General features: G+C 64.2%; 102 protein-coding genes, 1 tRNA gene and 1 other RNA gene (2 of these 104 cut by a window edge). 41 read left to right on the top strand and 63 right to left on the bottom strand.

Annotated features, from left to right (window positions below; genetic code table 11):
* The 4 genes from BGP00_RS22650 to BGP00_RS22665 form a co-directional block, all read right to left on the bottom strand.
* Positions 1-1,281 carry the 5' portion of a response regulator gene (locus tag BGP00_RS22650; RefSeq protein WP_292691728.1) on the bottom strand. The gene continues 744 nt to the left of window position 1, outside the view, so only the first 1,281 of its 2,025 coding nucleotides appear in the window; its start codon is at positions 1,279-1,281; its stop codon lies beyond the left edge, outside the window.
* A 12-nt stretch (positions 1,282-1,293) separates the two neighbouring features.
* On the bottom strand, positions 1,294-1,716 hold the full coding sequence (locus tag BGP00_RS22655; RefSeq protein WP_292691730.1) for a response regulator: 423 nt from the start codon (positions 1,714-1,716) through the stop codon (positions 1,294-1,296).
* Positions 1,709-2,821 carry a PAS domain-containing sensor histidine kinase gene (locus tag BGP00_RS22660; RefSeq protein WP_292691732.1) on the bottom strand — a complete coding sequence of 371 codons (1,113 nt, stop codon included), beginning with the start codon at positions 2,819-2,821 and terminating at the stop codon, positions 1,709-1,711. The genes BGP00_RS22655 and BGP00_RS22660 overlap by 8 nt, the downstream gene beginning before the upstream one ends.
* A 281-nt stretch (positions 2,822-3,102) precedes the next feature.
* On the bottom strand, positions 3,103-4,191 hold the full coding sequence (locus BGP00_RS22665) for a hybrid sensor histidine kinase/response regulator (protein ID WP_292691734.1): 1,089 nt from the start codon (positions 4,189-4,191) through the stop codon (positions 3,103-3,105).
* 339 nt (positions 4,192-4,530) lie between these two features.
* Here BGP00_RS22665 and cobA point away from each other — a divergent pair, with 339 nt between their 5' ends.
* The 7 genes from cobA to BGP00_RS22700 all read left to right on the top strand — a co-directional run bounded on the left by cobA (position 4,531) and on the right by BGP00_RS22700 (position 10,641).
* The gene (cobA, locus tag BGP00_RS22670) at positions 4,531-5,325 is read left to right on the top strand and encodes a uroporphyrinogen-III C-methyltransferase (RefSeq protein WP_292691735.1); all 795 of its coding nucleotides are present in this window, start codon (positions 4,531-4,533) and stop codon (positions 5,323-5,325) included.
* Positions 5,322-5,612 (top strand): DUF2849 domain-containing protein, encoded by a 291-nt coding sequence (locus BGP00_RS22675; RefSeq protein ID WP_168602275.1) that lies wholly within the window; start codon positions 5,322-5,324, stop codon positions 5,610-5,612. The genes cobA and BGP00_RS22675 overlap by 4 nt, the downstream gene beginning before the upstream one ends.
* Positions 5,612-7,267: a nitrite/sulfite reductase gene (locus BGP00_RS22680; RefSeq protein WP_292691739.1), complete on the top strand. Its 1,656-nt coding sequence runs from the start codon at positions 5,612-5,614 to the stop codon at positions 7,265-7,267. The genes BGP00_RS22675 and BGP00_RS22680 overlap by 1 nt, the downstream gene beginning before the upstream one ends.
* On the top strand, positions 7,260-7,697 hold the full coding sequence (locus BGP00_RS22685) for a DUF934 domain-containing protein (RefSeq protein ID WP_292691741.1): 438 nt from the start codon (positions 7,260-7,262) through the stop codon (positions 7,695-7,697). The genes BGP00_RS22680 and BGP00_RS22685 overlap by 8 nt, the downstream gene beginning before the upstream one ends.
* Before the next feature lies 1 nt (position 7,698).
* Entirely contained in the window at positions 7,699-8,487 is a 789-nt protein-coding gene (locus BGP00_RS22690) for a phosphoadenylyl-sulfate reductase (RefSeq protein ID WP_292691742.1), read from the top strand.
* A gap of 94 nt (positions 8,488-8,581) precedes the next feature.
* Positions 8,582-9,715, top strand: coding sequence for a glutamate 5-kinase (gene proB, locus BGP00_RS22695; protein WP_292691744.1), 1,134 nt, complete (start codon positions 8,582-8,584; stop codon positions 9,713-9,715).
* Entirely contained in the window at positions 9,715-10,641 is a 927-nt protein-coding gene (locus tag BGP00_RS22700; protein WP_292691745.1) for an NAD(P)-dependent oxidoreductase, read from the top strand. The genes proB and BGP00_RS22700 overlap by 1 nt, the downstream gene beginning before the upstream one ends.
* Before the next feature lie 36 nt (positions 10,642-10,677).
* On the opposite strand, the gene obgE is transcribed toward BGP00_RS22700, so the two are convergent.
* From obgE to BGP00_RS22815, 23 genes are all read right to left on the bottom strand, one after another.
* Positions 10,678-11,754, bottom strand: a complete 1,077-nt coding sequence (gene obgE / locus BGP00_RS22705) for a GTPase ObgE (protein ID WP_168602269.1) — start codon at positions 11,752-11,754, stop codon at positions 10,678-10,680.
* Positions 11,755-11,846: 92 nt separating this feature from the next.
* Positions 11,847-11,922: transfer RNA gene (locus tag BGP00_RS22710), tRNA-Ala, on the bottom strand.
* A 148-nt stretch (positions 11,923-12,070) separates the two neighbouring features.
* Complete coding sequence (locus BGP00_RS22715) at positions 12,071-12,757, bottom strand: hypothetical protein (protein ID WP_292691750.1); 687 nt, start codon at positions 12,755-12,757, stop codon at positions 12,071-12,073.
* A gap of 151 nt (positions 12,758-12,908) precedes the next feature.
* Positions 12,909-13,652 (bottom strand): Bax inhibitor-1/YccA family protein, encoded by a 744-nt coding sequence (locus BGP00_RS22720; RefSeq protein ID WP_292691752.1) that lies wholly within the window; start codon positions 13,650-13,652, stop codon positions 12,909-12,911.
* Between the two features lie 382 nt (positions 13,653-14,034).
* Positions 14,035-14,844: a pyrroline-5-carboxylate reductase gene (locus BGP00_RS22725; RefSeq protein WP_292691754.1), complete on the bottom strand. Its 810-nt coding sequence runs from the start codon at positions 14,842-14,844 to the stop codon at positions 14,035-14,037.
* Between the two features lie 2 nt (positions 14,845-14,846).
* Positions 14,847-15,362, bottom strand: a complete 516-nt coding sequence (locus BGP00_RS22730; protein WP_292691756.1) for a YbjN domain-containing protein — start codon at positions 15,360-15,362, stop codon at positions 14,847-14,849.
* A 212-nt stretch (positions 15,363-15,574) separates the two neighbouring features.
* On the bottom strand, positions 15,575-17,530 hold the full coding sequence (locus tag BGP00_RS22735) for an SPOR domain-containing protein (protein ID WP_292691758.1): 1,956 nt from the start codon (positions 17,528-17,530) through the stop codon (positions 15,575-15,577).
* A 50-nt stretch (positions 17,531-17,580) separates the two neighbouring features.
* Entirely contained in the window at positions 17,581-19,107 is a 1,527-nt protein-coding gene (gene ftsZ / locus BGP00_RS22740; RefSeq protein WP_168602264.1) for a cell division protein FtsZ, read from the bottom strand.
* Positions 19,108-19,244: 137 nt separating this feature from the next.
* Positions 19,245-20,531 carry a cell division protein FtsA gene (gene ftsA / locus BGP00_RS22745; RefSeq protein ID WP_168602263.1) on the bottom strand — a complete coding sequence of 429 codons (1,287 nt, stop codon included), beginning with the start codon at positions 20,529-20,531 and terminating at the stop codon, positions 19,245-19,247.
* Entirely contained in the window at positions 20,531-21,910 is a 1,380-nt protein-coding gene (locus tag BGP00_RS22750; protein WP_292691761.1) for a cell division protein FtsQ/DivIB, read from the bottom strand. Before BGP00_RS22750 ends, ftsA begins: the two co-directional genes overlap by 1 nt.
* Positions 21,911-21,913: 3 nt before the next feature.
* Positions 21,914-22,855 (bottom strand): D-alanine--D-alanine ligase, encoded by a 942-nt coding sequence (locus BGP00_RS22755; RefSeq protein ID WP_292691763.1) that lies wholly within the window; start codon positions 22,853-22,855, stop codon positions 21,914-21,916.
* Positions 22,852-23,751 (bottom strand): UDP-N-acetylmuramate dehydrogenase, encoded by a 900-nt coding sequence (gene murB / locus BGP00_RS22760; RefSeq protein ID WP_292691765.1) that lies wholly within the window; start codon positions 23,749-23,751, stop codon positions 22,852-22,854. The genes BGP00_RS22755 and murB overlap by 4 nt, the downstream gene beginning before the upstream one ends.
* Positions 23,751-25,160, bottom strand: a complete 1,410-nt coding sequence (gene murC, locus BGP00_RS22765) for a UDP-N-acetylmuramate--L-alanine ligase (protein WP_292691767.1) — start codon at positions 25,158-25,160, stop codon at positions 23,751-23,753. Before murC ends, murB begins: the two co-directional genes overlap by 1 nt.
* Complete coding sequence (gene murG / locus BGP00_RS22770; protein ID WP_292691769.1) at positions 25,157-26,338, bottom strand: undecaprenyldiphospho-muramoylpentapeptide beta-N-acetylglucosaminyltransferase; 1,182 nt, start codon at positions 26,336-26,338, stop codon at positions 25,157-25,159. The genes murC and murG overlap by 4 nt, the downstream gene beginning before the upstream one ends.
* Complete coding sequence (locus tag BGP00_RS22775) at positions 26,335-27,564, bottom strand: putative peptidoglycan glycosyltransferase FtsW (protein ID WP_292691771.1); 1,230 nt, start codon at positions 27,562-27,564, stop codon at positions 26,335-26,337. Before BGP00_RS22775 ends, murG begins: the two co-directional genes overlap by 4 nt.
* A complete protein-coding gene (gene murD / locus BGP00_RS22780) occupies positions 27,564-28,943 on the bottom strand; it encodes a UDP-N-acetylmuramoyl-L-alanine--D-glutamate ligase (protein WP_292691773.1) in 1,380 nt (459 codons plus the stop codon). Before murD ends, BGP00_RS22775 begins: the two co-directional genes overlap by 1 nt.
* Positions 28,940-30,013: a phospho-N-acetylmuramoyl-pentapeptide-transferase gene (gene mraY / locus BGP00_RS22785; protein ID WP_168602256.1), complete on the bottom strand. Its 1,074-nt coding sequence runs from the start codon at positions 30,011-30,013 to the stop codon at positions 28,940-28,942. The genes murD and mraY overlap by 4 nt, the downstream gene beginning before the upstream one ends.
* Positions 30,014-30,022: 9 nt before the next feature.
* Positions 30,023-31,504 (bottom strand): UDP-N-acetylmuramoyl-tripeptide--D-alanyl-D-alanine ligase, encoded by a 1,482-nt coding sequence (gene murF, locus BGP00_RS22790; protein ID WP_292691776.1) that lies wholly within the window; start codon positions 31,502-31,504, stop codon positions 30,023-30,025.
* The gene (locus BGP00_RS22795) at positions 31,504-33,006 is read right to left on the bottom strand and encodes a UDP-N-acetylmuramoyl-L-alanyl-D-glutamate--2,6-diaminopimelate ligase (RefSeq protein ID WP_292691778.1); all 1,503 of its coding nucleotides are present in this window, start codon (positions 33,004-33,006) and stop codon (positions 31,504-31,506) included. The genes murF and BGP00_RS22795 overlap by 1 nt, the downstream gene beginning before the upstream one ends.
* Positions 33,003-34,766 (bottom strand): penicillin-binding protein 2, encoded by a 1,764-nt coding sequence (locus BGP00_RS22800; RefSeq protein WP_168602853.1) that lies wholly within the window; start codon positions 34,764-34,766, stop codon positions 33,003-33,005. Before BGP00_RS22800 ends, BGP00_RS22795 begins: the two co-directional genes overlap by 4 nt.
* Before the next feature lie 17 nt (positions 34,767-34,783).
* Positions 34,784-35,269, bottom strand: a complete 486-nt coding sequence (locus BGP00_RS22805; protein ID WP_246870016.1) for a hypothetical protein — start codon at positions 35,267-35,269, stop codon at positions 34,784-34,786.
* A 38-nt stretch (positions 35,270-35,307) separates the two neighbouring features.
* The gene (rsmH, locus tag BGP00_RS22810) at positions 35,308-36,291 is read right to left on the bottom strand and encodes a 16S rRNA (cytosine(1402)-N(4))-methyltransferase RsmH (RefSeq protein ID WP_292691781.1); all 984 of its coding nucleotides are present in this window, start codon (positions 36,289-36,291) and stop codon (positions 35,308-35,310) included.
* Complete coding sequence (locus BGP00_RS22815) at positions 36,288-36,788, bottom strand: division/cell wall cluster transcriptional repressor MraZ (protein WP_292922867.1); 501 nt, start codon at positions 36,786-36,788, stop codon at positions 36,288-36,290. The genes rsmH and BGP00_RS22815 overlap by 4 nt, the downstream gene beginning before the upstream one ends.
* Positions 36,789-36,856: 68 nt before the next feature.
* Here BGP00_RS22815 and BGP00_RS22820 point away from each other — a divergent pair, with 68 nt between their 5' ends.
* Positions 36,857-37,210, top strand: coding sequence for a hypothetical protein (locus BGP00_RS22820; protein WP_292691785.1), 354 nt, complete (start codon positions 36,857-36,859; stop codon positions 37,208-37,210).
* A gap of 140 nt (positions 37,211-37,350) precedes the next feature.
* Here the strand turns inward: BGP00_RS22820 and BGP00_RS22825 are convergent, their stop codons facing one another.
* From BGP00_RS22825 to BGP00_RS22835, 3 genes are all read right to left on the bottom strand, one after another.
* Positions 37,351-37,668, bottom strand: coding sequence for a hypothetical protein (locus BGP00_RS22825; RefSeq protein WP_168602153.1), 318 nt, complete (start codon positions 37,666-37,668; stop codon positions 37,351-37,353).
* A gap of 18 nt (positions 37,669-37,686) precedes the next feature.
* The gene (locus tag BGP00_RS22830; protein WP_292922869.1) at positions 37,687-38,640 is read right to left on the bottom strand and encodes a cysteine synthase A; all 954 of its coding nucleotides are present in this window, start codon (positions 38,638-38,640) and stop codon (positions 37,687-37,689) included.
* Positions 38,641-38,764: 124 nt separating this feature from the next.
* Complete coding sequence (locus tag BGP00_RS22835) at positions 38,765-39,082, bottom strand: 2Fe-2S iron-sulfur cluster-binding protein (RefSeq protein WP_168602249.1); 318 nt, start codon at positions 39,080-39,082, stop codon at positions 38,765-38,767.
* Between the two features lie 158 nt (positions 39,083-39,240).
* On the opposite strand from BGP00_RS22835, the gene BGP00_RS22840 reads away from it, so the two are divergent.
* The 4 genes from BGP00_RS22840 (at position 39,241) to BGP00_RS22855 (ending at position 41,969) form a co-directional block, all read left to right on the top strand.
* On the top strand, positions 39,241-39,858 hold the full coding sequence (locus BGP00_RS22840) for a DNA-3-methyladenine glycosylase 2 family protein (RefSeq protein WP_292691788.1): 618 nt from the start codon (positions 39,241-39,243) through the stop codon (positions 39,856-39,858).
* A 291-nt stretch (positions 39,859-40,149) separates the two neighbouring features.
* Positions 40,150-40,752: a heme ABC exporter ATP-binding protein CcmA gene (gene ccmA / locus BGP00_RS22845; protein ID WP_292691789.1), complete on the top strand. Its 603-nt coding sequence runs from the start codon at positions 40,150-40,152 to the stop codon at positions 40,750-40,752.
* Entirely contained in the window at positions 40,749-41,411 is a 663-nt protein-coding gene (locus BGP00_RS22850; protein ID WP_292691791.1) for a heme exporter protein CcmB, read from the top strand. Before ccmA ends, BGP00_RS22850 begins: the two co-directional genes overlap by 4 nt.
* 126 nt (positions 41,412-41,537) lie before the next feature.
* The gene (locus BGP00_RS22855; protein ID WP_292691792.1) at positions 41,538-41,969 is read left to right on the top strand and encodes a hypothetical protein; all 432 of its coding nucleotides are present in this window, start codon (positions 41,538-41,540) and stop codon (positions 41,967-41,969) included.
* A 91-nt stretch (positions 41,970-42,060) separates the two neighbouring features.
* On the opposite strand, the gene BGP00_RS22860 is transcribed toward BGP00_RS22855, so the two are convergent.
* Together BGP00_RS22860 and BGP00_RS22865 are read right to left on the bottom strand one after the other, a co-directional pair.
* Complete coding sequence (locus tag BGP00_RS22860; protein ID WP_292691794.1) at positions 42,061-43,149, bottom strand: FAD-dependent oxidoreductase; 1,089 nt, start codon at positions 43,147-43,149, stop codon at positions 42,061-42,063.
* 17 nt (positions 43,150-43,166) lie between these two features.
* A complete protein-coding gene (locus BGP00_RS22865) occupies positions 43,167-44,138 on the bottom strand; it encodes an alpha/beta hydrolase (RefSeq protein WP_292691795.1) in 972 nt (323 codons plus the stop codon).
* Positions 44,139-44,273: 135 nt separating this feature from the next.
* On the opposite strand from BGP00_RS22865, the gene BGP00_RS22870 reads away from it, so the two are divergent.
* The 7 genes from BGP00_RS22870 to BGP00_RS22900 all read left to right on the top strand — a co-directional run bounded on the left by BGP00_RS22870 (position 44,274) and on the right by BGP00_RS22900 (position 51,631).
* Positions 44,274-44,762, top strand: coding sequence for a prepilin peptidase (locus BGP00_RS22870; protein ID WP_292691797.1), 489 nt, complete (start codon positions 44,274-44,276; stop codon positions 44,760-44,762).
* 70 nt (positions 44,763-44,832) lie between these two features.
* Positions 44,833-45,945 (top strand): Flp pilus assembly protein CpaB, encoded by a 1,113-nt coding sequence (gene cpaB / locus BGP00_RS22875; RefSeq protein ID WP_292691798.1) that lies wholly within the window; start codon positions 44,833-44,835, stop codon positions 45,943-45,945.
* Between the two features lie 16 nt (positions 45,946-45,961).
* Complete coding sequence (locus tag BGP00_RS22880; RefSeq protein ID WP_292691799.1) at positions 45,962-47,659, top strand: type II and III secretion system protein family protein; 1,698 nt, start codon at positions 45,962-45,964, stop codon at positions 47,657-47,659.
* 14 nt (positions 47,660-47,673) lie between these two features.
* The gene (locus tag BGP00_RS22885) at positions 47,674-48,336 is read left to right on the top strand and encodes a CpaD family pilus assembly lipoprotein (protein WP_292691800.1); all 663 of its coding nucleotides are present in this window, start codon (positions 47,674-47,676) and stop codon (positions 48,334-48,336) included.
* A 3-nt stretch (positions 48,337-48,339) separates the two neighbouring features.
* On the top strand, positions 48,340-49,626 hold the full coding sequence (locus BGP00_RS22890) for a pilus assembly protein CpaE (protein ID WP_292691801.1): 1,287 nt from the start codon (positions 48,340-48,342) through the stop codon (positions 49,624-49,626).
* Between the two features lies 1 nt (position 49,627).
* Complete coding sequence (locus BGP00_RS22895) at positions 49,628-50,599, top strand: type II secretion system F family protein (RefSeq protein ID WP_290006558.1); 972 nt, start codon at positions 49,628-49,630, stop codon at positions 50,597-50,599.
* Between the two features lie 12 nt (positions 50,600-50,611).
* Positions 50,612-51,631 (top strand): type II secretion system F family protein, encoded by a 1,020-nt coding sequence (locus BGP00_RS22900; protein WP_168602237.1) that lies wholly within the window; start codon positions 50,612-50,614, stop codon positions 51,629-51,631.
* A gap of 389 nt (positions 51,632-52,020) precedes the next feature.
* Here the strand turns inward: BGP00_RS22900 and BGP00_RS22905 are convergent, their stop codons facing one another.
* The 10 genes from BGP00_RS22905 to BGP00_RS22950 all read right to left on the bottom strand — a co-directional run bounded on the left by BGP00_RS22905 (position 52,021) and on the right by BGP00_RS22950 (position 65,565).
* Positions 52,021-52,461, bottom strand: coding sequence for a DUF2721 domain-containing protein (locus tag BGP00_RS22905; protein WP_168602236.1), 441 nt, complete (start codon positions 52,459-52,461; stop codon positions 52,021-52,023).
* Positions 52,462-52,514: 53 nt separating this feature from the next.
* Positions 52,515-53,213 (bottom strand): TonB family protein, encoded by a 699-nt coding sequence (locus BGP00_RS22910; protein ID WP_292691804.1) that lies wholly within the window; start codon positions 53,211-53,213, stop codon positions 52,515-52,517.
* 96 nt (positions 53,214-53,309) lie between these two features.
* Positions 53,310-53,702 (bottom strand): c-type cytochrome, encoded by a 393-nt coding sequence (locus BGP00_RS22915; RefSeq protein WP_290006564.1) that lies wholly within the window; start codon positions 53,700-53,702, stop codon positions 53,310-53,312.
* 255 nt (positions 53,703-53,957) lie between these two features.
* The gene (locus BGP00_RS22920; RefSeq protein WP_292691806.1) at positions 53,958-54,683 is read right to left on the bottom strand and encodes a helix-turn-helix transcriptional regulator; all 726 of its coding nucleotides are present in this window, start codon (positions 54,681-54,683) and stop codon (positions 53,958-53,960) included.
* Positions 54,684-54,727: 44 nt separating this feature from the next.
* The gene (glgX, locus tag BGP00_RS22925; RefSeq protein ID WP_292691807.1) at positions 54,728-56,509 is read right to left on the bottom strand and encodes a glycogen debranching protein GlgX; all 1,782 of its coding nucleotides are present in this window, start codon (positions 56,507-56,509) and stop codon (positions 54,728-54,730) included.
* Entirely contained in the window at positions 56,509-58,161 is a 1,653-nt protein-coding gene (locus BGP00_RS22930; protein ID WP_292691808.1) for an alpha-D-glucose phosphate-specific phosphoglucomutase, read from the bottom strand. Before BGP00_RS22930 ends, glgX begins: the two co-directional genes overlap by 1 nt.
* On the bottom strand, positions 58,158-59,672 hold the full coding sequence (gene glgA, locus BGP00_RS22935; RefSeq protein WP_292691811.1) for a glycogen synthase GlgA: 1,515 nt from the start codon (positions 59,670-59,672) through the stop codon (positions 58,158-58,160). Before glgA ends, BGP00_RS22930 begins: the two co-directional genes overlap by 4 nt.
* Positions 59,673-59,686: 14 nt before the next feature.
* Entirely contained in the window at positions 59,687-60,952 is a 1,266-nt protein-coding gene (gene glgC, locus BGP00_RS22940; protein ID WP_168602231.1) for a glucose-1-phosphate adenylyltransferase, read from the bottom strand.
* 13 nt (positions 60,953-60,965) lie between these two features.
* Complete coding sequence (glgB, locus tag BGP00_RS22945) at positions 60,966-63,137, bottom strand: 1,4-alpha-glucan branching protein GlgB (RefSeq protein WP_292691813.1); 2,172 nt, start codon at positions 63,135-63,137, stop codon at positions 60,966-60,968.
* 13 nt (positions 63,138-63,150) lie between these two features.
* A complete protein-coding gene (locus BGP00_RS22950) occupies positions 63,151-65,565 on the bottom strand; it encodes a glycogen/starch/alpha-glucan phosphorylase (protein ID WP_168602229.1) in 2,415 nt (804 codons plus the stop codon).
* 324 nt (positions 65,566-65,889) lie between these two features.
* Here BGP00_RS22950 and BGP00_RS22955 point away from each other — a divergent pair, with 324 nt between their 5' ends.
* Together BGP00_RS22955 and BGP00_RS22960 are read left to right on the top strand one after the other, a co-directional pair.
* Positions 65,890-67,491, top strand: coding sequence for an alpha-glucosidase (locus BGP00_RS22955; RefSeq protein ID WP_292923508.1), 1,602 nt, complete (start codon positions 65,890-65,892; stop codon positions 67,489-67,491).
* Between the two features lie 10 nt (positions 67,492-67,501).
* Complete coding sequence (locus BGP00_RS22960) at positions 67,502-68,347, top strand: XdhC family protein (protein ID WP_292691816.1); 846 nt, start codon at positions 67,502-67,504, stop codon at positions 68,345-68,347.
* A gap of 267 nt (positions 68,348-68,614) precedes the next feature.
* Here the strand turns inward: BGP00_RS22960 and BGP00_RS22965 are convergent, their stop codons facing one another.
* The 4 genes from BGP00_RS22965 to hemF all read right to left on the bottom strand — a co-directional run bounded on the left by BGP00_RS22965 (position 68,615) and on the right by hemF (position 73,295).
* Positions 68,615-70,708: a bifunctional (p)ppGpp synthetase/guanosine-3',5'-bis(diphosphate) 3'-pyrophosphohydrolase gene (locus tag BGP00_RS22965; protein WP_168602227.1), complete on the bottom strand. Its 2,094-nt coding sequence runs from the start codon at positions 70,706-70,708 to the stop codon at positions 68,615-68,617.
* A gap of 139 nt (positions 70,709-70,847) precedes the next feature.
* Positions 70,848-71,669: a class I SAM-dependent methyltransferase gene (locus BGP00_RS22970; protein ID WP_292691818.1), complete on the bottom strand. Its 822-nt coding sequence runs from the start codon at positions 71,667-71,669 to the stop codon at positions 70,848-70,850.
* Between the two features lie 147 nt (positions 71,670-71,816).
* Positions 71,817-72,374, bottom strand: a complete 558-nt coding sequence (locus BGP00_RS22975) for a superoxide dismutase family protein (RefSeq protein WP_292923505.1) — start codon at positions 72,372-72,374, stop codon at positions 71,817-71,819.
* Between the two features lie 60 nt (positions 72,375-72,434).
* Entirely contained in the window at positions 72,435-73,295 is an 861-nt protein-coding gene (gene hemF, locus BGP00_RS22980) for an oxygen-dependent coproporphyrinogen oxidase (RefSeq protein WP_292691822.1), read from the bottom strand.
* Positions 73,296-73,374: 79 nt separating this feature from the next.
* On the opposite strand from hemF, the gene pdeM reads away from it, so the two are divergent.
* Together pdeM and infC are read left to right on the top strand one after the other, a co-directional pair.
* Positions 73,375-74,052, top strand: coding sequence for a ligase-associated DNA damage response endonuclease PdeM (pdeM, locus tag BGP00_RS22985; protein ID WP_246870013.1), 678 nt, complete (start codon positions 73,375-73,377; stop codon positions 74,050-74,052).
* A gap of 144 nt (positions 74,053-74,196) precedes the next feature.
* Positions 74,197-74,715: a translation initiation factor IF-3 gene (gene infC, locus BGP00_RS22990; RefSeq protein WP_168602223.1), complete on the top strand. Its 519-nt coding sequence runs from the start codon at positions 74,197-74,199 to the stop codon at positions 74,713-74,715.
* Positions 74,716-74,829: 114 nt separating this feature from the next.
* Here the strand turns inward: infC and BGP00_RS22995 are convergent, their stop codons facing one another.
* Together BGP00_RS22995 and rnpB are read right to left on the bottom strand one after the other, a co-directional pair.
* The gene (locus BGP00_RS22995; RefSeq protein ID WP_292691823.1) at positions 74,830-75,312 is read right to left on the bottom strand and encodes a hypothetical protein; all 483 of its coding nucleotides are present in this window, start codon (positions 75,310-75,312) and stop codon (positions 74,830-74,832) included.
* Between the two features lie 42 nt (positions 75,313-75,354).
* Positions 75,355-75,768: RNase P RNA component class A (gene rnpB, locus BGP00_RS23000), an RNA gene on the bottom strand.
* Between the two features lie 309 nt (positions 75,769-76,077).
* Between rnpB and BGP00_RS23005 the strand changes: the two genes are divergently transcribed.
* A complete protein-coding gene (locus BGP00_RS23005) occupies positions 76,078-79,017 on the top strand; it encodes a TonB-dependent receptor (RefSeq protein ID WP_292691825.1) in 2,940 nt (979 codons plus the stop codon).
* Positions 79,018-79,380: 363 nt separating this feature from the next.
* Here BGP00_RS23005 and BGP00_RS23010 read toward each other — a convergent pair whose 3' ends face one another.
* Genes BGP00_RS23010 through BGP00_RS23020 form a run of 3 tightly spaced genes read right to left on the bottom strand, consistent with a single transcriptional unit; the run spans position 79,381 to position 81,268 of the window.
* Positions 79,381-80,118 carry an N-acetylmuramoyl-L-alanine amidase gene (locus BGP00_RS23010; protein ID WP_292691827.1) on the bottom strand — a complete coding sequence of 246 codons (738 nt, stop codon included), beginning with the start codon at positions 80,116-80,118 and terminating at the stop codon, positions 79,381-79,383.
* 39 nt (positions 80,119-80,157) lie between these two features.
* Entirely contained in the window at positions 80,158-80,817 is a 660-nt protein-coding gene (locus tag BGP00_RS23015) for a histidine phosphotransferase family protein (protein ID WP_273618362.1), read from the bottom strand.
* A 55-nt stretch (positions 80,818-80,872) separates the two neighbouring features.
* Entirely contained in the window at positions 80,873-81,268 is a 396-nt protein-coding gene (locus BGP00_RS23020) for a M67 family metallopeptidase (protein ID WP_168602218.1), read from the bottom strand.
* A gap of 16 nt (positions 81,269-81,284) precedes the next feature.
* Between BGP00_RS23020 and BGP00_RS23025 the strand changes: the two genes are divergently transcribed.
* The 3 genes from BGP00_RS23025 (at position 81,285) to BGP00_RS23035 (ending at position 84,636) form a co-directional block, all read left to right on the top strand.
* Positions 81,285-82,358 (top strand): RluA family pseudouridine synthase, encoded by a 1,074-nt coding sequence (locus BGP00_RS23025; protein WP_292691828.1) that lies wholly within the window; start codon positions 81,285-81,287, stop codon positions 82,356-82,358.
* Positions 82,359-82,404: 46 nt separating this feature from the next.
* Complete coding sequence (gene rpoH / locus BGP00_RS23030; protein ID WP_168602217.1) at positions 82,405-83,310, top strand: RNA polymerase sigma factor RpoH; 906 nt, start codon at positions 82,405-82,407, stop codon at positions 83,308-83,310.
* 288 nt (positions 83,311-83,598) lie between these two features.
* Positions 83,599-84,636: a sigma-54 dependent transcriptional regulator gene (locus BGP00_RS23035; protein WP_292691829.1), complete on the top strand. Its 1,038-nt coding sequence runs from the start codon at positions 83,599-83,601 to the stop codon at positions 84,634-84,636.
* Positions 84,637-84,648: 12 nt separating this feature from the next.
* Here the strand turns inward: BGP00_RS23035 and BGP00_RS23040 are convergent, their stop codons facing one another.
* Together BGP00_RS23040 and BGP00_RS23045 are read right to left on the bottom strand one after the other, a co-directional pair.
* Positions 84,649-85,542 (bottom strand): tetratricopeptide repeat protein, encoded by an 894-nt coding sequence (locus BGP00_RS23040; protein WP_292691832.1) that lies wholly within the window; start codon positions 85,540-85,542, stop codon positions 84,649-84,651.
* Positions 85,543-85,593: 51 nt separating this feature from the next.
* A complete protein-coding gene (locus tag BGP00_RS23045) occupies positions 85,594-87,141 on the bottom strand; it encodes a bifunctional aminoglycoside phosphotransferase/ATP-binding protein (RefSeq protein WP_292691834.1) in 1,548 nt (515 codons plus the stop codon).
* A 147-nt stretch (positions 87,142-87,288) separates the two neighbouring features.
* On the opposite strand from BGP00_RS23045, the gene BGP00_RS23050 reads away from it, so the two are divergent.
* The 4 genes from BGP00_RS23050 (at position 87,289) to BGP00_RS23065 (ending at position 91,520) form a co-directional block, all read left to right on the top strand.
* A complete protein-coding gene (locus BGP00_RS23050; protein ID WP_292691836.1) occupies positions 87,289-88,848 on the top strand; it encodes a CHAD domain-containing protein in 1,560 nt (519 codons plus the stop codon).
* A gap of 49 nt (positions 88,849-88,897) precedes the next feature.
* Entirely contained in the window at positions 88,898-89,275 is a 378-nt protein-coding gene (locus BGP00_RS23055; protein ID WP_168602212.1) for a LysR family transcriptional regulator, read from the top strand.
* Between the two features lie 70 nt (positions 89,276-89,345).
* Positions 89,346-90,488: a DUF47 family protein gene (locus tag BGP00_RS23060; protein ID WP_292691838.1), complete on the top strand. Its 1,143-nt coding sequence runs from the start codon at positions 89,346-89,348 to the stop codon at positions 90,486-90,488.
* A gap of 15 nt (positions 90,489-90,503) precedes the next feature.
* Positions 90,504-91,520 (top strand): inorganic phosphate transporter, encoded by a 1,017-nt coding sequence (locus tag BGP00_RS23065; RefSeq protein ID WP_292925897.1) that lies wholly within the window; start codon positions 90,504-90,506, stop codon positions 91,518-91,520.
* Between the two features lie 227 nt (positions 91,521-91,747).
* Here BGP00_RS23065 and BGP00_RS23070 read toward each other — a convergent pair whose 3' ends face one another.
* From BGP00_RS23070 to BGP00_RS23100, 7 genes are all read right to left on the bottom strand, one after another.
* Positions 91,748-92,260 (bottom strand): cytochrome C, encoded by a 513-nt coding sequence (locus BGP00_RS23070; protein ID WP_292691842.1) that lies wholly within the window; start codon positions 92,258-92,260, stop codon positions 91,748-91,750.
* Between the two features lie 2 nt (positions 92,261-92,262).
* Positions 92,263-92,805: a methylamine dehydrogenase light chain gene (locus tag BGP00_RS23075; protein ID WP_292691844.1), complete on the bottom strand. Its 543-nt coding sequence runs from the start codon at positions 92,803-92,805 to the stop codon at positions 92,263-92,265.
* Between the two features lie 32 nt (positions 92,806-92,837).
* The gene (locus tag BGP00_RS23080; protein ID WP_292691846.1) at positions 92,838-93,437 is read right to left on the bottom strand and encodes a methylamine utilization protein MauD; all 600 of its coding nucleotides are present in this window, start codon (positions 93,435-93,437) and stop codon (positions 92,838-92,840) included.
* Positions 93,438-93,441: 4 nt separating this feature from the next.
* A complete protein-coding gene (locus BGP00_RS23085) occupies positions 93,442-94,017 on the bottom strand; it encodes a MauE/DoxX family redox-associated membrane protein (RefSeq protein WP_292691848.1) in 576 nt (191 codons plus the stop codon).
* Complete coding sequence (locus tag BGP00_RS23090; protein ID WP_292923496.1) at positions 94,017-95,264, bottom strand: amine dehydrogenase large subunit; 1,248 nt, start codon at positions 95,262-95,264, stop codon at positions 94,017-94,019. Before BGP00_RS23090 ends, BGP00_RS23085 begins: the two co-directional genes overlap by 1 nt.
* 37 nt (positions 95,265-95,301) lie before the next feature.
* On the bottom strand, positions 95,302-96,519 hold the full coding sequence (locus BGP00_RS23095) for an MFS transporter (protein ID WP_292691851.1): 1,218 nt from the start codon (positions 96,517-96,519) through the stop codon (positions 95,302-95,304).
* Between the two features lie 69 nt (positions 96,520-96,588).
* Complete coding sequence (locus tag BGP00_RS23100) at positions 96,589-97,257, bottom strand: TetR family transcriptional regulator (RefSeq protein WP_168602205.1); 669 nt, start codon at positions 97,255-97,257, stop codon at positions 96,589-96,591.
* Between the two features lie 138 nt (positions 97,258-97,395).
* Between BGP00_RS23100 and BGP00_RS23105 the strand changes: the two genes are divergently transcribed.
* From BGP00_RS23105 to BGP00_RS23145, 9 genes are all read left to right on the top strand, one after another.
* Positions 97,396-97,884, top strand: coding sequence for a (2Fe-2S)-binding protein (locus BGP00_RS23105; protein ID WP_292691854.1), 489 nt, complete (start codon positions 97,396-97,398; stop codon positions 97,882-97,884).
* A complete protein-coding gene (locus BGP00_RS23110) occupies positions 97,881-100,064 on the top strand; it encodes a molybdopterin cofactor-binding domain-containing protein (RefSeq protein WP_292691856.1) in 2,184 nt (727 codons plus the stop codon). Before BGP00_RS23105 ends, BGP00_RS23110 begins: the two co-directional genes overlap by 4 nt.
* Positions 100,065-100,261: 197 nt before the next feature.
* On the top strand, positions 100,262-102,061 hold the full coding sequence (gene peaA / locus BGP00_RS23115; RefSeq protein WP_292691857.1) for a quinohemoprotein amine dehydrogenase subunit alpha: 1,800 nt from the start codon (positions 100,262-100,264) through the stop codon (positions 102,059-102,061).
* On the top strand, positions 102,058-103,509 hold the full coding sequence (peaB, locus tag BGP00_RS23120; protein ID WP_292691858.1) for a quinohemoprotein amine dehydrogenase maturation protein: 1,452 nt from the start codon (positions 102,058-102,060) through the stop codon (positions 103,507-103,509). The genes peaA and peaB overlap by 4 nt, the downstream gene beginning before the upstream one ends.
* Positions 103,506-103,847 carry a quinohemoprotein amine dehydrogenase subunit gamma gene (qhpC, locus tag BGP00_RS23125; RefSeq protein WP_168602202.1) on the top strand — a complete coding sequence of 114 codons (342 nt, stop codon included), beginning with the start codon at positions 103,506-103,508 and terminating at the stop codon, positions 103,845-103,847. The genes peaB and qhpC overlap by 4 nt, the downstream gene beginning before the upstream one ends.
* Before the next feature lie 52 nt (positions 103,848-103,899).
* Complete coding sequence (locus tag BGP00_RS23130) at positions 103,900-105,000, top strand: hypothetical protein (protein WP_246869959.1); 1,101 nt, start codon at positions 103,900-103,902, stop codon at positions 104,998-105,000.
* Positions 104,997-106,001, top strand: a complete 1,005-nt coding sequence (locus BGP00_RS23135) for a hypothetical protein (RefSeq protein ID WP_292691860.1) — start codon at positions 104,997-104,999, stop codon at positions 105,999-106,001. The genes BGP00_RS23130 and BGP00_RS23135 overlap by 4 nt, the downstream gene beginning before the upstream one ends.
* 74 nt (positions 106,002-106,075) lie before the next feature.
* Positions 106,076-107,695, top strand: coding sequence for an ABC transporter ATP-binding protein (locus tag BGP00_RS23140; protein ID WP_292691861.1), 1,620 nt, complete (start codon positions 106,076-106,078; stop codon positions 107,693-107,695).
* On the top strand, positions 107,688-108,353 hold the full coding sequence (locus BGP00_RS23145; protein ID WP_292691862.1) for a S8 family serine peptidase: 666 nt from the start codon (positions 107,688-107,690) through the stop codon (positions 108,351-108,353). Before BGP00_RS23140 ends, BGP00_RS23145 begins: the two co-directional genes overlap by 8 nt.
* 109 nt (positions 108,354-108,462) lie before the next feature.
* Here BGP00_RS23145 and BGP00_RS23150 read toward each other — a convergent pair whose 3' ends face one another.
* Positions 108,463-111,048, bottom strand: a complete 2,586-nt coding sequence (locus BGP00_RS23150; RefSeq protein WP_310015358.1) for a TonB-dependent receptor — start codon at positions 111,046-111,048, stop codon at positions 108,463-108,465.
* Positions 111,049-111,459: 411 nt separating this feature from the next.
* Here BGP00_RS23150 and BGP00_RS23155 point away from each other — a divergent pair, with 411 nt between their 5' ends.
* Positions 111,460-113,538: a sulfotransferase gene (locus BGP00_RS23155; protein ID WP_292691866.1), complete on the top strand. Its 2,079-nt coding sequence runs from the start codon at positions 111,460-111,462 to the stop codon at positions 113,536-113,538.
* Positions 113,539-113,568: 30 nt separating this feature from the next.
* Here BGP00_RS23155 and BGP00_RS23160 read toward each other — a convergent pair whose 3' ends face one another.
* Together BGP00_RS23160 and BGP00_RS23165 are read right to left on the bottom strand one after the other, a co-directional pair.
* Positions 113,569-114,306 (bottom strand): hypothetical protein, encoded by a 738-nt coding sequence (locus BGP00_RS23160; protein ID WP_292691868.1) that lies wholly within the window; start codon positions 114,304-114,306, stop codon positions 113,569-113,571.
* A gap of 106 nt (positions 114,307-114,412) precedes the next feature.
* Positions 114,413-115,343, bottom strand: partial view of an L-serine ammonia-lyase gene (locus BGP00_RS23165; RefSeq protein ID WP_292691870.1) — the 3' portion only. 437 nt of this gene lie beyond the right edge of the window; 931 of the gene's 1,368 nt are visible here — the last part of the coding sequence; its start codon lies off the right edge, out of view — the gene reads right to left on this strand; it ends in the stop codon at positions 114,413-114,415.

Here is a 115,343-nt window from a genome sequence, read left to right on the forward strand (position 1 = left end):
ATCCACGATCAGCACGCGGACGCCCTTGAGCCGGGGCGCGCCGACCTCTCCGCCCGGATCCTCGGCCACGATCAGATCGCCCGAGGCCAGTTCAAAGGGCAGATCAACCCAGAAATGACTGCCCTTGCCCGGCTCGCTGGCCGCGTCGATATGGCCGCCCATCAGCAAGGCCAGATCGCGCGAGATCGACAGGCCCAGCCCCGTTCCGCCGAAGCGCCGCGTGGTGGACACATCGGCCTGTTCAAACGGATGGAACAGGCGGCCGATATGCTCCGGCTCGATGCCGATGCCGGTATCATCGACCTGAAAGCGCAGATGGGCCATCTCGTCATTGCGGTTCTTGACCGAAACGCTCAGGCTGACCTCGCCCGTCTCGGTAAATTTGATCGCATTGGTGACAAGGTTGAGCAGGATCTGATGCAGCCGCCCGCCATCGCCCACGATCATGTCGGGCAGGCTGCTCCCCTGCCGCAGAGCAAAGCGCAATTTGCGGCTGCCGATCTGGACCAGCGCCAGCCCTTCGATGCTGCGCAGCACCTCGTTCAGGCTGAAAGGGGCGATGGCCAGATCGATCTGGTTCGCCTCGATCTTGGATATATCCAGCACATCATTGACAATGCCCAGCAAAGCCCGGCTTGCCGCCTTGATCTTGCCCAGCAGATCGCCCTGCTGCTGATCCAGCTTCGTCCGCTCCAGCAGATAGCTCAGCCCGATGATCGCGTTCAAAGGCGTGCGGATCTCGTGGCTCATATTGGCCACGAACATGCTCTTGGCACGATTGGCCGACTGCGCCTCGTCCAGCGCGCGCTGGAGTGATCGCTCATGCTCGTCGCGCAGCGCCTCGGTGGCCTGACGCAGCCGCTCATCGGCCAGCCTTGTGGCATGTTCCAGCTCGGCCCGGCGGATCGCGCTGATGATGACCTCGCGCAGACGTTCCGGGCTGACCGTGGCCTTGGCCACATAATCGGACACGCCCCGCCGCATCGAATCGGCCAGCACCTCTTCGGCATCGCGCAAAGTCACCAGAATGACCGGGCACGGCTCCTCGCGATGGGCGTGGATATCGGGCACCAGGTCAGTGCCCAGTTCGCCGCCCAGATGATAATCGAGCAGGACGCAGTCGAACTTGTGCTTGCGCAATTGTTCGCGCGCCGAATCCAGGCAATTGGCCTCGGCTATCGTCGAAAACATGCCCATCCGGTCCAGCGCCCGGATGAACACTTCGCGGTCGACATCATCGTCATCGACCAGCAGGATGGATTGGGGGACGATCTCGGTCATCGCGCACCACCATCAAAGCGGCAGCCGGACCGACTGCGCATAATCATGCAGCAGCGCGGTCAGGCGCACCATTTGCGGGCCGATCGCCGATTTCAGCATATAGCCGGCCACCTGATCCTTGTACGCGCGGGTGCGGTCAGCATCGGAATCCGATGTGGAAAGGACAAAGATCACCGAGCTGGCCAGCGTGGGATCGCCGCGCACCGCCTCGAGAAATTCAAACCCGTTCATCCGCGGCATGTTCAGATCGAGCAGCGTGATATAGGGCCGATGCAACCGCTTGTCCGACCGGCCCCGCAATATATCCAGCCCTTCCTGGCCATCGCCGGCTTCGACCACATGGAAATGGCCGCCCACCTTGCTCAGCGAGCGGCGCACGGTTTCGGCCGTTATGTCATCATCATCGACCACCAGAATATTGACGATCTCAGTCATCGCGATCACTCCGGGCAAAGCGTGGCCAATAGACGCGGAAATGGCATCCGCGCCGGCCATCGTCGCTCATCAGTTCGATGTCGCCCCCATGGGCCTCGACCAGCCGTTTCGCCACGGCCAGCCCCAACCCCGAATTGTTGCGCCCCGAACTGGACACGGTCTGAAACAGGCGGAAGGCGCGGGCCTGTGCCGCCTCGGCGATGCCGGGGCCATCGTCGCGCACATCGATCACGCACATGTCGCCCTCGGCGCGCGCGCGGATCGTAATATTGATCTCTTCCCGATCATGGTGCTTGATCGCATTGGAGAGCAGGTTGCGCAAAACCGTGCTGATCGGCACGCGCACGCCGTCGAAATTCTCCACCTCAATGTCGGTTTCGATCCGCACGCCCGGCCCCGGCGCCTCCAACTCGATCACCTCAGCCACGATGGCGGCAAGGTCGATCGCCTCGTTTTTCAGCGTGCGCCGTCCGGCGCGGGCATAGGTCAGCAGATCGTCGATCAGCCGCTCCATCGCGCCGATCCTCTCGGCCATCCGGCCCAGATTGCGGCGCACTTCGGGCGGGGCGCTACCGCCATAATCCTCCTCGATGAATTCGATCAGATTGGCGATTCCCCGCAGCGGGCTGCGCAGATCATGCGAGGCCACATGGGTGAATTCCTCAAGCTGCACATTGGCCTCGCGCAGGCGCAATTCAGCCCGCTTACGCAGGGTGATGTCGATCACCAGCGCGCAGGTCATCCGCCCTTGCGGCAGATCGACGAAGGTCAGCGCGATTTCGACCGGGATTTCCATCCCGTCCTTGCGCCGCCCCGACAGATCGCGCCCCAGCCCCATCGGCCGCACCGCAGGCGCCTTGATGAAGCCATCGCGCAGGCCGACATGCTGCGCCCGGTCGCGATGGGGCAGCAGGATTTCAACCGGCTGGCCCAGCAGTTCTTCCGCGCTGTAATCAAAGATTTCCTGAAGGCGCTGGTTCACAAGAACGATCCGCCCCTTTTCATTCAGCAGGATCAGACCGCAGGGCGAGGAATCGAACAGGGCGCGAAACGCGCTGTTCATGTCGGCCGCCTGAAAAGGCATGGTGCCGGGTTGCTCGATCATGGCCGCGCGGCCTCCCGCGCCCGGTGCGCCGCGGTGCGCAGGGAAAGGACGGCAGACATGGCCGCGCGCAGACCCCGCGAATGAATTGTATTATGCATATCGAAATCTTCCTTCGATCAATTCGCTTTTGTCGTCCTCCGTCCCAGTTGAACCCTCCTCATTCCATCACACTTTCGACAGTCACCATGGAATTTGTCTTAAAGTCTGATAAGTATTGCCGTCAAACCATGGATTAACCCAAAGTCACGGGACAATAATCCACTATGGCTCATTTATCATTTTCATGCCGCCGCGTCCTGAGCCGACGCCGTTTTCAATCGCAATGAAAACGTGCTGCCCACGCCGGGCGTGGATTCGCACCGGATATCGCCGCGCATCGCCACCACCGCCTTGCGCGCCAGCGTCAGCCCCAGCCCCGAACCTTCGTATTCGCTGCGATTATGCAGACGCGTCAGCGGCTTGAAGACATGTTCGAGATATTGCTTCTCAATGCCGATGCCATTGTCGGTTATATTGACCACGGCAATCTCGCCATTCTGCGTGACCGACACATCGATCACGGGCTGCTCGCTTTTGTTATACTTGATACCGTTGATAATCAGGTTCTGCAGAACTTGTGACAAAAAGGAGGCATTAACCAGGACCAGCGCATCGCCGGTAAAATTCACTTTGGCGTTTCTTGCGGTGATATAGTCCTGAAGAGACGCAATCGTTTCCTTCAAAATGGCGGAAAAAACGCACAGCTTCAATTCGGGCGTCTGCTGCAGCAAAGTATATTGCACCATCACATCGACCAGCGAATCGAGCCGCCGCGCGGCATCGCTCATGAATTTGAGCATCTGGGGCAGACGCTCGCCCTTCAGCCTCTTGGTCTCCTGCGCGATCATATCGGAAAAGGTGATGATCTGGCGCACCGGCTGTTTGAAATCATGGGCCAGCGCAAAGCCGAAGGCTTCTATATCAACCTGCTGATCGTGGATGGTTTTCATCCGCACATTAATATCGATCGCATTGTTGATCGCGCGGCGCAGCGCCACGGGCGACATGCGGTTTTTCGGGAAATAGTCGGTGGCCCCGCTTTTCAGCGTTTCGGCGGCCAGCAATTCATCGCCCGCCCCGGTGCACAGGATGATCGGCAGAAACGGATATTGTTCACGCAGCAGGCGCACCAGCGTCAGCCCGTCCATATCGGGCATTTCATAATCGACCAGCACACAGTCGACTTCCTGTTCGCGGCAAATTTCCAGCGCCTCCTGCCCATTGGCCGCCACAATGCTGCGAGAATTGGGCTTGGCCGCCGCGATGATCCCGCAGACCAGCCCCTGCGACAGCACATCGTCATCCACGACCAGAATAAGGTGATGCTTCAAATCCGCCTCCGCCCCATCATTTTTAACCATTTCTATTGGCTCATCGTTAATTCTTCTCATTGGGCTGATTACGCATTTTCCGTGGTTGACACTTTAAAACTAACACCGCATCACTCATCCAACCATCTGTTACTACAAAACAAAGCATCCATTTCAGACGGACCTTGCCCCGCTGCCCCGCAGGGCCAACCGTGCCGATGACAAGACCGAAAGAGCGGCCCGCCGCGCCCACAGCCAAACCGGCCCATGGCGCCCCGATCGGCAGGCAAAAGTTTCCCTTCCCCCGGCCAAAGCCATTCTGCCTTTCAACCTTGCGCGCATCGGCCCATGGGGGCGACCATGAATGAAACCACCTCCTCGGGCGCGCCCGGCCTTCATGCCTCTGCGGGCAAAGTTTGGCTGGTCGGCGCCGGACCGGGCGATCCGGACCTGCTGACACTGCGTGCGGCGCGGCTGATCATGGGCGCGCGGTTGATCGTGCATGACGGGCTGGTCGATCCGCGCATTCTGGCCATGGCGCCCGCGGGTGCCCGCCTCATCAGCGTGGCCAAGCGCCGCAGCCGCCATTCGATGCCCCAGGACGAGATCAACGCCCTGCTGGTGCGCGAGGCGCTGGCGGGCAGTGAAGTGCTGCGCCTGAAGGGCGGTGATCCGTTCATTTTCGGGCGCGGCGGCGAAGAGGCCGAAGCCTGCATCGCGGCGGGCGTTGCGGTCGAGGTCGTGCCCGGCATTTCGGCGGCCGTGGGCGCGGGTGCGGCGGCGCTCCTCCCCCTCACCCACCGCGACGCGGCCAGCGTGGTCAGCTTTGTCTCGGGCCAGTGCAAGGGATTGACCGACCAGAACTGGGCAGGCCTTGCCGGGGTCGGCCGCACGCTGGTCATCTATATGGGGCTGGCGACGGCGGCGCAGATTGCCGAAAAACTGATCGCTGACGGGCTTTCCCCGGAAACCCCGCTGGCGGTGGTTGAAAATGCCACGCGGCCCGATATGCGCGTGCTGCGTTCCCCGCTGGCGGCTCTGGCCGATCTGGTGGAGCGCGAGAGGGTGCAAAGCCCTGCCCTTATCATCATCGGCGCCGTGACCGCGCGCGCCCCGTCCGAAATAGCCTGCGTGGCGCTGGAGGCAATAAAGTGAAGATTATCACGGGCAATGACCTGAAATCCGGGGCGGTGACCTGGTGGAATGGGGCGGCATGGTCGCTCCATGTCAATGATGCGGTGGATATGGGCGATGAAGCCGCCGCCGTGATCGCCGCCGAGGAAGCCGCCCGCCGCGTCAATGGCGCCTATGTCATCGAGGCGGAACAGACCGCCGATGGCATCCGTCCCGCTCACATCAAGGAGCGCATCCGCGCATTGGGCCCCACGGTCCGCCTTGATTTGAGCCTCGATCCCACCGCGACCCCCGACAAGGTGCTCTGATGTATCTTTACGACCATTATGATCAGGCGATGGTGGATGCCCGCGTCGCTGAATTCCGCGACCAGACCCGCCGCCGCATCGAAGGCACGCTGAGCGAGGAAAAGTTCCGCCCACTGCGCCTGCAGAACGGCCTCTATCTCCAGCTTCACGCCTATATGCTGCGCGTGGCCGTGCCCTATGGCACGCTCTCGGGCGCACAGATGAAGATGCTGGGCGATATTGCGGACAAGTATGACCGCGGCTACGGCCACTTCACCACGCGCCAGAACATCCAGTACAACTGGATCAAGCTGGAAGATACGCCCGACATTCTGGCCGATCTGGCCAGCGTGGAAATGCACGCGATCCAGACCTCGGGCAATTGCATCCGCAATATCTCGGCCGACCAGTATGCGGGCGCCACCGCCGATGAACTGATCGACCCGCGCCCCTATGCCGAACTGCTGCGTCAGTGGTCGAGCTTCCACCCGGAATTTCTGGCCTTGCCGCGCAAGTTCAAGATCTGCGTGATTGCCTCGGACACCGACCGCGCGGCCATGCGCCTGCACGACATCGGCATCCAGATCGTGAAGAACGAAGCGGGCGAAATCGGCGCCGCTTTCTATGTTGGCGGCGGCATGGGCCGCACCCCCTTCATCGCGCCGCTGGTCAAGGCCTTCGTGCCGCTTGACGAGCTGATCACCTATTCCGAGGCCTGCCTGCGCGTTTACAACCGCTATGGCCGCCGCGACAACAAGTACAAGGCGCGGATCAAGATCCTCGTCCATGAACTGGGCGTCGAGGAATATCGCCGTCAGGTCGAGGAAGAATTCGCCCATCTGCAGACGCTGGCCATCGAGCCGCCGCTGGCCGAGCTGGAGCGGATCAAGACCTTCTTTGCCGATCCGGCCTATGAAGCGGGCCTGTCGGATGATCTCGACCTGTCGAACCCGGCTTTTGCCGCGTGGGTCAAGAACAACACCGCCGCGCACAAGACGCCGGGCTATGCCATCGTCAACATCAGCCTCAAGCCGGTGAAGACTCTGGCCGACGGCAGCAAGCAGGCCGGCATTCCGGGCGACGCCACGGGCGAACAGATCCGCATCATGGCCGATCTGGCCAAGACCTACAGCTTTGACGAGCTGCGCGTGACCCACACCCAGAACATCGTCCTGCCCCATGTGCGCAAGGCCGATCTGTTCACGGTCTGGGAAAAGCTGGTCGCGGCCGAGCTGGCCGAAGCCAACCTCGACAAGATCACCGATATCATCGCCTGCCCCGGCCTTGATTATTGCACGCTGGCCAATGCTCGCTCGATCCCCGTCGCGCAGAAGATCGCCGAACGCATGGCCGACAAGGCCGAGGAAATCGGTGAGCTCAAGCTGAAGATCTCGGGCTGCATCAACGCCTGCGGCCATCACCACGCGGGCCACATCGGCATTCTGGGCGTCGACCGCAAGGGTCTGGAAAATTACCAGCTCCTGCTCGGCGGCTGCGAAGGCGCGGACACCTCGTTGGGCAAGATCGTCGGCCCCGGCTTTGACGAAGACGGCATCGTGGGCGCGGTCGAAAAGGCCACGCAGGTCTATCTGGCCAACAAGGAAGGCGAGGAACGCTTCCTCGACACCTATCGCCGCATCGGCATGAACCCGTTCAAGGAAGCGATCTATGGCTGACGTCCAGTTCCTGTTCCGCGAAGGTGAAGAGGCCGTCAGCGCCCCCACCGTCGCGCTCTCGGCCTTTGCCGAAGATACCAATGCCACCGCCGTGGTGATCGAGCCGGGTGAGGATGCGCGCGCGCTCCTGCCCCATCTGGGTCGCCTCGCGCTGGTCGAGGTCACCTTCCCCGCCTTCACCGACGGGCGCGGCTTCTCCTCGGCCCGCATCCTGCGCGAGGCGGGCTATACCGGCGAATTGCGCGCCAGCGGCGACATTGGCGTCGATATGCTCAGCCACCTGCACCGCTGCGGCTTTGACGCCATCGCGCCCAACCAGCCTCTCGATCTGGCGCAGGCCGATACCGCGCTCAAGACCTGGCCGCAGGTCTATCAGGCCACCGTGGTCGATGGCCGCAAGCCGATCTGGGCCTTGAGGCACGGTCTGTAACATGGCCGCCCGCCCCATCGACCGCATCGACACTTCGGCGGCCTTCACTGCTGAAGACGTTGCCGCGCTCAACGCTCGCTATGCCGATGCCAGCACGGCGGATGTGCTGCGTGCGGTGCTGGTCGAGGGCGTGGCGGGCCGCGTCGCGCTGGTTTCCAGCTTTGGCGCGGAAAGCGCGGTGCTGCTCCATCTGGTGTCGGGCATCGCGCCCGATGCCCCGGTGCTGTTCCTCGAAACGGGCAAGCATTTCCCCGAAACGCTGGCCTATCGCGACACGCTGATCGCGCATCTGGGGCTGACGGGCGTCATCAACCTGACGCCGGATGCCGAGGTGCTGGCCAAGAAGGATGATGCGGGCCTGCGCTGGTCCTATGACCCGGACGGCTGCTGCGAAATCCGCAAGGTGATCCCGCTGGCCAAGGCTTTGGCCGGGTATGACGCCTCGGTGACGGGCCGCAAAGGGTTTCAGGCCGAAACCCGCGCGGGCCTGCCGATCTTTGAACTGGACACGACCGATGCGGCCGGGCGGCTCAAGATCAACCCGCTGATCGACTGGAACGCAAGCCGTCTGGCCGCCTATATGGACGAGCATGACCTGCCCCGCCATCCGCTGGTGGCGCAGGGTTATCCCTCCATCGGCTGCATGCCCTGCACCAGCAAGGTCGCGCCGGGCGAAGACCCGCGCTCGGGCCGCTGGCGCGGTTGGGACAAGACCGAATGCGGCATCCATGTCGAAGGCGCGGCCAGCAATATCAGCGACCTGCCTCCGGGGTATGAACCGGCGTTTTAACCGCCCGCCGGGCCACGACCCGGCCTTTTGACAAGGCGAATCGCGGGCGGCGGGGCCTTGTTCCCCCGCCCGCTTTGCCCTATCCGCTGGCGCCATGTCTTTAATAGCCCAGCTCTCCGACCTTGCCGATCCCACTCTGACCCCTCGCCTTGTGCTCAAGGTGGGCTCGTCGCTGCTGGTTGATAATGCAGGCGCGCGGCGCGAATGGCTGACCGCGCTGGTGTCGGAAATCGCGGCGGCCAAGGCGCGCGGTCAGGATGTGATTGTCGTCTCCTCGGGCGCGATTGCGCTGGGGGCGCGGCGGCTCGGGCTGGAAAAGGGCGGGCGCGGGTCGCTGGCCGATGCGCAGGCCGCCGCCGCCGTGGGCCAGATCGCGCTGTCGGGCCTGTGGGCTGAACTCTTGGGCGCGCATGGTCTGACGGCGGCGCAATTGCTGCTCACGCTGGAAGATCTGGAGGATCGCCGTCGCTATCTGAACGCCACGGCCACGCTGACGCGCCTGCTCGATGCGGGCGCGGTGCCGGTCATCAACGAAAACGATTCGGTCGCCACACAGGAAATCCGCTTTGGCGACAATGACCGCCTGGCCGCCCGCGTGGCGCAGGCCGCGCGCGCCGATGCGGTGCTGCTGCTCTCCGACATTGACGGCCTCTATGACCGCCACCCCAAGGAGCCGGGGGCGCAATTGCTGCCGCTGGTCAAAGGCATCACCCCGGAAATTCGCGCCATGGCCAGCCCCGTTTCGGGAAGCGGCATGGGCTCGGGCGGCATGATCTCGAAATTGCAGGCGGTGGAAATCGCCGAAATGGCGGGCATCGCGCTGGTCATCGGCAATGGCACGGTGGAAAGCCCGCTGCGCCGGATCATGGAGCAGGGCGTGGGCACGCTCTTCCTCCCCCGCTCACGCAAACCTGCGCGCAAGGCATGGCTGGGCGGGCGGCTGCGGCTCAAAGGCTCGCTGACCGTGGATGCGGGCGCGGTCAAGGCCCTGCGCGGCGGGGCCAGCCTGCTGGCCGCCGGGATCGTCGCGGTCGAGGGCGCCTTTTCGCGCGGCGATGCGGTGGCCATCCGCGATGATGCGGGCGCGGTTCTGGCGCATGGTCTGGCCGAATATGACGCCGCCGAATGCGCGATGCTGATGGGCCGCCAGTCGGCCGATCATGCCGAAATCCTGGGCTATGCCCCCCGCCCCGCCGTGGTCCACCGCGATCAGTTGGTGATGGTCTGATGGTGCGCAAGGATCGCCCGCTGGTCGCGCTGACCGGGGGCACGGGTTTTGTGGGGCAAATGGTGCTGGAACTGGCCCGTTCGCGCGGGATTGCGGTTCAGGCGCTGGCCCGCCGCGCACAGGCGCCGCAGGACCATGTGGCATGGGTGGCGGGCGATCTGTCCACCCGCGGGGCGCTGGACGATCTGGTGCGCGGGACCGAGGCGGTGATCCATGTCGCGGGCCTGGTCAACGCCGCCGATCCGGAGGAATTCGAGCGCGCCAATGTGCTGGGCACGATGAACATGATCGAGGCCGCGCGCGCCGCCGGCGTGCCCCGCTTCATCTTCGTCTCCTCGCTTTCGGCGCGCGAGCCTGATCTCTCGGCCTATGGCGCCAGCAAGGCGCGGGCCGAAATGCTGGTCAAGGCCAGCGGGCTCGACTGGACGATCATCCGCCCGCCCGCTGTCTATGGCCCGCGCGATGCGGAAATGTTCGAACTGTTCCGCGCGGCCAAATGGGGCGTGGTGCCTGTCCCCGCCGGGGGCCGGGCCAGCATGATCCACGTCGAGGATCTGGCACGCCTGCTGCTGGTGCTGATTCCGGGCGGCACGGCGGTCAATGGCCATACGTTCGAGCCGGACGACGGCGTGCCCGGCGGGTGGAGCCATATCGACATGGCCCGCGCGATCGGCGCCGCGCTGGGCAAACGACCATGGGTGATTTCGCTGAAGCCCGGCTTTCTGCGGCTGGGCGCGCGGATCGACGGTATGCTGCGCGGGAGCCGGGCCAAGCTGACGCCCGACCGCATGGGCTATATGACCCATCCCGACTGGGTGGTCAGCCCCGAGGCCGCGCCGCCCGCCGATCTGTGGCGTCCGCTGATCGAAACGCGCGGGGGCCTGACGGGCACGGCGGAATGGTATCGCCGCGAAGGCTGGCTTTAACGGCCAGCCGTTCGGCATTTAACCCAGCGGCGACGTTTAACCCAAAGGCGACCAAGGCTTTTCGTCGGCCTCTTCCTGCTCGCCCACGGGGCGCTCGGTGATCGTAGCGGCGGGCAGATAGCCGATGACCGCATCGAGCAGCCTGTCGATCCCCGCCCCGGTCAGGCCGGACATCGCGAAAACCTCATCCGCCCCGGCTTCGAGCAATTCCTTGCGATAGGCGGCCACCAGTTCGTCATCGGCCTGATCGATCTTGTTCAGCACGACCAGACGCGCCTTCTCGTCGAGACCCGCACCATAGGCTTCAAGCTCGCCCTCGACGATCTGCATCGCCTCGACCGGCTCGACCGGCTTGCCGTCCTTGTCCACCCCGGCAATGTCGATCAGATGGATCAGCACGCGGCAGCGCTCGATATGGCCCAGAAAACGGTCGCCGATCCCCGCGCCCTCGGCCGCGCCCGCGATCAGGCCGGGAATGTCGGCCAGCACGAATTCACGGTTCTTGTGCCGCACCACGCCCAATTGGGGGCGCAAGGTGGTGAAGGCATAGGCGCCGACCTTGGCCTTGGTGTTCGACACCTGATTGATAAAGGTCGATTTGCCCGCATTGGGCAGGCCCAGCAGGCCGACATCGGCCAGCAGCTTCAAACGCAGCCAGACGTACATTTCCTCGCCCGGCCAGCCCGGACCATGCTGACGCGGGGCGCGGTTGGTCGAGGACTTGTACGAGGCATTGCCCCGCCCGCCATCGCCGCCGCGCAGAAACACCTCGCGCTGGCCCGCATAGGTCATGTCCAGCAGCACCGTTTCGCGGTCGTCGTCAAGGATCTGCGTGCCCACCGGCACCTTGATGACCATATCCTCGCCGCCCGCGCCGGTGCGGTTGCTGCCCGCACCGCCGCCGCCGCGCTGGGCCTTGAAGTGCTGGGTATAGCGAAAGTCGATCAGCGTGTTGAGGCCGGGCACCGCCTCGAAAATGATGTCGCCGCCCTTGCCGCCGTTGCCGCCGTTGGGGCCGCCATATTCCTCATACTTTTCGCGGCGAAAGCTGACCGCACCGCCACCACCGCTGCCTGAGCGGACGAAGATCTTGGCCTGGTCGAGAAAATGCATGGGCAGGGTTCCGGCGTAAAAACATCAAATATCAATGCGAAAAGGGCCGTCTGGCATCGTGCCGACGGCCCAATCGCTTTTTGCTGTGCATCTGGTGGAGCCGAGGGGGATCGAACCCCTGACCTCGTCATTGCGAACGACGCGCTCTCCCAGCTGAGCTACGGCCCCGTTCCAGTGCAAATCCTTCGGAGAAATTCCCCTTGGGAGGCGACCCCTTAGCGAATGGATCGCGGGGTGGGAAGGGGAAATTTCGCGCCCGATGAAATTTTCCCCGGCCTGCGGCCAACCCCGCGACATTGCCCTTCCCTCACCTGCCTTACTGGGTCCCCGCGCGTTGGGGCGCGGCGCCGGGGGTGCCATATTTGGCCTCCCAATCGGCCAGTTCGACGCGATAGGCCTCATAGGCGCGGTAGAAGTCCTCATAGACCTGCGCAAAGGCGGCAAAGCTGCGCTTGGAGAAATCGGGCAGATCGGCAGGCTTCACGCTCGCGCTCTCGCGGCTCATCACCAGCGCCGCATCGCAGAAATGGGTCAGCGTGGGCGGATAGGCGAAGTAATTGTAGACCTGCGTCATATAGGTTTCGCGGGTGCGGATATAATCCTTGGCCCCGTATTTCGCCTTGAACGTGGCATCCACGCCCGCATTGGCGCGGGCCAGCGGCTTGGCGTGGCTCTTGAGGAAAGCGCGGTAATTGTCGACGATCTCGCCATAGGCCGGACCGTTGCAGTTGAGCGCGGCGACATTATAGGCCGCGCGCAAATTCCACACCAATTGCGCGTCGACCGAATCGACCAGAATCGTGTGGCGCACACCATCAGGCCCGCGCGTGGGAATCGCCACATTGCCGGCAGCCCCCAAAGGCGCGCGCGGCCGGGGCGGGATCACCACCACCTTGGGCGGCGGCGGGGGCGGCGGGGGCGGAGGAGGAGGCGGGGGCGGCGCCGCGCAGGCGCCAAGAACGGCCAGACCCAAACCCATCAATGCCAACCGGATACGATTCACCTGCCACCTCATTTCATACACCGCGTCCCATAGCGCGGCGCAAAGCCCGCTACGTTTAACCGATACGGGACACAAAGAAAATGCCCGAGGCGCCAAATGGCACCCCGGGCACGATAATCCGCCCGTCGCTCAGGCCGGTCTGCGACTGCCCTTAGCGGCGGTCGCCCAGAAAGCTGAGCAGGAACTGGAACATGTTGATAAAGTCGAGATACAGCGTCAGCGCGCCCATGATCGCCACGCGTTCGGCATAGGGCGTACCCGCAACCTGCACATAGCTCATCTTGAGCTGCTGGGTGTCATAGGCGGTCAGACCCGCAAAGATCAGCACGCCCAGCACCGAGATCGCGAAAGCCATGCCCGGCACGTGGAAGAACATCGAGATCAGCGAGGCGATGATCAGGCCGAACAGGCCCATGATCAGAAAGCTGCCCATGCCCGACAGGTTCTTCTTGGTGGTGTAACCCACCAGGCTGAGACCCGTGAAAGAACCGGCGGTGGCAAAGAAGGTCAGCGCGATCGACGGCCCGGTGTAAACCAGGAAGATCGACGACATCGACAGACCCATCGCCACGGCAAAGCCCCAGAAACAGGCTTTAAGCGTGCTGCTCTGCATCCGGCCCATGCCCGCGCTCATCGCGAAAACAAAGCCCAGCGGCGCCAGCACGATCAGCCAGCGCAGCGGCGTCACAAACACCTGCGCGGCCAGACCGCTCTGCACGAACAACAGCGCAACGATGCCCGAGAGCATCACGGCCGAAGCCATGTAATTGTAAATCGACAGCATATATTTGCGCAGGCCCGTATCGAGGGCGGCTGCGTCAACATACCCAGCATTCATCCTCGAAGACGCGCCAAAGCCCGTCTGAGTGGGCTGGGGGTCATTCCAGATGGCCATGTCATTCACTCCATAAAGCGCCGATCAGCAAAACCTGCGGCGCATAGAGGGAATATCGCCCCTACGCCCGCGGCTTTCAAGCGGGGGATAAGCTAAATTTGGTATCAAAGTGTTGCTCTGGGGCAAATTTGTCGTTTTTTGCCTTGGGCAGAGAGGGCAGATGCCTCCGGCGGGCAAAGGGACTCGTCCCTTTGCAATCCCATTTTTGGAGTCTTGGATGGTTTGCAAGGGTACGCCTTGAGGAAATTGAAAAGCCTGCGGCGCCATTTAACTGCGCCGCAGGCTTTCGATTTCAACCTCGCGTCCGGCACTCAACGCCGAACCCGAAACACAACGCAGACAGCAACGGGAGCGCGAGGGTCGAGACCCTCGCATTCAAACCTTACTTACCACCCGCGCGCGCCATCGCGCCCAATTCCACATTCCGATCCCGCGCCGCCGTCAGCGTGCCCAGCACCAACGCGCCAAGCGCATCGCCCGCATCCAACACCGATAGTCCCGCCAGCGTCGACCCGCCCGGCGAGGAGACCCGCCGCGCCAGCTCACCCGGCCCCACGTCCGAGGACGAGGCCAAAGCCGCCGCCCCATCCACCGTGGCCAGCGCCAGACGCAGCGACTGTTCGGGATCGAGGCCCAGCGCCGCACCGCCCTGCGCCAGCGCGTCGATAAAGCGATAGACATAGGCCGGCCCGGAACCGGCCAGCGCCGTCACCGCGTCAAACAGACTCTCATCCACCCATTCGGGCGTGCCCAGCGGAGCCAGCCATGCCATCACGCATTCGCGCGCCTCATGGTCCAGCCCCATCGCCGCCACGCCCATCGGCGATTTGCCCAGCGCCGCCGACAGGTTGGGCATCACCCGCACCAGCCCCCGCGCGTCGGGAAAGCGCAGCGACAGGCTCGCCATTTCCACGCCCGCCAGCATCGAGAGCACCACCGTATCACGCCCGGCCAGCGCCGTCAGCGCGCCCGCCACGCCATCGAGCATCTGCGGCTTCACGCCCAGAATCAGCAGGTCAAACACCCGCCCTTCCGGCAATTCACGCAGCAGTTCAACGCCCTCGGGCACGGCCTCCAGAAACGGATCGTAAACGGTAAACCGCTCGGCCGCCACGCCGCCGCGCAGCCACCCGGCCAGCATCGCCCCGCCCATATTGCCGCAGCCGATGAAAAGCACATTGGCAGGCCACATGATCAAGCCTCCCCCGCCGCATCGACCAGCGCGCTGGCCAGAGCGTCCGCCGGGGTCTTGTCGCCCCACAGGATGAATTGAAACGCCGGATAGAACCGATCGCATTCCTCGACCGCCACCTCGACCAGCATCTGAGCTTGGCTGAGGCTGAGCAGCCCGTCATCGCTGAGCAGCAGACCATGGCGATAGAGCAGCATCGTGTTGTTCGACCAGATGTCGAAATGGCCCAGCCAGAGCTGTTCGTTGATCAGGCCCAGCACCTCGAACATCGCGGGGCGCTTGTCATCGGGCACGCGAATGTCGGGCAGGCACAGCAATTGCAGCACATTGTCCTCGGCCCGCCAGACCGCGCGCAACTGATAGGTCGCCCAGCTGCCCTGAACCTCGCCGGTGAGCTCATCGTCGCTGACGAATTCGTAATGCCACCCGCGCGCTTCGAACAATTGCCCGAGCATCTCGACCGGCGCGCAATCCTCATGCCGCCCCAAATCGCCCTCGCCAGTCCTCATCATGCTCATTCCAGTCTCAAGAACCCGATGCGGCGCGCCCCAGACCCAAGCATCAGACAAGGAGCGCGGGAGGCCTAGTGATACTCGGCTTGCATGGGGCACTCATACCCCCAAGCACAAGCCGCGTTTCGATCAAGCCCTGCGCATAACTCCATAAGCCTGTTTACAGCTTGTGGAAAAGACGTTTTGTTCGGCCCATTTTGAAACAGTGGTGATCCGCTTTACAGAGAATCAACAACTTGTCCTGCCGGACTGATCCACACGAAACTGCCGTCATGCCCAGCTTTATGCGCCTTTTCATTAAACGCCTTGGCTGCCGCTTCGGTTTCAAACGGGCCGACCAGCACGCGATTGGTGCGCCCCCAATCGGAAATCGAGGGCTTCTGTCCCTTGAACAATTCCCCCTCGGCGCGCTGCAATTTGCGCCAGTCATAGAGGATGCGCTCATTGTCGCGCCCTGCGGCGATCTGGACCCAGATGCGGCTGGGATGCTGGGGCGGCGCGGCCTCCTTGACCTTTTCGGCCTCCCGCGCCTTCTCAACCTTGTCGGTCTTCTCGGCCAGCTTCTTTTCCTTCGCCTTTTCCGCCGCCTTCTCCTTGGCGCTCAACACCACAGGAGCGGGCGTCGGCGTAGCGGCGGGGGTTGGCGCCGGGGCAGGCGCGCTATGCGCAGGCTGGATCTTGCGAATGTCCACCGCGCCGCTGGCCGGGACGGTCGTGGTCGAAACCTTGCCGAAATCCTCGAACAATTCGGCAAAGCTGGGCTTCTTCCCCGCCGCCTTGCCGCCCGCCTTGGCCACGGCCGGCTTGACCGGCGCAGGCGCAGGCGTGACGGGCGCAGCGCGGACAGGCGCGGGCCTGACATTCGCGACCGCCATCGGCGCGGCGCTGACCGGCGCGGAAACGGCAGGTTGCGGCGCCTGCTCAACCACCGCCACCGCAGGGCGCGGCGCGGGATCAAGATCGCCATCCACCGTGGCCACCTGCGGCGCGCGGGCGGCGCTGCGCGACAGGTCGAAACTCGACACGGCCGCAGGCGTGCTGGCCAAAGGCGCGGCCGGGCGGGTTTCCACCACGCGCGCCACCGGGCGCGGCGCGGGCGTGGCAGCGGCCAGTTCGACCGGGGCCGCAGGCGTATCCACCCGTGAAGGTTTGGGATCGGGCGGCGCGGGTTCGCCGCGCGGCGGTAATTCCTCATTGGCCCTGCGCCCGGCGGATTTCGCGCCAGCCTTGGGCGCGGCCTCCGCCTGCGCCAGACGTGTGCCCAAAGGCTCGCCCGCCGGAACCAGCCCCTGATCCACCGCGCCCTGCCCGGCAAAGCTGGGACGCTTGAGATGCTGGCTGGCGATATAATCGGCTATGCGGGCGTTCTCCTGCCCGATCTGCGAAGGCTGCGGGAAAAAGCCCAGATTGGCCGCCGCCGCCTGCTGCGCCGGGGTCAGCTTGCGCATATAGCGCAGATAGGGCGCCATGGCGGCGGCCATTTCGGGCGGCATGGTCGAATTGGTGATCGCCACCGCCTCTTCCTCGCGGCCCATGATCGCAAAGGCAAAGGCCCGGATGCGCCAAGCCCCGCGATCCTGCTTTTGCAGCAGCGGCGCCAGCACGGTTTCCACCGCGCGCCGGTCGCCCATGATCGCCAGACTGAGCGCCAGACGCCGCGCCGCCTCATCCCCCGCGCCTGCGGCCAGAGCCTCGCGGTAATAGCGCTGCGCCGTCACATTGTCGGACACCAGATCATAGGCCAGCCCGCGATCGGCAATCTGCTCGCCCGTCAGCATCCCGGCCTTGGCCGCATCCTCAAACAGGCCTAGCGCGGTCACCGGGTCCTGCATCCGCATCCGCGCCGAACCAAGGCTGGCCATCACGCGCGGCTGATAGGGTTGCAGACGGTCGGCACGGCTGAGAAATCCGATCGCGGCCTGCGTATCGCCCAGCGCCAGCGCCGATTCGCCAGCCTGCAGCAAAGCCTCGACATCGCGCGGGTTGCGGCCCAGCCGCGCCAGCGCCGCCGACATGGCGCGATTGGGGTCCATGCCCTCGCCCTGCACGACGGGAGTACTGATCGACCCGCCCTGCGCCCATGCCATCGGTACAGCCAGCACCGAAGCCCCGGCCAGCAAGACACAGGCCAATCCCGACCGCAAATGTCGCGGTTCAGGCCATACTGCGCTCATCTCGCCGCGCCCTATCAACCGGGCAGACAAGGCCCGCCCGGTCCCTTTCATCACTGGTTGTTCTGACGCCCAAGGAAGCGCGGAATGTTGATCGAGCCGCCTTCGTCGCCGCCATCCTCATTGTCATCGCGGCGGCGGGCCGACAGGTTCGCCATCCGTTCAAACAGTGTCCCTGCCGAACGCGGCGCGGGGGCGGGCTGGGGCGCCTCGGGTACGATCTGACGGCGGCGCGCTGCGGCGGGCGCCTCGTCCTCGTCGACCAGACGGCTTGCATCGAGCAGCAATTCGTCCCGCTTGGGCGCGGCCGGGGCCTGAGCCGGAATTTCCGCATTGCCCAGCGCGCCCAGATCAAGCGGCTCCTGCGACGGAGCAGGCGCAAAAGGAACCGGCTCCTGCACCAGCGGCGAGAAGCCCACCGGCTCGGCAGGCGCGGCCGCCGGAGCGGGCGCGATGGGCGTGAACACGGCGGGCTGCGCCGGCGGGGCATAGGCAGGCGCCGGAGCCTGGGCCACAGGCTGGGCCTGAACCGCCTGCGGGGCAAAACCGGGCCGGGCCGGGCCGCGCGCGGCCTGAAGGCTGAAGGGGCGCGAGGCTTCCTCGGCCTGAGTCGCGGTCTGCTCGATGCCGGTGGCCACCACCGAGACGCGGATCTTGCCCTGAAGATCGGGGTTGAACGCGCTGCCCCAAATGATGTTGGCATTGGGATCGACCAGCTCGCGAATGTGGTTCGCGGCCTCGTCCACTTCAAGCAGCTTCATGTCATCGCCGCCGATGATCGAGATGATGACGCCCTTGGCGCCCTGCATCGACACGCCATCGAGCAGCGGGTTGGCGATCGCCTTTTCGGCGGCCTCCAGAGCGCGGTTCGGGCCTTCGCCCTCGCCCGTGCCCATCATCGCCTTGCCCATTTCGGCCATGACACTGCGCACGTCGGCAAAGTCAAGGTTGATGAGGCCCGGCATCACCATCAGGTCGGTGATCGAGCGTACGCCCTGCTGCAACACTTCATCGGCCAGCTGGAACGCTTCCTTAAAGGTCGTTTCCGCCTTGGCCACCAGGAACAGGTTCTGGTTGGGGATGACGATCAGCGTATCGACATGTTTTTGCAGCTCTTCGATGCCGCTTTCGGCGCTGCGCATCCGGCGCGTGCCTTCAAACAGGAACGGCTTGGTCACCACACCCACGGTCAGCACGCCCTTCTTGCGCGCCGCCTCGGCAATCACGGGGGCCGCGCCGGTGCCGGTGCCGCCGCCCATGCCGGCCGCGATGAAGACCATATGCACACCGTCCAGCAGACGGTCGATTTCAGCCAGCGTTTCCTCAGCCGCCGCGCGGCCCACCTCGGGGCGCGAACCGGCGCCAAGGCCCTGCGTGATGTCGGGGCCAAGTTGGATGCGATGTTCGGCGATGGAATTGTTCAACGCCTGGGCGTCGGTATTGGCCACCACGAAATCGACGCCCTCAATTTCGGCGCGGATCATGTTGGCGATGGCGTTGCCACCGGCGCCGCCCACCCCGATCACGGTGATCCGGGGACGCAGTTCCTCAACGGTGGCGGGGCCAATATTGATGCTCATTGCCTTCTCCTGCCGGGTGCGTAATCCGATTTAAAGGATCGGCACCGTATCGAGCGAAATTGCACATATCCAAGCCGCGAAGCAAAGCGTTTGCGCCATTTGTCCACAGAACTGCGACGTTTTGCGGCGTCATCCTATCAGAAATAATCGCGCATCGCGTGGAAAAACCGGGTCAGCACGCCCAGCCCCGCCCCCGCGCCCCGCCCGCCGCGCGACGGACCGATGGTGCGGATGTCCTGCGGATCGGAGGAGGCATAGAGCGCAAGGCCCGCCAGCGTCGAAAAACCGGGCGTGGCATGGGCCTCGGGCAGGCCTTTGAGCAGGCCGTTGGCGGGCCGCCCGATGCGCACCGGCCGCCCCAGCGCCCCTTGCGCAAAGTCGGCCAGACCCGCCAGTTCGGCACCGCCGCCGGTAAAGACCACCTGCGCGCCCTTTACTCCGGAAAAGCCCATCTGTTTCAGGACTTTGGAAATCTCGTCCATCAATGTCGAAAGCTGGGCGGTGATGATGCTGATGAGTTCGGCGCGCGGGATGCGGTTTTTCTCATCGGCATGGCGCGCCAGTTGGCCGGTGAATTCCTCGCCCGGGCCATGAACGGGAATCATCTCGCGGTGGTCGGCCGGGCTGGCGATGGCCGAACCGTTGACGCATTTGAGGCGTTCGGCCTGAAACCGGCGAATCCCCAAGGCCCCGGCGATCGCATCGGTAATATCGCCCGAACCCATCGGAATCGTGCGCAGCTCCAGCAACATTCCGGCGATATGAACCGAAACCGTCGTCACTTCGCCGCCGAATTCGACCAAAGCCACGCCCAGTTCACGCTCTTCCTGCGACAGACAGGCCAGCGCGGTCGCCATCGGGCTGGCCACCACCGCCTCGACATCGAGATGGGCGTTCTGCACCGATTCCGTCAGATTGCGCACCGGCGCGCCATCGGCCAGCATCACATGAATATCCACGCCCAGACGCTCGGCATGCAGCCCCTTGGGGTTGGTCACGCCATGCGCCCCGTCCAGCGTGTAATGCGCCGGGCTGGCATGCAGCACCATCCGCCCCTCGGGCTGGATCACCTCGCGCGCGCCGATCAGCAGCGACTGGATATCATCCGCCTCGATCCGCCGCCCGCCGATCTCGTTTTCGACATGGGCGATCCTGCTGGCCAGACCTGCGCCCGAACAGCCCACCCAGACGCCCGAAACGCTGGTATTGGCCATTTTCTCGGCCCGCTCGATGGCGTCGCGCACGGCGTAGGTGGCCGCAGGCATATCGACGACATAGCCGCGTTTCACCCCCTGCGCCGCGCGATGCGCGCTGCCCAGCACCATCAGGTCGCCATTTTCCGCCCGCCCCGCGATCAGCGCGGAAATGCGGAAAGAGCCAATATTGACCGCGCCAAACACGCGGGCGATGCGCGGGACGGGCATCAGTGCTTCTCCCCGGTCTTGGCATGCGGCTTGGCGGTGGGCTTGGCAGCGGGTTTGGCGGGCGTTTTTGCCGCTTCCTTATGGGCCGTTTTCACCGGCTCCCTATGCGCAGGCTTGGCTGCCTCCTTATGCGCCGCCGGTTTGGCCGCAGCCTTGAGGATCGCTTTCACCGGGTCCTTGTGCATTTCCTTCGCCGCAGGTTTGGCGGCGGATTTCGCGGTCGGTTTCGCGGTCGGTTTCACAGCGGTCTTGGCCGGTTCCTTGTGCAGCAAGGTCTTGGGTTCGGATTTCGGTTCAGGCCTGGCCGAAGGTTTCACGACCGGCTTGGCCGCTTCCTTCTCCACCGCCTTGGGTGTTTCCACCTTGGGCGTCTCGCTCTTGATGGCCACCGCCTTGGCCGCCACCGCTGCGGCCACGCCCGCCGCCGCCGCGCCCGCCACCGGCGCGCCGCCCGTTGCCAGCGAGGCGCCCGGATTGGCCGGGTCCACATCGCCGCGCATCCGCATATACATCCGGTCGCCCGTGCGCATGTCAAAAGCCAGCACGCGCCCCCCGATCAACTGGTTCGTGCCATCCATCCGGGCAAAGGCCTGCAGCGCCTTGGCCCCCGCCTCCACGCCCTCGGGCAAGGCCAGCGTCTGGCCGCTCTTGAAGGTCAGGTTCCAGCGGCGATGGCCGACCCATTCAGCCTCGGCCACCTGACCGCGCAGCGCGGGCGCAGCCTCCAGCAGGCTTTCCAGCGCCGCCATCTGCCCCTCGGCCCCCGCGCCCGCCAGCACCAGCAGGCCGCCGATGCGGCCCGGGCTGATACCCTGCAATTCATGGCCGGTGGCGTCGATCAGCACGAAACTGTCGCTGCCATCCTCATTATGCTGCTTGAGCACCGCCTGCGCCTTGCGCTCGGTGATGTCGACGATCAGCGTGTCGGGCAATTGCCGCGAGATCCGCGCATCCTCGACCCAGCTCAGCGTCATCAGATCCTGCCGGATGCCCTCAAGATCGATCCGCGTCATCGCCTGCCGCCCCTGCTGGCCCAGCACGCGCTCGTAAACCTTCTGCTCGTTCAGCTTCTTGACGCCGTGGATTTCCACCCGGCGCACCGCAAACCCGGCCTGCGTGGCAAGGCTTGCCGCGCGCTGTTCGGCCAGCGAGGGCACCCCCGCCAGCCCCGCCACCACCCAGAGCAAGACCCCCGCCGCCGCCAGAATCAGCACGAGGAAGATCTTGTGAAGCTGCGCCTCGGAAATGGGCAGCATCGCCATCACCTGATCCATCAGCGATCCGGTACGCGCGCGGGCGGCCTCCACCTTGCGGGCGGATTGGGCCTTGGCGGCCACCTTGCGGGCGCTGGCGCCGCCCCGGCGGATGGTCTGGCTCATGGCTTAAAGCTTTCCGGCGTCCTTCAGGGCTTCTTCGATAATCGCTTCCACCAGGGTTTCGTAATCCATGCCCAAATAGCGCGCCTGTTCGGGCACAAGGCTCAAAGGCGTCATCCCCGGCTGGGTGTTGATTTCGAGCAGGAAGAGGCCATCAACGCCCTTCTCATCATCCCAGCGGAAATCGCTGCGGCTGGTGCCCTTGCAGCCAAGGATCTGATGCGCGCGCAGCGCCAGTTCCTTGCACTTTTCCGCGATTTCCTCGGGGATCTGCGCGGGACAGACATGCTCGGTCAGACCATCGGTATATTTGGCGTCGAAATCATAAAAGCCGGTCTTGGGCTTCAGCTCGGTCACGCACAGCGCCCGATTGCCCATAACAGCCGTCGTCAGCTCCAGCCCGCGAATGAAAGGCTCGGCCATCAATTCGTCAAAATGCTGCCACGGACCTTCGACATCGCGCGCAATCGGATTGCCGTAATTGCCGGTGTCGGTGACGATGGCCACGCCCACGCTCGACCCCTCGGCGGCGGGTTTCAACACATAGGGGCGCGGCAAAGGATCGCCCGCATACAATTCGGCGGCCTTCACAATCCGTCCGCCCGGCATCGGAATGCCATGCGGCACGAGGAACTGCTTGGTCAGCTCCTTGTCAATCGCAATCGCCGAAGTGGTCAGCCCCGAATGGGTGTAGGTCAGGCCCAGCAGGTCCATCATCCCCTGCACCGTGCCATCCTCGCCCGGCGTACCGTGGAGCGCGTTGAACACCACATCGGGCGCGGCCGCGGACAAAACCTGCGCCACATCGCGGCCCATATCCACCCGCGTCACGCGATGCCCCCGCGCTTCCAGCGCCTTGGCCACACCCTCGCCGCTCATCAGCGAGACGGGGCGTTCCGACGACCAACCGCCCATCAGAACCGCGACATGAAGTTTGGGGATGCTCACTTTTCGTTACCCACTCGCTTGATTTCCCATTCCAGGCTCACGCCCGACTGTTCCTTGACCCGGCGCCGAACTTCCTCGCCCAGCGCCTCGATCTCCGCGCTGGTCGCCTCGCCGGTGTTGATGAGGAAATTGGTGTGCTTTTCGCTGACCTGCGCCCCGCCCAGCGTCAGGCCCCGGCAACCGGCGCGGTCCACCAATTCCCATGCGCGCGCTCCATCCGGGTTCTTGAACGTGCTGCCCCCGGTTTTGGAACGCAAAGGCTGACTGGCCTCGCGCGATGCGCTGATGCGGTCCATCTCGGCCTGAATGGCCTGCGCCTCGCCCGGCACGCCCTTGAACCGCGCAGCCACCACGATTGAGCCATCGACCAGATCGGAATGACGATAGCTATAGTTCAACTCGTCCACCGGCAAAGTGGCGATCTCGCCGCTGCGGATCACCACGTCGCAATCGACCAGGATGTCCTTGACCTCGCGCCCATAGGCCCCGCCGTTCATGCGGACAAAACCGCCCACCGTACCGGGGATGCTGCGCAGAAATTCAAGGCCGGCAATCCCGCAATCGCGCGCGGTGCTCGACACCAGAATGCCCGATGCCCCGCCGCCGCATTCCAGCGTCAGCGGCTCAACCTCTGCTACCCGCGCAAAGGCCTTGCCCAGCCGGATCACCACACCCGGCACCCCGCCGTCGCGCACGATCAGGTTCGACCCCAGCCCCAGCGCCATAACCGGCACAGGCGGCGGCAAAGCCTCAAGAAAAGCGCAGAGATCGGCGGTATCCTTGGGCTCAAACAGCCATTCCGCGCATCCGCCGCTTTTGAACCACACCAAAGGGGCCAGCGGCGCGTTGGCCGTCAGCTTGCCGGAAACCTTGATCTGGCCGACCTGCGGAAACATCAACCCGCCTTTGCCTTAGCAATCGCATCGGCAAGGCCCGCCGCCCATTTGGTGATATCGCCCGCGCCCAGGCACACGACCATATCGCCCGGCTGCACCTGCGCGGCCAGCGCCTGCGCCAAAGCCTCGGCCCCGGCGATCAGATGCGCGCTGCGATGCCCGCGATCCTTGATCCCCGCCACCAGCGCGGCTGAATCCACGCCCTCAATCGGCGCCTCACCCGCCGGATAGACGGGCGCGGCATAGACGATATCGGCATCGTTAAACGCGGCGGCGAAATCATCCATATGGTCGCGCAAACGCGTGAAGCGATGCGGCTGGACCACGGCGATGACGCGGTTCTGCACGCCTTCACGAGCCGCTGCCAGCACCGCGCGGATTTCGACCGGATGGTGGCCATAGTCGTCGATGATGGTCACGCCATCCACCTCGCCCACCTTGGTAAAGCGCCGCTTGACCCCGCCGAATTTGGCGAAACCGGTGCGGATGATCTCTTCCGACACGCCCATTTCCACCGCGACCGCCACAGCGGCCAGCGCGTTCTGGACATTGTGGCGCCCCGGCATCGGCAATTCGATGCCCTCGATCCGGCGGAAGCTGCCATCGCGCTGGCGCAGCACGGCGGTAAAGCGGTTGCCGCCCGGATAGGGGGTCACCGCCTCGCCGCGCACATCGGCCTGGGCGGAAAAGCCATAGGTGATGACCCGGCGGTCGCGCACCTTGGGGATGATCGCCTGCACCACCGGATGGTCGATGCACAGCACAGCCGCACCGTAAAAAGGCACGTTTTCAATAAATTCGACAAAGCTCGACTTCACCTTGTCGAACGAGCCGTAATGGTCGAGATGCTCCGGGTCGATGTTGGTGACGACCGCAATCGTGCCGTCCAGCCGCAGAAACGAACCGTCGCTCTCGTCGGCCTCGACCACCATCCAGTCGCTCGCGCCCAGACGCGCGTTCGAACCATAGGAATTGATGATCCCGCCGTTGATGACCGTGGGGTCCACCCCGCCCGCATCCAGCAGCGCGGCCACCATCGAGGTGGTCGTCGTCTTGCCATGCGTGCCCGCAATCGCCACCGTGCTCTTCAAACGCATCAGTTCGGCCAGCATTTCGGCCCGACGCACCACCGGAATGCGCGCCTCAAGGGCGGCCACCACTTCGGGGTTCTCGCGCTTCACCGCCGTGGAGGTCACGACCACCGCCGCATCGCCGACATTCTCTGCCGCGTGGCCGATCATCACCTTGATGCCGCGCTTGCGCAATCCTTCGACCACATAGCTTTCGGCAATGTCGCTGCCCTGCACGCTATAGCCCAGATTGGCCATCACCTCGGCAATGCCCGACATGCCGATGCCGCCGATGCCGACAAAGTGAATCGTACCAATATCTGTCGCTACACCCTTCACGCAATCTGCTCCTTGAAACCCGTTTCGGCCGCGTGCCCCACGCGGATCACATCCATCAAGGGGGCCTGCCCAAATCCTTCGACCAGATCGGCCAGATCGGTCGCGGCATGCGGCCGCCCGCAATTCCACGCCGCATGGGCGGCATTGGCCAGCGCCTCGGGGCTCTTGGCAATCGCCTGAATTTGCTTGGCCAGTTCGACGGCGGTGAATTTGTCCTGCCGGATCGAACGCGCCCCGCCCGCGGCCACCATCTCGCGCGTGTTGGCGGCCTGATGGTCATCGGTGGCAATGGGCAGCGGGATGAGGATCGCGGGGCGCCCCACCGCCGTCAGTTCGGCAATCGTGCTGGCCCCGGCGCGCCCGATAAACAGATGCGCATCGGCCAGACGCTCGGCCATATTCTCGAAATAGGTGGCAAGGTCGGCCGGAATGTCATGCCCGCGATAGCGCTCGCGCACCGCGTCAATATCCTCCGGGCGGCATTGCTGGATCACCTGAAGCCGCGTGCGCAGCGCCGTCGGCAGCATCGCCAGACCATCGGGCACCACCTCGGACAGCACCCGCGCGCCCTGCGACCCGCCCGTCACCAGCACGCGCAGCAAGCCATCCTCACCAAACGCTGGGAAAGGCTGATCGCGCAGCTCCAGCACTTCCTCACGCACCGGATTGCCCACCAGCGCCACCTTGTCGGCATATTTGGCGTCCAGCCGGTCCACTTCAGGGCAAGCCGTGGCAATCGCCTGAACCCGGCCAGCAAGGAAGCGGTTGACCCGCCCCAGCACCGCATTCTGTTCGTGGATCACCGCCGGAATGCCCGCCGACGTGGCCGCCAGCAGCGCGGGCAGCGCCGGATAGCCGCCAAAGCCGATCACGCAGGCGGGCGCAAAGCTGTCAAACAGACGCAGCGCCATCGCCCGCCCGGCCCAGATCGCGCGCAGGCCCTTGATCCAGGCGATCGGGTTCTTGCCCTGCAACCGCCCGGCGGGCAGGACATGGGCGGTCAGATAATCGGGCTTGCCGGGGATCGCCGCCCCGCGCTCATCCGTAATCAGCGCCACATGATGGCCGCGCGCGTGCAATTCGGCCGCCAGCGCAAAGGCCGGGATCAGATGCCCCCCGGTCCCCCCGGCGGCCAGCACATAGTGACGCGAAACTCTCGATTCGTTCTGATGGGTCATTTGAACAGGCTCAGGATCGCAGGATGCCCTTTGGGAGCAAAGGGATCGCGTTTCAGATAGGGGTTGCGCCGCGTGATGGCCAGCAGGAACCCGACATTGAGGCACAGCGCCAGCGTCGAGGAACCGCCATAGGAGATCAGCGGCAGGGTCATGCCCTTGGACGGGAAAAGCTGCAGATTGACAAGGATGTTGATGAAAGCCTGCCCGCCCAATTGCGCGACCAGCCCGCTGGCCGCCAGCACGGTGAACAGATCCTCTTCATCCCACAGCCGCAGCAGCACCCGCGCCACCACCGCGAAATAGAGCACCACCACCAGCGCGCACATCAGCAGCCCGAATTCCTCGCCGATGACCGAGAAGATATAGTCGGTATGCGCCTCGGGCAGGCCCAGTTTCCTGGTGCCCAGCCACAATCCGCTGCCCGTCCATCCGCCCGCCACCAGCGTGTGGCGCGCCAGATCCACCTGGTCAAAGGCCGTGCCGCCGCCAAGGAAAGCGTCGATGCGGTGGCGCCCGTTTTCATAAAAGGCATAGGTCAGCCCGATCAGCGCCACGCCGCCGCCGATCACCCCCATCACCCAGCGCACCGGCAGGCCCGCAATCAGCATCATCACAAACCACACCGCCGCAAACAGCACCGCCGAGCCGAAGTCAGGCTGCATCATCAGCAGCGCCCCCACCAGCCCCATGATGCCGGTACAGATCAGCATCACCGGCATACGCGGATCGCGCAGTTTCCAGGAGATCACCCAGGCCAGCGTGATGGCAAAGGCAGGTTTGAGGAATTCCGAAGGCTGCAAGGAAATGCCCAGATTGAGCCAGCGTTTCGCGCCATTGACCGTCGTGCCCACAATCGGCACCAGCATCAGCGCGACCATCATCGCCACGCCCAGCACGATGCCGCAGCGCCGCGCCATATCGCGGTTCATCCGCGAGGCGCCCAGCATCGCCACCAGACCCAGCGCCTGCCAGCGGATATGCTGAACAAAAAAGTGCAGATCATCCAGCTTGACCTTGGCCGTCGAGAGGCGCCGCGCGCTGGCGGGACTTGCCGCCGCCACCGCCAGCGTGCCCAGCGCCATCAGCGCCAGCACCAGAACCAGCAGCACCCGGTCGATCTCGCGCCACCACACGATCCAGTCGGTGCGCCGCGTCTTGCGCTGCTTGGCGCCCCCGCGCGCGCCCGGAACATAGCGGGCCGGGTCCTCATGCGGCAGGCTGGCCATCAACCATCTCCACCTTCCGGTGCGGTCAGCACCTCGACAATCTGGCGAAAAGCCTCGCCGCGCGCTTCGTAATCGCGAAACTGGTCGAAACTGGCGCAGGCGGGCGAAAGCAGGACGATATCGCCCGGCGCCGCCGCCTCACGCGCCAGACGGATCGCCTCGCACATCATCTCGGCGCGCGCGACCGGCATATAGGGATCGAGAATCTCGGAAAAACGCTGGCCCGCATCGCCGATCGTATAGGCCGCGGCAATATTGCCGAACCATGGCGCGCATTCGTCCAGATCATCGCCCTTGGGCAATCCGCCGCAGATCCAGTGGATGCGCTTGTGCCCGTCGACCGGCGGAAAGGCCGCCAGCGCGGGCGCGGTCGAGGCCGGGTTGGTGGCCTTGGAATCGTTGATGAAGGTGACGCCGTCCGCCTGCCCCACCCGCTCCATGCGGTGCGGCAGGCCGACAAAGCTCTTCAGCCCCGCCTCGATGGTGGCATCATCCACCCCCAGCGCTCGCGCGGCGGCGACGGCGGCCTGCGCATTGGCGCGGTTGTGCGGGCCTTGCAAGGACGGCCAATCGGCCTGCGAACCGGGCAGATCCACCCCGTCGATAAACTGGAAAGGCTGGCCCTCGGGCGCGAAACGCAGGATGTCATCCTCCATCTCGGCGGCATAATCGATGATCGCCAGATGGCCCATCGCCTGCATCCCGAACAGGCGCGCCTTGGACGCGACATAGCCGGTATAGCCCTCGTCATAACGGTCCAGATGATCGGGCGAGAGGTTGAGGCACATGGCCACCTCGCAATCGAGGCTCTGCGTCAGGTCGATCTGATAGGAGGACAGTTCGAGGACATAGACCCCGACGCCCTTGCCATTTGGCGTCAGCGCCTCCTGCCCCAGAATGGGCAGGCCGATATTGCCCCCCATCAGCACCGGCACGCCCGCCTGTTCAAACAGATGGCGCGTCAGAGCCGTGGTGGTCGATTTGCCGTTGGTGCCGGTAATGCCCACCACCTTGTGCGGGGGCAGCCATGCGCGGCATTGCGCAAACAATTCGATGTCGCAGATGAGCGGCGCCCCGCCCGCGCGCGCGGCATCCGCGATCGGATGGCGGTTGATCGGCACGCCGGGCGAAACGACCACGCCGTCATAGCCCTTGAGATCGGCCGCGACCGGATCGGCAAAGCTCAGCCGCCCATCCTCCACCGCTTGGGCATGGGCGGCGGCGGCGGCGGCGCGCGGCTCCTCCTTGGCGTCCCATGCCATCACGGCGGCCCCGCCCGCCAACAGCGAGGCCAAAGCCGCCTGCCCGCTGCGCGCCAGACCCAGCAAGGCATAGCGCTTGCCCGCAAAGGCCCCGGTCGAGGCGGGCGCGGTAATCATCGCACCTTCAGCGTCGAAAGGCCGATCAGCGCCAGCACGATCGACACGATCCAGAAACGGATCACCACGGTGGGCTCGGCCCAGCCCTTTTGTTCAAAGTGATGGTGGATCGGCGCCATGCGAAACACGCGGCGCCCCGTGCGCTTGTACCAGAACACCTGCACGATCACCGACACCGCCTCCAGCACGAACAGGCCGCCCACGATGCCCAGCACGATCTCATGATGGCTGGCCACGGCAATCGCGCCCAAGGCCCCGCCCAGCGCCAGCGAACCGGTATCGCCCATAAACACCGCCGCCGGGGGCGCATTGAACCACAGGAATGCCAATCCGCCGCCCATGATCGCGGCACAGAAAATCGCCAGATCGCCCGCGCGCGGCACATGGGGAATGCCCAGATATCCGGCATAGTCAACGCGACCCACCAGATAGGCGATGATGGCAAACGTGCCCGCCGCAATGATGACCGGCATGGTGGCCAGCCCGTCCAGCCCGTCGGTCAGGTTGACCGCATTGCCCGCGCCCACGATGACAAAGGCGGAAAACAGGAAATAGATCGGCCCCAGCGGCACATAGACCTTGCTGAAGAAGGGCAGATAGAGATCTGTCTTGCCGATATGGGCGACCATGATCCAGCTGGCCACGCCCGCCACCAGGAATTCGCCGATCAGGCGCGCCTTGCTCGACACACCCGCCGTCGAACGCTTCTTGACCTTGTCATAGTCGTCAAGAAACCCGATCAGGCCAAAGCCCGCCGTCACCGCGATGCACGCCCAGACCAGCGGATTGGACAGATCCATCCACAGGAACACCGAACCCATCAGCGCAATCAGGATCATCAGCCCGCCCATCGTAGGCGTGCCGCGCTTGGCCAGATGGGTCTTGGGCCCGTCCTCGCGGATCGGCTGCCCCTTGCCCTGCTTCATGCGCAGCATGTCGATAAAACGCGGCCCGATCACCAGACCGATCAGCAGCGCCGTTGCCAAAGCCGCGCCCGCGCGAAAGGTCTGATAGCGGATCAGGTTGGCCAGACCCGGAAAATGAAACCATTGGGCAAGCAGATAGAGCATGGCAACCCGTCAATTCGTGGTGTGGCAGAGCGTGGCGACCAGCGACCCCAGCCCCACCGAGTTAGATCCCTTTACAAGCACCGCATCGCCCTGCGCCAACCCAAAGTCGGCCAGAGCCTTGGCGGCCTCTTGCGCGTTGCTGCAATGGGCGAAGGGGATGGGCTTGCCAAGCGCGCCGGGGCCGGATTTCCCCAGTTCCTGCGCCAAAGCGCCCATTTCATCGCCCACCAGCACCGCATAATCGACTTTGGCCGCCATCATAGGCTCGGCCAGCCCGGCATGAAGCGCCGGGCCGAAATCGCCCAGTTCCTTCATCGCGCCCAGCACCGCGATGCGCCGCTTGGCCGGTTCTTCCGCCAGGACCGAGAGCGAGGCGCGCATCGAGGCCGGATTGGCGTTGTAGCTTTCGTCGATCAGCAGCGCCTTGCCGCCATCGGCCAGCTCGATCCCGCTGCGCATGCCGCGCCCGGCCAGCCCCTGCATCTCGGCCAGCGCGAGGCCCGTCGCGCCCAGATCGCCGCCCACCGCGCGCACCGCCGCCACAACGGCCAGCGAGTTCATCACCCAATGGTCGCCCGGCATCGAAACCGAATAGCACAGCCGCGAATCGCCCAGATCCACCGTCACCAGCGTACCGCCCAACATGCCCGACAAGGCATCGAGCAGGCGGATATCGGCATGGGCCGCCCGGCCATAGGACATCACCTGCGCCCCGCAGGCGATGGCGGCGGCGCGCAGGCGTTCGTAATGGGGAATATCGGCAGGGATGATGGCGATCCCGCCCTCATGATCCTCAAACCCTTGCAGGCCTTCAAAAATCTCGGCCTTGGCGTCGGCAATCGCCTCCTCGCTGCCCAGATTTTCGATATGGGCGGGGGCAATGGTCGTGATCACCGCCACATGCGGGCGGGCCAGAGCGGTCAGTTCGCGGATCTCGCCCGCATGGTTCATGCCCATTTCGAAAATGCCGTAGAGCGTGCGCTGCGGCATCCGCGTCATGCTCAAAGGCACGCCGACATGGTTGTTATAGCTTTTGACGCTGCGATGGGCGCGGCCATGGCTGGAACGCTCCAGCGCGGCAAAGATCGCCTCCTTGACGCTGGTCTTGCCCACAGAGCCCGTCACGCCGATCACCCGCGCCTCGGGCAGGATCCGCTCCCGCGCCGCCCGCGCCAGAGCCTGAAGCGCGGCAAAGCTGTCCTTGACCAGCACATGAGGCCGATCAATCGGCTGCTCGACCACAGCCGCCACCGCGCCCAGCTCGAAAGCCTTGTCGAGGAACTTGTGGCCGTCCATCGCTTCGCCGCGCATGGCAAAGAACAGGCCGCCCTCCACGATCTCGCGCGAATCGGTGGCGACATTGGAAATCTGCGCCTCGCCAAAGGCCTGCCCGCCCGTGGCCGCCGCCACTTCGGCCAGAGTCCAGAGCGCCAAAGGCTGTCCGTCCTCTGCCGTCACCGGCCATTCCCGCAGTTTCGCTTTTGCCGCCATTATACTTTCTCCCCGGCCGCTTCACGCGCCACGGTCACATCATCAAAAGGCAGGACACGCGCATCAGGCCCACGCCCGACGATCTGTCCCTGCTCATGCCCTTTGCCCGCGATGAGCAGGATGTCATCCCTTTTCGCCTGCGCTGTCCCCTGAAAAATCGCCTCGCGCCGGTCGCCGATCTCGATCAGCCGGTCCGGCGCCCCCGCGATCACCGCCGCGCGGATGGCCGCCGGGTCCTCGCCCCGCGGGTTGTCGTCGGTGACGATGGCGATGTCGGCCTGCGCTCCGGCAATGGCGCCCATCGGCGCGCGCTTGCCCGCATCACGGTCGCCGCCTGCGCCAAACACCACGATCAGCCGCCCCTTTGTATGCGGGCGCAGCGCGGCAATCGCGGCCTCCAGCGCATCGGGCGTATGGGCATAATCGACATAGGCCGGCGCGCCCGCCGCATTGATCGCCGCGCGCTCCAGCCGCCCACGCACCGGGGCCAGACGGCCCAAGGCGTCAAACACCTGCGCGGGGTTCAACCCGCCGGCGAGCGCCAGTCCGGCCGCCACCAAGGCATTGGCCGCCTGATAGGCCCCGATCAGCGGCAGGTTGATCCGCCGCTCGGCGCCCTCATGCACAATGGTCAGCACCTGCCCCAGCGGTCCCGGCTCGCGCCGGATCAGGCGGATCGTCTCGCCGCCCTCGCCCACGGTGATGAGGCGCAGTCCGCGCGCGCGCACGTGCTCGATGGCCCGCGCGCTCCACGCATCATCGGCCCAGACCACCGCCGATCCGCCATCGACCACCACCTCGTCGAACAGGCGCATCTTGGCGGCGAAATAGTCCTCCATCGTCGCGTGATAATCGAGATGGTCGCGGCTCAGATTGGTAAAGGCCCCCGCCGTCACGCGCGGCCCCTCGCTGCGATATTGCGACAGGCCATGGCTCGACGCCTCATAGGCGACATGGCTGACGCCCTCGCGCGCAAGCCCCGCCAGATTGGCCAGAAAGGTCACGATGTCGGGCGTGGTCAGGCCGGTATAGGTCGTCTCATCCGCCGTGGTGATGCCCAAAGTGCCGATGCTGGCCGCGCTGTGTCCGGCCATGCGCCAGATCTGGCGCAGCATTTCTACCGTGCTGGTCTTGCCGTTGGTGCCGGTCACGGCCACCAGCGTTTCGGGCAAGGGCGCATAGAAAGGCGCGGCCAGACGCGCAAAGGCCCGGCGCGGATTGTCATCCACCAGCGCCACCGCGCCCGCCGCTTCTATCGCCGCGCGCGCCTCGGGCCGGGCCACAATGGCCACCGCGCCAGCCTTGACCGCCTGCGCGATAAAATCCTCGCCATTGACCGTGGCGCCCACGAAAGCGCCGAACACATTGCCCGGCGCGACCTTGCGATTATCAATGGCAAATCCGGTGACGTCCACGTCACCGGCACCAACGCCAAAGCCGGTGACTTCCACGTCACCGGCTTCCACCTTGTCCCCGCCTTGGATCAGGTCGGCTAGCCTCATTCGCCGTCTCCATTGGCGATCAGCGGAGCGATGTCGCTGATATCAATGTCGCGCGTGGCGTCCGGCATCACCCCCAGCAAGGGGCCGATGCGCGGGATCACCCGGCCCACGATGGGCGCGGCGTTCCATGCGGCGGTGCGCTGGAAACTGGTGGCGGCATTGGCCTTGGGCTGGTCCAGCGTGGCGATCACGACATAGCGCGGGCGGTCCATCGGAAAGGCCGAGGCAAAGGTGGCCACCACGCGGTCGTGGTGATAGCCCTGCGCGTCGGCCACTTCGGCGGTGCCGGTCTTGCCGCCCACACGGTATCCCACGGCATTCGCGCTGCGCCCGGTGCCCACATCCACGATCGAGCGCAGCAATTGCCGCATCCGCGCGCTGGTCGAGGCCTGCCACACGCGGCGACCGGCGGGGGCCTGCCCCGGCGCGATCTTCTGCAAGGTGGCCGGGCGCCAGATCCCGCCATTGACCATGGCCGAATAGGCGCTGGCCAGATGCAGCGGGGTGATCGAGAAACCATGGCCATAGGAGGCCGTGACCGTGGTCACGCGCGACCAAACGCCGTTCTTGTCGCCCCGCGGCCAGATCGGGCGTCCGCGCGCGGGCAGCTCGATATAGGGCCGCTCGTTAAAGCCCAGCGCTTTCAGCGTGGTCTGCATCTTCTGCGCGCCCAGCTGATCGCCCACCTGCGCCAACACGATGTTGCTTGAATGGATCAGCGCCTCGATGATGTTCAGGCTGGCGCCGTAATTCTCGTGATCATGCACGGTGATCCCGGCGATTTCCAGCGGATGGTCCGATGGATAGCGGCGGGCAAGATTGGTGATGATCCCCGCATCAATCGCGCTGGCCACGGTGATCGGCTTCATCACGCTGCCCAGCTCATAGGTCTGGTTGGTGGCGCGGTTGAAGATATTGGCCTGCTTGCTGGGATCGCTGTCTGAAATATCCTGCGGGCGCAGGGCGTTGGGGTTGAAGCTGGGCAGCGAGGCCAGCGCCATCACTTCGCCCGTGTCAACATCCATCACGATGCCCGCCGCGCCCTTGGCCTGCGCGCGGGTCATGCCCCACATCAGTTCATCCTCCAGCGCGCCCTGAACCCGCGCGTCGATGGAAAGCACGGCGGGCGCGCCGCGCGTGGCCGGATCCGTCAACTGCTTCTGGAACACCGCCTCCATGCCGACCTGGCCCATTCCCTTGCTGTCAACATAGCCCAGGATATGGGCCGCCATCGTGCCCTGCGGATAATAGCGCTCGGCCTCACGCGGGAATTCCAGCGCCGGTTCGCCCAGCGCATGGATGCGGTTGGCATCCTCGGGCAGGATGCGGCGGCGCAGATAGCCCGCCTTGCCTGAAGCGAGGCGCCGGGTCAGTTCCTCGACATCCTCATCGGGAAAGATCTTGACCAGCGCGGCGGCCAGATCGGCGGGCGAGCGCACCAGCGGCGAGCCTTCGCCCATCGCACGGGGGTTGAACCAGAGCGCATAGGCCGGAAAGGCGCGCGCCAGCGGCACGCCGTTGCGATCAAGAATATCGCCGCGGTCGGGCAGGCCCGCCATCCCCTCACCCCCCGGACGGCCGGGATCGGACAGGCCCAGATGCGCAATGCGCAGCAGCGCCAGCAGCAGCAGCATGGCAAAACCCACCAGCACCCAGAGCGCGCGAAACCGCGCCTGCGCCAGCGCAAGGGCCCGCACATTCTTGAGAACACGGGCCTTTTCCGCGCCCTGCCCTTGCAAAATGACGCCCTTATCCACCATTCCCGCCGCCAGAGTGTTCATTCGCGATGCCCCGTATTCTGACCCGTCCGCCCGGAAAAGCGAGCCAGATGCTCGGAGATATCCTCGGATTTCTTTGCCTTCTTCGCCGCCGGCTCCGGCTTGGCGCCCATGCCCAGCACGGCAAAGGGCGAAGATGGCTTGGCCTCCACCGCCATCATCGTGCGCACCGAGGCATTCACCGCATCGGCCGAGGCCACGCGGATCGGATCGGGCGCATCGGGCGAACGCGGTTTGCCAAGGGCGGCGAGCTGCCGCTCGCTCTCCAGATATTGCCCGACCGTGGGCGCGCTATAGCCAAAGTCCACATCGTTGAAGGCTTTGAGCTGCTGCTGGCTGGCGCGCGTCTCGAACTCGGTTTCGAGGAACAGCTTTTCCTGCTTCAACTGCGCGATCTGTCGCTCGGCCAGGCGCACCTGACTTTTCACCGCATTGACGCGGAACGTCAGCGCCAGCGTCAGGGCCAGACAAATCACCAGGGACATGCCCCAGCCGATCGTGTGCATGCGATCACGGGTCAGATTCACGGGCGCCTCCGGGAGCCAGCAGGACGAGCGGGAACATCGGTGCGCGTGGCAAAGCGCAAAGTGGCCGAGCGCGCGCGAGGGTTGCGGTTCAATTCCACCTCGCCCGCGCGAATGGCTTTGGAAATATGGCTGTAGACGGCCGGAGCCGCGCTTGCGGCGACCGGCATATAGCGCGATGTGGCGCTGGCCACGCCGCTGGCATCCTTGAAGAACTGCTTGACGATGCGGTCCTCAAGGCTGTGAAAGCTGACGATGGCCAGACGCCCGCCGGGGCTGAGCAGGCTCTCGGCGGTGGCCAGCAAAGCCTCCAGCTCGCCCAGCTCGTCGTTCACATGGATGCGGATCGCCTGAAAGCTGCGCGTGGCCGGATCCTTGGGCGCCCCCGGCTTATAGCCCAGCGCGCGGCGCACCACATTGGCCAACTGCCCCGTGGTTTCGAGCGGACGCGCGGCGACGATGGCGCGGGCGATGCGGCGCGACTGGCGCTCCTCGGCGTAATTATAGAGGACATTGGCGATCTCTTCCTCGGCCGCCTCGTTGCAGAAATCGGCCGCGCTCGGCCCTTCCTGCGACATGCGCATGTCGAGCGGACCATCGCTGGAAAAGGCAAAGCCGCGGCCCTGCTGATCGAGCTGCATCGAGGACACGCCGATGTCGGCCACCAGACCGTCAATCGCGCTCACGCCCGCCTGCGCCAGCGCATCGCCCACCTCGGAAAAGCGGCGTGGATGCAGGATCAGGCGGTCATAGCCCGCACCCCATTCGCGCGCAGCGGCAATCGCATCGGGATCGCGGTCAAACGCATGGACCGTGGCCCCCGCCGCCAGCAGCGCGCGCGTATAGCCGCCCGCGCCCAGCGTGGCATCGACGATGACCTTGCCCTCGGCAGGGGCCAGCGCGCCGATGACCTCATCGAGCAGCACCGGAATATGCGGGGCGTCATGCGGGATCGCGGCCAAAAGGCTGGTGGGGTGGCTCATTTGCGCGCCCTTCCGCCGGCTGCGGCCAGATAGCTCTCGCACGAAGCCTTGGGCCCGATCCATTCATCGCCCGCCATCGCCATCAGCACCTCGGGCGACCACAGTGTGAAATAATCCATCGTGCCGTGGATATAGAGGCCATCCGTGATCTTGGCCTGCGCCCGCATATGCGCGGGCAGGATGAAGCGGCCCGAATTGTCGAAAGCCACGCGCGTCAGATTACCAAAGACCAGCGCATCGCGCGCCCGGGTAGAGGGGCGACCGGCGGCCACATCAGCGGCGTGTTTCACACGGATTTCCTCGGCAAGCTGATTTTTGTACGACGTGCCGCAGGCGAACAGGCAGGGCCATTCCTCATGCTTGGCCACCAGCATCTCGTTGATGTTGTCGCTGGCCTCGGCCACGATCTTGCGGATGTCGGCGGGCAGGACGAAGCGCTCCTTGTCGCCCTTCGGCGAGAAGCCCTGCCCCATATAAATGACCGGGAAACCAGTCACCCCACCCACTACCTTTGCGAAGAAAGCCCCACACCGACAGGCAAAGCTTCGCCGCTTGCCGCAGCGCCATGGCCACGCCAAACCCCCGCAAAAGGACGGCTGAAACTCTACCCGATGATCATGTTCTATCGCGGAGTTTGCGGGCGGGAAAGGGACTTTACGGGAAAATCTGCCACTTTGTGGAAAAGAATGAAAATATCCTTATTTTTCAGATTTTTGATAGAATTCCGCCAAGGCCCATTTATTACCAAAACATTACCATACCCTCTATGAATCGAGGTCAATTCCGTAATTTCCCGGATGCGATCGGGGCCGTGAAAACACCTTTCCCGCCGATTCCCGCCTATCGGGATTCGCAAATCCGCCGCGATTCCCGCTGTTTTGACCGATTGCTGCGCCGGAGCGCCGCCCCGGTGGCATAAATTCCCGCGCGGGGCAGGTTTCTCCGCCCGTCGCGCCGTTTCCCTCAAGTGGCAGGCTTTCCCGCAGGTGGCAGGATTTCCCGCGCCCTCCATCGCGCGCAGGCAAAAGGCCGATCAAACTCCCGGCGCGGCGCGCCCGATCAATGCGGCGCGGCGGGTGTCACGCGGGGCGATGCGCCCGCTTGCGTCTTGCCCGCATCGGGCGAGGGAATGACACCGATATCGGCCAGCGGATCGCTGGTCCCCCCTGCGCTGGTGCTGGCCTGCGCGCTGGCGGCGGCGGCATCGTTGCGCCGCGCATTGTCCATGATGATATTGGCCAGCCCCACCAGCAGCAGCATCAGCGACAGGCCGAACAGGCCCACCTGCAGGCGCTGCACCATCTGCGCGCGGATTTCGCGCGGGGTCCGCTCAAATTCCGAGGTGGCCGGATCGCTGGGGCTGGAAGTCTCCGTCATCGCGGCGATCTTACTCCATCACGCCAGCCAAGGAAAGACCGGCAGCCCCTTCGCCTCCAGCCATGCCTTGTTATAGAGCGTCGAGAGATAGCGCAGCCCGGTGTCGCACAGGATCGTGGCGACGCGCGCGTCCTTCTTCCCCTCTGCCACCAGCTTACGCCCCAACGCCACCGCGCCCGCCACATTGATCCCGCTCGACAGACCCAGCGCCAGACCTTCCTCGGCCAGCAGGCGGCGGACCCATTCGAGGCCCTCGGGATCGGACATGCGGAATTGCGTGTCGATGGGCGCCCCGTCCAGATTGGCGGTGATCCGCCCCTGCCCGATGCCTTCGGCCACGCTGCTGCCCTCGGCCTTCAGCTCGCCATGGGCATAGTAATTGTACAGAGCCGCGCCATAAGGATCGGTCAGCGCGATGGTGATGTTTTCATCAAACGCCTTCAGCCCCAGACCGACGCCCGCCAGCGTCCCGCCCGTGCCCGCCGCACAAGTGAAGCCGTCGAGCCGTCCTTCCATCTGCGCCCAGATTTCGGGCGCGGTCGATTCGATATGGGCCTTGCGATTGGCGGTGTTGTCGAACTGGTTGGCCCAGATCGCCCCTTCCGTCTCCTCGGCCAGACGGCGCGATGTATGCACGAAATGCCCCGGATTGCTGAAAGGCGCGGCCGGCACCAGCACCAGTTCAGCCCGCAGCGCGCGCAAAGTGTCCATCTTCTCGCGGCTCTGGGTTTCGGGCATGACGATGATCGTCTTATAGCCCAGCGCATTGGCCACCAGCGCAATACCGATGCCGGTGTTGCCCGCCGTGCCTTCTACAATCGTGCCGCCCGGCTTCAACGCGCCCGAGCGTTCCGCATCGCGGATGATCCACAGGGCGGCGCGATCCTTCACGCTCTGCCCCGGATTGGCAAATTCGCACTTGCCCCAGATCTCGCAACCTGCCGCCTCGCTTGGCCCTTTCAGAAGGACCATCGGGGTGTTGCCAATCAGATCGAGGGTGTTTTGATAAACGGGCGCTTTCGTCATGGCGCCCTAGGTAGGGGGGCCTTGGCCAACGCGCAACGCATTTGCGCAAGGCACTCCTAAAGTCAGGCTTTTAGTCCGCCTCGGCAATCGTCACGCGCATGCCGTCGATGGCGTCGGTCACGGGCAGCTGGCACGACAGGCGCGAATTGCCGTCGCGGTGGTCGCTGCTGTCCAGCAGGTCGTCTTCATCGGCGCTGATCGCGGGCAGCTTGTCGGCAAAGGCCGGATCGACATGCACATGGCACGTCGCGCAGGAGCAGCAGCCCCCGCACAGCGCCAGCAGATCGTCAAAACCCGCATCGCGAATCACTTCCATCACGGTGCGGCCGGTCTGGGCCTCAACTTCCTTTTCTTCACCCGCAGTATTGACGATCACCAGCTTCGGCATATCAAATCCCTCTGTATGATGCGCAGTTATATGAAGCGCAGTTAGATGGAGCGCGGGGCAACCGGCGCTTGGCCACGGCTGCTATCGGCAAGCCGCCGGTTTGGCAACTGGCCGAATTGCGCAAAATTTTGTCATTTCCATTCACGAAACGGGCACAAATGGGACTTTCGGTGCAAGCAATTGAAATGGGGCTGAATAGCATCGCCCAAACCACACCGGGCATCGCGCAGGCGCTGGGCCGGGTGGGCTATCCCGAGCCGCGCATCCGCGCGCGCGGCCATGCCACCATGCTGCGCACCATCGTGGGCCAACAGGTTTCGGTGGCCGCCGCCTCGTCCATGTGGGCCAAAATGGTGGGCGTCGTGGGCGAGGAGGCCGACCCCGCCGCGCTGCTGGCCGCCGATTTCGACACTTTGCGCGCCTGCGGCCTCTCGCGCCAGAAGCAAGGCTATGCGCGATCCCTGTGCGAACTGGTGCTGGCGGGCGAACTCGATTTCACCGCCCTGCCCGCCGATGACGAGGAAGCCATCGCCCTCCTCACCCGCATCAAGGGCATCGGCCGCTGGTCCGCCGAAATCTATCTGTTGTTTGCCGAAGGCCGCCCCGACATCTGGCCCGCCGGCGATCTTGCCGTGCAGATCGGGTTGGGCAAACTGCTGGGATTGCCCGAGCGACCCAGCGAGAAAGAGACGCGGGTATTGGCCGAAGGATGGCGGCCGCATCGCGGAGCGGCGGCGATCTTTACCTGGCATTGTTATAACAATGCGGCGTTGTGAGGGGGGTAGGAAGAGAAGTTTAGATGCGAGGGACTCGTCCCTCGCGCTCCCATTACTGTATATGCTGCGCGCGGGGTTCGGCGTTTTGTGTCGGACGCACCGTTTCGAATTTTAAAGCCTGCGGCGCAGACACCGTTGACCTCCCCGCGCCGCAGGCTTTCAATCTCCACACACCCCAGCCAACCTGACGCCACCCCATAACGGGATTGCAAAGGGCCCCCGCCCTTTGCCCGCCGGAGGCAAAACCTTCTTCTTGGCAGCCCCCCCACTTTTCCCTATCGCCACCCCATCATGCCATCCAACGCCCTCACCGCCACTGACCTGTGCTGCCGCCGCGGCGACCGCTGGCTGTTTTCGGGCCTTTCGCTGAATTTGGCGCGGGGGCAGGCGCTCCATATTCTGGGCCCCAACGGCTTGGGCAAATCCAGCCTGATGCGGATGCTCGCGGGCCTGCTGCCGCCCAGCCCCGATCCGGTCAGCGGCATCACCGGCGCGATCGCGTGGGACGGCCCGCTGGCCCTGATGGACGAGCGCCACGGCCTTGATCTGGGCCAGCCTTTGGGCGCGGCGCTGGCGTTTTGGGCGCGGGTCGATGGGCCGGTGCCGGATGAGGCGATCACCGGGCTGGGTCTGGCCAATCTGCTCGATGTGCCGGTGCGTTACCTGTCCACGGGCCAGAAAAAGCGCGCCGCCCTTGCCCGCCTGATCGGCCAGAACGCGCCCAACTGGCTGCTGGACGAGCCGTTGAACGGCCTTGATGTCGCCGCCTGCGCGATGGTCGAGCGCATGGTCGCGCGCCACTGCGCGAGCGGCGGCGCCTGCATCATCGCCTCGCATCAGCCCTTGGGCATCCCCGCCCTCACCCGCCTCGACCTTGCCGGGTACGCGCTGTGAAGGGCGCCGCACTCCTCGCCATCCTGCGCCGCGACCTGCGCCTGCTTTTGCTGGGCAGCGGGGGCGGAGGCGGCATCATGCTGCCCATCCTGTTCTTCCTCGCGGTGGCCATCATCTTCCCCTTCGCCGTCGGGCCGGACCCCAAACTCCTCGCCCGCGTGGGCGGAGGGGTGATCTGGCTGGCCGCGCTGCTGGCCGCGATCCTGCCCCTCGACCGCCTGATCGAACCCGACCGTGAAGCGGGCCTGTTCGAGCAATGGGCGCTGCGCGGCATCTCCGAAGAAGTCATCGTCGCCCTGCGCCTGCTGGCCCACTGGCTCTCCTTCGCCCCGCCGCTCATGCTGGCCACGCTGCCCGCAGCCGCGCTTTTGGGCCTCGACGGACGCACCATAGTGCTGGTCGAACTCGGCCTCCTCGCCGGAACGCCGGGCCTCGCCGCCGTAGGCGTCGCCGTTGCCACCATCACCGCAGGCCTCAAAGGCGGCGCCGCGCTCGCTGGCCTGCTCTTCATCCCCCTCTGCGTCCCTCTCCTCATCTTCGGCGCGGGCGCCCTGGCCATCGGCGGCGAAAGCGGATTAGCGCTGGCGGGCGCGGCGAGTTTAGTGCTGGTGGCGCTGACGCCCTTTGCCGGGGCGGCGGCGTTGCGGGCGGGGCGGTAATTTTGCCTCTGGCGGGCAAAGGGACTCGTCCCTTTGCAATCCCGTTACTTTTCATATTGCACTGTCGATCAACGGCAGATCGAAGAACCTCGATCATCAGTCGAAACGGCAAAAGTTAATCGCCCCATGAAGAATATCGATGTATTTTTTACGACCGCCCTTTGGGATGAATATTTAAAAGTCATTCAGAGCGACATTAGCCATGCCGAAGAAAAATTGAAAGGCAAGGTCGAAGTTGACGACAACTGTTCCATTGGCGCCATTACTATATGCCTACTCAGCATGTTTGACGACATCGAGAAGGACAGAGCATATTGCAGAAGTATGGAAAGCTTGGTACCCTGGCAATTGGATACGGCCAATGGGAAGAAAATGTACAACCTAGGAATCTCACTGGCCATCCCAGCCAATTTATTCCTGAATTACAATAAAACCAGCTTTGCCAATTATTGTAAAAAGGAATTTATCGAAAAATCTTATTTATGGAAGAAAAAAGGCGTCGAAAAATTTGACAAAATTTCTGTTTCAGAGATAGTTTTTAACAATATTTTCTCATAAAGCCTACACCCCGCTGCCATCCTCGCGCCACCCCATTAACGGGATTGCAAAGGGCCCCCGCCCTTTGCCCGCCGGAGGCACCTAAACCCCTCTAAACAAACCTCGAAGGCCCAAACACCCCCGGATCGACCTCGCCAGCCTCCTGCCCCAGCAACAACCGCGCCGCCATTTCCGCCGCCGCAGGGGCCGTCTGGATGCCAAAGCCCCCCTGCCCCGCGCACCAGAAGAAGCCCGGCACCAAAACATCCCAGCCATAGACCGGCAACCGATCCGGCGCGAAACTGCGCAAGCCCGCCCAGCGATGCTCGACCGCCTCGACGCGCCAGTCCACCACGCCTTCAAACCGATCGATGGCCACGGCCACGTCGATTTCCTCGGGCGCGGCATCGCAGGGCGGCACGGGCGTTTCATCGTGAGGGGTCAGCCAGAGCCGACCGCCCTCGGGCTTGAAATAAAACGTTCCGGCCATGTCCATCACCAGCGGCATGTCGCCCTGCGCCTCCGGGGAAACGCGGATCTGGGCCATGGTGCGCCTTAAAGGCTGGATGCCCACGGGCCGCGCTCCGGCCATAACGGCCACCTCGTCGGCCCATGCGCCCGCGGCATTGACCAGCACGCGAGCGCGGATCTCGCGCCCGTCCTCAAGGCGCAGCGCCCAATCATCCCCCCGCCGCGCCTCGGTCAACCGCGCCCGCGTCCACACCTCGCCCCCGCCGCGCCGAAAGGCCGAAAGGTAATGCTGATGCAGCCCCGCCACGTCAATGTCGCGGCATGACGGCTCGGCCAATCCGGCCACCCATTGCGGGTCGAGGCCGGGCACCTGCGCCTCCATCGCGGCGCGGTCCAGCGCGGGCAGATCGACGCCAACGCCCGAAAATTCCTCGGCAAAATCCTGCAATTCGGGCAAATCCTGCGCCCGCGCCAGATGCAGCCCGCCGCGCGGATGCAGAAAGCCCAGTTCCTCCAGCACCGGCCCGGAGGCCAGCGTCAAAGGCTGAACCTGCGGCCCGCCATAGGTTTCCTGCCAGAAGGCCGCGCTGCGCCCGGTGGAATGGTATCCGGGGCGGTCCTCGCCCTCCAGCATGACCACAGACCCCGCGCCGCGCGCCAGCAAATGCGCGCCCAGCGAGGCGCCCGCCATCCCGGCGCCCACGATTGCTATATCAAACCTCTGGCTCATCCCCCGACCCAAGCCGCTCAGAGCGCGCGGGTCAAGTCCGACCTGATGGGCAACGCCACATGCTCGCCCAGAAATGCCTCGATCCGCGCCATGGCGGGCGCGCGCACCGCGTCCACCTCGCGCAGGATTTCATGGGCGGCCTCGGGGCCAAAGCTCATGATCTCGCCATGGGGCAGGCGCTGTGCCGCCTTCAGATTTGCCCGGTGGCACACCAGCCCATCGGCGGCGGTCGAGAGAATCAGCACCGGCGTCTCGACCCGCTCCAGCACGCCGGGCGCCATGAACGTCTCCATCGAGCGCAATCCGGCCGCCATCCAGCCCCAGCTGGCCGGGCCCATCGCCAGCTCGGGCCGCGCCGCGCGCCAGTCCATCTCCTGCTGATAGCGCCGCGCGTCATGGGTCAGCAGCCCTTTGCGCGCATGAAGCGAGCTGGCCGGTTTTTCCCCGCCGCTCCACGCCGGACGCCGCGCATCGCCCAGTTTGAGCATCGCCCAGCCCAACGCCTTTTGCGACCAGAAGGGCGCCCCGCCCGCCGCAAAGCCCAGCATCGGCGCCGAGAGCACCAGCGCATCGGGATCGACCCGCCCCTGCGCCAGCGCGCGCAAGGCCAGATGCCCGCCCATCGAATGGCCGATCAGCGCCACCGGCCCCGGCCTTTCGCCCCGCCCCGCCTGCTCGACTCTCCATTCCCGCCAGAACGCGGCCAGATCCTCGATCCACACCGAAAAATCATCAACGTGCCCGGTCGAGTCATCCATCCCCAGCCGCCCCGACCCGGCCTGACCGCGCCAATCGAGGCTGGTCACATGCCATCCGGCATCGCGCCATTCCTCCAGCGACTCGAGGTATTTTTCATAGAAATCGCCCCGCCCGGGCATGAACAGCAGGCTGCCGCGAGCATGATGGCGGGGGGCAAGATCGATTCGGCGGATCGGCCAGCCATCCGGCGCCATCCAGAATTGTTCAACGCCGCCCTCGGGAAGTTCCATTAGCACCTCTTTTACGCCTTGCCGCCCGCCAGCCCCCCGATTGCGCCCGCATCCACCATTTGCGCGCCTTGCGTTGGTTACTGTTTGGTAAGTCATCACCACTAAAGCGGAACCCTGATCCAGCCAGAGGTCCGCATGCTTGGTTCTTCCTTTTCCTACGGTTTGCTGATCGCCTTGGCAATCGCGCTGCTGGTGGCGGCCTATACCGACATCCGCCGCCGCCAGATCGACAACTGGCTCAATGCCGGGATCGCCCTGGCCGCCCCGCTGTTCTGGTGGGCCAGCCATATGGGGCTGGCCGAGATCGGCTGGCAACTGGCGCTGGCGGCGGGGGCCTTTGTGGTGCTGGCCGGATTGTTTGCGATCGGCGCGATGGGCGGGGGCGATGTCAAGCTGCTGGTGGCGCTGGCGCTGTGGATCAAGCCTGTGGGGTTTGCCCAGTTGCTAATGGTGATGGCGGTGTCGGGGGGCGTGCTCACGGTGGCGCTGGCCGCGTGGCATGTGGCGCGGCGGCATCCGCGCAAACCATCCATCCCCTATGGCATCGCGATAGCCCTTGGCGGGCTGTGGGTGATTGCTTCGGGCTATTTATTTCCGGCCGCCGGAACCGTTCTGGCGGGGTGATCGAATGTTAACCAATCTATCGGATATTTCCGGTCGTATTGCGGTTAGGGCGTAAGGGGCTTGTTCAGCGATGGATAGACGAAGGCTGATGCTGTTGATTGGCGCGATGGTCATCGCGATCGGCACAGCGCTCGCTGCCCGCAGCATGTTGTCGGGCGGCAATGTTGCCCCTGTCGTTCAGGCGGCCCTGCCCGTGGCGCCCACCGGCCCCAAGGTGCTGGTGGCCCAGCGCGCGCTGCCCCCTGGCACGATCATCACGGCCGACGCGGTCAATTTTCAGGATTGGCCCGGCAATCTGATGAAGGAAGCCTATTTCGTCGACGGCAAGATCGACATGAACAAGCTGATCGGCACCGTCGTGCGCTATCCGATCACCGCGGGCCAGCCGCTGACGCAGGGCGCGCTGGTGGCGCCGGGCGACCGGGGCTTCCTGGCCGCCGCGCTGGGCGCGGGGATGCGCGCGATCACCATCACCGTCTCGGAAAAGTCGGGCGTGGCGGGCTTCATCTTTCCGGGCGACCGGGTGGATGTCATGCTCACCCAGACAATTCGCGGCAATGGCGGCGACGCGCAATCGCTTAACGTGACGGAAACCGTCCTGCGCAATCTGCGCGTGCTGGCCACCGACCAGTCGACCGAAAACCAGACCAACGAGGGCAAGACCGTGGTGCGCACGTTCCACACGGTCACGCTGGAGGTCACGCCCAAGATCGCCGAAAAGATCGAGGTGGCCCAGGCCGTGGGCGCGCTCAGCCTGACGCTGCGCAGCCTGGCCGACAATCAGGGCGATCTGGACCGCGCGATCGCCAATGGCGCGGTGAAACTGCCCGAGGGCGCCGGCAAGGCCGATGAAAGCCGCCTGCTGGCCAGCGCCTCGCGCTCCTCGGCCTTTGGCGGCGGATCGGGCGGCGAATCGATGACCACGGGCGCCGAAGTTTCGCGCTTTCAAAAGCGCACCCTGCCCCCCAGCGGCCCGGTGATGGCGGCGGCGGGCGCCCCCTCGATGGGCGCGCCGATGATGACGCGCGCCAGCAGCAACGGCGTGCGCGTGATCCGCGGGCGCGACACTCAGAACGTTTCCATGGGCGCCAATGGCCAGCCGGTTCAGGCGATTGCCAATGGCATGGGCGCGGCGGGCAATGCCTTTGGCGGCGGCGCAGCCGGCCCTCTGGCCCAACCTTGAGATGAGAGGCCATACAATGCAACACCGCCTCACCCTTCCACTGTCCGGCCCTCTGGCCGCTCTGGCGCTGGCCTCGGCCTGTCTGACCGGCCTTGCGCCCGCCGCGCTCAGCGCTGGTCCGGCCCATGTCGCCAAAAAACCCGGAGCCAAGACAGCGACAAAGGCCAAAACCGCCGCCAAGCCGGTGATGGCCCCCGCCAACGGCCCCAGCCGGGAAACCATGCGCGCCTATGCGCCCGTGGCGATCAGCGGTCCTTCGGCGGCGATGGCGGTGGCGCTTGGGCGCGGGCAACTGGTCAATCTGCCCTCTGCGATGAAGGATGTCTTTGTCGCCGATGACAAGATCGCCGACGTTCAGGTCAAATCGAACAACCAGCTCTATGTCTATGGCCGGGGCGCGGGTGAAACCACGATCTATGCCAGCAATGCGGCGGGTCAGGTGATCTGGTCCACCAATGTGCGCGTGGCCAGCAACATCGACAGCGTCGACCAGATGCTCAGGGTCGCCATGCCCGAATCGCATATCAATGTGGCGACGCTGAGCGCGGGCACCTATCTGCTGACCGGCACCGTGGGCGCGCCCGAGGATGCCGCCGAGGCGCAGCGCCTTGTCACCGCTTTTCTGGGCAAGGAAGCCAATGTCATCACCCGCCTGAAGACGGCCACCCCGCTTCAGGTCAACCTTCAGGTCCGCATCGCCGAAGTCTCGCGCTCGCTGGCCAAGCAGTTGGGCGTCAACCTGACCAGCATCGCCAATGCGAGCAACGGGTTCCAGTTCGGCGTTTCGCAGGGCCGGGCGGCGGCCTCGACCTATGTTCCGGGTGCGCCGATGGGCGTGGGGGGCAAGACCACCTATACCGATTCGACCGGCGCCACCAAGGATGGCACCTCGATTGCCGCGCTGTCCACCGCCACCACTCTGGCCGGGGCGGGCACCTTGTTCGGCCTGAACATTCTGGGCACGCTGGATGCGGGCGAACAGATCGGTCTGGTCACCACGCTGGCCCAGCCCAACATGACCGCCCTGTCGGGCGAAACGGGCGAGTTTCTGGCGGGCGGCGAATTTCCGATTCCCATCTCCTCGGGCCTTGGCACCGTCTCGATCGAATACAAGAAATATGGTGTCAGCCTGAGCTTTACCCCCACCGTCCTGTCCGACGGCCGGATCAGCATGCGCGTGCGCCCCGAGGTTTCCGAACTGTCGAGCCAGGGCGCGGTCACGCTCAACGGCTATTCGATCCCCGCGCTTTCCACCCGCCGCACCGAAACCTCGGTCGAGCTGGGTTCGGGTCAGAGCATGATGATCGGCGGCCTGCTGCAGAACAAGGCCAGCAACACGATCCAGAAGATGCCGGGCGCGGGCGATCTGCCGATCCTGGGCGCGCTGTTCAAATCCACCAGCTTTATCAAGGGCGAGACCGAACTGGTGATCGTGATCACCCCCTATCTGGTCAAACCGGTCAATGACGGCGACATCAAGCTGCCCACCGACGGCATGCAGACCGCCAATGACATTCAGCAGGTGGCCGCCAACATGCTGAGCGACGGCAGGAGCGGCGTGGACCGCCCCAAGCCGAGCCTCAAGCCCGCCGAAACCGACGGCACCCCGCCCAAAAAGGTGGGCGCCGCCGAGGAACGCAGGAGCGAGGAACCCAAGGCCGGAAAGCGCGCCATGGCCGGTGAAGCAACCCAACCCGGCTTCAGCCTGAATTGAGAGGAGAAGCAGCGATGAACAGGATGACTTCTCCACTTTCCGGGCGTTTCATGGCCGGGGCCGCACTGGGCCTCTCGCTGCTGCTTTCGGCATGCGGCGGCGTGGCGGAAAACCGGATGCTCTCCAGCGTCAACCAGCCCGTGGTCAGCCACAACAGTTTTGCCCTTGATGTCATCACCGGGCCGGGCGGCCTCTCGCGCGCCGAGGCGCAGCGGGTGTCGGGCTGGTTCGATGCGCTCGGCCTGCGCTATGGCGACCGGGTGGCGATCGACGACCCGCTCAAGAGCGAGGCGACGCTGGCCGCGCTTTCCGATCTTGCGGCCCGGCGCGGGCTTCAGATCAGCCGCGAGGTGCCCGTGGGCGAAGGCAGCGTGAATGCGGGCATGGCGCGCATCGTGGTGACGCGCGCGGTGGCAAGCGTGCCCAATTGCCCCAACTGGGCCGACAACAGCGAGAGCAATTTCAACAATGGCACCAGCCACAATTTCGGCTGCGCGGTGAACGGCAATCTGGCCGCGATGGTGGCCGATCCCGATCACCTGCTGGCGGGCGCGCGGGGCAAGGGCCAGACCGTGGTCATGACCAGCAACAAGGCCATCGACGCCTATCGCGCGGCCAAGCCTTCGGGCGATGGCGGCACCACGGTCAAGAAAGTCGGCACCGGGGGGAGCAATTAAGCCATGAACGCACCATGGAAACCCGGAGCGGCGCAAAACCGCGACAGTTTCGCCGCCTATGTCTGCGACGAGGCAACGCTGGATGTGATGCGCCCCTTGGCCGCCGATTTCGGCTGGGCGCCGGAAAAATGCACGCGCGGCGGCCTGCGCAGCGCGGTTCAGGCGCTTTCGGTCTCCTCCTCGCCCGCCATTCTGGTGGTCGATCTGTCGGAAAGCGGCGACCCGCTGGGCGATATCAACGCGCTGGCCGAAGTGTGCGAACCCGGCACAGTGGTGATCGCCATCGGCCAGGTCAATGACGTACGCCTCTACCGCGACCTGCTGGGCAGCGGCATCCACGATTACCTGCTCAAGCCCCTCTCCTCGGGTCTGATGCGCGACGCGCTGGTGCAGGCGCAGAACATGCTCAACGCCCCGCGCGCCAGCGAGGCCGGTTCGGACACGCCGCATCTGAGCACCGCCGTCATCGGCACGCGCGGCGGCGTCGGCGCCTCGACCGTGGCCAGTTCGATCGCATGGCTGTTTTCCACCGACCACAAGCAGCCCACCGCCCTGCTCGATCTGGACATCCATTTCGGCACCGGCGCGCTCAGCCTCGATCTGGAGCCGGGCCGCGGATTGACCGACGCCATCGAAAACCCCAGCCGCATCGACGGATTGTTCATCGAACGCGCGATGATCCGGGCGGGCGAACATCTCTCGCTGCTTTCGGCCGAGGCGCCGATCAACCATCCGCTGCTGACCGACGGTTCGGCCTTCGTCCGGCTGGAGGAGGAATTCCGCCACGCCTTTGAACACACGGTCATCGACCTGCCGCGCAACATGCTGATCAATTTCCCGCATCTGCTGGCCGACGTGAACGTCGTGCTGCTGGTGACGGAACTGACGCTGGCGGGCGCGCGCGATGCGATCCGCATTCTTTCGTGGCTGCGCGCCAATGCCTCGCACGCGCAGGTGATGGTGGTGGCCAACCGCGTTCAGGCGGGCATCGCCGAAATCAGCCGCGCCGATTTCGAAGCCTCGATCGAACGCAAGATCAACGTGACCATCCCCTTTGACGTCAAGGCCGCCGTGCATTGCGCCAAGCTGGGCCAGACCTTTGCCGAGGCCAACCGCGCCACCAAGGCGGGCGCGGCGCTGCGCGATCTGGCGCTCTCGGTCAAATCGCTGGTTGCGACCGAGGCCAAGGAAGGCGCGGCCCAGCCGGAACGCAAATCGCTGCTGGGCAAGATCGATCTGATGGCCCTGCTGGGCGGCAAGAAGGACGGGGCGAAAGAAAAGGCGCGCTGATATGGACACGGTCCAGATCCTGCTGATCACTTTTGGCGCAGGCGGCTTGCTGATGCTGCTGGCGCTGGCCTTTGGCGGGCCTTCGCCGGCCAAGGAGGGCGCGCGCCGGCTGCAATCGGTGCGTTTCCGCCATTCCGAAAGCGCGACCGACAAGGTCGAGGCGCAGATGCGCCGCGCGCTGGCCCAGCGCCGCCCGATGATCAGCAATGATGGCAGCCCGCGTTCCCAGCTTGAAATGCTGGCGCTGCGCCTGCACCGCGCGGGCAAGACCTGGACCGTCCAGCAATATCTTCAGGCCTCGGGCGGGCTGATGGCGGTGGTATCGCTGCTCCTCTGGCTCAAGACCGGCTCGCTGATGCTCGCGCTGATGGTGGGGCTGCTGGTGGGGGCGGGCGTGCCGCATATGGTGGTGGGCTATCTGATCCGTAAGCGTTACGATGATTTCACCGCCAAGTTTCCCGATGCCATCGAATTGCTGGTGCGCGGCCTGCGCTCGGGGCTTCCGGTGACCGAAACGCTGGGCATTGTCTCGGCCGAAGTGCCCGGCCCCGTGGGTCAGGAATTCAAGCTGGTGACCGAACGCATCAAGATCGGGCGCGGCATGGACGAGGCGCTGCAGGACACCGCCGACCGGCTCAACATGGCCGAATTCAACTTCTTTTGCATCACCATCGCCATCCAGCGCGAAACGGGCGGCAATCTGGCCGAAACGCTGGGCAATCTGGCCGATGTCCTGCGCAAGCGCGCCCAGATGAAGCTGAAGATCCGCGCGATGAGTTCGGAATCGAAGGCCTCGGCCTATATCGTCGGCTCGCTGCCTTTCATGGTGTTTCTGATGATCAATTGGGTCAATCCGCAATATCTGGCCGGGTTTTTCTCCGATGATCGCCTGATCATCACCGGGCTTGGCGGGCTGACGTGGATGGCCATCGGCGTGTTCATCATGGCCAAAATGGTCAGCTTCGAGATCTGAGGGGGCCAAGCGATGGACCAGACAGCCGCAACCCACCCCCATATTCTGGGCTTCGATGTGTTTTTCGTCGGCACGCTGCTGGCGGGTGTGGCCGCGATCATGGTGATGGTGGCGATCTATGCCGCGCTGACCGTGCGCGATCCGATGCAGAAGCGGGTGAAGGCGCTCAACGAAAGGCGCGAACAGCTCAAGGCGGGCATCGTTGCCCATACGCCCAAAAAACGCGCCAATATCGTGCGCCGTTCCGACACGACCGACGCCATCCGCTCGATCCTCGACAAGCTCAAAGTGCTGCAGGACAGCCAGTTGGCCGATGCCCAGCAAAAGCTGGCGCAGGCGGGCATCCGCAACAAGGAATGGGCCGTCGCGATCATTTTTGGCCGTATGGTGGCGCCGATCATTCTGGGCGGTCTGGCGGCGATCATGATCTATTGGGTCAATTATTTCCCGCAATGGACCGATTTCAAGAAATTCATGGGCTTTGCCGCCGCTGTCGTGGGCGGCTACAAAGGCCCCGACATCTATGTCCAGAACCTGATCACCAAGCGCACCGCCGCGATCCGCAAGGGCCTGCCCGACGCGCTCGATCTGCTGGTGATCTGCGCCGAGGCGGGCCTGACGGTGGACGCGGCCTTTTCGCGCGTGGCCAAGGAATTGGGCCGCGCCTATCCCGAACTGGGCGATGAATTCGCGCTGACCGCCATCGAGCTGTCCTTCCTGTCCGAACGGCGCCAAGCCTTTGAAAACCTTGCCTATCGCGTGGCGCTCGATTCGGTGCGCGGGGTAGTGACGACGATGATCCAGACCGAGCGCTACGGCACCCCGCTGGCCTCGGCGCTGCGCGTGCTGTCCGCCGAATTCCGCAACGAACGCATGATGCGCGCCGAGGAAAAGGCCGCCCGTCTGCCCGCGATCATGACCGTGCCGCTGATCCTGTTCATTCTGCCGGTGCTGTTCATCGTCATCCTTGGCCCGGCGGCCTGTTCGATTGCCGACGCCTTCAGCAGCGGCCCGGCGGCGACCAAGAAATAAGCCCGCGAACAAAAACTCTGTCCTACAGAAAACCATTCCGGTTATAAGCCGCCACCATCCCGCGCCGTGATCCGCATCGGGGGCCGTCGACAGCCCCCCATCCGGCCCCGGAGCGGGAGGACCGGCAGGCGTTGCGGGGCAAAGGCGGCGGCATCTCAGCCGCGCACACCCCACCGCCAAAAAGCCAGCGGGATCAAAAGGATGGACGGAAGCCTGCGAGCCCGGCCGCCATCCACCCGGCTGATGAGGGCCGAGCAGGGACACCGGCGTTTGCCCTGCCCTTCGCCACAGCGCCAAAGCGCCGCCCTTGCGAACCAAGGCGGCCCGCATGTCTGCCGGTCCACGGCCTCTTATCCGCATTGGCCTGCGGAGGGGCGATTATGCCTACCTCAGAGCTCCCGATGCGATTCGAGGTATTTTTCCGGAATGCGCAGGATCTCGGCGGCAATCTGCGTCTCGCGCAGGAAGAGCCACAATCCCCACATCAGCAGCGCCACCGAGATCAGAAAGCCTCCCGCCGCCACGCGCTCGAGCGGCACCGACACCATTTCCTCCAGAAATAGGATCGCCACCGTCAGCCCGATGCACAGGCCCGACATCACCAGCACGCGAATAGCTTTTGTGTTCAACTGGATACGCAAATCGACCTGACGCATTTCCAGCACGACAATGTCATGCGCCGCGCCGGTGGTTTCGCCATAGAGCTTTTGCAAAGCGCGCGCGCGGTCCACAATTCGGCCCAGCCGCGTGGACAGGATGTTCATGATATTGCCAATCGCCACCAGAACGAAAACCGGGGCAAGGGCAAGCTGGATAGTATGCGCGATCATGCGCCTGTTCATAATTCAAGCGCGGCCCAAACCCAAGAGGCCCCGATTCCGATTCACAGGAACCAGCTCTGTTTCCACCCAAAGACCGATTCGACCGGCCGCCCGGCCCCATCGCGCGCGGGATTGAAGCGGAACCGCTCCATCACCATCCGGCAGGTCAGGGCATCGGCGGCGGGGTCGCGGCTGGGCCGATGGATGCGGCAGGCGGCGGGGCGGCCATCGACGCCCACCGTGATCGCCACGATGACATAATCGCCGATCCGCGCCTCGCGCCCCTCGCGCGGATAATCGCGGGCGGTGATTGTGCCCGCGATCTTGACCGCCGGGCCGCCCCCGCCCTGCCCCGTGCCGCTGCCTCCCGCGCCGCCGCCATCGCCCGATCGGGCGGCGCCGGTGCCCGTCCCGCTGCTCGCGCCCGAGGATTGCGCCGTTCCGCTGCCCGCCACCGGGGGCGCCACGATCGGGCGCAGCGCCACGGCGGGTTTGGGCGCCGCCACAGGGCGCGGCACGGCCTTGTCGCCCGCGGCCCCCTTGGGCGCGGCGGGCGCGGCGGTCTGGGGTTTGAGCTCTGCCTGCGGTTCGGGCGGGGGCGGCGGCAGGGTGAAATCCACGCTTTCCATCGCGCCCACCGCGCCCTGACGCAGGCCATCGACCCCGCGCCCCAGCCCCAGCAAGGCCAGCAGCACCAGCCCCTGCACACCGCCCGCCAGCACGGCGGCGGCAAGGCGCGTTCGAGTGGAAGGCTTTTCCATCGCCCGTCTTTTAGCACCAACGCCCGGTCGGACACCAACGCAAAGGGGGCGGAAAGCCCAAGCCTTCCGCCCCCTTATCCGAAACCTGAAACAGGCTTACTTCTTCAGCGTGCCCAGATAGGCCACGATGTTGGCGCGTTCGGCCGCATCGGGGATCACCATCGCCATGCGGCTGCCGGGCACCAGCTTGGTGGGACCCGAAATCCACTGATCGATCAGCGCCGGGGTCCAGGTCTTGCCATAGGCCTTGAGCTGGGGCGAATACATTGCGAAATCGGTGGAACCGGCCTTGCGGCCAACCACGCCCAGCAGGTTGGGGGCCATGGTGCCCTTCTGGCCCGCGCCGATCACGTGGCACAGCTGGCACTTGGTCTTGAACGAGGCCGCGCCCTTGGCAGGATCACCGGCAGCAGCAGCAGGAGCGGCAAAGCCCAGAGCCATCGTGGCGGCAGCCACCAGCGCGGCAGCGGGGGTAAACAGTCGCGACATCGTCATTCATCCTCTTTTCAAGCGAAAGGCCCGGCCCGGCAATTCACGCAGAATCATCCCGACCGTCTTTTTCATCGGCGCTCATGCCCGCAAAGTGGCGGGGAAAGCAAGTGTTGAGAAAGGCCCGTCAGCGTTCATAATCAACGCAAACATCGGGCATTTTCTCTGGCCTTGCCGCCCCCTGCCCCACAATGCGCAGTTTTGCGCTGTAGCCTGCTTATCGGACAGAATGGCTGTCGGCGCGCTGAATAGGAATTACAGCCTCTCGATCTTCTGCGTGGCCTCATCAATGATGCGGGCCACTTCGAAAGGCAGATCCTCGCCCGCCCCTTCGCGGCCCAGCCGCTCCATCACGGCGGCGCGCAGATTGTGGACCGCGCGGCGCACCGGGGCGCCATCGGTCCGCTCGGCCTGCGCGGCCAGGGCTTTCAGCCGGGCAAAGAGCGCTTCGATCTGCTCGCCCTTGCCCTCGATCTCGGCGCGGCCAAGATCGCTGATGGCAAACAGGCGGCGCTTGCCCCCGGCAGTGTCCACCTCGACCACCAGTTCCATTTCGCTCAGCATCACCAGCAGCGGGTAAAGCACACCGGGGCTGGGCTGATAGGCGCCGCCCGATTGCTCGGCAAAGGCGCGGATGATCTGATACCCATGCTGGGGCGCATCGGCCAGCAGCGCGAGGACGAGCAGGCGCAATTCATCGCCGTCATACAGCTTGCCCCGGCGCCCGCCGAAACCGCGCCCGCCGCCAAAGCCGCCGCCGCCCCGGCCACCAAAGCCGCCGCCGCCGAAACCGCCTCCAAAACCACCGCGCCCGAACGGGCCGCCTTCAAAGCCGCCCTCAAAACCGGCGGCAAAGCGCCCGTGGTGGCCGTGATGATGGCCGTGATGGCCCAATCCGTGGTGGCCAAAGCCGTGGGCGCCCCTGCGCCCGTGTTTTCCGATGTTCGATCCGAACATGGCATACTCCTTCATATCGGTCATGAAGCTGAATGTAGGAGAATTTCAAAAACCTTCAAGATATATCTTCATAAAATTTCAGCGCGCCGATTGTCCCGGTCAATCCGCCACCCCTGTGGCCTGTCGGGATCATCGGAAACATGGGCGACATAGCCCGCCCCCGGCGCTTCCCAATCCGCCGCCGCCATTGCCGCCCCATCGCGCGCCAGCCAGCGCCCATCACGCGGAAATTGCGCGAAATCCCCCGCCCGCCGCCGGGCCGAAAGCGCCGCGACATAATCCTCCAGCGCCTTGTCCCGCGCCGACCAGTCGACCCAGCCGATCGCGCTGTCCTGACAATAGGCATTGTTGTTGCCCTGCTGGCTGCGGCCAAATTCATCGCCCGCGGTCAGCATGATCGTGCCGGTCGAGGCGAACAAAGTGCCCAGCAGCGCGCGCACATCCGCCCCGCGCCGCGCGATCACGTCAGGCGAATCGCTCCACCCTTCCACCCCGCAGTTCCAGCTATGATTCTCGCCATGACCATCGCGGTTGTCCTCGCCATTGGCGTAGTTGTGGCGATGCTGATAGGCGACCAGATCAGCCAGCGTGAACCCATCATGGGCGGCCAGGAAATTGACGCTGCGGCATTGCTGCTCGCCAAACACATCCGCGCTGCCCGCCATCCGCGTGGCCAGAGCGCCCAGCCCCCCCTCGCCCTTCCAGAACCGGCGCACATCATCGCGAAACGCATCGTTCCATTCCAGCCAGCCCGCCGGAAAGCGCCCCAACTGATAGCCGCCCGGCCCAATATCCCACGGCTCGGCAATCATCACCCGGTCGGCCAGCAGCGGATCAGCGGCGATCTCGGCAAAGATCGGCGCATCGACGTCAAACCCCGGCCCGCGCGCCAATACCGGCGCCAGATCGAAACGAAACCCATCCACCCCGCAGGTGGCCACAAAATGCCGCAGCGCCGCCAGCGTCAGTTCGCGCACCGGCGCATGGGCGAAATCCAGCGTATTGCCGCAGCCCGTATCGTTGATCAGCGCCCCATCGGCCGCATGGGCATAGGCCGCATTGTCCAGCCCGCGCAGCGACAGCACCCCGCCCAGCACATCGCTCTCACCCGTATGGTTGAACACCAGATCGAGGATTACCCCGATCCCTTCGGCCCGCAAAGCCGCGACCGTATCGCGCAATTCCGCCATCCCACCGGGGCACAGGCCGGGGTCCAGCGCCATCATCGCCACCGGATTATAGCCCCAGAAATTGCGCAGGCCCAGCGGCGGCAAATGGCGCTCGTCCAACCATGCCACAATCGGCATCAGTTCGACCGCGCCCACGCCCAGCTTTTTCAAATGCGCGATGATCGAAGGATGCGCCAGCGCCGCCACCGTCCCGCGCTGCGCCTCCGGCACATCGGGGTGCAGCAGGGTAAAGCCGCGCACATTGACCTCATAGATCAACCCGCCCGGCGCGAAACAGGGCGGCAGAGGCGCGACCGGCGGCATTGCGCCCGGCACAATCGCACGCGGCACGATGGCCGCCGTATCCGCGCCATAGACCGCCAGCATCGTGTCCTGAACAAAGCGGCGATCCAATTCCACCGCATAGGGATCGACCAGCAATTTGGCCGGATCGAACCAGCGCCCGTTCTGCGGATCCCACGCCCCAACGGCGCGATAGCCATAGCGCGCGCCTGCCCGGTCTCCCGGCAGGCTGACGCGCCAATTATCCCCTTCGCGCGCCATGGCAACGCGCACCTCGGCCTGCCCTTCAAACAGGCAGAGCCACACCGCATCGGCCAGCGGGGCGCGCACCGCAAAATGGGTCGCGCCCGCCTCTACCCACGCGCCGTAACGCGCCATCAGGTGATGACGCTGGGCTCGGTCCGCCCGGTGTGGCGCGCGATGCCCGCGATACCATCGGCCGCCGCGATCAGATCGGCCAGCTTGACCGGCGTCTCGCCCGCCAGATCGCCGCCCACCGGCTCATACCGCTCCAGATAGACGCGCAGGGTCGCCCCTTCGGTGCCCGTGCCCGACAGGCGGAAGACGATGCGGCTGCCGCCCACAAACAGGATGCGCACGCCCTGATTGGTGGACACCGAGCCATCGACCGGATCGGTATAGGCGAAATTGTCCGCCGTCTCGATGGTCAGCCCTTCGAAAACCTGCCCCGGCAAAGTGGCCAGCGCACCGTTCAATTCGCCCATCAAGGCATTGGCCGCCTCGGTCGGCAGGCCCTCATAATCGTGGCGGGCATAGTAATTGCGCCCGAACTTGGCCCAATGTTCCGCCGCGATCTGCGCCACCGGCTGTTTGCGCACGGCCAGAATGTTGAGCCAGAGCAGCACCGCCCAGAGCCCATCCTTTTCGCGCACATGGTCGCTGCCGGTCCCGGCGCTTTCCTCGCCGCAGATCGTCGCCATGCCCGCATCCAGCAGATTGCCGAAGAATTTCCACCCCGTGGGCGTTTCAAAGGCGGGAATGCCAAGGCTCTGCGCCACAAGGTCCGCCGCCGCGCTGGTCGGCATGGAGCGCGCAATGCCCTTGAGGCCCCCCGCATAGGCGGGCGCCAGGTGCGCATTGGCAGCCAGCATCGCCAGCGAATCCGAAGGCGTCACGAAAATCCCGCGCCCGACGATCAGGTTCCGATCGCCATCGCCATCCGACGCCGCGCCGAAATCGGGGGCATCGGGGCCAAACATCGTTTCAAACAATTCATGGGCATGGACCATATTGGGGTCCGGGTGATGCCCGCCAAAATCCTCCAGCGGCACGCCATTCTTCACCGTGCCGGGCGCAAAGCCGAGGCGCTTTTCCAGAATTTCATGCGCATAGGGGCCGGTGACGGCATGCATGGCATCAAAGCTCATCGTCAGCCCACCGGCGACAGCGGCCCGGATCGCTCCGAAATCGAACAGCTTTTCCATCAGCGCGGCATAGTCGGCCACGCTGTCGATCACCTCGACCGCCATGCCCGCCACATCGACCACGCCCAGCGTATCGAGATCAATGTCGGCCGTATCCACCGCGCGCCATTCGGTGATTTGCGTGGTGCGCTGATAGATCGCCTCGGTCACGCCCTCGGGCGCGGGGCCGCCATTGGCGATGTTATATTTGATCCCGAAATCCTCATCCGGGCCGCCCGGATTGTGGCTGGCCGACAGGACAAGGCCCCCGCTCGCGCCATATTGGCGGATCACGTTGGAGGCCGCAGGCGTCGAGAGAATGCCCCCCTGACCCACCAGCACGCGGCCATAGCCATTGGCGGCGGCCATGCGGATCGCCTGCTGGATCACGGTGCGGTTGTGATAGCGCCCGTCGCCGCCGATCACCAGCGTGGCCCCATCGCCCCGTTCGACCACGTCGAACACGCTCTGGATAAAGTTTTCCGCGTAATTGGGCTGGGCAAAGACCTTCACCTTCTTGCGCAGGCCCGAAGTGCCCGGCTTTTGCCCGGCAATCGGCTGGGTGGCCTGAGTGATGACCTGTGAGGTCAGGGTCGTTGCGGTCATGCTGGCGAATTCTCCAAAGCGATGGATCTGTATAAATGCGCATAGGCGGCGCCCGATTGACGCCAGGTAAAATCGGCGGACATTCCGGCTTTTTGCATCGCGCGCCACACATCCTGCTGGGAATAAAGCAGGATTGCACGACTGATTGCGCCCGAAAGCGAGGCATAGTCAACTGTTGCGAATTGCAAGCCCGTGGCCGCCTCGGCCTTGACCGCGGCCAGATTGGCATCGACCACCGTATCGGCCAGCCCCCCTGTGCGCGCCACCACCGGCACGCAGCCATAGGCCAGCCCGTACAATTGCGTCAGGCCGCAAGGCTCAAACCGGCTGGGCACGAGAATGGCATCGCCCCCCGCCTGCATCCGGTGCGAGAGCGCCTCGTCATAGCCGATGCGCAGGGCCACGCGCCCCGGATGGCGCGCGGCGGCGGCGGAAAGCTCGCCCACCAGCCCCGCATCGCCCGAGCCCAGCAGCGCCAGACGCCCGCCCAGCCCAACCAGATGATCGATGCACTGCGCCAGCACATCCATGCCCTTTTGCCACGTAAGACGGCTGACCACGATGAACAGCGGGCCGTCGTCGCGCTCAAGGCCAAATTCGGCCTCCAACGCGCGTTTGTTGGCCTGTCGTTTGGCAAGGCTTCGCACGGTAAACTGGCTCTTGATCGCCGCGTCGGTGGCCGGGTTCCATTCGGTCGGGTCGATGCCGTTGACAATGCCATGCACCTGTGCGCCCCGGCTGCGGATCAGCCCTTCCAACCCCATGCCGAAATGCGGCTCGCGGATTTCCAGCGCATAGGTGGGTGAAACGGTGGTGATCGCATGAGCCGCCTCCAGCCCGGCCTTCAACAGCCCCACGCCCCCGTGATATTCCACCCCGTTCATCGCCCATGCCTCGGCAGGCAGGCCGATCTCATGAAACAGCGCGGCGGGGAAATGGCCCTGAAACGCCATGTTGTGGATCGTCATCACGCTGGGAACGGAATGCCCGCCATAGGGCGCGAATTTGAGATAGGCGGGCGCCAGACCCGCCTGCCAATCGTGAGCATGGAGGAGGTCGAAGGTCATCCCCTCGACAATACCCCCCGCCACATCGGCCGCCGCCCGCGCAAAGACGGCAAAGCGAAGTCCATTGTCGGGCCAGTCCTGCCCCGCATCATTGCCATAAGGCCCGCCGGGGCGGTCAAACAGCGCCGGGCAATCGAGCACCAACAAGGGCGCGCCATCACCCGCACCATCCAGCGTTCCGGCCAGCAGCCGCGCGGGATGGCCAAAGATCGCCTCCCATTCGTGAAGGACCTTTGGCCCCGCCGCTTTTGCGCGCTTGGATTTGGGCGCCGGATATTGCGCCGCCAGCCGCGCCAGAACCCCCGGATAGCCCGGCAGCATCGTGGTCATCGCCACCCCATGCGGGGCGACCGCAGCGGGCAGCGCCCCCGCCACATCGGCCAGCCCGCCGGTCTTGATGAAAGGCACGGCCTCCGAGGCGAGGCTGAGGACGCGCAGGGTCATGTCTCCCAATCCCTTCAATCCAGATCCAGCGCCTGTATCATCCGCTTGGTGATAAGGCAGACGCCGTTTTCAGTGCGGCGGAAACGCTTGGCGTCCAGCTCGGGATCCTCGCCCACCACCAGACCTTCCGGGATGCGCACGCCCGAATCGATGATCACGCGCGAGAGTTTGGCATGACGCCCGATGTTGCAATAGGGCAGGATCACCGCCTCATTGACCTCGGACCAACTGCCCATCTTCACGCCCGTAAACAGCAGCGAGCGATAGGCCGTCGCGCCCGACACGATGCAGTCCTGCGAGATCAGCGAGCGGATCGCATGGCCCCGGCGCCCTTCCTCGTCATGGACGAATTTGGCGGGCGCGGCCACGACCTGATCGGTCCAGATGCGCCAGTCGCGGTCATACATGTTGAGCATCGGCACGGTATCGGTCAGATCGAGATTGGTCTCGAAATAAGCATCCAGCGTGCCGACATCGCGCCAATATTCGCCGATTTCATCGGCCGCGCGAACACAGCTTTCGGTAAAGCGATGCGCCACCGCCTTGCCGCCCTTGACGATCTTGGGGATCAGATCATTGCCGAAATCATGCGTGCTGATCGGATTGGCCGCATCCTCGCGCAGCAGTTCGAACAGGAATTTGGTGTCGAACACATAAATGCCCATCGACGCCAGCGACCAGCCCGGCTTGCCCGGAATTTCGGGCGGATTGATCGGCTTTTCGACGAAATCGGTGATGACATCATTGCCGTCCACCGCCATCACGCCAAAACCGCTGGCCTCCTTTTGCGGGACCACAAGGCAGCCGATCGTCACATCCGCGCCGCTGTTCACATGCTGGCGCAGCATCAATTCATAGTCCATTTTATAGATATGGTCGCCCGCCAGGATGACCATATATTTGGGACCATAGCTCTCGATGATGTCGATGTTCTGATAAACGGCGTCGGCGGTGCCCTCGTACCACTGGGTTTCGGATACGCGCTGGCTGGCGGGCAGGATGTCGAAGCTTTCGTTACGTTCCGGGCGCATGAAATTCCACGCGCGGTTCATGTGGCGGATCAGGCTGTGCGCCTTGTACTGTGTGGCCACGCCGATGCGCCTAATCCCTGAATTGATCGCATTCGACAGGGCAAAGTCGATGATCCGGCTCATTCCCCCGAAATAGACCGCAGGCTTGGCGCGATTGTCGGTCAGTTCCTTGAGCCTGCTGCCCCGCCCCCCGGCCAGCACATAGGCCATCGCCTCACGAGCCAGAGGCTGGCTATTCGTATCGCGCATCATACCCTCCCATTCACGCCGCAGCTTCGATCCATTCCAGCATAATCGTGGCAAGAGGCGGCAGCGTGACCAACGCCGCGCCATTTTGCGCCACAACCTGCCCCATATTGCCCAAGCCCGTGCCGCCATAGATGGTTGCATCGGTGTTGATGATTTCGCGCCACACCCCCTCGCGCGGCAAAGGCAGGCGGTACGAGCCATGCACCTGGGGCGTCATATTGCTGATGACCGCCACACAGCCGCCATCGCCGGCATGGCGCACCCATGCAAACACACTGGCCAGCGCATCATCGACCACCAGCCATTCGAACCCCTCGCCCTCGCAATCGCGGGCATGGAGCGCGGGCGTTTCGCGATAGGCGCGGTTGAGATCGCGCACGAGGCTGCGCATCCCCTCATGCTCGGGCTGGCTCAGCAGATCCCAGTCGAGGCTGCGCTCCTCGCTCCATTCGCGAAGTTGCGCAAATTCCTGCCCCATGAACAGCAGCTTCTTACCCGGATAGCCCCACATCAACCCATAATAGGCGCGCAGATTGGCGAATTTCTGCCACTCATCGCCCGCCATCTTGTTGACCAGACTACCCTTGCCATGGACCACCTCGTCATGGCTGATCGCCAGCACGAAATTCTCGGCAAAGGCATACATCAGGCCAAAGGTGATGTCGTTATGGTGATGGCGCCGGTAGATGGGATCGCGCGCCATATAGCGCAGCGTGTCATGCATGAAGCCCATGTTCCACTTGAAGCCAAAGCCCAGCGCGCTGCGATTGTCCTCCACCGCCGGTTGTGTCACGCCCGGCCATGCGGTCGATTCCTCGGCCACGGTGAAGAAGCCGGGGAACTGGCCATAGACCGCCCGGTTGACGGCGCGCAGGAAATCCACCGCTTCCCAATTCTCGCGCCCGCCCGCCTCGTTGGGGATCCATTCGCCCGCCTTGCGACTGTAATCGCGATAGAGCATCGAGGCCACCGCATCGACGCGAAGGCCGTCGACATGATAGCGCTCGGCCCAGAACAGCGCATTGTTGACGAGGAAGGAGGACACTTCCCGCCGCCCGAAATTATAGATTGCGGTGTTCCAGTCAGGGTGAAAGCCCAGCCGCGGGTCGTCATGTTCATAGAGCGCCGTGCCGTCAAAGCGGGCCAGCCCATGCGCATCGGTGGGGAAATGCGCGGGCACCCAATCGACCAGCACGCCGATCCCGGCCCGGTGCGCCCCATCGACGAAACGCGCAAAACCTTCGGGCGGGCCAAACCGCGCCGAGGGGGCAAACAGGCCCAGCGTCTGATAGCCCCATGACGGATCATAGGGATGTTCGGCAATCGGCAGGAATTCGATATGGGTAAAGCCCATCTCCACCACATAGGGGATCAGCTTTTCCGCCATGGCGTCCCAGTCGAGGAACCAGTCCTCCTCGTCGCGCATCCATGATCCGGCATGGACCTCATAGATGCTGATGGGCGCGCGCCGCGGATCGACCTTGGCCCAATATTCGCGGTGGGTTTCATCGCCCCAGTCCTGCTTGACCGGATGGGCGGTCAGGCTGGCGGTCGAGGGGCGCAATTCACCCGCCTGCCCCCATGGATCGGCCTTGAGCGGCAGGACCGTGCCATCGGCCCCGACGATGCGGTATTTATACGCCGACCCCACGCCCACGGTGGGCACGAAGATTTCCCACACGCCAATATCGGCGCGGCGGCGCATCGGGTGGCGGCGATGGTCCCATTCGTTGAAATCGCCCACCACGCTTACCAGCGCGGCATTGGGCGCCCAGACCGCGAAATGCACGCCCTCGCTGCCCTGATGGCTGATGCAATGCGCGCCCAGCTTGTCGAACAGGCGCAGGTGATGGCCCTCGTTGATGAGGTAATCGTCGAGCGGACCAAGGACCGGCCCATAGGAAAAGGCATCTTCGACAAACCAATGCGCGCCCAGCGCCCCCACGCGATAGCGCAGAGGCTGGGGCGGCCCGGCAATCACGCCTTCAAACAGACCCCGGTCATCCACCAGCGCCAGTTCGCCCAGCTCCGTCCCATCCAACGCGCAGGCCACCGCGACCTGCGCCCCGGGCAGGACAGCCCGGACAAAAGTGCCCCCCGGCCCCTCATGCGGCCCCAGCAGGGAAAAGGGATCGCCATGCGATCCATCGAGCAGGGCGGCAATGGCGGTCGGGTCGGGCTTCACTTGGATATTGTCCTTATTTCACGCCCCAGATGTCGCGCGCATATTCGCCAATGGTGCGATCAGAGGAGAACCAGCCGACATTGGCAATGTTGTGAATGGCCGCCTTGCGCCAGCCCGCTTCGTCCATCCAGCGCGCATCCACGGCGCGCTGGGCCTGAGCATAGGAGTCGAAATCGGCGGCCACAAGGAACCAGTCGCTATCATAGAGGCCGCCCATCAGCCCCTTGTAGCGGTCGCGGTCATCGGGGCTGAACACGCCGCTGGCAATGGCCTGCACCGCCTGACGCAATTCGCGGTTGCCCTCGATGATGGCGCGGGGATTATAGCCATTGGCGCGGGTGTCCTCCACCTCTTGCGCGGTCATGCCGAAGATGACGATGTTATCGTCGCCCACCCGGTCCTTGATCTCGATATTCGCCCCGTCCAGCGTGCCGATGGTCAGCGCACCATTCAGCGCGAATTTCATATTGCCCGTGCCGGACGCTTCCATGCCCGCCGTGCTGATCTGTTCCGACAGGTCGGCGGCGGGGATGATGCGTTCGGCAAAGCTGACGTTGTAATTGGGGACGAACACCACCTTGAGCAGCCCGCCCACGCTGGGATCGGAATTGACGCGGCGGGCAATGTCATTGGCCAGTTTGATGGTCAGCTTGGCATTGTGATAGCTGGACGCCGCCTTGCCGCCAAAGATCTTGACCCGCGGCACCCAGTCCTTTTCCGGGTGGCTGCGGATCTGGTCATAAAGCGCGACGGTCTCGACCAGATTGAGCAACTGGCGCTTATATTCATGGATGCGCTTGATCTGGACGTCGAACAGGGCATCGGGATCGAGCCGCACGCCCATCAATTGCTTGATATGGTTGGACAGCGCCACCTTGTTCGCGCGCTTGACCTCGGCAATGCGTTCGCCAAATTGCGCGTCGCCCGCCAGAGCGTTCAGATCGGCCAGCTTTTCGGCATCGTCAAGGAAAGCATCGCCGATCCCCTCGCGGATCACCCGCGTCAGGCCCGGATTGCATTGCTGCAGCCAGCGGCGCGGGGTGACGCCATTGGTCTTGTTGTTGATCCGCGCGGGATACAGCTTGTGCAGATCGGAAAAGACCGTGCTCTTCATCAGATCGGTGTGCAGCGCGGCCACGCCATTGACGCTGTGCGCGCCGACAAAGGCCAGATTGGCCATGCGCACCCGCCGCTCGCCATGCTCGTCGATCAGGCTGATGGCGGCAATCTGCTCGCCGCTCATCCCGGCCTTGCGCGCCTCACGCAGCACGCGGCTGTTGATGGCATAGACGATCTGCATATGGCGCGGCAAAAGCCGTTCGAACAAAGGCAGCGGCCAGCTTTCTAGCGCCTCGGGCAGGAGCGTGTGGTTGGTATAGCCGATGGTGCCCTTGGTCACCTCCCACGCCTCATCAAACTCCAGATGATGCACGTCGATCAACAGGCGCATCAGTTCGGCGACGGCCACGCTGGGGTGGGTGTCGTTCAACTGGATCGCGGCCATTTTCGGCAGATTGCGCACGTCCTTGTCGGCCTGAAGATGGCGGCGCAGAATGTCCTGAATGGAGGCGCTGGAGAAGAAATATTCCTGACGCAGCCGCAATTCCTGACCTGCGGGCGTATTGTCGGCCGGATAAAGCACGCGCACCAGAGAGTCCGCCTTGACCTGTTCGGCCAGAGCGCCCGCATGGTCGCCCGCGTTGAAGGCATCCAGACGCAGCGGATCGAGCGCCCATGCCGTCCACAGGCGCAGCGTGTTGACCCGCTTGCCCCGCCAGCCCACCACGGGCGTATCGACGGCGCTGGCCTCAACCTGCTCGGCCGGGTGCCAGACCACCCCGCCGTTGCCCTCGATCACCTCGCCGCCGAAACCGACGCGATAGGCGCTTTCGCGGCGATCAAATTCCCACGGATTGCCATGGGCCAGCCATGTTTCGGGCAATTCCACCTGCCAGCCATCGTCGATCCGCTGGCGGAACATGCCATTCACGTATCGGATGCCATAGCCATAGGCCGGAATATCAAGGCTTGCCAAACTCTCCATAAAGCAGGCCGCAAGCCGCCCAAGACCGCCATTGCCCAGCGCCGCATCGGGCTCCAGTTCCTCCAGTTGGGCCAGATCGAACCCATGTTCGCGCAGCGCCGCTTCCATCTCGCGCGTCACGTCCAGATTGGAAAGCGCATCGCGCATCAGCCGCCCGATCAGAAACTCAAGGCTCAGATAATAGACCCGCTTGCCCTCTTCCTCATAAGTGCGGCGGGTCGATTCAAACCAGCGGTCGATGATCCGGTCGCGCACCGAAAGCACGGCGGCGTGAAACCAGTCATGCGGCTTGGCGGCGCGCTCGTCCTTGCCCACGCGGTGGCGCAGAACATCGACAATCAAATCGCTGATCGAGGGCTGGGAATCTGTCTGGGACTGGCTCATGCAACGATACTCCCCATGATGCCCGAAGCGCCCTTTGGCCGCCCGAGACGCTGATGTCCTGTCCTCCCCCAACCGACGTCGCGCCTTGCCTCTGATGAGCGCATAGGTGTTTTCGCGTCGCTTCCTTTGCAGGAGACTAGGACAGCTTTGCCCGAGCCGACAAGGTGTGATGCAATCTATTGTCACAATTTCCTGCCCTGTCGATGATGCTCCTTTGGCAATACGTATGTCATCGCGGCGCAGCACTCTTGGCGCTGCGGCGCAGCAATGCCAGAATAAAGGACATCGGCGCCTTCCCGCGCCGCCATGCTGCGGAGCCGCGCGATGAGTGATGCCAGTTGTGAAGAGATGCCATGGTGGCGCGGGGCGGCGATCTATCAGATCTATCCGCGCAGCTTTGCCGACAGCAATGGCGACGGCATCGGCGACCTGCCGGGCATCACCGCCCGCCTGCCCCATATCGCCTCCCTTGGCGTCGAGGCGATATGGATCAGCCCGTTCTTTACCAGCCCGATGGCCGATTACGGCTATGACGTGGCGGACTATCGCGATGTCGATCCGATCTTCGGCACGCTGGCCGATTTCGACGCGCTGATCGCCCGCGCGCATGAATTGGGGATCAAGGTCACCATCGACCTGGTGTTCGCTCATACCAGCGATGCCCATCCGTGGTTCGCCGGCAGCCGCGCATCGAAAGAGGGCGATCATGCCGACTGGTATGTCTGGCGCGACGCCAACCCGGACGGCACCCCGCCCAACAACTGGCAATCGGTGTTTGGCGGCCCGGCATGGACATGGGACGCCCGGCGCCAGCAATATTACTATCACCAGTTCCTGAAGGAGCAGCCCCAGCTCAACGCGCATCACCCGGCGGTGCAGGACGCGTGCCTTGATGTCATGCGCTTCTGGCTGGATCACGGGGTGGACGGGTTCCGGCTCGATGCTTTGAACCACGCCTTTTTCGATCCCGACCTGCGCGACAATCCGGTGTCGCGGGGGCATCATATCCGCACCCGCCCCTTCGATTTTCAGGACAAGATCCACAGCCAGAACCACCCCGCCGCCATCCCCTTCATCGAGCGGATCGGCGCGCTCTGCGGCGAATATGGCGCGATCTTCACTGTGGCCGAGGTGGGCGGCGATGGCGCGGTGGGGCTGATGAAGGATTACACGGCGGGCGACGCGCGCCTGTCGAGCGCCTACAGCTTCGACTTCCTCTATGCCCCCGAATTGACGCCGCAGCGGATCAAGACCTCACTGGGGCAATGGCATGGCGAGGCGGGCGAAGGCTGGCCAAGCTGGGCCTTTGAAAACCACGATGCGCCGCGCCATATCTCGCGCTGGGCAGAAGGCGCGGATCTGACCGCCTATGCCCGGCTGACCATGGCGCTGCTGATCGCGCTGCGCGGCAATATCTTCCTCTATCAGGGGCAGGAACTGGCGCTGACGCAGGACGAGATCCCTTTCCACCTGCTCAAAGACCCCGAGGCCATAGCCAACTGGCCACTGACGCTGAGCCGCGACGGGGTGCGTACGCCAATGCCATGGCAATCGGACGCGCCCCATGGCGGCTTTACGACAGGCGAACCATGGCTGCCTTTGTCAGAGGCCAATATCGCCCGCGCCGCCGCCACGCAGGAGGCCGATCCGGCCAGCCCGCTGCAATGGACCCGCGCGATGCTGGCCCTGCGCCGGGGCAGCGCGGCCTTGCGCATCGGCGCGATGGAGGATGTGCATACCCATGGCATGTTGCTGCATTTCGCAAGGGCTTGGGGGGATGAACGACTGCATTGCGCCTTCAACCTCGGCGCCGCGCCCATGCGCCATGCCTGTCCGCCGGGCGCGCTGATGCTCTCGGTCAATGGCGGCGGGGCCGCGCAATTGCCGCCATTCGGCGCAGTTTTCATTCGAGAGGCATTGGGCTAACACGCCCCGCATGACATTGCCCATTGATGACGATCATGCCGCGCTGGCCGCGGCGGCCGCGCATGGCGGCGCGCTTTGCACGGTTGTGGGGATCGACGGCAGCTGGTCGCGGCGCTGGGGCGCGCAACTGGCGGTGCTGGGCGATAGGCGCATGGTCGGATCGCTGGCCGATGGCTGCCTCGAAGCCGCGCTGATGCGCGAGGCGATGGCGGGCGGGGCCGCGCGTGTGCTGCGCTATGGCGCGGGTTCGCCCTTTATCGACATCCGCCTGCCCTGCGGTTCGGGGGTCGAGGTGATGGTCGATCCGGCCCCCGATGCCGATGCATTGCAGGGCGCGGTGGCGGCGCTGGAGCGGCGCGAGGTCGCGCATCTGCCGCTGGGCGCGGGCTTTACCCGGCGCTACCTGCCCCGTCTGCGCCTGCTCGTGCTGGGCAGCGGGCCGGAAGCCGCGACCCTCGCCGCCATGGGCCGCGCGCAGGGGATCGAAGTGTTGCTGGCCACGCCCCATGGGCAGGCCGGAGACGCCATCATGTCGCTGGGCCAGCCCCCCGCCCTGCCCGATGATTGGACGCCCGATGCATGGACCGCCGTGGCCGTCCTGTTCCACGACCACGAATGGGAGCGCACGCTGATCCCATGGGCAATGGGCACCGATGCGTTCTATGTGGGCGCGCAGGGCGGCGCGAAAACGCGGGCGAACCGGGTGGAATTGCTGTCCTCTCTGGGTTTCGACGGGGCCGCGCTGGCGCGTCTGCATTCGCCCATCGGGTTGATCCCGGCCACGCGGACGCCCTCGGTCTTGGCGCTCTCGGTGCTGGCCGAGGTGGTGGGGGCTTATGAGGGGTTGTTGGGGTAGGGGTTTAAGGCAGGTGTGCCTCCGGCGGGCAAAGGGACTCGTCCCTTTGCAATCCCATTTTGGGGTGGTGGGAGGTGGGCGTGGCGCGATGAGTTTTAAAGCCTGCGGCGCTTTTCGGCGCTGCGTTGCCGCGCCGCAGACTTTAAAAATTCAAACATCGCATCCGACACAAAACGCCGCCGCTCTAACGCGACCCATAAAGTAACGGGATTGCAAAGGGCCCCCGCCCTTTGCCCGCCGGAGGCACCTCACACCCCTAAACCAACCCTACAACCGATCCGCCTGCGACACCGCATCACTGGCGCGCAAACTGGACACGATCCGTGTCAGGTGGGCCAGATCGCTGACCTCCAGATCGACCTCATAGGTGCCGAAGAGTTCGTCGCGCTGGACATTCTGGAGCTGGGTGATGTTGGCCTTGTTGGCGGCGAAGATGCCTGTGACCTCGGCCAGCGTGCCGGGGCGGTTATAGAGGACGCAGCGCAGGCGGCCGACGGCGCCAACGCTGCGATCACCCCATGACAGGTCGATCCAGTCGTGATCTCCGCCCTCGATCAGCACGTCGCAGGCGATGGAATGGACCTCGACCCCGACGCCCGGTTTGCGCAGGCCCACGATGCGGTCGCCCGGCACCGGGTGGCAGCATTCGGCAAGCTGGAAAGCCATGCCGGGGGTAAGCCCCTTGATCGAGATCGCCCGTTCCTGCTTGGGCCAGGCCTCGGGCTCGGGCATGTCGCGCGCAGAGCCGGGGACCAGCGCCTCCATCACCTGCCGGTCGTCCAGCTTGGCCGTGCCGATGGCGGCCATCAGCTCGTCCTCGTTCTTCAGCCCCAGCCGCTTGACCGCCTCGGCAGTGGCCTTCTTGCCGACCTTGGTGGGCAAGCGCTCGATAATCTCGTCGAACAGCTTGCGCCCGATGGCGGCCAGTTCGGAGCGCTCCTTGATGCGCACCGCGCGGCGGATCGCGGCGCGCGCCTTGCCCGTCACGCAAAAGCCCAGCCATGCCAGTTGCGGGCTGGCCGACCGGTTCTTGATGATTTCGACCACATCGCCATTGCTCAGCGCCGTGCGCAAGGGCACGTGGCGCCCGTTGAGCTTGGCGCCCACCGCCATGCTACCCAGATCGCTGTGGACGGCATAGGCAAAGTCGATGGGCGTCGCGCCCTTGGGCAACTGGAACAATTTGCCCTTGGGGGTAAAGGCGAAGATGCGGTCCTGATAGATCGCCATCCGCGTGTTTTCGAGCAATTCCTCAGGGTCGTTGCTGGCCTCGAGCACCTCGACCAGATCGCGCAGCCAGCCCACCTGCGAATCCGGCATCACCCCGCCCTGCTTATAGCTCCAATGCGCAGCAAGCCCGTATTCGTTGGTTTCGTGCATATTCCATGTGCGGATCTGCACCTCCATCCGCATGGCCTTTTCATAGATCATGGAGGTGTGCAGGCTTTGATAGCCATTGACCTTGGGGGTCGAGATGTAATCCTTGAACCGCCCCGGCAAAGCCTGCCATGTGGTGTGCAGCACGCCGATGGTGCGATAGCAATCCTCGACATTGTCCACCAGCACGCGGAAGGCCATGATGTCGGTGATCTGGTCGAAATTGACATGGCGCTCGGCCATCTTGCGCCAGATCGAATAGGGGTGCTTTTCCCGGCCCCAGACCTTGCACTTCACCCCCGCCTCGGTCAGCGCCTGGCTGATCGAGAGGGCGATGGCATCCACCTGCCCGTGGTCCTGACTGCGGATTTGCGCAAGGCGCCCGGTGATCGTGGCATAGGCCTCGGGCTCAAGCTGCTGAAACGCCAGCAACTGCATCTCCCGCATATATTCATACATGCCCACACGCTCGGCCAGCGGGGCATAAATATCCATGGTTTCCTTGGCGATGCGGCGGCGCTTGTCCTCGCTCTTGATGTAATGGAGCGTGCGCATATTGTGCAGCCGGTCGGCCAGCTTGACCAACAGCACCCGCAGATCCTCGCTCATGGCCAGCAGGAACTTGCGCAGGTTTTCGGCCGCGCGCTCCTTCTCGCTCATCGCCTCGATCTTGGACAGTTTGGTCACGCCATCGACCATCCGCGCCACATCCGGCCCGAACAGCTTTTCCACCTCATCAATGGTGGCCAGCGTGTCCTCGACCGTATCGTGCAGCAGCGCGGTGATGATCGTATCCTGATCGAGCTTCAGCTCGGTCATCAACCCGGCCACCTCGACCGGATGGCTGAAATAGGGGTCCCCGCTGGCGCGCTTCTGGCTGCCATGCTTCTGGACGGTATAGACATAGGCGCGGTTGAGCATCTGCTCATCCGCATCAGGCGCGTAAGCCTTAACCCTTTCGACAAGTTCGTATTGGCGCAACATCGTCCAAAGACTTTGGGGGGTGGAACGCGCAAGGGCAAGGGGGAAAGGCCGGGACATTGCCGCATGGCAACGAATTTTGCCGCAAAACATCTTTGCGCCAATGCTTAAAGGGCGAAGGGCGGCCTGTTCCATCATGGCCTCAGCCCCCGACCGCCGTCCGGTCCTGCCAATCGATCACGGTCAGATAATTGCGCAGCCGGTTCTCCTCGAGCCGGGCCAGCAGCAGATTGTCGTCATAAGGGGCCAGGATGCGCGCCACATCATCCGCCCATGGCGCATCGCCATCATAGACCACGCCCAGCCCGAAAACAGCCGGCACATGGGCATAGCGCAAATCTCGCCCCTGCCCCTTTTGTTCGGCGATGAAATCCTCCACCGCCGTCAACACGCCATTGCGCGCGCCGCCCGCCTCCAGCGCCCAGGCATGAAAGCCGCCGCCGCGAAAACCGCGATGGGCGATGCTGCCCCGCGAATCCAGCGTCACGCCCACGTCGTAGGAATGGGGATGGCGATATTCGGCCGGGATCCGTTCGGGGGCATAATACATGTCGCGCCGTGCACAGGGCCAGCCCACATCATGGAGGATCGCCAGCAGGGGGCGCCCCGCATCGCGCGCATTGGCCGATGCCAGCGCCAGTTCGTGAAAGACGGTGTAGTAATTGTGGTCGCCGTCGATCACCCATGCATCCATCGCGGCCAATCCGGGCATGGCCTCAAGGCTGGGCCGGGCGATATGGCGCACATGGGGCATGGCTGCGGCCCAGACCAGGAATTCGGGCTTGGGCGAGGGATCGATGCTGATCAGCTCTGCGCCCCGCTCGTGGCAATATTGGGCCAGACGGGTGGACATGCCACCAAATTCCGCCCCGATCTCGGCAAGGGTCCGCGCTTTGGCGGCGGCCAGCACATCAAGGATCAGTTCGCCGAATTCGGCCATTGAATGGATCAGCAGATCGGCCATGTCCCCACACTCACTCCCGTTTGAAGGAGCGGAGGATGGACCCTGCTTGGTTAATGCCCGGCTTGGCGCGGCCTAGGGCATAATGCAGAGAGTTTGAAAGGCTCTCGGGCGGACAAGGCGATCTCCCTTGCCCGCCCGAGATGATCCCTATTGCCCCCGGACAAACGCCCCGCAGGCAATCCGCCCGCCCGCATTGCCCGTGGGGTCGGTCTTGTAATCATCGGGCGCGGCATGGACGACCACAGCCCCGCCATCCTTGTCAAACAGCGCGGTCAGCAATTCATCCGCCCTATAGTCCAGCGGCAGCGTGACATTGGCCGTGCCGTCATCGCCCACTGTCACATTGGGCAGATCGCCCATATGCGCGCCCATCGGATTGTCGCGGCCATGCTGATGCCCGGCCGGGTTCAGGTGTCCACCCGCCGAGGTGAAGGCCGGAACCTCGCAAACCCCGCGCATATGCAGATGCACCGCATGCACGCCCGCCGGCAGGCCCGAGAGCGAGAGTTTCAGCCCCAGCTTGCCCTTGGCCTCAACGATCGAGACAAGGCCCGCAGGCATCGTATCGCCCTTCATCAAGGCCGCGCTGGCCAGCACCTTGTCCTTGGCGGCTGCCTTGGGCGCCGCCTTGGCCAGCCCCGCACCCGGCACCATCAGGGCGGCCAGCACCCCGGCCATCGTCAGCCCCGTCAAAACCTTAGCCATCATCCGATCCTTTCCACCTATCCGCGCCCACAACGCGCCAACCCGGTTTTTGCTCCCGTATCAGCTCCACACCGCCTCAGGCGGCAGGCTCATCAGGATCGCATCAATATTGCCGCCGGTCTTCAGCCCGAACAAAGTGCCCCGGTCGTAAACCAGATTGAATTCGGCATAGCGGCCGCGCCATTCGAGCTGCTGCTGCTTTTGCGCGGCGTCAAAGGCAATGCCCATCCGGCGGCGCACCAGTTGCGGGAAAATGGACAGGAAGGTCTCGCCCACCGCTTTGGTGAAGGCAAAGTTTGCTTCCCACGCGGCCTCATCAGCGCATTCAAGGTGGTCATAGAAAATGCCGCCCACGCCGCGATGCACCTTGCGATGGGGGATGTAGAAATAATCGTCCGCCCATGCCTTATAGCGCTCGTAATAGCCCTCGCCATGCGCATCGCAGGTGGCCTTGAAGGCGCCGTGGAAATCGGCGGTGTCCTCATCATAGGGCAGCGGCGGATTGAGATCCGCCCCGCCGCCGAACCACGCCTTGGTGGTGGTCAAAAACCGCGTGTTCATATGCACGGCGGGCACATGCGGATTGGCCATATGCGCGACAAGGCTGATGCCCGTGGCGGTAAAGCCGGGGTTTTCCACGCTGGCGCCGTTGATGCTGGCGGCAAATTGCGGGCTGAACGCGCCATGGACGGTCGAGACATTCACCCCCACCTTTTCAAACACCTTGCCCTTCATCAGGCCCTGCACGCCGCCTCCGGTGTCCGCCTCGCCCGCCACCGCATCGCGGGTCCAAGGCGTATAGTGGAAACCGGCGTACGAACCCGCCTCGCGCTCGATCTTTTCAAATTCGGCGCAAATGCCATCGCGCAGAGCCTCGAACCATGTCTTGGCGCGCTGCGTATAGGGGGTCCAGTCGGTCACGTCGGCCTCTCTTGCGGGGATTGTTGCGCCCCCGCTTGCCACCGCCGGGCGGGCGCGGCAAGGGGGCCGCATGACCGCGATGCAGTTTGCCCCTTTTTCCTTTGCCGATCACGAATGGCTGATCTCGGACAGCCGCGCGGTCTATTGGCCCGCACAGCAGGCGCTGCTGGTGGCCGACCTCCATCTGGAAAAGGCCAGTTGGTTTGCGCAGACCGGCCAGATGCTGCCCCCCTATGACAGCCGCGAAACGCTGGAGCGATTGAGCGCGGCGGCGGCGATGACAGGGGCGCGGCGGGTGCTGTGCCTTGGCGACAATTTCCACGATGACGATGGCCCCTCGCGGATGGAGCCGGAGGCGGCGCGATTGCTGGGCGATCTGGCGCGGCGACTCGATGTGGTGTGGATCGTGGGCAATCACGATGCAGGGATGACGCGCGAGATGGCGGGCGATGTGGTGGAGGAACTGATGCTGGACGGCATCGCCCTGCGCCACGAGGCCGAGCCGGGCGAAACCGGGCCGGAAATCTCGGGCCATTACCATCCCAAACTGCGGCTGCGGGTGCGCGGGCGGATGATCAGCCGCCCTTGCGCGCTGCGCAGCGAGAATCGGCTGATTCTTCCCGCTTTTGGCGCTTTGACCGGGGGTATGGATGCGGCCGATCCGGCGCTGATCGCCGCCATGCAGCCCGCAAAACGCGCCGAAGCGATCTTGTGCGCCGCGGCAAAAGCCGCCATCCTGCCCGTCTGGCCCGCGTGAATCGGATGGCTGAAACAAAAGTTTCGCGATTTTGCCCCGACTGTGGCGAAATTGCGCTTTCATGCGTGTGGGTTTCGCTCTAAAGGCGCTCATCCAGAAATGTCTTATGGAGAGTAGACTATAGCCCCCCCTCCCCGGCGCAGTATGGCGCCCCCCGTCAAAAGCGGGCCTCGCTATAACGAGATGATTAACGTGCCCAAGGTGCGCGTGATCGATGACGAAGGCGAAAACCTCGGCATCCTGTATACGCGTGAGGCAATCGAGCGCGCGTTCGAACTCGGGCTTGACCTTGTCGAAGTGTCGCCCAACGCCGACCCGCCGGTCTGCAAATTCCTCGACGTGGGCAAGTTCCGCTATGAGGCGCAGAAGAAGGCCAACCTGGCCCGCAAGTCGCAAAAGACGCAGGAGATCAAAGAGATCAAGATGCGTCCTAATATCGACGATCACGACTATGACGTGAAGATGCGCGCCATTCACAAGTTCATCGGCGAAGGTGACAAGGTGAAGGTGACGCTGCGCTTCCGCGGTCGCGAACTTTCGCACCAGCAGTTGGGCATGAACCTGCTCAAGCGCGTGCAGGAAGATGCGGCCGAACTGGCCAAGGTCGAAGCCTATCCGCGCATGGAAGGCCGTCAGATGCTGATGGTGCTTTCGCCGAAATAAGGCTATAAGGCTCCTGCCTCGCTGGTTTGGCGGCCATTTCCGGCCAAACAGGCTGACCGGCAGGATCTACGAAGAGGCGCTGGCCCCGAATGCGGGACCGGCGCCTTTTTCTATTCAGAGCCTTGTACGCCGACTGCCAAATCGTTCGCGATTGGATATTTCCAGCGCCCTGAGCAGCGAGGACTTTGCCGTCCCGTCATCCCAGATATCGGCAATCCGCCATTGCCGATTTTCCGGACGCAAGATGAAGATGGCGTCATGCCGCCAATCACCACCAGCCGAATAATGGACTCTGACCGCGACACCTCCGCCAACAACCGCGACCCGCTGGACTTGCGCCTTCAGGCCCTCATTGTCCTGACATTGGCAAAGGACTTCTGCCTCAATCACGCCAATTTCTGACCGTGAACCGTCAAGCAGCATCGCGTCTGCCAATTGCCCGGTGAAAAAGCGCAGATAGGCCGGACTGCGCGGATCGGGATCGCCATGCAACGCAAAGGCCAACGCACCTTGCATAAAAAGCCGCGCGCCAGATGGTTCGCCCGCATGTGCGGCCATCGACAAAGCCATAAACCACAAGCCGACAACCCAACGCATACCGCCCACTTTCGACCATAAACCATCACGGATGCAGCAAAAAATGTCAGGGGGCCTGTAAGCCGGGTTCTGTGAAGGCCGCTCGTATCTATCGACGCGGCGGCCAGCGGCAGCCATTCCTCTCGGCGCCCTGTTACCAGTGCGCTCCAGCAACCAACCCGGGCAACTGGCGCGAAACCCGCCTGTCCTGATGGACGCGTTGCCCCTATTCGGTCTTGCTCCGGGTGGGGTTTGCCATGCCGATGCTGTCGCCAGAATCGCGGTGCGCTCTTACCGCACCCTTTCACCCTTGCCTTGGGGTTTGCACCCGTTCGGCGGTTTGCTCTCTGTGGCACTTTCCCTTGAAGGTCGGCCAAAAGCCTTCCCCCCGGCGGGCGTTACCCGCCACCCTCGTTTCGTGGAGCCCGGACTTTCCTCGGCAGGGATGAACCCTGACGCGGCTGCCCCGCCCCCTGACACCCGCTCCGCTAGCAGGCTTTGGCAGGGAACAAAAGCGATTAAGGCGGCGATTTTTGCGTAGCGTCAAAGCAGGCTGCGCAAGTGGTGTCATGAGAGGGTCGACGCGCTAGGTTTTCCGCCTGATATATTCGATAACTCGCACATTACACTTATGTTGCAACTGCGTCACACTGTTGCTGGATTTTGGATGAATGTGTCAAAACGCGATTGCATGTCGCGGCCCGGCCCCCAATAGACTTTCACCACTGTAAGTAAAGTGCCTGTGCGGGCTCTTCCCACAGGCGCTTTCAGGGGGACAATCCAGTTATGAATAACCACAAGCACCTTCGCGGCGCGTGGCTGCGCCATGGTGTTGCCGCTCTCTCGCTGGCCACCACGCTCGCCTCGGCACCTGCCTTTGCGCAGAGCACCACCGCCGCCGCCGAGCCCGAAACCATCGTCGTCACCGGCACGATGTTCCGCCGCACCAACACCGAAACGCCTTCGCCGGTCACCGTGCTGACCTCCGAATCGCTGATCAAGGCCGGTATCACCAACGCCTCGGACGCGATTCGCTCGATTTCGGCTGACGGCGCCGGTTCGATCGGTTCGGGCTTCCAGTCGGGCTTCTCGGCGGGCGGTTCGGCCGTGTCGCTGCGCGGCCTGGGCGTGTCCTCTACCCTCGTTCTGATTGACGGCCTGCGTTCGGCCAACTTCCCGCTGAATGACGACGGCCACAACGCCTATGTCGACCTCAACTCGATCCCCTTCAGCCTGATCGACAAGATCGAAGTCCTCAAGGACGGCGCTTCGTCGAGCTATGGCGCGGACGCGATCGGCGGCGTGGTCAACCTCAAGCTGAAGAAGACCTTCGTGGGCGTGGCTGGCAATGCCGAAAGCGGCATCTCCGAGCGCGGCGATGGCCGCAACAACCGCCTGAGCCTGACCGCCGGTTTCGGTGATTATGAGAACCAAGGCTGGAACTTCTACCTGAACGGTGAATACCAGTACAATGGCCGCATCTCGAACAAGAGCCGCGGTTTCCCCTACAACACGCAGGATCTGACCTCGATCGGTGGCCTCGACAAGAACGCCGACGACTCCTCAATGACCCGCAACGTGCCGACCGCCTATGTCGTCCGCACCTCGCAGAGCGATCTGAACAACCCGCTGTCTGGCGGCATTAATGCATCCGACGGCAAGACGGCGCAATATACCGCGCTTGGCCTTGCCAATTGCGCGGGCGGCACCTTCACTGCCTCAAACGGCACGGGCTGCAAATACGATCTGGTCAACCAGTATCGCCAGATCGCCCCGCTGCAGGAACGCTACTCGATCAACGGCCGCCTCAGCTTCCGCGTCTCGGACAGCATCGAAGGCTATGTCACCGGCAGCTGGAGCCACAGCTATGTGTCGATCAACGGCACGCCTTCGGCCATTCGCGCCACCCAGCCCTTCGGCGGCTCGCCCACGCTGGCTTCGTCCAGCCCCGGCATCGTGCTGCCCGTCTACGTCTGCTCGTCGGGCGTGAACTGCGCCACGGCGGCGGATCGTCAGCTCAACACGACGAACAACCCCTATGCTTCGGCCTATGCCAATGATCCGACCAATGGCGCGGCCCGCATCTATTACATGTTCGGCGACATTCCGGCGGGCAGCGAGCGCAGCAATGACGTGTATCGCTTCACCTCGGGCCTGAACGGCAAGATCGGCGAAAGCACCGACTGGCGCGTTGAGGGCGTCTATGCCCGCGACAACCTGAAGCTGACCCAGCACGGTCTGCTCAACATCGCCAACCTGATGAAGGCCATCAACACCGGGGCGTATAATTTCGCCAATCCGTCGGCCAATTCGGCGGCTGTGCGCAACTTCGTCGCCCCGGACCGGACCACGCCGTCCTATTCGGAAATGTATGGCGTTGACGCTTCGATGACGCGCGCGCTGTTCGAACTGCCCGGCGGCAAGGCGCAGCTGGCCATCGGCGGCCAGATCCGCGCTGAAAAGCTGGAAAACCGCAACCAGAACGCGGCGCTCGACACCTATGGCCTGACCACGGCTTCGGCCTATGGCCAGCACACCGTGTCGGCGGCCTATTTCGAAGTGGACGCGCCCATCGCGCGCGTGCTCGACACCAACTTCTCGGGCCGTTTCGACCACTATTCGGAAGGCTACTCGAAGTTCTCGCCCAAGATTGGCGTGAAGTTCACCCCTATGAAGGAACTGGCCTTCCGCGGCACCTACTCGGAAGGCTTCCGCGCGCCGACCTTTGCCGAATCGGGCCCGCGCAGCCAGTATGCCGGTTTCGTTTCGACGACCCCGCCCGCCGGTTTTGTTGACCAGCATGGCGGCGCTGCGGCCAACAATGCTTATAACAACGTCTATAACCTCGGTCGCGGCTCGGTTGGCAACCCCAACCTCAAGCCGGAAAACTCGCGCAGCTTTACGTTGGGCATGATCGCCCAGCCGACGCGCTGGCTCAGCTTCACGGCTGACTATTACAACATCAAGAAGTCGAACCTGATCGTTTCGGGCCCGCTGGCCGGTAAGGCTGTGGACGCCTATTTCAGCGCCACCAACCTTGCCGCTGCTCAGGCCGCCGTGGCCGCCGTTGGGCCGGGCTATTCGGTGAACTCGGTTGACTCTGTCGACCCGCTCTATCCCGACGCTCTGCCGCGCGTGCTGATCATCAACGTGCCCTATGTGAACGCGAACTATTCGGTCACCTCGGGTCTTGATTTCTCGGCCACGGCCAAGGTGAACCTGCCCCATGACATCAAGTGGACCAGCCGTCTGGAAGCCACTTATGTCATCCGTTATGACCTGAACAACAACGGCACGCTGCAGCGCTATGCCGGCACCTTCGGCCCCTACGACCTGTCGTCGGGCAACGGTACGCCCCGCATCCGCGGCAACTGGCAGAACACACTGGAAATCGGCCAGCTCTCGCTCAGCCTGACCACCTACTATGTGGGTCGCATCAAGGAAACTGCCGCCGACCAGGCCAGCACGGACACGAGCTGCTCGAAGAACCTGTACGGCACCGGCAACAACTTCTGCTATGTCAGCCCGTTCATCAACAATGACTTCAACGCGACGCTCAAGATCAACGATCGCATGACCGTCTACGGCATTGTGAAGAACGTGTTCGACGCCAAGGCTCCGGTGGCTCCGGCTGCCTACTCCAGCGCGCCGAACTTCCTCACCACCTGGCACTATGCCGGTCTGGTGGGCCGCGAATTCCGCGCGGGCGTGAACATCAAGATGTAATCATCGCGTGGGCCGGAAAGGGCGATGGCTCGTTCCGGTCTGCGAGTTGGGAAAATGGGCGCTGCCTTCCAATCTGGAGGGCGGCGTCTTTTTTGTTTGAGAAAGAAGATGCCTCCGGCGGGCAAAGGGACTCGTCCCTTTGCAATCCCATTATGGGGTGCTGGGAGGTTTGCAAGAGCAGCGTCATACGCATTGGTTACTAAAGCCTGCGGCGCAGAGGCCTCACGCTGATAAGCGGCGCAGGCTTTTAAAATTCAAACATCGCACCCGACACAAAATGCCGCCGCCCTGGCGCAACGCCGACAATATCGGGATTGCAAAGGGCCCCCGCCCTTTGCCCGCTGGAGGCAAGCTTTCCCCTCTTTAATAGGGAAAATCATCCTCCCCACATTCCTTCCAATCCTCGCCCTCCGAAGCATCACGCGCAATCAGCAGTTCGAACAGCAAAGCCCCAACCTCACCGTCCAGTTCGCCATCGATGATTCGCGGGCGAAACCGGCGCTGAAAGGCGGCCACGGCGGCGCGGCCATCGGTCACCTCATAGCCGAACCGTTCGAGCGACAGATAAAACGCCCCCGGATTTTCATGCAGCAGCCGGATGCGCGGACGCGGCGTGGGCAGCGCGAGGCCATAACGCGCGAGCAATTCCCAATCGAATAATTCCCCCGGATCCTGCTTGCGCGCGGGGGCGACATCGGAATGGCCCACCACATTGGCCGGTTCGATATTATGCCGCGCCATGATGCTGGAAAGCAGCGGGATCAGCGCTTCCATCTGTGCTTCGGTAAAGGGGCGATAGCCGAATTCATGGCCGGGGTTGACGATCTCGATGCCGATGCTGGCCGAGTTCACGTCGGTGATTCCGCGCCAATAGGACCGCCCGGCATGCCATGCCCGCTTTTCCTCGGGCACAAGGCGGATGACGGTGCCGTCCTCGTCGATCAGGTAATGGGCCGAAACCTCGGCGGCCGGATCACACAGGCGGTCGAGCGCCTCCTGCATCGTGCGCATACCGGTGTAATGCAGCACGACCATGCTGATCGGCAATTTGCGCTCGTTGTAATTGGGCGAGAGGCATTCGCGGTGGACCAGTTCGCTCATGCCCGCTCTCTCCCCTCACCCATGGCCATCAGGCCTCCATTACCCTTGCGCGGGAATCACCGCGCCCATCACCAGCGCTTCCTCGCTCAACGCATATTGGACGCTGCCGCCCAGCCCGGCGGCCATCACCTGCAACATGGCGGCGGGCGCAGTCTTGCTGGACAAATCGCCGGGCGCCAGATTGCCGTCCAGCGCATGGCCGATGGTCGGATCAAAGGCGATGCGGGGCCCTGCGGCTCGCACGACGATTTCGGCCGCGCCATCGCGGATTTCCGCGGCAATGTCGATCGTGCCGCCGCGCACCAGCGCGTCGATCGCGATCAGGGCAAAGTTGAGCAGCGTCTTGACCGCCGATTTGGGCAGCATATCGTTGCCCAGTGCGAAATTGACCGCCACCCGGTCCTTGCCCGCCAGCAAAGCCTCGATCAGCGCGCGCGGTTCGCCCACGGGAATCAGATCGCCAAAGCCCCCCGCCGCGCCAAAGGCCAGTCGATAGAATTTCAGCTTGTTGGCGCTGACCCGCGCGGATTGTTCGAGCAGCTCGAAACAGCGCTCGCGCATCGCCGGATCTTTCTCCTCGGCCAGCAATTCCAGCCCGTTCGAAAGCGCGCCCACCGGGCTGAGCATATCATGACACAGGCGCGAACAGAGCAGGCTGGCAAGATCGAGGGCAATGGTACGGTCAATTGTATCGGACATATTCTACGTTTTCCCGGATGGTGCATGACTGTCGCACAGCACCTTTACCCATCCCTTAACCCTCAACTTCGCGTGTGAAAAGCACTTCAAATCCATTGGCCCCATCGCGCCACCAACTGACCGTTTTACCCCCGCAAATCGCCCATATACGGCCATCGTGCGCGGCCATGGCGGCATCGGTCCGGCTGGGCATGGCATCGCCGGTGGGGTGGGAATGGTAATAACCCAGCACCTGCTCTCCCCCCGCCCGTTCGGCGCGAAAAGCGGCGATCAAGGCGGCCGGATCGATCTCGAAATGACGAGCCGGATCGGGCGCGACATTGGCGCAGGGGCGGATTTGCGCCACCTTGCCGCCCTGCCCCAGCAGCAATCCGCAGGCTTCATGCGGATGGGCATTCATCGCCTCTGCACGGATCGCGGCGATTATTCCTCTTGCCAAGTGAATTTCCATGCCCATTTGCAAAAGAATGAGCATGGGGGAAAGCATCGTACAAGGGGCAATTTCAGGCGGCGGTCGGCTGGACCGCGCGCTGGCGGAAAGCTGCCCGGCCGAGGCCGCCCTCTCGCGTGAGCGAATCAAGGCGCTGATCGGCGAGGGCCGGGTAAGTCTGGATGGCCGCAAAGTGTCGCAGGCCTCGATGAAAGTGGCCCCGGGCGCGCATTTCATCATCACCCTGCCCGAGGCCGCGCCGCTTGATGCGGTGGCGCAGGATATTCCGCTCGACGTGGTGTATGAGGATGAACACCTGATCGTGGTGGACAAGCCCGCCGGGCTGGTCGTCCATCCCGCGGCGGGCAACCCCGACGGCACGCTGGTCAATGCGCTGCTGCATCATTGTGCGGGGCAATTGTCAGGCATCGGCGGGGTGGCCCGCCCCGGCATCGTCCATCGCATCGACAAGGACACATCGGGCCTGCTGGTGGTGGCCAAATCGGATGTGGCGCATGAAGGGCTGGCCCGGCAATTTGCCGACCATTCCATCGAACGGGCCTATCTGGCGCTGACTCAAGGCATTCCTCATCCCACACATGGTACGTTGCGCGGGGTCATCGCCCGCCATCCGACCGACCGTAAGCGTATGGCGCTCTTGCCCGAAGGCGCGCGGATGCCGGAGGATGGAGGGCGCGGCAAACATGCCATCACCCATTTCCGCATGCTCGAAGCGCTCGATCGTGCCGCGCTGGTGGAATGCCGACTCGAAACCGGACGCACTCATCAGGTCCGCGTACATATGGCCTCGATCGGCCATGCCCTTCTGGGCGATCCGGTCTACGCCCGATCACAGAAATCGCAAAAACCAATCCTGACAGAGCTTGGCTTTGCGCGTCAGGCGTTGCATGCTGCGGTTCTCGGTTTTTTACACCCGGTCACTGGCGAAACCATCCGTTTTTCCAGCCGATTGCCCGCCGACATGCGGGAACTTTTACACCGGTTGGGCGGTTCTGATGCCGACCAGCCGGTCTCTTCCCTGCTATCCGGTGCCATTGGGCCGGGCGGCAAGGAAGGCTCACCGTGGCCGCCGCCGAGGGATGCCTGTTAAGGGTCCGTCAATGCGCGTGCTGACAAGTTGAAGGACGATGACTGCCATGACCCAAGACAGCAATCTGCCCGCCGTCCCGGCGCTTGCCTCCGGCGAGGACGGGCTGAACCGCTACCTTTCGCAAATCCGCAAGTTTCCCGTGCTGACGGCGGAACAGGAATATATGCTGGCCAAGCGCTATGCCGAGCATCAGGACCCTGATGCCGCGCGCCAACTGGTCACCAGCCACCTGCGCCTCGTGGCCAAGATCGCGATGGGCTATCGCGGCTATGGCCTGCCGATCAGCGAGCTGATTTCCGAAGGCAACATCGGGTTGATGCAGGGCGTCAAGAAATTCGAGCCCGACCGTGGGTTCCGTCTGGCCACCTATGCGATGTGGTGGATCAAGGCCAGCATGCAGGAATTCATCCTGCGCAGTTGGTCGTTGGTCAAGATGGGCACGACGGCGGCGCAAAAGAAGCTGTTCTTCAATCTGCGACGGATGAAGAAGAACATCGACGCCTTTGAAGACACCGACCTGCATCCCGACGATGTAAAGAAGATCGCCACCGACCTTGGCGTGTCCGAAGCCGAGGTGGTCAACATGAACCGCCGGATGATGATGGGCGGCGATGCTTCGCTCAATGTCTCCTTCAACGAGGAAGGCGAAGGCCAGTGGCAGGATATGCTGGCCGATTCGGGGCCGCTGCAGGATGAAACCGTCGCCAATGCCGAAGAGGCCCAGTGGCGCCACGCCCTGCTGGCCGAGGCGATGGACAGTCTGAACGAGCGCGAGCGGGCGATCCTGTTCGAACGGCGGCTGACCGATGATCCCAAGACGTTGGAAGAATTGAGCCAGACCTATAATGTCAGCCGCGAACGCGTGCGCCAGATCGAGGTGCGCGCCTTTGAAAAGCTGCAAAAAGCCATGCAGAGCATCGCGCGCGAACGCATGTTGGTGGCGGCGGCCTGATCCGCCTTTCGGGGCGGTAAAAGGCCGCCCCGCGCCCACCAGGACACACCCGGAAAATCGAGAAAACACAGGCAATGCGGCATGATAGGCTGCCTTGCCCGTGTTTGGGCGGCCCGCACCCTGGCGCGGGGCGGGCCCAATGGTCGACTTTTGACCCTTGCTCCATTTAATATGTTGATTTGATGACGGGCTTTGGAATTTCTTAGGGATATTCCAGATACTATGCGTTCTTACTAGGTAAGGCGTTAGGGAAATCTTGCGCCTGTCATACTCGCAAGGATCAACCCCATGGGCGTCGAGATACCCCCCTCGCATGGCGCAAACCCTTCCGATGCTTATGCCACCTCTGGTCTGCATGGTCTGATCGGGGGCTCCGCAGCCATGCGTGAGGTCTATTCGCAGATCAAATATCTGGCCGCGAGCCGGGCCAATATTTTCATCACCGGCGAGAGCGGCACCGGCAAACAGGCCTGTGCCGAAGCGATCCACCGCGCATCGCCGCGTTCGGCAGCGCCCTTTGTCACGGTGTCCTGCAACGCGATGCCGCCCGAGCTGATCGAGCGGCGGATCTTTGGCGACCCTTCCGAAAGCGCCCCGTCCGGCCCGCCTTGCGCGCTGCGCGCCGCCGATCGCGGCACCTTGTTTCTGGATGAAGTCAGCGTGCTGCCCCTGCCGCTGCAGGGCCGGCTGCTGCGCTTTTTGCAAAGCGGGATGGCCGGGCGCACGCTGGTCGATGTTCGCCTGATCTGTTCGAGCAGCCAACCCATGCTGGCCGAGCTGGCCTCGGGCAAATTCCGCGAGGACCTCTATTACCGTCTGGCGGTGGTGCCGCTCGAACTGCCCCCGTTGCGCGAACGCGGCGGCGATATCGAGGCGCTGGCGCAAAGTTTCCTGCGCCGCTTCGCACGCGAACAGGGCAAGAAATTCGACCCGCTCGGTCCGGAACATCTGGCCGCGCTGGAGGCCTATTCCTGGCCGGGCAATCTTCAGGAATTGCAGAATGTGATCCGCCGCGCGGTGCTGCTGTTCGACGGGCCGGAACTGCCGCTGCGCGCGCTGCCCGCTATTCCGCCCGCTCCGCAGGGTCAGACGCCGCAAACGGCGGAAACCGCTGCGGAGCAGCCCGCCTCGACCGAAGCCAACCACGAGGCGCTGTTCAAGGCGCTGGCCGGGCTGACACTGGATCAGATCGAGAGGCTGGCGATCGAGGGAGCGATCCGGGCCGCGCATGGCAGCCTTCCGGGGGCCGCGCGCATTCTGGGGGTCAGCCCCTCGACGCTTTACCGCAAGCGCGAACGCTGGAACGATGCCCAGCGCAGCGCCTGACACGGGGGCTGTTTACCAGTCCCCGCCATTGCCGTCATCGGAGGAATCCCAGGAACTGTCGTCGGAAATGCCAAAGTCATTGCCGCCCATGTCCTGATTGGAATTGCCTGAATCCCAGCCCGAATTATCTTCGCGCAGCGGACGGCGCTGTTCGTCCTTGTGATCGCCGAACATGCCGTCGATGATCTTTTCACCGGCGGCAAAGCCCGCACCCGCCGCCGCGCCCGTAGCCAGACCGCCAAGGATCGACGAACCCATGCCGCCGCCCTGCTGGGGATAGCCGCCGCCATAGCCGGGACCACCATAGCCGGGGCCGCCAAAGCCCTGATTGCCATAGCCCTGCCCGCCGTAACCGGGGCCGCCAAAGCCCTGATTGCCATAGCCCTGCCCGCCGTAACCGGGGCCGCCCTGCGGAGCATAAGGCGCGTTATAAACCTCGGCCTGACGGCTGCGGCGGCGAAAGAAAGCCAGCACGCCAAATACCAGCGCGCCGATCAGCACAATGCCGACCCACGAAATCCCGCGTGATTGCGCAGGCTGGGGCGCCTCACTGCGCGTGACCGCGCCGTTTCCCACCGACCCGCCGTTAAGCTGCGACTTGAGCGCGGCCACCGATTGCGGCTGGATGCCCGGCAGGCCGGGCGCCAGCTTCTCGGCCTGCGCCAGTTGCGCCCGCGCATCCGCCGTCTTGCCCTGCTTGGCCAGCAGTTCGGCCTGCACATAATGGGCCTTGGCGCTGTTTGGATGAGCCTTGAGCACCTCGTCCATCATGGTCACGGCCTTGTCCACCTGCCCCGCGCGGGCGGTGGCATAGACATCGCGCACGCTGGGTTCGGCGGCCATGACCGGCGCCGACACCATCATCAGGGCCACAGGGGCCAAAAGCCACAGGGCAGACTTCTTCATCTTCCTCACTCCATATGACGCAGGCCACGCCGCAATGTGATCTGGTGCGCCTTATGGCTTTTGCAAGATGAACAGGCCCTGTGCCGCCTCCAGCGCCTGTTGGACCACCGCATCGCGCGAACCATCCGCCGCAAGGACGCACCAATCCGACAGATCGCCGCAATCATAGGCCATCTGGCGCGTGACCACGGCGGCATCGGCATCCGAGGCATCGCCCCGGCGCGCCGCAACGCGCCGCTGCATCGTCGCGCCATCAGCCGTCAGCCACAGGCCCAGAAAGGGCGCATCGGCGGCATGGGCCGCGTCCGCGATGGCGGCGCGCTCATCCGGCGCGGCAAAGACCGCATCGGCCACCACCGGCCATCCCCGCGCCAGCATCGCCCCGGCCCGCTCGACCATCGCGGCATAGACCTGCTCGCTGGCCTCTCTGGTATAGGTTTCGCTCGGCAGGCGATCCTCAGGAGCCACACCCGCCAAACTCTTGCGGATCACATCGGAGCGCAGCCAACGCGCGCCCGGCGCCGCGCCGATGCGATAGGCCAGCGCCCCGGCCAGCGTCGATTTGCCCGTACCCGACAGTCCGCCCACCGCGATCAGCCCCGCAGCACCGGGCCGCAGAAATTCAAGCGCCGCATCGAGATAGGCAAGCGCCTCGCCCGCCTTTTCCTCGCGCGCCGCCCCGCTCAGCCGCGCCGCCGTGGCCGCCCCCACATGCGCCCGGATCGCCGCCCGCACCGACAGGAACAGCGGCAGCGCGGGCCAGCCATCCTCTTCGCCCATCCGGTCGGCATAGCGATTGGCGACAAGATTGGCCGCCTGCGCATAGCCCTTGTGCCACAGGTCCATCAGCAGAAAGGCCAGATCGTAAAGCAGGTCGGTCGTTGCCAGTTCGGCGCTGAATTCGAGGCAGTCGAAGGGCACGGGCCGCCCCTGCCACAGGCAGATATTGGCCAGATGCAGATCGCCATGACCATGGCGCACCTTGCCCTCCCGCGCCCGCGCATCAAGCAGATCAGCCACCTGCGCCAGCGCCTCAAGACTTTGCGCCTGTAAATGGGCCACCTTGTCGGGGGGCAGCAGATCGGGCGCGATAGCGGCAAAGGAGCGGGTGTTGCCGACAATCACCTCGCGCATCCGCGCCGCGCCGTCGGCATCGAACAGGACCTGCGCCTTGCCATGAAAATCGGCCACACCATCGGCCAGAGCGATCAGCAAAGGCTGGCTCAACGCCCCGCGCGCGGCCACTTGCGTCAACAGATCCTGCGCGGGAAAGCGGCACATGACGACCACCCAGTCGATCACCTCGCCCTCATCCCCCCAGCCGGGCGCCCCGTCCGCACCCCGCCGGATCGCGCGCAGCCCGCAATAGAGATCAGGCGCCGTGCGCCGGTTGAGCGCCAGTTCGGCCCGGCACGCCGCCTCGCGCAGGGCCAGCGTGGAGAAATCGAGATAGCCCAGATCGACCGCCCGCTTCAGCTTGTAAACGGTGTCCGGGCCAAGAAAGATCATCGCTCCATGCGTGTCGATCCGCTCGACACCGGGGGCGGAGAGAAAGGCGATGGTCGCGCTCTGGTCCTGCTCGCTGTGATCCATGGCCATGGGATGCGCCTTTATGCCTTGTGCTCAATCTATTGCATAACAGATGATGGCACGTCATGCGCCTCGTCAACAAGGCTGGCTGGATCGCGCGGGCGCGCGATGCTATGGATAGCGCCTTATGGTCCCGCCCAGCGAAGAAAGTCGCGCATGAACGAGATTGGCGCTGTTGAGTCAACCTTGCGAAAGCCCGCGCTCGATGCCTTGCCCGATCATGGGCCCGAGGAGGTGGAAATCAAGCTGGCCGCAGGCGAGGCGATGCTGGAAAGCCTGCGCCTTCACCCCGCCTTGCAGGGCGAGCCCCAATGCGAGAGCCTGCGCACGACCTATTTCGACACGCTGGATGGCGCGCTGGCGGCGGGCAAGGCCAGTCTGCGCGTCAGGCGGCGGGCCAAGGGTTGCGAACAGACGCTGAAGATCGCGCTGGGCCGCAAGAGCCAGATGCAGCGCAGCGAATGGAACCAGCCCCTTCGCGCCGATGCGCAGGGTCCCGATCCGGCCGCCTTTCCGGCCCCCGCCGCCCTGGCGCTGGATCAGATGCGGCGCGGCGCGCGCCTGCTGCCCTATGCCGAACTGGCGGTGGAGCGCGAGACAAGGCTGCTGCGCCGGGGTAAGGCTCTGATCGAAGTGGCCTTTGACACCGGCGAGATCCGCGCAGGCGAGCGCCCCGCCCAACCGATTGCCGAGATCGAGCTGGAATTGTGCGAAGGACGACTGGCGGATCTGTTGCAACTGGCGCTGGAATTGCCGCTGGGGCCGGATCTGGGCTGGTCTATCCGCACCAAGGCGCATCGCGCGCAGGCGCTGGCCAAAGGGCGTATGCCACAGGCCGTGTCCGCCGCGCCGGTTGCCCTGACGCGGGGCATGAGCCTGGCCCGCGCGTTTCAGACGATAGGGTGGAATGTGTTGGCCCATGCCGTGGGCAATCTGGGACTGGTGATCGCGCATGGAGATCCGGGAGCGGTCCATCAATTGCGGGTAGCGATCCGGCGGCTGCGCGCGGCGCTCTCGCTGTTTGGCAAGGACCTGCTGGCGCTCGATCCTCAGGCGCGCGCATTGCGGCAGGAATTGCGCGACGCGGCGACATTGCTGGCCCCGGCGCGCGATCTGCATGTGCTGGCCCAAAGCATCAAACATCCGCCCGAAGCGCTGCTGCGTGCACAGGCCGCCGCAACGCAAAGCGCGCGCGAGGGCCTGAGCCAGCCCCGGTTTCAGCGGCTCTGGCTGCAATTGGCGCTCTGGCTGGAGGATGGGGAATATCTGGCCTCGCCGCTGGCGGGGGCGGCGGTCGAGCCCTTGGCCGCGGCGATGATAGAACGCCAGCGAAGCGCGATCCGGGGCATGCGCAAACGTCTGGCCGGGATGAGCGACCGGGATCTGCATGAACTGCGCAAGGATGTGAAAAAGCTGCGCTATTCGGCAGGCTTCTTTCAGCCGCTCGACAAGAGCCGGACCGCCCGCGCGCACCAGGATGCGCTCGAACAGGTCCAGGGTGCGCTGGGCCGGATACAGGATCAGGCCAGCGCGATGCAGGCGGGTATGGCCATCGCGCGCCTGCTGGATCTGCCGCGAGGCGAGGCGCTGGCGTTGCAAGCGCAGCTCGACGAGGCCATGGCCCTGCCCGCTGTCGAGCGCGCGCAGGCTATCGAGCAGGCTCGCGACGGGCTGGCGCTGGAAAAGGCACATGCGGGCTGGTGGGAAGCGCTGTAACGGTCTAACCGGGCCAGCATATTTATAAGGGTCGCATAGAGGGAGTGTCATGAGCGAGTCCGGCCTGCGCCTGAAAATCGCGATCCGCGTGATGAGCGGGAACGAAATCGCCATGGGGCCGGGCAAGGCCGATCTGCTCGATGCGATTGACGCCACCGGGTCGATTTCGGCCGCCGGACGCGCGATGGACATGAGCTATCGCCGGGCATGGCTGCTGGTGGATGCGATGAACCGGTGCTGGGCCTCTCCTCTGGTCGAAACCATGCCCAATGGCGCGGCGCGTTCGGGCGCGCGGCTCAGCGCGGCGGGGCGCAAGGTGCTGGACGCCTATCGCGCGCTGCAAAAGGGCGCAGCCATGGTCGAAAGCGGCGCCGAATGGCAAACTCTGAAGGCCCAGCTTTTGCCCATCCCGCGCGAACACCAATAGGGATCGCTTGTGTATGGCAAGGTTTGCGGGTTAAACGGAACGCCTGCAAATTCCCTATTGTTTCATTTTCATGACAAGGATAGTGACAATTCGTCAGATCGCCAGCCTGCCCTATCGACGTGTTGGTGATTCGCCCGATTCGCCTGTTGAGGTCCTTATGGTTACCTCGCGGGGAACCGGACGTTGGGTTTTGCCCAAAGGCAATGCGATGAAGGGTCTGGCCGCCCATGCCGCCGCTGCGCAGGAAGCGTATGAGGAAGCAGGGCTGGAAGGCGCGGTTTGTCCCACTCCTCTGGGCGATTACCGCTATCGCAAACAGTTAAAGTCGGGCGCCTCACTCCTGGTGGACGTGAGGGTTTTTCCGTTGGCCGTAACAACCGAACTTGACGAATGGCCCGAAGCAGGGCAGCGGACGCGGCAATGGTTCCCGCTGGCAACGGCGGCGGACCTTGTTGATGAGCCAGAACTGCGCGCACTGATGGTCCGGTTTCGGCCATCCGACTTTGCCGATTCGTCCGGCAAGCCAATCGTGGGCCGCAATCTGGCACTGATGAGGGAAACTGTTCGAATGTTTCACTGGTTTCAGGCGCTGCTCCCCAAGCAGGGCAATTTCTTCGCGCTGTTTGAAGCCCATGTTGCCACAGTAGCCGCAGGCAGCGATGCTTTGGCCCGCCTGCTTCAGGGCGGATCGGGCATGGATCAGCATGTCCGCGAGATTGTCGAGCGCGAGGAAGAGGCCGACAATATCACGCGCGAAGTGCTCACCACCGTGCGCAAGACGTTCCTGACCCCGTTCGACCGCAGCGCGATCACCAGCCTGATCGGTTCGCTCGACGATTCGATTGACCAGATGCAGAAGACCGCCGGCGCGGTCAGCCTGTATGAAGTGACCGAATTCGAGCAGGAAATGCGCGACATGGCCGCGATCATTGTCGATTGTTCACGCCTGCTGGCCGAAGCCATGCCGCTGCTGCGCGATATTCACGGCAATGCCGCCCGCCTGCACGAGCTGACCGGCCGCATCGTCGAGATGGAAGGCCATTCGGACGAAATCCATGCCAAGGGCTTGAAAAAGACCTTCAAGCTGTATGGCAAGGCCGATCCGCTGACCTTCTTCATCCAGCGCGAAATCTACATGCACCTCGAAAAGGTGGTGGACCGTTTCGAGGACGTCGCCAACGAGATCGACGGTCTCGTGATCGACCACGCCTAAGGGGGCGCGCAGATCATGGACCATGTTATCGTGGCCCTGCCTTTGGTCATCGCCCTTGTGGCGCTGGCGCTGGCATTCGACTTCATCAACGGCCTGCATGACGCGGCCAATACCATCGCGACGGTGGTTTCGACCAAGCTGTTGACGCCGGTGCAGGCGGTGCTTTTCGCCGCCTTCTTCAACTTTGCCGCCTATTGGATGTTCGGCCTGAAAGTGGCCGAAACGGTGGGCAAGGGCATCATCGACAAGGATGTCGTGACGCCCCATGTCATCTTCGGCGCTCTGGTCGGCGCGATGGCGTGGAATGTGTTCACCTGGGTCAAGGGGATCCCCTCCTCGTCCAGCCATGCGCTGGTGGGCGGGCTGGTCGGTTCGGGCGTGATGCATGCGGGCACCAATGCCGTCGTGTGGTCGGGCATCATCAAGACCACCTCCTTCATCGCTCTGGCGCCGCTGCTGGGCATGATGGCGGCGATGATGCTGATGATGATCACCTCGTGGATCTTCATGAAGGCCACTGCCAAGAGTGCGGAAGGCGTGTTCAAGAAGCTGCACATCCTGTCCTCGGCGGCCTATTCGATCGGGCACGGCGCCAATGACGCGCAAAAGACGATGGGCATCATCACGGTGCTCCTCTATTCGCAGGGCCTGCTCAAGGGCGACTTTGCGGTGCCGGGCTGGGTCGTTATCGGCTGCTATGTCGCCATGGGTCTGGGCACGCTGTCGGGCGGGTGGAAGATCATCGAAACGATGGGCAGCCGCATCACCAAGCTGTCGCATCATCAGGGCTTCTGCGCCTCGATGGGCGGATCGCTGCTGCTGTTCGGCGCCACCGCTTTCGGTATCCCGGTTTCGACGACGCACACGATCACCGGCTGCATCATGGGCGTGGGCGCGGCCAAGCGCACCAGCGCGGTACGCTGGGGCGTGGCGCAGCGTCTGGTTGTGGCATGGCTGGTGACTATTCCGGCCGCTGCGATTGTCGGTGCGGCTTTCTATGAAATCGCGGTGCTGATCGATCGGGCGCTCTGATCGGAAAGTTAAAGGGTTGATGCGAGGGTCTAGCCCCTCGCGCTCCCTTTACTTCAGGTTCGGCCTTTGGTGTCGGACGCACCGCTCGAAATTATAAAGCCTGCGACGCCAATCAAGAGCGTCGCAGGCTTTATTATATTCCGAATAAACCAGCCCTATGAACCAAGGCATCACCCCATTACCGGGATTGCAAAGGGACAAGTCCCTTTGCCCGCCGGAGGCAAAACTTACCCCTTCTTCTCACCGGGATAATTCAACCGCAACGAAACCGGCGCATGACACTGCCGGATCGCCTCGCCCACATGCCGCGCCCGCTCCGCCGTCAGCGAGCCGGAGATCAAAGGATGCGCCCTTTCGCGAGTTACTTCCTCGGCGGTAAAGGGACGGGTGCCCACCGGGGCGCTGTCCCCGCCCACCACGAACACCATATAGTTGAGCATATCAGCCAGCTCGGCATTATCGCTGATCCGACTGTGCGCGATATTGGGCAGGCGCAGCAGATAGGCCCGCGAGGCGGGCGTACACATCAGCCAGCCCACCCTGCCCCGCAATTCGGGCAGGGCCGCAGGCGCCGAACGCCCGTCCGGCCCATGACATCCGCCGCAATGCTCGATAAAGTCGGACCGAGCCAGTTCGGGATCGTTCATGCCTTTCAGAGAATCAGGCTGTGCCGACACCGACGCCGCCAGCCAAGGCAGCGCCAACAACGCCCCCGCCCCGATCCACCGCGCCGGTTTCATCCTCAGACCGGCCCCACCATCACCGCGGTCGAGCAGTGATACTCCATGCTCTGCGTACCGAAACACCAGATGATGTTATTGTTGAGCTGAGGCACGTAAAGCGGCGTCTCGCGGTCCTGATTGTCGCACATGCACTGGGTGCACATCGGCTTGCCGCAGCAATCGCGATAGGCGATCATATAGGCCTTGCCGTCCTCGGGGTTCATACAGGTGCCCACCCATGACACCGGCGAGGATTCCGCACCCGGCGGACAGGTGTGGATGCCCCCGCCGCAGCATGAGCACAGCGCCCCGTCGATCGCGCAATAGCGCCAGTAATCGCATTTCGTGTCATCGACCGTCTGCGCCTTGCGGGCAAAGGCGGTCTTGGCCTCGGGGCTGCGGTCGGGCTTGGCGGCCCCGGCGCGGCTGACCGGCAGCAGCGGGAACACAGGCGCGGCCACCAGCGCCCCGCCCAGCCGCGCCAGCATCCCCCGGCGCGATGTGCCCCCAGCAAAGCGGCGCAGCAGCTTTTCGGCGGCGACATCGGGATTGAACAGTTTCATCGGCAAACCCCCGTAGAAAAATGAAATAGCCCTCAGCCGACGACCTTGAGCGAGGCGATATAGTCCTGCACGCTCTTCACGCCCATTTCCTGGGCGATAATCAGGCTTTCGAGATGCTCGCGGCTGTTGACCAGCCCCTTGGAAAGCACGACCCCATCGGCATCCATCAGCACCGCATACGGCAGCTTGCCCACGGCAAAGGCCTGACCCACATCCGGCCCATTGACGAAAGTGTAGCCTTCCAGTCCCTGCTGCGCGATCAGCTTGCGCTGGGTCGCCGCATCATCGTCGCCGATGAAGGTCAGGTCGAGCCGCTCATCCCGCGCAAAGCTCTTGGCTACCGGGATCAGCCCCTTGCACAAAGGGCACATGGCCGACACGAACATCAGCAGGCGCAGCGGCTTATCCTTGGCCGGGCCGCCGATATGGACATGGCGACCGTTCAGATCATTGGCCTCGATCACCGGGCTGCCCGAACCCACCGCAGGCCCGCCCGCCGTGGTCAGCGCGCCCGCCGGCGCCACCCGCATATGCAAAACGCCCACCTGCCGCGCCAGCGCCAGCAGCGCCACCACCAGCCCGGCAATGACCAGCCACGAAACAACCTGTGAAATGACCAGCGAAAGGATCATGCCTCTATCTCCGAGTGGGAAGCCGAATGGGATGCAGACTGGCCGAAAGCGGGCTGGATTGCAGCGCCGCCAAGGCATTGAACAGATGATAACCCAGCCACACCGCCAGCCCCGCCACCATCGCGGCGATCAGCGCCATGCCATCGGGCAAAACCGGGCCCATCGCGGCCAAAGCCAGCAAGGGCAGCGCCAGCACCACATTGCGCGCCACCAGCGCCCAGCTAAGCGGTTGGCGCAAGGTGTCATGACCGCAGCCGCAATCGATAAAGCCGCGCCCGCGCCGCAGATTGACCGCCATCGCCCAGCCGAAGAGCAACAACAGCCCGCCCCCCGCCAGCGCGCCCCCGCGCCCAACCCCAGCCGCCAATGGCGCCAGCACCAGAGCCAGCCCAACCGCCATTTCGCTCCACGGCAACAGCCCCGCCACCGGAGCGATCAGGCCATCGGGCAACAGGCGATAATTGCCGACAACCCCGACCAGCAAACGCCGATGCCGCCAATGGCTCAGCCCGGCAAAGGCAAAGATCAACCCCGCCCCGACGCCAAAGCCCAGCAGCAAAGTGGCCAGCAGCGCCGCCATCACGGGGCCTCGACCGTGGCGATAACCCCGCCGCCGATCGCGCCGATTTTCGGCCCCAGCGTCCATGTCGCCAGATCGAGAATATAGCCGTCATTCTTGCCGGTATTGACGAAGAGCTTGGGTTTGTCCCCCTGCGTCACCTCGATATTGTCGACGTGATCTTCCAGCGGGAAGCGCTTGACCACCTTCTTGGCCGACAGGTCCACGTCCCAGATCTCCTCGCCCGGATCTTTCTGGGTCCAGAATTCGCCGATGTGCATCAGCACATAGAGGTGGTTGCTGGCATGATGCCATGCGGTCAATTGCCGCCCACCGGGCAGCCAGTTGACGTCGATCGGTTTGGTCTCGCCGGGGCGCAGGCCAGCGGCGGCCTGAATGGAAAAGGGCGCGGCGATTTCCGGTTTCAACCCGATTTTCGCCGTATAGATCAGCCCGGTATAGCTGAGGAACACCGCCTCCTTGCGCTTGACCGAATAATTGTAGGCGTCAAACACCGGGTCATTGGTGGCCGAAAAGAAAGGCGCACTGCGGGTAATCTCCGCCTTGCCGCCCGACAGATTGAGCGAGGCCAACGAACCATCCGAACAGACCGACACCAGCCCTTCGGCAATCGGCATCAGCCCGGCGCAGCCCGGCAATTCGACATTGCGGGCAAATTTGCGCTTGGCCAGATCGACGATATTGACCGAGGCGGCAGGCGTCAGATTGAAGATATAGGCGCTCTTGCCATCGGGCGAGATCGCGAAATTATTGACCTGCGCGCCGATAATCAGGCGGCCCGGAAAAGGCACTTCGGTCTGCAGTTTCAAACTGTTGGCGTCATAGATCGAAAGCAGATCCTGCCGCGTCCCCCGGTTGCCCTTGCTCCAGATCGTTTCGGACACGTAATAGAACTTGCCCGCCGGATCGACCGCCATATCCGATGTGCGGCTGGTATCGATCATACCCACCATCTTGCCGGTGGCGCTGTCCACGATCTGGGTGCCCGCCGTGTCAAACCCGCCGCGCACATAGAACCAGCCCGGATTGGGCGAGGCCAGCGTAGCGACATTGGGGGTTTCCGGCTCGGTGGGCACGGCGGCCTGCGCGCCAGAGGCCAGCACGGTCCCAATCAGCACAGCAGCGGCGCGAAGGGTGAAAGCTTGCGAAGTGTGGCGAGACATCTGGCCGGAACCCTCCTTGAAAGCGGCATAATGGCGGCAAAAACAGGCCAAGGCGATGGTCCATCCCCCTGCGGAACCGATCATGCGTTCAGACAGGGCAAGGCTGGACGAGTGTCCAGAATTAATCAAGCCCCTTCTGATGGCCCGACCTTGCGAAAACCGGGCGCGACATTGGCCAATGCGCACAATGGCGTAAACCCCGCCAGCCTATCACAGCCGCCCCCACCCCGGCCAGCACCGCCAGCCCCGCGCCCAGCAGCAATCCGCCATTGGGCATCACCCAAACCAACCCCGAACCCAGCGCCGGGCCCGCGCTCATCCCCAGATTGTGCGTGGCGGCGACGAAGACACGAAAGCGCGGATCGAGACCCAGAGCGCTGGCCAGACCCGAGCAGCGGATGATGATCGCGGTCGATCCGATATTGAGCAGGACCATCGCCAGCACGAAGCCCGTCCCCGCGCCCGGCCGCGTCAACACCAGCGGCGCCAGCAGGGCCGCGCCCACCAGGCAGGCCGTGACCGGCAGCGGCACGCGCAGCCGCTCGCGCATCACCGCAATCGCCGTAGCCGCCCCGGCCAGCGAACCGATCGCCACCGCGCGCCCGATCAGCCCTTCGCTGTGCCCCGCCTGCACCGCCAGCGCGCCGCACAGGCTCCACACCATCATCGTGGCGCAGATGAACCAGAAATTGGCCAGCGCCAACGCCCAGCCCGCGCGCGGTGTGGCGCTCTGCCCCAAAGGCGCGAGGCGCGCGGCGCCCCCTTCCCGCGCGCATGCCAGCGCCATCGCCGCCGCCAGCGGCACCAGCGCCAGCAGCCCCAGCGCCCGCCCCGCCCCGATCCTCGCGGCCAGATCGGGCAGCGCCAGAGAGACCAAAGTGGCCAGCATCAATTGCACCAGCAGAACAATGGCATAGGCGCCAGTGGGCCGCGCCGCGGCAAAGCCCCCCATCGCGCGGGCATAGATCGCCCCCATTCCCAGCCCATAGATCCCGCGCAGCGCCAGCAATCCGGCCAGCCCCTGCGCCAGCGGCGTCAGCAGACCCGCCGCCATCGCGCCCAGCGCCAGCGCCAGCACAGCACGCATCGGCATCCTTGGCCCCAGCCACCACACCATCATTGCCGCCAGCGCCGAAGCGCTTTGGGTCATGCCCACCACCCAGCCATGATCGGCGGCGGGCAAAGGCGTGGCCCGCGAGAGCAGCGTGAGAAACACCGGGTCAATCGCCGGTTGCAGGCACCCCAGCACCGCCGCCGCCGGCAAGGCGCAACCGCGCGCACGCCCCCAGCCCAGCCCCGATGCCCAGCCATCCTGCTCTGCAAGCAAAATCCGACGCATAAACAGCCCCCTTTGCCCGCCGCGACCATCGCGGCAGACCGGTGTCCTGCGTCAGAAGGCGCCGACGGCTCAGGCCGTCTGGCTTGTCATTCCGGCAATCTCTCGCGAAGTGATCGTTTTGGCAAGTGTAACCAGCCCATGCACGGCAATTGACGTATAGGCGGGCATCCGGTCGGCCCATGGCTTTTCAAAGCCAAGGAAGGGCGTCGATCCCTCCATGCTGGCGCTGATATAGAGCGAGACGATGGCCACTTCCTCGCTGGTCAGCGCGGGGTTGAGCGCGGCGACATATTCACCGATGAAATCATGCACCCGCTGATAGAAGCCCCGCACGCGATCGGCGATGAAATCATTGTGATTGGCCAGCGCCCACAGTTCGGTGAACAGCCGCGTGGTCCGCTTGCCCGCAATATCCTCGAGACAAATCACGATCAGCAGCCGCAGCCGCTCCTCCGTGGTCAGGTCGGGCTGGCGCACGCGGTCCTCCAGCACCTTTTCATAGGAGGCCAGCAATTCATCGAGCAGCACCTGAACCAGCATTTCCTTGCGCGGAAAATGATAGGAGACATTGCCCACCTTCATCCCGCAGGCCGCCGCAATCCGCCGGATGGTGAAGGCCGCCGCACCCTCGTCGATCAGCACGCCGAGCGCCGCTTTCAAAATCGCGTCCACCGTCTCTGTCCCGCGCGAATAGGTGCCGGGGCGCGCGGTGGTGACGAGGTCTTCCGATAGGTCCATGGGGCTTCTTCTCCTCGCGGCGCCATGCCACCGGCTTGCGCTTATGGCAACTGTCCCCGGCACGCGGCTTGACGGAATCTTGAAGCGCGTCCAGTATCGGCCGGTCTGCCCCTATGTTCCCATCAGGAGCCCGCAAACGTGAGCCAAGGAAAATTCGCCCTTACGATCAACCGCAAGCCGGTCAGCGTGACGACCGATGCGGACAAGCCGCTGCTCTGGGTGCTGCGCGAGGAATTGAAGATGCCGGGCACCAAGTTCGGCTGTGGGCAAGGGCTTTGCGGGGCCTGCACGGTACTGCTCGATGGACAGGCGGTGCGCTCTTGCCAGACGCCGGTGTCGGCGGCGGCGGGGCATAAGATCACCACGATCGAAGGCGCGACCGCCCTGCCGCAGGGGGCCAAACTGGTGGACATGTGGCGCGAGATCGACGTGCCGCAATGCGGATATTGTCAGGGCGGACAGATTCTTTCAGCCACGGCCCTGTTGATGGCCAATCCCAAGCCGAGCGATGAGGAAATCGACGCGGGCATGAACGGCAACCTGTGCCGATGCGCCACCTATCTGCGCATCCGCCGCGCGATCAGGAAAGCGGCCGGATTGGCCGATGTGACGGGAGATGCGGCATGAGCGCTGTTATCGATCGCCGCGGCTTCATGGCCGCTTCTCTGGCGGGCGCAGGCGCCTTGGCGTTTGAGGCGCGGATTGCCTTGGCGGATACGCCCGGCGCGGTGCCGCTCAACGCCTTCATCCGCATCGGGGCGGATAATAAGGTGACCATCGGATCGAAGAACCCCGAGATCGGTCAGGGCATCCGCACCATGCTGCCCATGCTGATCGCAGAAGAGCTGGATCTGAGCTGGGATCAGGTGGTGATCGAGCCCACGCTGGCCAATGACAAGATCTATGGCGTGCAAAGTGCGGGCGGGTCGAATTCGACGCCCAACAACTGGCTGCCCATGCGGCAGGTGGGCGCGGCGGCGCGGGCGATGATCCTGAGCGCGGCGGCAAAAGAATGGGGCGTGGACGCCGCCAGTCTGACCACGGCGGCGGGCAAGGTTTCCCATGCGGCCTCGGGCAGGACCGCGCCCTATGCCGCCTTTGCGCGGGGCGCGGCGGGCGAAACGGCCCCCGATCTGGCCAAGGTGGCGCTCAAAGATCCCTCGCGCTTTTCCATCATCGGTCAGTCCAAGATCGGCGTCGACACTGTGGCGATCACGCAGGGCAAGCCGCTTTTCGGCATTGATGTGGACATGCCCGGCCTGATTCATGGCGCGATCATCAAGGCCCCGGCCCATGGCGCCACCATCGCGACCCATGACGCAGGCGCGGCGCTGAAGCGCAAGGGCGTAATCGCGGTGGTGCCGGTGAACAGCAATTCGGTCGCGCCGGGCAAATTCGATACGCTGGTCGTGGTGGCCGACAGTTGGTGGACGGCCAAAAATGCGCGCGAGGCCGTCAAGGTAACGTGGGACGATGCCGCGCAGCAGGGCTTTTCCACCGAGGCTTATGACAAGGGCGCAGCCGCCGCCTTTGCCGCCGGGCCGCAGATTGCCCATGCCAAGAATGGTGATGTGGCCAAGGCTCTGGCGGGCGCGGCCAAGACCATTACGGCGGATTACTCCTACCCCTTCCTGGCCCATGGCACGCTGGAGCCGCAGAATTGCACGGGCCGCTGGGCCGATGGCAAGCTGGAGATCTGGGCGCCCAGTCAGGCCCCGAACAATGGCCGCAACGACACCGCCGCCATGCTGGGCATCAAGGGCGAGGACATCACCATCCACCAGACCCGCATCGGCGGCGGCTTTGGGCGGCGGCTCATCAATGATTACATGGTGATGGTGGCGCAGGTGGCCAAGGCTCTGCCGGGCAAACCGGTCAAGATCCTGTTCGATCGCACTGATGATCTGCGCCACGATTATTACCGCCCCGCAGGCTGGCACCGCTTCACGGCGGGGCTGGACGCCAAGGGCGATCTGGTGGCCTTCCGCGATCATTTCGTCAGCTTTGGCAAGGATGGTAAACCGATCCGCGCTGCGGAAATGAGCCCGTTTGAATTCCCGGTCAATGTGATGGCCGATTCCGAAATCGGCATCACCTATCTGCCCACCAATCTGGCGACAGGCTGGCTACGCGCGCCAACATCCAATGCGGTGTCCTTTGTCTATCAAAGCTTTATGGACGAGATTGCGCAGGCTGCCGGGATCGACCTGCCCGAACTGATGCGCCGCACGCTGGGGGCCCCGCGCGATCTGGCGGTGGTGCCGGGGCGGCCGGTGCTTCATTCGGGCCGCGCGCGCGCGGTGATCGAAGGCGTGTGCAAGATGGCGAATTGGCAGGGCGGCAAGCTGCCCCCCGGCCCCAAGGGTGAGAAGCGCGGGCGCGGCTTCGGCTTCTATTTCAGCCATCGCGGCTATTTTGCCGAGGTGGTCGATATCACCATCACCGAGGGCAATAATGTGCGGGTGGACAAGGTCTGGGCCTGCGGCGACATCGGCAGCCAGATCATCAACCCGATCAATGCGCGCCATCAGGTGCAGGGCGCGGTCAACGAGGGGCTCGGCCAAGGCATGGTCGAGCAGAAGATCGAGCAGGTGAAGGGTGTGGTGCAAGCCGAAAGCTTTGGCGACTTCCCCCTGATCCGCATCGAACAGGTGCCGCGCGAAATCGCAGTGCAATTCCTGAAAACCGATTATCCGCCCACCGGGCTTGGCGAACCCTCGCTGCCCCCGGTGATCCCGGCACTGGCCAATGCGATCTTTGCCGCAACCGGACAAAGGCTGCGCCAATTGCCGCTGAAACTGGCCTAAAAAACACCCGAAATGCGCGATAAAACCCGCTCCTTGCACGGCAGGGGGCGGGTTTTTCTATCATGGAGCCGCGCTGTTTGCGCCAAATTGCGTATAAGGCAAAAAGGCGCTTGAAGGATTTTTGACGCCTGTCCAATCTTCTCCCCGAAGCCACCGATTCATGGCATCAGATTCCAGCTTGGGGGGAATTTAACACTATGGCCTTCCCGTCCGATCCCTCGGATTCCGGCGCTCTTGCGCTATCGAAACGCACGCCGTCAAAACGCAATCGCCTCGCACTGCTGGGCCTGACCGCCACGGCGCTGGGCATGGCGGTGCTGCATGGCGCGGCCCCGGCCGTGGCGCAGGCCGACGAACAGGGCGGCGAAAAGGAAGCGGGCATTCCCGTCACCGACAAGCTGGTCATCGACAAATGCGGCGCGTGCCACACCAATGACGGCAAGGGCAACCTGTCGCGCATTTCCTGGATGCGCACCACGCCCGAAGGCTGGGCACAGGCGATCCACCGCATGGTCAAGCTCAACGGGCTGGTCATCACCGCTGAGGATGCCAAGAAGGTCATCCGCTCGCTTTCGGCCAGCCATGGCCTTGCGCCCGATGAGGCCAAGCCGGTCATGTATCTGACCGAGAAGCGCGTGCTGGATGAAACCAACATTCCCAATGAAACGGTGCGCGCGGCCTGCGCCTCGTGCCACGCCTTTGCCCAACCGCTGAGCTGGCGCCGGTCGGCCAATGAATGGAAGCTGCTGCAGGAATTCCACATCGCGCTCTATTCGCAGGCCGAGGTGCAATATCGCCGGGGTGTGGACGAACACGGCATCCCGCAGGGCTATGGCGCACCGGCCGCCAAGGGGCCGACGCCGGGCGAAGTTGCGCTGGACTATCTGCGCAAAACCGCCCCGCTGCATTCGGCCGAATGGGCATCATGGAGCGCGCGGATGCGCCCGGCCGCTCTTGCGGGCAAATGGTTGGTTTCGGCCGAACTGCCCGGCAAAGGCCGCTATGCCGGTTCAATGGTGATCGCGCCCAAGGGCGATGACTTCACCACCACCATCACGCTCAAATCCCTGAAGGACGGCAGCACCATCACCCGCACCGGCAGCGGCATCGTCTATTCGGGCTATTCCTGGCGCGGCAAGTCGAAGGGCATGGGCGATATGACCGCCCCGGATGCTCCGGCGCATGAGGCGCGCGAAACCATGTGGTTTGCCCCCGATCAGAAATCGGCGGCGGGCCGCTGGTATTGGGGCGCCTATGAGGAGTTCGGCTTTGACGTTAAACTGACCAAGGCCAGCACCGAGCCCACCATCGCCAGCGTCACCCCCGATGCGGTCAAGACCGGCACGATGGGCGCGCAGCTTCACATCATCGGCGACAAGCTGCCGACCAAATTCGCCCTCTCGGACATTACGCTGGGCAAGGGCGTCGTGGCCAAAAAGATCGTCTCGGCCAGCGATGATGAAATCGTGCTGAGTGTCGATGTGGCCGCCGATGCCACCGTGGGCGCGCATGATGTGGCCATTGGCGGGGCGGTGCTGGAAAAGGCGCTGCCGATCTACAAAAAGGTCGATTACATCAAGGTCACGCCCGAAACCTCGCTGGCCCGCCTTGGCGGCAGCGAGAAGCACCCCAAGGGATATCTGCAATTCGAGGCCATTGGTTATGACAAGGGCGCGGATGGCAAGGCGGGGACCGCCGATGACGTGGCCATCGGCCCCATCGACGCGAGTTTCTCGATGGGCGAATTCCCCTCGGTCTATTACGATGATGACGTGAATTTCGTCGGCAAGCTCTCCACCGCCGGGTTCTTTACGCCCAACATCGACGGGCCGAACCCCCAGCGCAAATGGAACCGCAACAATTACGGCGAGGTCTGGGTGACCGCCACCGCCAAGGCGGAAAAGGGCGCCGATGGCAAGCCCCTGACCGCCAAGGCTTTCATGGTCGTGACCGTGCCCGCCTACAAGCGCTGGGATCAGCCGGAGGTGAACCAATGAGCGCACCTTTGACCCACACCTATCGCAGCGGCGAGGTCCATCGCTTTGACGCGCAGGGGCAGGATTTCATCTATCTGGTATCGGCGGGCGCGATCTTTGCGCTCGACGGCGCGGTGGGCGAAGTGCTCTCCATGCTGGACGGCGTGGAAATGGCCCATGGCGATCTGATCACCGCTCTGACCGGTTCCGGCTACAGCGCCGCCGATGCCGAGGATCTGGTGCGCGAGCTGCGTCTTGCCCGCGTGATCGTTTCGGATCAGACGGTAGCAGCCCCTGCCCCGGCCAAGCCGGAGGGCGATTATCCGCTTCAGGCGTTGGTGCTCAACATCACCAACCAGTGCAATCTGGCCTGCACCTATTGCTATGAATTTGGCGCGGACAAGATCGCCACGCCAAACGGCAAGCCCAAATACATGACCATCGACACCGCCAAGGCTTCGGTCGACCTATTGCTGGCGCAGTCGGGCGGGCGGCCTGCGGTGCATATCACCTTCTTTGGCGGCGAAACGCTGATGAACTTTCCGCTGCTGCGGCAGGTCGTCGCCTATGCCACGGATCAGGCCACGGCCCAGGGTCGCACCATCACCTTCAGCCTGACCACCAATGCCACGCTGCTGACCGACGACATCATCGAATTTCTGGCGACCGAGCAAATCGGCGTCACGGTCAGCATCGACGGCCCCAAGGAGATGCAGGACAAGCGCCGCGTCTACAAGAGCGGCAAGGGCAGCTATGATGTGATCGAGCCCAAGCTGCGCAAGCTGATCGCCCGCCATCGCACCCGCGCGATCACGGCGCGCGTGACGCTGAGCAAGGGCGTGACCGATGTGGTCAGCATCTTCCGCCACCTGCGCGAGGATATCGGCTTTCACGAGGTCGGCTTTGCGCCCGTGACGGAATCGGGCGAACAGGCCTATGCGCTGGGCGAGGAAGGCATGGTCACCGTGCTGGAGCAGTTCCATCTGCTGGCCGATGAATGGCTTGATTATGCGCTTAAAGGTCGGATGCACGGGTTTTCCAATGTCTCGGAAACCATCGGCGAGCTGGTTCAGGGCACCAATAAGAGCCACCCCTGCGGCGCCGGTTTGGGTCTGCTGGGCGTTTCGCCTTCGGGCGATCTCTCGCCCTGCCATCGCTTCACCGATGCCGACAGCCATGTGATGGGCCATGTTTCCAGCGGCATCGACCGCAAGGCGCAGGGCGAGTTTTTAGCCAAGGGCCATGTCGGCGCCAAGTATGAATGCCAGTCCTGCTGGGCGCGGCCTTTGTGCGCGGGCGGATGCCATCACGAGGCCTTCGTCCGCTATGGCGACACGGGCCATGCCAATCTGCATTATTGCGACTGGATCCGCGAATGGACCGACACCTGCCTGAAAATTCAGGGCACGCTGGCGGTGCAGAACCCCGAATTCCTCGAAAAGTTTGCTGAAAGAAAGGGCCTGTCATGAAGCATTTGCGCCCCATCAACCAAAAGGCCAAGGCGATTGACGCAAGCGTGGAAGCGCAAACCGCCGCCATGCAGGAGGATGTCGTGGCCCTGCAGCAGCAAGTGCGCCCGCATGTGCCGATGGGCTGCACCCTGTCCTTCTCGCCCGGCTGGGAAGTGGACGCCAGCGGCGGCACGGCGGGCCTTTGCCAACCTGTCGAGCGCGACATCTATGACTGCTATGTCACCTGCTTCTGGCCGGTTCAGGTGCCCGACCATGTCAATTACTCGCCCGACTGGGCCAGCAATTGCTCGGCCGCGGCCAAGGACTGGCGCAGCCTGGACATCATCTTTCCCTGATCGCGGCCCACGCGCCCGATTTTGCGACCTTTCTCATGAAAGAGCCTGCCACATGACGCATTCCCGCTCTGGCAAATCTCTCCGCCTTGCCGGCCTTATGCTGGCCGCCGCTCCGGTGGCCGCAAGCGCCGCCCCCATCGTGATGGGTACATACCCGGACAAGCTGTTCGTGGTAGAGGAGACCACCGGCAAGATCGCCGAGCATATCAAGCTCGACACGGGTCTTCCGACATCCCTGCGCCTGTCGAACGATCACAAGCGGATCTATGTCACCACCATCACCACGGGCGGGATCGAGGTGCTCGACACCGCTACCCGCAAGGTGCTCAACAAGTTCAGCCTGAACACGCCGACGACGAAATATCGTTTTACCGGCGGCGTGCCTGATCCGACGGGCAAATATTTCTACACGATCATGATGACGATCGACAAAGCCGTCGACCGCTACAAGGTCAGCAAGTGGCAATATGCCACCATCGACCTGACGCAGAAGAAGGTGGTGAAAACCGTCGATCTGCCCGACGAGGACAATGCGCTCAACGCCGCGCGCGCGAACATGATGATCTCGCCCGACGGCAAACTGCTCTATCTGTTCCGCGACAAGGTGGTGATCCTCAACACCAGCGATTTCAAGGTGGTGGACCGGATCGACATGGCCAAGCCCGAGGGCGCGGGGCTGGAAAACACCAGCTTTGGCGGCGGGGTGGAATTGCTGCGCAACAATGACGAATATGTCTCGCTGTTTACCGCTGCCGATCCCTATATTCACAACAAGATCTTTGGCATCGGCCGTTTCAAGCTGGCGTCGAAAACCTTCGATTTCACCCCCATCGGCCCGGCGCCCTATCAGATGGCGGGCCTGCAGATCACGCCCGACAGCAAGGATGGCTATACCGTCACCACGCAGGGCACGACGGGCAACAAGCGCTGCGAGATCTGGCATTTCGACCTTGGGACCAACAAGGTGGTGGACAAGGCCGAATTCCCCTGCCGCTCGCGCTTCCAGTTCGGCATGTCGAGCGATGGCAAGAAACTCTACATCTATGGCGCCAGCTATGACATCGAGGTCTATGACGCCAAGACGCTGAAATGGGACAAGACGTGGAACCTTGATGCCGACGCCACGATGGCCGGGCTGGTTTACGCCCAGTGAGCCAAGCGCCGCGCCAGTCCGTGCTGATCCGTGGGGGCGGACTGGCGGGGGCTTGCGCGACGCATTTGCTGCGCGGCGCAGGGTTTGCCATCGCGCATGAGCCGGTGCGGCGCTCGCCCGTGCCGGTCATCATGCTTTCGGACGCGGCGCTGGGTCTGATCCGCGATGCGTTTGGCCGCCGCGATCTGTTTGCCGATGCCCATCGCATCGCGCAGCGCGTGGTGCGGTGGGGCCACGATCCGGTGGCGATGCCGCATGGCGCGGTGGTGGTGTCCGAGGATGACCTGATTGCCGCGCTGGGCGGAGAGCTTGCCGGCGATGCGGATGCCCCCGCGCCCATGGCCACGCTCCATTGCGCACCGCCCTTTCCCGATGCCGAGTTGATGCGCTTTGGCCAGCGGCGGGCGATGGCCGCGCGCATTTTGCTGCGCGCCGGGGCCGATCATGCCACATGTCATGTCGAGGCTGTAGCGCAGGGCTGGCTGTTTCTGATCCCCTCGGGGCCGACGCAATGCTGGCTGCTGGGCGTAGGCGCGCCCTTGGACCGTCTGCTGGAGAACAGCGTGCTGATCGCGCCTCTGATCGCGGGCCTTGGTGAAAGTTCGCCGGGGTTTGAAACCGCGCCGCGTCAACTGGCGCAACTCGCAGGACCGAACTGGCTGGCCTGCGGCATGGCGGCGATCGCCTTTGATCCCATCTGCGGCGACGGCAGCGCCCAATCGGTGCGCGAGGCCATTCTGGCCGCCGCCGTCATCGCCCATCCCGGCGACCGTCATGCGCTGGCCACGCATTACCATTCAATGCTGACGGCCTCTTTGCGCCGCCATATCCAGATCTCCGGCCAGTTCTATGCCACCGGCGGCGACAGCCCATGGTGGCGCGAACAGGTGGCAGCCCTTGCGCAAGGTTACGCATGGACCACCGCGCAACTCGCGCATATGCCGGAGCCGCGCTATCTGCTGCGCGGGTTTCAACTGATCGAACGGGAGGCCGCGACCTGAACGCGCCGCAACACGCTTTGCATGCTTCCCCACCTCCTGCGCCATGGGCGGCCTATCGGCGGCTGTGGCCCTATTTGCGTCCCTATCTGCCGCGCCTGCCCGCCGTCATGCTGGTCAGCCTGATGGCCACCGCGCTCAGTCTGGCCCAGCCCTATATTTCCAAGCTGATGATCGATGGCGCGTTGATGCGGCATGATATGGGCGTGCTGTGGCGCGTGGCGGGGCTGATGCTGGGGGCGACGGTCGGCTCCTATGTGCTCAACATCGCGGCCTCCTGGCTGCATGTCTCGCTCTCGGCCGCCATGCTGTTCGACATTCGCGTGGCGGTCTTATCGCATCTCCAGCGTCTCTCGCCGCGCTTCTTCGGCCGTTTTCGGCTTGGCGATCTGATGAGCCGGTTGAACAGCGATGTGTCCGATATTCAACGGGTCGCGGGCGACACGCTGCTCGCCGCGCTGGCCAATCTGCTGTTTCTGGCGGGCAGCATCGCGCTGATGCTCTGGCTCGACTGGCGGCTGTTTGTCGTGGGCGTGGTGCTGGTTCCGCTGGCGGTGGGGGCTTTTCTGCGCGCGCAAAAGCGGCTGACCGAGCTGTCGCGGCAGATGCGCGAGGCGGGCGCGGATATCGGCAGTATGCTGGTCGATACGATCATGGGTATGCGCACGGTGGTGGCGCTGGGCGCGCAGGAGCGCGAGCGGGAGCGCTTTGCGGCCGCCAATGGCGGTTTCGTGCGCGCCATGCTGCGGATGCAGGTGACGTCCTTTCTCTCGGGCGCGGTGCCGGGCACTTTGCTCTCGGCCTCGACCGCCGGGGCCATGCTGTGGGGCGGCTATGAGATCACCGCCGGACGGATGACGATCGGCACGCTGGTCGCTTTCCTCGCCTATCAGCAGCGCCTGTTCGCGCCGATACAGGGCCTGCTCGGACTGTCGGCCACGCTGGCCCAGACACGGGTTGCGCTGGCGCGGATCTTTGAATTGATGGACACCGCGCCGGAGGTGGAGGAGGCTGCCAGCCCCCTGCCCCTGCCTGCCGGGCCATGCAGCATCCGCTTCGATCATGTCCGCCTCTCGCATGGCCGCGCGCCGGTGCTGCGTGACGCGGATTTCACCATTCCGGCGGGCTCCTTCTGCGCGATCCTCGGCCCCAGCGGGGCTGGCAAATCGACGATGGCCGATCTGATGGTGCGGATGATCGACCCTGATGGCGGGCGGGTGATGCTGGGCGACACGGACCTGCGCGAGGTGGCGCTGGGCGATCTGCGCCGCGCGGTGCTGCTGGTCGAACAGACGCCGTTTCTCTTCAACGCCACGCTTTATGCCAATATCGCCTTTGGCCTTGCCGATCCGGGGCGCGATGCGGTGATGGCCGCCGCGCATGACGCCGGGCTGGAGGCTTTGCTCTCCCGCCTGCCGATGGGGCTGGAGACACCGGTTGGCGAACGCGGCCTTGCCCTGTCGGCGGGCGAGCGGCAGCGGGTGGCGCTGGCCCGCGCCCTGTTGCGGCGGCCCGAGGCGCTGATCCTGGATGAACCCACCGCCGCGCTCGATGGCGATACGGAGGCACTGATCGCCGCCAGCCTGCGCCGCGCCCTGCCCGACGCCACGCTGATCGTCATCACGCATAAGCCCGCGCTGGCCGCGATGGCGGATAGGGTGATTACTCTGAAAGATGGCATCACGACCTATGGCTGAACGCATTCTGGTCGCGGTGATCGACAGCGGCGTGCATCCCGATCACCCGCATATCGACCCGGCCCGCCTGCGCCCCGGTTTCGCCATTGGCGCCGATGGCATGGTCATCGAACAGGGCGTCATCCCGCTCGACCGGCTTGGCCATGGCACCGCCGTCACCGCCGCGATTCAAGAGAAAGCCCCAGAGGCCGATATCCTGCCCATCCGCGTATTCCATGATGCCCTGCGCGGCAGCGCCTTGGCTTTGGTCGGCGCGATCAGGATGGCCGCAGGGGCTGGCGCAGATATCATCAACCTCAGCCTCGGAACCACCAATGCCGCCCACGCCCCGCTGTTTGCCGAGGCCGTTGCGGCGGCGCCGGACGCGCTGATTCTGGCCGCCGCGCAGGCCGATGGTGTGCCCTGTTTGCCCGGATCGCTGGCGGGGGTGCTGGGCGTCGAGCTGGATTGGGACATCCCGCGCGAGACATTCCTATGGCGCGACGGCCAGATGATCGCCAGCGGCTATCCCCGACCGATCCCCGGCGTGCCGCAAAGGCGCAACCTCTACGGCATCAGCTTTGCCGTGGCGCAGGCCAGCGGCTTTGCCGCCCGGATTGCCCATGAGCGCAATCTGCGCGCGCACGCAGCCCTGCTGGCCGCGCTGTCCGCCGCCTGATCCCCCCCTGACCATTGCGACACATAAAAAACGCCCCCATGGCGCAAACCATGGGGGCATAAGTTGTCCTTCGCAGGGTGAAGATGATCAGGTCAGAACTAGAGTCTCCTCAGAACTTCTGGCCAAACTTGATGCCGAAGACCTGCGGGCGCACGGTAAAGCTGCGCGACGAGCCCGAGCAGAAATCGATCGAACAGAAAGTGTTGGTGGTCAAAGCGCCACGGCCGTCGAAGGCGTTCTGGATATAGATGTCGAAGGCCCAATTATCCTTCTTGATCCCGCCCGAGAAATCCATCGTGGCAAAACCGGCCGTATTGCCCAGCAACAGGTTGTTTGAATATTTCAGATCCTGCGTCGCATTGGTCTGATACAGGATCGAACCGAGGAGATAGGCCTTGAACTTGCCGATCTCGGTATCATAGCGCACCGACGTGTTGCCCTTGAACTCAGGCTGGCGCGGCAGGCGGGTTCCGCTGGCTGCAGCGACGCCCGACGAACAGGTGGGATCGGCGGCAATGGTCAGCGTGGTCGGATCGGCCTTGAAGTTGCAGAAATTGCCGTCGAGCCGCGCACGGTTATACGCCCCCGAACTGGTGATCGTCACCTTGCCCAGCTTCAGCTCGGCATCATATTCGACACCATAGACCTTGGCCTTGCCCGCATTGCCGGTCATGCCCGCGCCCTGGGTGCCCGCCACCACCACGGAATATTGGATATTGTTCCACTCTTCCATGTAGAGCGCGCCGTTGAGGCGGAAATTGCTGCCCCACTGGGTTTTGAAGCCAAGTTCGTAATTGGTCAGCGTTTCCGACTTGAACGGATCGACCGCAAATACACCCACCTTGCTGACGCGCAGCGGGCGGTTATAGCCGCCGGGGCGGAAGCCGGTGGAATAGTTGGCATAGAGCATCTTGCTGGGCGTCAGCTGATAATTGACCACGATCTTGTGCGTCTCGCCCTGCTCCTTGTACCGGCCGATCTCGTTGGGATCGAGCATATTGGTGTTGCGGCAGGTCAGGCGCTCTGTCGGCAGCGGCAGGGTGCAGCCCATCGCGCCGGTCAGCATGTTCTTGGTCGTGGTGGTGTTGCGCGCCGAAGCGGCCACACCGGCAAAGCCCGTGGTCCAGTAATCGGTCCAGAAATAGCGCACGCCGCCGGTGATCTTCAACTTGGGCGTGATATTGTAATGGCCTTCGAAGAACAACGCGGCGTCATGCGTGTACTGGTTGTTTTCGTTGATATAAAAGCCATCGCCCTTCACAGCCGGCGAACCGACGACCATGGTCCCGCCCGCCGAGGTGGGGATGCCGAAACCGGCCGGATTGCTGTCTCCGCCGCCCGCCATCGTATAGCCGGCAATGTTACCCAGCCCGTGGATGCCATAGTAATTGTTGTTTTCGGTCTTCTGCCACTGATAGAAGCCGCCGAAGCTTGCATCAAACGGCCAGCTCTTGGGCGTGGCGAAGCGCAATTCCTGAGTGAACTTTTCCGAATAGGTCCAGCCTTCGAAATACTGGGTCGGATTGATCAGCTTGTTGCACTTCTGCGAGGTGCCCGATCCGGTGCAGCCATCCTTGCTGAAGAACTGCAGATAGTTTTCGTAGCCCGGCCCGAAATTGTCATAGGTCACGGTGTAATAGGTATAGTCGTTCTGCAGGTGAACCTTGCGGCCGAAATAGCCGGTCGAGGACACCATATCGAAATCGCCGATATGGCCGTGAACCGACAGCGCGCCCTGATACCATGCGTCCTGACGCCGGGTCAGGTCATAATCATGCACCTGAAGATCGCCGACACGCGGGTCATAGCCGAAATAGCCATAGGCGGTCTGCGACTGGGCCGCCAGTTGCGGGGTGATCTGCCAGCCCGGCGTCGGCTCCCACAGAACCTGCAGGCGGCCGCCATACATATAGACGGGGTTGTAATCCTTCTTGGCAATCGCGGCATTGTTCAGCGTATAGCTGGTGGCCGGATTGTTGTCGCCCAGGTTCAGCGTCGAGGATTTGCCATTGTTGAACTTGCCGTTGTTGGGCGTGTTGTCGACATAGCCGCCTTCCTTGCGATAGAAACCCATCACGCGGGCGGCGATCTTGTCGCCAAAGGGAATGTTGGCATAGGTGGCGATCTGGCCGCCAAAGGCGCCCTTGCCATATTTGTTGCCTTCGGTGTCATAGCCCCATTCGAACTTGCCCAGCTTGGGCTTGTTCGTGATCATACGGATCGTACCGGCCAGAGAACCCGCGCCATAAAGGGTGCCCTGCGGACCCGACAGGCCTTCGACACGCTCCATGTCATAGACAAAGATGTCGGGCACGCCGGTGCCGGTGATGGGGATATCGTCGAGATAGTAGCCCACCGAAGCATAGGTGCCGCCCGCCGGAACAATGCCGCGGAAATAGGCGGTCTGGCGCCCCGGCCCAAGACCGGCAAAGGACACCGAAGGCATCAGCAGGGCAAAGTCGGACATGCCCTTCACATTGCGCTCGGCCATCTTTTCCATGCTCAGCGCCTGCATCGAGATCGGCACTTTCTGGACGCTTTCCGAACGGCGGGTGGCGGTCACCACGATGTCGCCCAGACCGCCGCCGTCGGCCGCGGCCGGTGCGGGATCGGCCGCCGCATCGGTGTCTGCGGCATGAGCGGCCCCAACCAGCGCAAAGGGCGTCAGGAATGTCGCCGCGCTCAGCGCGATCACTCGGCGCGATCTCTTGGAAAACTCTGCAATCATCGTAATGCTTCCCCCATTACTGGCCAATCTGCCCCGAAATCCTCAGCCCTCTTCTTTCCGCACCGGGCTCAGGCCATCTTCGCCAGACAAGCAGGATCGCCCGGCGAAAACACAGGTTTGCGCCGATGCACCCGCCGGATGCCGAAACGTCATTGAACCCCTTGGCGACCCGATTGGCTGCGCTGCGTCTGGTGCCCCTTACGCAATTGCAGCAATTAGTACGGTCGTCCGGTTTCGCAAGAATGTCATAGGCACCCCGCGAGTCAAGGGCGCAAACAACGCAAGATGTCCCGAGGGGTTACGTCGTCTGACGTATATGTTTACGCAGGTGCAGCGCGCGACAATCAAAGGCCAGACCGGCCCTTTGAAAGGACATCCATGGCTTTGGGGACCATCGCCGCGCGCCCTTCGCCGCGCCCTTCGGCACAATCCGTGCCGGGCGCCGCGCTGGCCGAGGCGGCAGGCTTGCTCGATAGCGACCCGGCCCTTGCGCTGGCGCGGGCCGAGGCGCTGATCAAGGCCTATCGCAATCTTCCGCCTGCCGAACTGATCGCGGCGCAGGCTCTGCGCCGGATGGGCAAGGGGCAGACCGCGCTGACTCGGCTGATCGCGCTGGACCGCGCGCAGCCGGGCGTGCCGCCGATCCTGTGGGAATTGGCGCAGGCGGCCGCAGAGGCGGGCGATGGCCCCCGCGCGGTGGCCGCGCTCGAAACGCTCACCCGCGCCCAGCCTCAGGTGGCCAGCGGATGGTATCTGCTGGCGCGCGAATGGCGGCGGCTGGGCGAGGAGGACAAGGCGTGGCGCGCGGAACTGTCGGCCATCCATGCGTCCTCGTCAGACCCCGAGCTGATCAAAGCCGCCGTAGCGATGAACGGCGGCGAATTGGATGCGGCCGAGGCCATGCTGAAAACCCGGCTGGAGCGCATCCCGGAGGATGCCTCGGCCACGCGGCTGATCGGGGAAATCCACTGGCGCCGAGGCGATCTTGGCGAGGCCATGGAATGGGTAGAAAAGGCGCTGGAGATGGCGCCCGGTTTCGATCTGGCCCGCGATTTCCTGATCCGTCTGCTGCTGCAGACCAACCGCCTGCCCGAGGCGCAGGTCCATGCCGAAACGCTTTGCGCCTCGCCTATGCAAAGCCCCGCACACCGGCTGCTCAAGGCCTCCGTGCTGGTGCGGCTGGGCGATCAGGAGGGCGCGGGGGCGATCTATGAAGCGCTGCTGGCCGAGGCGCCCGACAACGCCCATGTCTGGCAAAATCTGGGCCATGTGCGCAAGACGCTGGGCAATCAGAACGGGGCGGTCGAGGCCTATCGCCGCGCCATCGGCATCACCGCCACGATGGGCGAGGCATGGTGGTCGCTGGCCAATCTGAAAACCGCCAAATTCACCGCCGAGGATCGCGCCGCGATGCAGGCCGCGATTGCCACAGGCCCCACCGGCGAGGACCTGTTCCACCTCCATTTTGCACTGGGCAAGGCGTTGGAGGACGCGGGCGATTACGCCGCCTCGTTTGACCATTACGCCACCGCCAACCGCCTGCGTCGCGCCGAAATCGACTATAGCGCGCTGGGCACCCATGAGGCGGCCATCGAACATGCCGCAACCTTTACCGCGCCGTTTTATGCCCCCCGCGAAGGTGATGGCGCCAGTGGGGGCGGCTGCATGGCGCCCGATCCGATCTTCATCCTCGGCCTGCCCCGCTCCGGCTCGACGCTGGTGGAGCAGATCCTGTCGAGCCATTCGATGATCGAGGGCACACATGAATTGCCCGAAATGATGATGATCGCCGGGCGTCTCAAATCCCGCGCGCAGCAGGGCGAGTTCGCCTCTTATGGCGATCTGCTGCGCTCACTTTCTCCTGCCGACCGCACGCGGCTGGGCGAGGAATATATCGACCTGACGCGGGTTCACCGCCAGACCGACCGGCCGCTGTTCATCGATAAAATGCCCAACAACTGGCAGAACGTGGGCCTTATTCGCCTGATCCTGCCGCGCGCCAAAATCATCGATGCGCGGCGTCATCCGATGGCCTGCTGCTTTTCGGGCTGGAAACAGCATTTCGCGCGCGGTCAGGTCTTCACCTATGATCTGGCCGAAATCGGCGCCTATTACCGCGATTATGTCGCCCAGATGGCCGGCTTTGACGCCGAAATGCCCGGCGTGGTTCATCGCGTGATCTATGAACAGATGGTGGCCGACACGCAGGCCGAGGTTGCCCGCCTGCTGGCCTATGTCGGCGTCGATTTCGAGGAGGCCTGCCTCTCGTTCTGGAAAAACAAGCGCGCCGTACGCACCGCCAGCAGCGAACAGGTCCGCCGCCCGATCTATCGCGACGGGCTGGAGCAATGGACCCATTACGCCGACTGGCTCGCGCCGCTGCATCAGGCGCTGGGGCCGGTGATTGATGCCTATCCCGCCCCGCCGCAGGATTGGGCCGCGCATCTGGCCCCATGAAAAAGGGCGCCGATTGCGGCGCCCTTTTGCTTATTGCCCGTTCGGATGAATATCCCGAAACGCGGCATTGAACCCGCTGCTCGGCCCGCTGGCGCTGGGCACCGGCGGCGGGGCGTTGTAATGCGGCGGCGTATAGGGCGTCCGCGATGCGCTGCGTGCCGAAGAGCGGCGCGAAGCATAGCGCGAGGAGTGACGCGACGAATGGCGCGCCTCACGCGCGGCGGCGCGGCGCTCGGCGCGGGTCATGCGGTGCGCCGGGGCGGCCTTGGCGGTCGCCTTCTGCGCCTGGGCCAGCGCCCGCTTCTCCGCACGGGTCAGCTTGCCATGCTTCTGCGCCTTGGCCATGGCGCGCTGCTGCGTGCGGGTCAGCTTGGGCGCGGCCCGCTTTTCCGCCTTGGCGGCGCGGGCCATTTCGCGTTGCTGGGCACGCTTTTGCGCGCGGGTCAGCTTAGGCTCGGCCTTGTGCCTGCCGTGTGCCAGTTGGCGCTGTTCGGCCCGCTTTTGCGCCCGCTGCTGCGCCCGCGTCAGCTTGGGCTGCGCTTTGGCCTTGGCCTCGGCCCGCGCCAAGGCACGCTTTTCCGCACGGGTCATCTTCTTGGTCGCGACCTTGGCCTTTTCGACCTTATGCCGCTTGGCAGGCGTGGCGACCGCCTTCTTTTTGCTCGCCTTTGTCACCTTGGCGGCGACATGCGATGCCTTATGATGCCGGGCCTGGGCTGGCGCAGCCACTATCAGCGTCGCCAGAACGGCCAACACCAATCTCTTCATCGAACGAAACTCCTGCGATCCTGTGGCGGGTGGTGATAGATAGTCGATGGCTATAGGCAAGCGCGTTTTTGTCGCAGGCCCGTAACGGAACAGTCCAGCCGTGCGATCAGCAAGCCGGAACGCAAACTGCCAATCCCCCCAGCGAGGTTTCCTTATACTGGCTCATCATGTCGGCCCCGGTGCGCCGCATGGTTTCGATCACCTGATCCAGACTGACCAGATGCGTGCCATCCCCGCCCAGCGCCAGACGGGCCGCGTCAATGGCCTTGACCGCGCCCATCGCATTGCGCTCGATACAAGGGATCTGCACCAGCCCGCCAATAGGGTCGCAGGTCAGGCCCAGATTATGCTCCATGGCGATTTCGGCGGCATTCTCGATCTGGCCATTGGTCCCGCCCATGATCGCGGTCAGCCCCGCCGCCGCCATCGAGCAGGCCACGCCCACCTCGCCCTGACAGCCAACCTCGGCCGCCGAAATGCTGGCGTTGCGTTTATAAAGCCCGCCGATCGCCGTGGCGGTCAGCAGGAAGGTCGCCTTCGCACCCTCGTCCGCGCCGTGGTATCGCTCGGCATAGCGCAGCACCGCCGGGATGATCCCCGCCGCGCCATTGGTGGGCGAAGTCACCACCTTGCCGCCCGCCGCATTCTCCTCATTGACCGCAATGGCCCAGAGATTGACCAGATCGAGCGTGGCCAGCGGATCGGCCAGCACCCGCTCGACCCGCGCATAGAAACGCTCACGCAGATGGGCGGCGCGGCGCTGGACCTTCAGACCACCGGGCAATTCGCCGCGCTGGCTCATGCCGCGCTCGATACAGGCGTCCATGGCGGCAGCAATGCGGGCGATCCCCACCTCTGTCTCGCCGCGCGGCCGCCGCGCATCCTCATTGGCCAGCGCAAGGCCCGCAATCGTCAAACCATCACGCTGGGCCATCTCCAGCAATTCGGCCGCCGTGGTGAAGGGATAGGGTTCGTCGTGATCCTCAACCGGAGCATTCGCCGTGGTCTGATCCTCATCCACCACAAAGCCGCCGCCG

Origin of the sequence: Novosphingobium sp. 63-713 (assembly GCF_001898925.1) — a bacterium.
Classification (GTDB): Bacteria; Pseudomonadota; Alphaproteobacteria; order Sphingomonadales; family Sphingomonadaceae; genus Novosphingobium.

Coding starts and splice junctions, on each gene's coding strand:
- BGP00_RS22655 (WP_292691730.1), bottom strand. CDS start 1,716: ATGACTGAGATCGTCAATATTCTGGTGGTCGATGATGATGACATAACG.
- BGP00_RS22660 (WP_292691732.1), bottom strand. CDS start 2,821: ATGATCGAGCAACCCGGCACCATGCCTTTTCAGGCGGCCGACATGAAC.
- cobA (WP_292691735.1), top strand. CDS start 4,531: ATGAATGAAACCACCTCCTCGGGCGCGCCCGGCCTTCATGCCTCTGCG.
- BGP00_RS22680 (WP_292691739.1), top strand. CDS start 5,612: ATGTATCTTTACGACCATTATGATCAGGCGATGGTGGATGCCCGCGTC.
- BGP00_RS22685 (WP_292691741.1), top strand. CDS start 7,260: ATGGCTGACGTCCAGTTCCTGTTCCGCGAAGGTGAAGAGGCCGTCAGC.
- BGP00_RS22690 (WP_292691742.1), top strand. CDS start 7,699: ATGGCCGCCCGCCCCATCGACCGCATCGACACTTCGGCGGCCTTCACT.
- proB (WP_292691744.1), top strand. CDS start 8,582: ATGTCTTTAATAGCCCAGCTCTCCGACCTTGCCGATCCCACTCTGACC.
- BGP00_RS22700 (WP_292691745.1), top strand. CDS start 9,715: ATGGTGCGCAAGGATCGCCCGCTGGTCGCGCTGACCGGGGGCACGGGT.
- obgE (WP_168602269.1), bottom strand. CDS start 11,754: ATGCATTTTCTCGACCAGGCCAAGATCTTCGTCCGCTCAGGCAGCGGT.
- BGP00_RS22720 (WP_292691752.1), bottom strand. CDS start 13,652: ATGGCCATCTGGAATGACCCCCAGCCCACTCAGACGGGCTTTGGCGCG.
- BGP00_RS22725 (WP_292691754.1), bottom strand. CDS start 14,844: ATGTGGCCTGCCAATGTGCTTTTCATCGGCTGCGGCAATATGGGCGGG.
- BGP00_RS22730 (WP_292691756.1), bottom strand. CDS start 15,362: ATGAGCATGATGAGGACTGGCGAGGGCGATTTGGGGCGGCATGAGGAT.
- BGP00_RS22735 (WP_292691758.1), bottom strand. CDS start 17,530: ATGAGCGCAGTATGGCCTGAACCGCGACATTTGCGGTCGGGATTGGCC.
- ftsZ (WP_168602264.1), bottom strand. CDS start 19,107: ATGAGCATCAATATTGGCCCCGCCACCGTTGAGGAACTGCGTCCCCGG.
- ftsA (WP_168602263.1), bottom strand. CDS start 20,531: ATGCCCGTCCCGCGCATCGCCCGCGTGTTTGGCGCGGTCAATATTGGC.
- BGP00_RS22750 (WP_292691761.1), bottom strand. CDS start 21,910: ATGAGCCAGACCATCCGCCGGGGCGGCGCCAGCGCCCGCAAGGTGGCC.
- murB (WP_292691765.1), bottom strand. CDS start 23,751: ATGTTTCCGCAGGTCGGCCAGATCAAGGTTTCCGGCAAGCTGACGGCC.
- murG (WP_292691769.1), bottom strand. CDS start 26,338: ATGACCCATCAGAACGAATCGAGAGTTTCGCGTCACTATGTGCTGGCC.
- BGP00_RS22775 (WP_292691771.1), bottom strand. CDS start 27,564: ATGGCCAGCCTGCCGCATGAGGACCCGGCCCGCTATGTTCCGGGCGCG.
- murD (WP_292691773.1), bottom strand. CDS start 28,943: ATGATTACCGCGCCCGCCTCGACCGGGGCCTTTGCGGGCAAGCGCTAT.
- mraY (WP_168602256.1), bottom strand. CDS start 30,013: ATGCTCTATCTGCTTGCCCAATGGTTTCATTTTCCGGGTCTGGCCAAC.
- murF (WP_292691776.1), bottom strand. CDS start 31,504: ATGGCGGCAAAAGCGAAACTGCGGGAATGGCCGGTGACGGCAGAGGAC.
- BGP00_RS22795 (WP_292691778.1), bottom strand. CDS start 33,006: ATGAGGCTAGCCGACCTGATCCAAGGCGGGGACAAGGTGGAAGCCGGT.
- BGP00_RS22800 (WP_168602853.1), bottom strand. CDS start 34,766: ATGGTGGATAAGGGCGTCATTTTGCAAGGGCAGGGCGCGGAAAAGGCC.
- BGP00_RS22805 (WP_246870016.1), bottom strand. CDS start 35,269: ATGTCCCTGGTGATTTGTCTGGCCCTGACGCTGGCGCTGACGTTCCGC.
- rsmH (WP_292691781.1), bottom strand. CDS start 36,291: ATGAGCCACCCCACCAGCCTTTTGGCCGCGATCCCGCATGACGCCCCG.
- BGP00_RS22820 (WP_292691785.1), top strand. CDS start 36,857: ATGGCCACGCCAAACCCCCGCAAAAGGACGGCTGAAACTCTACCCGAT.
- BGP00_RS22825 (WP_168602153.1), bottom strand. CDS start 37,668: ATGACGGAGACTTCCAGCCCCAGCGATCCGGCCACCTCGGAATTTGAG.
- BGP00_RS22830 (WP_292922869.1), bottom strand. CDS start 38,640: ATGGTCCTTCTGAAAGGGCCAAGCGAGGCGGCAGGTTGCGAGATCTGG.
- BGP00_RS22835 (WP_168602249.1), bottom strand. CDS start 39,082: ATGCCGAAGCTGGTGATCGTCAATACTGCGGGTGAAGAAAAGGAAGTT.
- BGP00_RS22840 (WP_292691788.1), top strand. CDS start 39,241: ATGGGACTTTCGGTGCAAGCAATTGAAATGGGGCTGAATAGCATCGCC.
- ccmA (WP_292691789.1), top strand. CDS start 40,150: ATGCCATCCAACGCCCTCACCGCCACTGACCTGTGCTGCCGCCGCGGC.
- BGP00_RS22855 (WP_292691792.1), top strand. CDS start 41,538: ATGAAGAATATCGATGTATTTTTTACGACCGCCCTTTGGGATGAATAT.
- BGP00_RS22860 (WP_292691794.1), bottom strand. CDS start 43,149: ATGAGCCAGAGGTTTGATATAGCAATCGTGGGCGCCGGGATGGCGGGC.
- BGP00_RS22865 (WP_292691795.1), bottom strand. CDS start 44,138: ATGGAACTTCCCGAGGGCGGCGTTGAACAATTCTGGATGGCGCCGGAT.
- BGP00_RS22870 (WP_292691797.1), top strand. CDS start 44,274: ATGCTTGGTTCTTCCTTTTCCTACGGTTTGCTGATCGCCTTGGCAATC.
- cpaB (WP_292691798.1), top strand. CDS start 44,833: ATGGATAGACGAAGGCTGATGCTGTTGATTGGCGCGATGGTCATCGCG.
- BGP00_RS22880 (WP_292691799.1), top strand. CDS start 45,962: ATGCAACACCGCCTCACCCTTCCACTGTCCGGCCCTCTGGCCGCTCTG.
- BGP00_RS22885 (WP_292691800.1), top strand. CDS start 47,674: ATGAACAGGATGACTTCTCCACTTTCCGGGCGTTTCATGGCCGGGGCC.
- BGP00_RS22890 (WP_292691801.1), top strand. CDS start 48,340: ATGAACGCACCATGGAAACCCGGAGCGGCGCAAAACCGCGACAGTTTC.
- BGP00_RS22895 (WP_290006558.1), top strand. CDS start 49,628: ATGGACACGGTCCAGATCCTGCTGATCACTTTTGGCGCAGGCGGCTTG.
- BGP00_RS22900 (WP_168602237.1), top strand. CDS start 50,612: ATGGACCAGACAGCCGCAACCCACCCCCATATTCTGGGCTTCGATGTG.
- BGP00_RS22905 (WP_168602236.1), bottom strand. CDS start 52,461: ATGATCGCGCATACTATCCAGCTTGCCCTTGCCCCGGTTTTCGTTCTG.
- BGP00_RS22910 (WP_292691804.1), bottom strand. CDS start 53,213: ATGGAAAAGCCTTCCACTCGAACGCGCCTTGCCGCCGCCGTGCTGGCG.
- BGP00_RS22915 (WP_290006564.1), bottom strand. CDS start 53,702: ATGTCGCGACTGTTTACCCCCGCTGCCGCGCTGGTGGCTGCCGCCACG.
- BGP00_RS22920 (WP_292691806.1), bottom strand. CDS start 54,683: ATGACCGATATGAAGGAGTATGCCATGTTCGGATCGAACATCGGAAAA.
- glgX (WP_292691807.1), bottom strand. CDS start 56,509: ATGGCGCGTTACGGCGCGTGGGTAGAGGCGGGCGCGACCCATTTTGCG.
- BGP00_RS22930 (WP_292691808.1), bottom strand. CDS start 58,161: ATGACCGCAACGACCCTGACCTCACAGGTCATCACTCAGGCCACCCAG.
- glgA (WP_292691811.1), bottom strand. CDS start 59,672: ATGACCCTGCGCGTCCTCAGCCTCGCCTCGGAGGCCGTGCCTTTCATC.
- glgC (WP_168602231.1), bottom strand. CDS start 60,952: ATGCGCGATACGAATAGCCAGCCTCTGGCTCGTGAGGCGATGGCCTAT.
- BGP00_RS22950 (WP_168602229.1), bottom strand. CDS start 65,565: ATGAGCCAGTCCCAGACAGATTCCCAGCCCTCGATCAGCGATTTGATT.
- BGP00_RS22955 (WP_292923508.1), top strand. CDS start 65,890: ATGAGTGATGCCAGTTGTGAAGAGATGCCATGGTGGCGCGGGGCGGCG.
- BGP00_RS22960 (WP_292691816.1), top strand. CDS start 67,502: ATGACATTGCCCATTGATGACGATCATGCCGCGCTGGCCGCGGCGGCC.
- BGP00_RS22965 (WP_168602227.1), bottom strand. CDS start 70,708: ATGTTGCGCCAATACGAACTTGTCGAAAGGGTTAAGGCTTACGCGCCT.
- BGP00_RS22970 (WP_292691818.1), bottom strand. CDS start 71,669: ATGGCCGATCTGCTGATCCATTCAATGGCCGAATTCGGCGAACTGATC.
- BGP00_RS22975 (WP_292923505.1), bottom strand. CDS start 72,374: ATGGCTAAGGTTTTGACGGGGCTGACGATGGCCGGGGTGCTGGCCGCC.
- pdeM (WP_246870013.1), top strand. CDS start 73,375: ATGCAGTTTGCCCCTTTTTCCTTTGCCGATCACGAATGGCTGATCTCG.
- infC (WP_168602223.1), top strand. CDS start 74,197: ATGGCGCCCCCCGTCAAAAGCGGGCCTCGCTATAACGAGATGATTAAC.
- BGP00_RS22995 (WP_292691823.1), bottom strand. CDS start 75,312: ATGCGTTGGGTTGTCGGCTTGTGGTTTATGGCTTTGTCGATGGCCGCA.
- BGP00_RS23005 (WP_292691825.1), top strand. CDS start 76,078: ATGAATAACCACAAGCACCTTCGCGGCGCGTGGCTGCGCCATGGTGTT.
- BGP00_RS23010 (WP_292691827.1), bottom strand. CDS start 80,118: ATGAGCGAACTGGTCCACCGCGAATGCCTCTCGCCCAATTACAACGAG.
- BGP00_RS23015 (WP_273618362.1), bottom strand. CDS start 80,817: ATGTCCGATACAATTGACCGTACCATTGCCCTCGATCTTGCCAGCCTG.
- BGP00_RS23020 (WP_168602218.1), bottom strand. CDS start 81,268: ATGGAAATTCACTTGGCAAGAGGAATAATCGCCGCGATCCGTGCAGAG.
- BGP00_RS23025 (WP_292691828.1), top strand. CDS start 81,285: ATGAGCATGGGGGAAAGCATCGTACAAGGGGCAATTTCAGGCGGCGGT.
- rpoH (WP_168602217.1), top strand. CDS start 82,405: ATGACCCAAGACAGCAATCTGCCCGCCGTCCCGGCGCTTGCCTCCGGC.
- BGP00_RS23035 (WP_292691829.1), top strand. CDS start 83,599: ATGGGCGTCGAGATACCCCCCTCGCATGGCGCAAACCCTTCCGATGCT.
- BGP00_RS23040 (WP_292691832.1), bottom strand. CDS start 85,542: ATGAAGAAGTCTGCCCTGTGGCTTTTGGCCCCTGTGGCCCTGATGATG.
- BGP00_RS23045 (WP_292691834.1), bottom strand. CDS start 87,141: ATGGCCATGGATCACAGCGAGCAGGACCAGAGCGCGACCATCGCCTTT.
- BGP00_RS23050 (WP_292691836.1), top strand. CDS start 87,289: ATGAACGAGATTGGCGCTGTTGAGTCAACCTTGCGAAAGCCCGCGCTC.
- BGP00_RS23055 (WP_168602212.1), top strand. CDS start 88,898: ATGAGCGAGTCCGGCCTGCGCCTGAAAATCGCGATCCGCGTGATGAGC.
- BGP00_RS23060 (WP_292691838.1), top strand. CDS start 89,346: ATGACAAGGATAGTGACAATTCGTCAGATCGCCAGCCTGCCCTATCGA.
- BGP00_RS23065 (WP_292925897.1), top strand. CDS start 90,504: ATGGACCATGTTATCGTGGCCCTGCCTTTGGTCATCGCCCTTGTGGCG.
- BGP00_RS23070 (WP_292691842.1), bottom strand. CDS start 92,260: ATGAAACCGGCGCGGTGGATCGGGGCGGGGGCGTTGTTGGCGCTGCCT.
- BGP00_RS23075 (WP_292691844.1), bottom strand. CDS start 92,805: ATGAAACTGTTCAATCCCGATGTCGCCGCCGAAAAGCTGCTGCGCCGC.
- BGP00_RS23080 (WP_292691846.1), bottom strand. CDS start 93,437: ATGATCCTTTCGCTGGTCATTTCACAGGTTGTTTCGTGGCTGGTCATT.
- BGP00_RS23085 (WP_292691848.1), bottom strand. CDS start 94,017: ATGGCGGCGCTGCTGGCCACTTTGCTGCTGGGCTTTGGCGTCGGGGCG.
- BGP00_RS23090 (WP_292923496.1), bottom strand. CDS start 95,264: ATGATCGGTTCCGCAGGGGGATGGACCATCGCCTTGGCCTGTTTTTGC.
- BGP00_RS23095 (WP_292691851.1), bottom strand. CDS start 96,519: ATGCGTCGGATTTTGCTTGCAGAGCAGGATGGCTGGGCATCGGGGCTG.
- BGP00_RS23100 (WP_168602205.1), bottom strand. CDS start 97,257: ATGGACCTATCGGAAGACCTCGTCACCACCGCGCGCCCCGGCACCTAT.
- BGP00_RS23110 (WP_292691856.1), top strand. CDS start 97,881: ATGAGCGCTGTTATCGATCGCCGCGGCTTCATGGCCGCTTCTCTGGCG.
- peaA (WP_292691857.1), top strand. CDS start 100,262: ATGGCCTTCCCGTCCGATCCCTCGGATTCCGGCGCTCTTGCGCTATCG.
- peaB (WP_292691858.1), top strand. CDS start 102,058: ATGAGCGCACCTTTGACCCACACCTATCGCAGCGGCGAGGTCCATCGC.
- qhpC (WP_168602202.1), top strand. CDS start 103,506: ATGAAGCATTTGCGCCCCATCAACCAAAAGGCCAAGGCGATTGACGCA.
- BGP00_RS23130 (WP_246869959.1), top strand. CDS start 103,900: ATGACGCATTCCCGCTCTGGCAAATCTCTCCGCCTTGCCGGCCTTATG.
- BGP00_RS23145 (WP_292691862.1), top strand. CDS start 107,688: ATGGCTGAACGCATTCTGGTCGCGGTGATCGACAGCGGCGTGCATCCC.
- BGP00_RS23155 (WP_292691866.1), top strand. CDS start 111,460: ATGGCTTTGGGGACCATCGCCGCGCGCCCTTCGCCGCGCCCTTCGGCA.
- BGP00_RS23160 (WP_292691868.1), bottom strand. CDS start 114,306: ATGAAGAGATTGGTGTTGGCCGTTCTGGCGACGCTGATAGTGGCTGCG.